Raw genomic sequence first — 113,425 nt, forward strand, 5'->3', positions numbered from 1 at the left:
CGACCTGCTCACCTGCTGGCTGCTCACCGGGGAGACCTCAGAAAGCACGCCCCTGCAGGCACACATCGGCATCCTGGTCCCCGAAGCCACCCTCACCGGCAAGGACAACCAGCCAGGCACCACCAGCGACGGCACCACCGCGATCCACGCGCCCCATATCCGGGCACTTATCAACAACGCCGCCCAAGACCCCGACAGCGACCTGCGCTGGTTCGACCTCACCACCGCAGACCCCGCCGAGACCGGCGGCTCTGCCGGCGAACCCGCACACGGACACAACATCCTGGCCATCACCTCACACGGACGGTTCCCACCACCCCGCCTCAGAGCCGCACTGCAGCTACGCGACGGCACCTGCCAAGCACCAGGATGCCTCGTACCAGCCGCGAACTGCGATATCGACCACATCACCCCCTGGCCGCAGGGAAAAACCCACGCAGACAACCTCCAAGCACTCTGCCGCAGACACCACCGCCTGAAAACCGCCGGGCACCCCATCCACCACAGCCGAACCGAACCCGACCCACCCGACTAACCCACACCCACACGTCTCTCCCCAAGTAATCTGTGACACAGACCCACCGGGCCAACACGGAGGTGCCCTCTGCCCGATTCGCATTGGGTCAGCCTGATTCTGGATAATGGCACGGTGCTGCCGAACCAAGCTGAGGGAAACGCGACCTTCCACCACCGCAATGCTGCGCTGCTCTCGGTGGCCGAGGTTGAAGCCCCAGAGGTGCTGACCTCCAAAGACCTTGACCGCCGGCTGGCCGACGCCCTCAAGCGCCTCAAGCTCCCCACAGGCCTGCTGCAGCGGGTGGCCGGGGTTAAGGCCCGCCGCAACTGGCGGGCCGACGGGGAGGTGCGCACCGCTACTGTGGAGGCCGGTCGCCGGGCCCTGCGCCAGGCCGGAGTGGACCCCTCAGAGGTCTCACTGATGATCAACACCTCGGTGACCCGCGAGCACCTTGAGCCCTCGGTCGCAGTGGGAGTCCACCACGAGCTCGGGCTGCCCAGCTCCGCGATGAACTTTGACATCACCAACGCGTGCCTGGGATTCGTCAACGCCATGACCCTGGCCAGTTCGCTGATCGACGCCGGCCAGGTGCGGTATGTGCTCATCGTCAACGGTGAGGATGCCCGCAAGGTGCAGGACGCCACAGTGGAACGGATCAACAGCCTCGACAATGAAGTCTCCCGCGATGACTTCATGAGCGAGTTCGCCTCCCTGACCCTGGGGTGCGGAGCGGCAGCCGCCGTCGTCGGCCCCGCCGATGCTCACCCCGAGGGACACCGAATCATCGGCGGAGTCACCCGTGCGGCCACCCAGCACCATCAGCTGTGCGTGGGCGATCACCGCGGCATGTTCACCGACGCCCGGGGACTGCTCGACGGCGGCCTGGAGCTGGTGATGAACGCCTGGGAGGACGCCAAGGCGCACTTCGACTGGCAGCAGATGGACTCCTATGTGACCCATCAGGTCTCCCAGCTGCACACCTCCTCCATCATCAAGGCGGCCAAACTGGACCGCAGGCGGGTTCCGGTCACCTACCCCGAGCTGGGCAATGTGGGGCCGGCCTCGCTGCCGATCACCCTTGCCCGGGAGGCGGAGAACCTGCACTCGGGAGCCCGGGTGCTGTGCATGGGCGTCGGCTCCGGGCTCAACACGGCCATGGTGGAGATCCAATGGTGATCTTCAGGCCCATCCCCGCCGCGGCAGCCCGCTCCCCCTTCGACGTCCTGGAGTCCACCCCGCTGCCGGGGCTGGATCCGCAGTGGTCCCGGGTGGTGACAGCGCGCACCGAGGACGGCGAACGCGGCTTCCATGTGCTGGACACCGCTGAGGCGCTGGCCCAGCGCGGCATCACCCCCACCGGAACCATCCTGGCTGTCCACGGCAACCCCACCTGGTCCTATCTGTGGCGCGGGGTGATCGCCGCCAGCCTGGAGCAGGCCCGCCCGGGCCATGCCTGGCGGGTGATCGCCCCCGACCAGCTGGACATGGGGTTTTCCGAGCGACTCGCCCACCCTGAGCCGCCCTCTGCCGGGGCGCCGAGCTACCGGCGCCTGGAGCAGCGGCTGGGCGATCTGGACGCCCTGATGGACGCCCTGGATGTGGATGCTGAGCTGCCGCTGGTCACTCTGGGCCACGACTGGGGCGGAATCATCTCGCTGGGCTGGGCGGTGCGCCACCAGCAGGCCGTCGACGCCGCGGTCTGCCTCAACACAGCAGTGGACCACCCCTCCGGCGAGCCGGTGCCCCCGGCGCTGCGCGCGGCCATGGCACCGGGCGTGCTGGCAGGCTCCACGGTAGTGACCGACGCGTTCCTGCGGGTGACGCTCGCACTGGCAGAAGGTGGACTCAGCGATGACGTGGCCGCCGCCTACCGCGCCCCGTACGTCTCGCACCTGGGCCGCGGCGGCATCGGCGGGTTCGTAGCAGATATTCCTGCGCTGGCCGCCCACCGCTCCCGGGGCGTGCTGGAGGAGATCTCCGCCGGTCTGAGCCGGTGGAGCAAGCCCGCGCTGCTGATCTGGGGGCCGAAGGACCCCGTCTTCCGCGACCGCTATCTGCAGGACCTCATGGAGCGGATTCCGCACGCGGATCTGCACCGATTCGAAGGCGCCGGGCACCTGGTCTCAGAGGACCGCGACGTGGCCGGGGTGCTCTTCGACTGGTTGGGCCAGCAGTTCGACGCCGCGGCGCAGCCGTCGGCCTCCCCCGCCCCGGCCGCCGAGGTGGCCGGACTGCACCAGCAGCTGGAGACTATGAGCCTGTCCTGGCGCCGGGACCGACCGGCGGCAGTGGATATGAGCTCCGACGGCGCACCGGCGGTGCTGACCTGGGCGCAGCTCAGCGAACAGGTCGAGGCCCTGGCCGCCGGCCTGCACAGCCTGGGCGTGCGCTCCGGCGACCGAGTCAGCCTGCTGGTGCCCCCGGGGAACTCGCTGACCGTGGTCCTCTACGCCTGCCTGCGCCTGGGCGCAGTGGCCGTGGTGGCCGACGCCGGACTGGGAGTGCGCGGGATGACCCGGGCCGTGCGCAGCGCCCGCCCGGACTGGATCATCGGCGCCCGCCCCGGTCTGACCCTGGCCCGGACCATGTCCTGGCCGGGACGCCGCATCAGCACAGAGCCGCTGCCGCCGCATCAGGCGCGGCTGCTGGGCACTGTCGCATCCGTGGAGCGGCTGCGGCGCGGAGCAGACCCGCGGGCCCTTCAGGAGCTGCCCCACCCGGAGCCGGAGCATCCGGCCGCAGTGCTGTTCACCTCCGGCTCCACCGGTCCGGCCAAGGGCGTGGTCTACACCCACCGGCGGCTCGGCGCCCTGGTCGCGCTGCTGCGGCACCAGTTCGCGGTCAAGCCCGGCGCCTCCCTGATCGCTGGATTCGCGCCATTCGCACTGCTGGGCCCGGCCATCGGCGCCACCTCGGTGACTCCGAGGATGTCGGTGACCAAACCGTCCACTCTGACCGCCGAGGCCGTAGCCGCAGCGGCCGCCGCCGGCGAGGCCACCATGTTCTTCGGCTCACCGGCGGCCCTGCGCAATGTGGTGGCGACCGCCGACCGGCTCAGCGTCGCCCAGCGGGAAGACCTGGGCCGCATCCGGCTGGTGCTCTCCGCCGGCGCTCCGGTGCATCCGAGGCTGCTGGACCAGGTGCAGGAGATCTTCCCGGCCGCGGAGATCCACACGCCCTACGGGATGACCGAGGGGCTGCTGCAGGCGGATATACGCCGTGAGCAGATCCATGAGGCGATGAAGACCTCGCAGCCCGGGGTGTGTGTGGGCCGACCCGTGGCGGGCGTGCGGTTCGCCCTGGCGCCGCTGCAGGCCGACGGCACCAGTGCAGCGGACCTGGTGGAGCCGGAGCAGGCCGGCGGCGCACTGAGCGAGATCGTAGTCTCCGCCGCGCACCTGAAGGCCGGGTACGACCGGCTGTGGCACACCGACTGGACCTCCCGGCGGGACACCAGGGACGGACTGCTGTGGCACCGCACCGGGGACGTGGGGCATATCGACGACGCCGGACGGCTCTGGATCCAGGGCCGGCTGCAGCATGTGATCACCACCGCTGCGGGCCCAGTCGGTCCCGGGGCGGTGGAGACCCCGGTGGATGAGCTGGACCAGGTGGCGCGCAGCGCCGCCGTGGGGGTCGGCCCGGTCGGGGCCCAAGCTGTAGTGGTGATACTGGAGCCGGCCGAAGGGCGCCGGCTGCGCGACGGCCGCTCACCGCTGGCCCGCCCGGAGGTCGCTCAAGCCGTGCGTGCCGCTGCCGGCGAGGTCAGCGTCTCAGCGGTGCTGGTGGTCGACTGGCTTCCCACCGATATCCGCCACAACTCTAAGATCGACCGCACCGCACTGGCCGCCTGGGCGGAGAAGGTGCTGGCCGGAGAGCGGGTGAGCGCCCCATGAGCTCACCAGTTCAGTCCCTGCCGAATTCGGAGCATCCCGGCGGGGAGATCCTGCCCCCGGCCCGGATCCTGATCACCGGTGCCTCCGGCCTGCTGGGCCGCAGCGTGGCAGCCCACTTGGCCGAGCTGGGCTACCAGGTCACCACCTTCCAGCGCAGTCCCTCGTCCCTGGAGACGGTGCGGGATATCCGCGGCTCGCTGACCGATCCCCAGGCCGTGCAGGCCGCCGTCGAAGGGCAGGACGCCATTATCCATATGGCGGCCAAAGTCTCGGTCAGCGGCCGGCGCGAAGAGTTCGAGCAGGTCAATATTCTGGGCACCGAGCGGATCTTCAACGCCGCATGGGCCGCCGGGGTGCAGCACGTGCTCTACGTCTCCTCGCCCTCGGTCGCCCACGGCGGGTCCTCCTTGGTCGGTGCCCCGGCGGCGGCCGCCGACCCGGAGAAGGCCCAGGGCCACTACGCGCAGACCAAGGCGGAGGCGGAGCTGATCGCCGAGGCCCGCGGCTCGGCGGGCACCTCGGTGCTGATCATGCGTCCGCACCTGGTGTGGGGCCCTGGCGACGGGCAGCTGACAGCCCGGATTGTGGACCGAGCGCGGTCAGGACGGCTGCCCGTTCTGGGCAGCGGGGCGCCCCTGGTGGACACTCTCTACATCCGCAATGCGGTGGAGGCCTTCGCGGCCGGACTGCGCAGACTCCCGCTCATCGCGGCCGAGCAGCCGGTGGCCGGACGGCGTCTGGTGGTCACCAACGGCGAACCGCGCCCCATCGGAGAGCTGCTGGCCGGCATCGCGGAGGCCGGCGGCGCACCCCGTCCGCGTTTCCGGGTCCCTGCTTCCTTGGCGGCAGCCGCCGGCTCGGTGATCGAGAAGCTCTGGGCGGTCACCGGCCCCCATGAGGACGAGCCGCCGATGACCAGATTCCTGGCTGAGCAGCTCTCCACTGCGCACTGGTTCGACCAGCGGCATACCCAGCAGGTGCTGCAGTGGAGGCCGCGGATCAGCATCGACCAGGGGCTGGCCGAACTGGCCGCCCACGTGCAGCGCACCGGCGGGGTGCTCTGAGGCGACGCGATCTCAGCCGGCGGCCGCCGTCGGCGCTGCCTGGGCCGACTCCGATTCGACCTCACCGTTGCGGAAGCGGAACTCCTGCAGGGTGGAGACCGTATCGGCCACCAGGTCCTCCACACCCGCGCGGCGTTCGACCTTCAGCAGCGTCTCAGCATCGGAATGGGTGGCCGGCCGCGGCGGAGCCAGCAGTGTGCAGCAGTCCTGATCGGGCAGCACGGAGATCTCCTCGGTGCCGATCCTGCGGGCCTCGGCGATGATCTCCTCCTTGTCCCAGCCCAGCAGGGGACGCAGCACCGGAAGGCGGGCGGCCTCGTCCACGGTGGCGATATTGCTCAGCGTCTGGCTGGCCACCTGGCCCAGACTGTCGCCGGTGACCAGCGCCTCAGCGCCGTGCCGGGCCGCCAACTCCTCGGCGATCCGCAGCATCAGCCGGCGCTGGGCCACAGTGCGCAGAGCCGGGTCCGAGGACGAAGCCAGAGTGCGCTGGGCAGTGCCCAGCTGCGCCACCCACAGCCGCGAGGCCGGCTGGAAGCGGCTGAGCTGCTTGACCAGCGCGTAGGCCTTGTAGGTGGAGGACGGATCGGTGTAGGGCGCGCCGGAGAAGTGCACAAAGTCGCAGCTGAGGCCCCGCTTCATCATCCGCAGGGCGGCCACCGGGGAGTCGTAGCCTCCGGAGAGCAGCACCATCGCCCGCCCGGAGGACCCCACCGGAAGGCCGCCCAGTCCGCGCCGCCGGTCCACGGAGACAAACGCTTCGCCGAAATTGATCTCCACCCGCACCGTGGCCTGCGGGTGGGACAGGTTCACCGGCCAGCCGGTCGCCTGTTGGATCTGGGCACCCAGCTTCCGGTTCAGCTGCTCTGAGGTGAGCCGGTACTGCTTATCGCGCCGCTGTGCGGCCACTGCAAAGGGCACCGTCCGGTCACCAAGGTCCTCGCCCCAGACGCGGCGAAGCTCAGCCAGGGCCGCTTCGGCCAGCGCCGCGGGCTCCTTGGGCACCGCCAGGGCGGAGTCGATCACGTTGATGCCGGGCACCTCCGCCATCCGCTTCGCGAGCAGCTCCGCTTCACGCTGAGGGTAGAGCACGATGACGCCCCCGCGGGGCTGGACTCGGATCCGACCGCACTCCGCCGGGAACGCCTGCTCCAGATTCTGCCGCAGCCTGCGCTGGAACGTAGGGCGGTTCTCACCCTTGAGGAAGATCTCCCCCTGCTTCAGAAGCAGGCACCGTGTGGGCTGCATGCACCGCCTCCTCTCCTGCTGAAGCGGCTGATGCCGCGTCGTCACTTCTTGAGCATCCATTCTCACCCGGCCGGGCAGCTGGACACCACTTCAGTAGCGCGAGATGGCCCGGCGGGCGGAGTCGGTGCGCTGCTCCGGGTTGGCGATGTCCGCACTGGCGTGCAGAATGCTGACTCCCGACGGTGAGGCCAGCAGCGGGGTCAGCTGCAGATTGGCCACCTGGGGGTGGTTGTCCTTCAGGATGGCCACCCGCTGCAGGGTCTCCTGAAGGGCTGCGACGTCCATCGGGGGCACCGCCTGGTAGCCGAAGAGCTTCTGCGAGGCCTTCGGGGTGCGCACCAGGCGTGCGACGTCCCGGTCGGTCAGCGGCGGTACGGCGTGCGCCCAGTCGTCGAGCAGATCGGTGGCGTCACCGGAGATGCCGAAGGACAGCACCGGACCCATCATCGGATCCTCGATCGCCCGCACAATGCATCCCTGACCGGTGGGGGCCATCGCCTGCAGCTCCAGTCCCGGGCTGCCGTATTTGGCCAGCTGACGGCGCATATCGGCCACGGTGCGGCGCAGCATCTCCTCCGAGTCGATGTTCAGCTGCACTCCCCCCAGGTCCAGCCGGTGGCGGAGATAGGCGTTGGTGGACTTCACCGCCACCGGGTAGCCCAGCTGCTCTGCTGCTGCGACGGCGTCCTCAGCAGAGTCGAATCTCACCGAAGGAAGCATGCTGAGCCCGTAGATCTGAAGCAGCTGGCTGGTCTGCTCGGCGCTGAGCCTGTGCAGTGCCGCGCCGTCGACCTCCTGCAGCCAGCTGTCCAGCAGCTCGTCTCCCCGGCGGGCGGCGGCACTTCCCTCCAGGCCCGCGGGCGTATAGGGATCCCCGATCCCTTCGGCGCGCCACTGCTGGTACCGAGTGACCTTCGCCAGCGCGGAGATCGACCGTGCCGGGGAGGAGAAGACCGGCACACCCCGCTGCCGTGCTGCCGCTTCGGTCACCGGCCCGGCGTGGCCGATGAAGTTCAGCGGCACCTGGGAGTCCAGTGTCCCGATCAGGGAGGCCACCACCGGCTTGGAGTGCTGCCGTGCGGTCTCGGCCACCGCTGGCCAGAAATCGGCCTGGTCTCCGGTGATGTTCGGCTGCAGGCACAGGGCAACGGCGTCGACGTCGTCATCGCTGAGCATCCGGCCCAGCGCCTCGGTGAGGCTGCGTTCCGCCGCGGCCCGGGTGCCCTCCAGATCCAGGTCCCCCACCACGGCGGCCGGCTGCAGCTGGTGAGACTCGGCAGCATCGGCCAGCAGCCGGCCCATGGAGGCGGAGTTGGCCAGGATTCCCAAGCGCGGGCCGGCCGGCAGCGGCTGGGTGGCCAGCACCTGCAGCACGTCCATCAGCGAATCATGGTTGCCGACCTTGATCACCCCGGAGTTGTCCAGCATGGCGTCCACCGCGCCGCGCGGCGCCCGGGAGGTGCGCACCTCGTGGCCGGGCGGCAGCCGGTGGCCGGTCAGCTCGCCGGTGGCCACCACCACCGGCTTGCTCAGTGAGAGCCGGCGGGCGATGCGGGAGAACTTGCGGGGGTTGCCGAAGGACTCCAGGTAGATCCCCACCGCACGGGTGGACTCATCATCTTCGAAGTACTGCATCGCATCGTTGCCGGAGAGATCAGCACGGTTGCCTGCCGAGATCACCGCGGACAGGCCCAGCTGGCGCCGGTGGGCCTGGGCGTAGAGGGAGATACCCATGGAGGCGGACTGGCTGAACAGCCCGATCCCGCCGGCCAGCGGCATCACCGGGGAGAGCGAGGCGTTGAGCGAGACGTCCGGATCGGTGTTGATCAGCCCCACCGAGGCTGGCCCGATGACCCGCATCCCCCACCGGCGCGCCATAGTGACCAGCTCCCGCTGGTCCAGCAGCCCCTCGGCTCGCCGGGAGGCCGGATCCTGCTCAGTGGGCACCCCGTCGGTGAGCACCAGGACTCCCTTGACTCCGCTGCGGCCGCAGTCGGCGATCACCTCGGCCAGATGCTCGGCCGGTACGCATACCACCGCCAGGTCCACGTCCTGCTTGATCTGCTGCACTGCGGAATAGGCCCGGGCTCCCCCGACTTCGAAGGCTTCGGGGTTCACCGAGTGCACTCCCCCGGTGAAGCGGCCCTCAATGATGTTGTGCAGCACGTGGTAGCCCACTGTGCCGTACTGGCGCGAGGCTCCCACCACCGCCACATGCTCCGGGGCCAGCAGCTCCCCGACGCTGCGGGCCTCGGCGCGATGCTCCCGGGCCTCCATCACCGCCCGGGACCGTTCAGTGGGGTCGATGGAGAACTGCAGCAGCACCACGCCGTCCTCGTATTTGCGCTGCACCTCGTATCCGGCCTCGGAGAACACGGTGAGCATCTTGCGGTTCTGCGGAAGCACTTCGGCGGAGAACCGTTCGATGCCGCGCTCCCGGCCGGCGGCGGCCAGGTGCTCCAGCAGAATGGAGCCCAGTCCCCTGCCCTGGTGGGCGTCGGCGATGTGGAAGGACACCTCCGCTTCAGCCGTACCCTCAATGCGGTCATAGCCGCCGACCCCGATGATCTCCTCCTCACCGCCGGTGCCGCCCAGAACCACCACCAGCGAGACCCGGTCCTGATGGTCCACCGTGGTGAAGCGCTTCAGCTCCTTGGCGCTGAGGGTGGACTTGTAGGTGAAGTAGCGCAGGTAGATCGAAGATTCCGACTGGGCCTCATGCATCCGGGCCAGCCGCTCGGCGTCCTCGGGTGAGACCGGCCGCAGATGGGCGGCTGCCCCGTCGCGGAGGACGACATCGGCCTCCCAGTGGGCCGGATATCCGCTGACATTGGCCTGCTCACCCATAGGATCAAGACTAACCAGTAATGTGACCGCATACGAGATAAGGACCACACCCCTCCGATATGGCCCGCCGCTCCGCCTCGCGCCACCGTGCCGACTCCCCTCCGGTGACCCCTGAGACCAATATTCTCGATATCGACGTCTCCTCTGAGATGGAGACCTCGTTCCTGGAGTACGCCTATTCGGTCATCTACTCCCGGGCCCTGCCCGATGCCCGCGACGGCCTGAAGCCGGTGCAGCGCCGGATCCTGTACATGATGTCCCAGATGGGGCTGCGCCCGGAGAAGGGCCATGTGAAGTCAGCCCGCGTAGTGGGCGAGGTGATGGGCAAGCTGCATCCGCACGGCGATGCCGCCATCTACGACGCGCTGGTGCGGATGGCCCAGTCCTGGGCGCTGCGGCTCCCCCTGGTGGACGGCCACGGCAACTTCGGCTCGCTGGACGACGGTCCGGCCGCCGCCCGCTACACCGAGGCGCGGATGGCCCCGGCGGCGCTGGCGATGACGGCGGACCTGGACGAGGACGTAGTCGACTTCGAGCCCAACTACGACAACCAGTTCACCCAGCCCTCGGTCCTCCCCTCCGCGTTCCCGAACCTGCTGGTCAACGGTGCCTCCGGCATCGCAGTGGGGATGGCCACCAATATGGCCCCGCATAATCTGCGGGAGGTGGTCGCCGGTGCCCAGCACCTCATCCTGAACCCCGACGCCACCCTGGAGGACCTCATGGTCCACATCCCAGGTCCGGATCTGCCCTCCGGTGGGCGGATTGTGGGCCTGGAGGGGGTCAAGGATGCCTACCGCACAGGCCGCGGCAGCTTCAAGACCCGCGCGAAAGTCAGTATCGAGCAGGTCTCGCCGCGCAAGACCGGCATTGTGGTCACTGAGCTGCCCTATATGGTCGGGCCGGAGGCGATCATTGAGAAGACCAAAGATGCGGTGCAGTCGAAGAAGGTCGCCGGGGTCTCCGATGTGCTGGACCTGACCGACCGTAAGCACGGCACCCGGATGATCATCGAGCTGAAGGCCGGGTTCAATCCGCAGGCGGTGCTCGCCCAGCTGTTCAAGCACACCCCCCTGGAGACCAGCTTCGGGATCAACAATGTGGCGCTGGTCGACGGCCAGCCCCGCACTATGGGCCTGCTGGAGCTGCTGCAGGTCTATGTGGACCATCGGATCGAGGTGGTGCGCCGGCGCACCGTCCACCGGCTGGGCCGGCGCCGGGACCGTCTCCACCTGGTGGAGGGCCTGCTGATCGCCATTGTGGACATCGACGAGGTCATCCAGATCATCCGGGCCGCCGATGACACGGCGACTGCGCGGCAGCGGCTGATGACCGTCTTTGACCTCTCCACCGCCCAGGCCGAACACATCCTGGAGCTGCGACTGCGTCAGCTGACCCGCTACTCCACCATCGAGCTGGAGCAGGAGAAGCAGCGGCTGGAGGATGAGATCCGAGAACTGACCGCCATCCTCGACTCGGAGCAGCTGCTGCGCCGCACCGTGGCCGATGAGCTCGGCGAGGTCGCCAACACCCACGGCGATGAACGCCGCACCGAACTGGCCGACGCGGAGCCCGAGCCCGCTCCCGCCCCGGCGGCAGCCGCCTCCGGCTCAGCCGCCGAGACCGCCTCCCTGGAGATTCCCGACTCCCCCTGCTGGGTGCTGCTGTCGACCTCCGGGATGCTGGCCCGCACCACCGACCGGTCCGCTCTGCTGCACCCCTCCCGGCGGCGCAAGCATGATGCCCCGCTCTCAGTGGTCGCCGCCACCGCCCGCGGCCAGGTCGGTGCGGTCACCTCTGCCGGGCGGATGATCCGGCTGCCGGTGGTGGATATGCCGGCCCTGGAGGTAGCCGGGGGCACGGTGAACATGAATCAGGCCGCCCGCGCCAAGGACTTCCTGAACCTGGGGAAGAAGGAGCGCCTGCTGGCCCTGGTGCCGCTGGACGCGGTGCTTGCACTGGGAACTGCCTCCGGCCGGGTCAAGCGGGTCAATCCGGACTATCCGCTGAACCGCGACGAGTGGGAGATCATCTCCCTGAAGGACCGTGACACAGTCGTCGGGGCCGGGGTCGCTCACCAGGATGAGGACCAGCTGGTGTTCATCTCCCGCGGCGCGCAGCTGCTGCGCTACGCCGCTGAGCTGGTCCGGCCTCAGGGACGCACCGGCTCCGGAGTGGCCGGTATGAAGCTGGCCGCCGATGACGAGGTCATCGGCTTCCACGTGGTCCCCGCCCCCGCGGCGAATCAGCAGGCGGCCGCCGTCGTGGTCACCTGCGCCGCCGGCTCCGAGACCCTGGACGGGCTGAGCTCCGAGTCGGTGAAGGTCACCGACTTCACCGAATTCCCCGCCAAGGGGCGCGCCACCGGCGGGGTGAGGGCCCACCGGTTCCTCCGCGGGGAGGACCATCTGACCCTGGGAGCGGCCGTGCTGGCCTCTCCCCTGGCGGCCGCATCCAGCGGAGCGGCCCGCACACTGCCGGTGGAGATGGCCCGCCGCGACGCCTCCGGCGTCCCCGCCGAGCAGCCGGTGCATGCGGTGGCCTCCAGTCCGGAGGCGCTGGCCGAACTCAGCCGGAGCGTGTGAGGCAGATCGCTGAGCCCAGCGCGAAACAGTTCTACATTGTGTAGAAACTTGTCCCCGGCCCGCGTATCGTAGAGATGCACCGGTGAAAGGAGCAGAATTATGGCCAGCCTCGGCGATCTCGAGCGATCTGTGATGTCGCTGCTGTGGGACTCAGGGCAGCGGCTCAGCGCCAATGAGGTCTGCGAGCAGCTCGATGAGGACCTGGCCGTCACCACCGTGCTCACCGTTCTCTCCCGGCTGGAGAAGAAGGGCCTGGTGCAGCGGGAGCGCACCACGCGCCCGCACCGCTACGCCGCCACCGCCTCCCGCGAAGAGCATACGGTCCAGATGCTCAATGAGGTCCTCGGCACCGTCCCGGACCGTGAAGCCGTGCTGGCACGCTTCATCGGTGGGGTCTCCGAATGCGAGGCCGCCGCACTGCGCAAGATCCTCTCCCCCTAGATCACTTCTGCCCGGCGGGCGCGGCGGGTGCGCATCGTAGACTGGTGCGCTGAGCTGTCCGCCCACCGGAGAAGAGCCTGACGAGGAGCGCGCTCGTGGAACCTATTGCGCTCGTGCTGGCCGTACTGGCCGCCGTGCTGGCGGTCCCCGTTCCGATCCTGCTGCATGAGGCCCGCTTCCGCCTCCGGTCTCCCTGGGCGGCGATGCTGCTGTGGCAGGCCATCGCCCTGGCAGGAGGGCTCTCGATCGTAGGCGCCCCGATCGTCTACGGACTCTCCCCCTTCGGCAGCTCGCTGCCGGAGGCGCTGCTCACCGCGGCACGGCTGACCCTGATGGAGGACTACGCCGCACTGGCTGAGCTTGAGGTGCATCCTTGGCACCTGTTCGCACTCTGCCTGGGAGTCCTGCTGGGCGGACATCTGCTGCTGACCTTGGCGCGGACCTATCTGCGCGTGCTCACCGCACGACGGCGGCACCGGCAGCTGGTGGAGCTGCTCTCCACTCCCCTGCAGGGCCGGCAGGCGGAGCAGGCCGCAGGGATCAGCGCGGCTCAGATCATTGAGCATGAAGCCCCGCTGGCCTACTGCCTGCCCGGACGCACCAGCGCACGCTCGGTCACAGTGCTGTCCCGGGGACTGCTGGAGCAGCTGGAGCCGGCGGAGCTGGCCGCCGTGGTCGCCCATGAGCGCACCCATCTGGTGCAGCGCCACCATCTGCTGACCATGGCGTTCGAGGCCTGGTACCGGGCGCTGCCCTGGTTGCCCACCACCCGCTACGGCCGGGAGGCGGTGCTGGAGCTGACCGAGATGCTGGCCGACGACGGCGCCCTGGCGCAGCATTCACGTGAGGACCTGCTGCGCTCCTTGGCCGTCAGCTCCGGCTCGGCAGAGCAGGAGTCGCCCCGGCCCGGATCCGATGCTGAGGGCAATTCGCTGATCACCGGGGCGCGGCTGCGCCGACTGCTGGTGCCGCCGGCCCCGCTGAGCCTGGCGGCCCGGGCAGCGGTGCTGCTGGTCAGCGCGGTCCTGCTGGGGGCCCCCACAGTTCTGCTGCTGACCAGCTGAGCCGTGTCAGGCTTGGTGGCTGCGCAGAAAGTCCTCGGCGCCGCCGACCAGCTCGGTGTGCTCCTGCTCCAGGCCCGGACGGTTGACCAGCGCGGAGATCTCCGCGGCGAACTCCTCCACGGAATAGAGCCGTCCTGCTGCCTGGCGGCGAGCCTCGATGGCGCCGGGCTCGGCACGGTCCAGCAGCGTGGCGGTGATAGTGCCTTCGATCATGTCGCCGGAGACCACTGTGAGCAGGATGTCCTTCTCATCGAGCACCGGCACCATCTCGCGCAGCGCGTCTTCACCGGCCCGCTTGGACCGGGCCACCGGCTCATAGGCGTCCATGGTGGCGGTCTGGTGGATGAAGTGCGCCTGATGGCTGGTGACGAACACGATCTGCGAACCCGGCGGCATCACCTCGATGGCAGTGGTGACCATGGTCACCTGGGCGTCGCGGTTGAGCTTGAGCGCGTAGTCCTCACCGCGGTCGGCCTCCATTCCGCCGGAGGCATTGAGGATCAGCAGATCCAGTGATCCGAAGTTCTCCACCGCGGCGTCCACCAGAGCCTGAGCGCCCTGCTGCTCGGTGAGATCGGCACCCACCGCCACCGCGCGGCCGCCGGCCTCTTCGATGCTCTTGACCACCTTCTTGGCCCGGGGGGCCTTCTGCCGGTAGTTGACGACGACGCCGGCGCCCCGGGCTGCGATCAGCTGCGCGGTGGCGGCACCGATGCCGCGTGAGGAGCCGGTGATTACTGCGCCCTTGCCGGCAAGATCCTGTTCAGTCATTGGTATCCTCTCTGTTCGCCTCAGTGGCCCATGCCCAGGCCGCCGTCGACTGGGATGACCGCACCGGAGATATAGGCGGCCTCCTCGCCGGCGATCCAGCGGACCACCTGGGCGACCTCCTCAGGCTCGGCGAAGCGGCCGGCGGGGATGGACTCCAGATAGCGCTGCTGGGTCTCCTCCTCCAGCTCGGCGGTCATATCGGAGCGGACGAACCCGGGGGCGACGACGTTGGCTGTGATGCCGCGTCCGCCCAGCTCCCGGGTCAGCGAGCGGGCCATACCCACCAGGGCCGCCTTGGAGGAGGCGTAGTTGACCTGGCCGGGAGAGCCGTAGAGACCCACCACTGAGCCGATGAGCACCACTCGTCCGCGGCGCAGCCGGAGCATGCCCTTCGACGCCCGCTTGATGACCCGGAAGGCACCGGTGAGGTTGGTTTCCACCACGTCAGAGAAGTCGTCCTCGCTCATCCGCAGCAGCAGGGTGTCCCGGGTGATTCCGGCATTGGCCACCAGCACCTCCACCGGACCGTGGGCCTTCTCCACCTCGGTGAAGGCCGCATCGATGCTGGCGCTGTCGGTCATATCTGCCGAGACTCCCAGCGCTCCCTGCGGCGCCTCGCCGCTGCGGGTGGTGACTGCCACCTTGTCTCCGGCGGCCAGGAAGGCCTCGGCGATCGCCCGGCCGATGCCCCTGTTCCCGCCGGTGATCAGCACCGAGCGCGGCGCCTGCGCCGGCTCGGCAGAGATGGACCCGGATTCGCTGCTCTGTGGGCTCATAGCACTCCTGTTCGGCATGGATGCGGCTTCCCGCCGCCGTCGTTCTCGTCCTCCACCCTACGTCAGCGCCGCCGGTGCTGACGCCTCACCCGCCGGCAGAGCGGCCTGTGCCCTGGGGCCGGCGCGGCGGTAGAATAATGAAGATGACTCAACCGGTCCACTCCATCACTGATGCTCCGCTGAAGCACAGTGTGGAGCAGCGCTCACGCATGGTGCGCTACACCGTGGCGATGTCCATCCGCATAGTGTGCTTCATGCTGGCCGCCGTCGTCGCTGTGGTGTGGGAGACCTGGTGGGCTATGGCCTTCGCGACTGCCGCGATTGTGCTGCCCTATATTGCCGTGGTGGACGCCAATGCATCCGGCCAGCGCTATGTGGATCAGCGGCAGGCTCCCGAGCCAGCGCAGCGCCAGGTCGCCTCCGGGCACCAGGAGCCGGAGGCGGAGCCGCGCCAGTGGTGGGAGTCCGAGGATCTCGAGACCGACCAGGAGCACTCCGCGTCCGGAAGTGTGATCGAAGGTGAAGTGGTCCGCGAGGCCGGACCGAAGGACACGGCTGAGGAGCAGCAGTCCTGATGGATCTGCTCGGCTCACTGGGCTCGTCATCCGGGCCCGATACTCCCGAATGCTCCCGGAAGGGCTGCCGGGCCGCAGCGCAGTGGCAGATCCTGTGGAACAACCCGAAGATCCACAATCCCGAGCGCCGCAAGGTCTGGTTGGCCTGCCAGGAGCACCGCGCATGGTTGGAGAACTTTCTGGCCCAGCGCATGTTCTGGCGCAGCACCGAGCCGATGCCGGGCACTGAGGATGAGGAGACTCCCCGGTGAGGCAGCGCTACGCTTTTCTGCTCAGCCCCACCTGGCTGGGGTGGCTGACGGTGTGTGTGATCTTTGCGGTGGCCTGCTTCTTCCTGGGCCAGTGGCAGCTGGACCGGCGCGAGGCTGCGCTGGAGGAGATCAACCGGGTGGTGCAGAACTACGACCAGGACCCGGCGCCCTACGCCCAGCTGCGTGAGGTATTCGCCGACCCCGCGGCCGAGGACGAGTGGACAGTGGTCAGCATGCGCGGCGAGTATCTGCCGGAGCATCAGCGGTTGGCGCGCAACCGCGGCCATGCCGGCCAGGTCGGCTACGAGCAGGTGGTTCCCTTCCGCGAGGAGTCCACAGGCGATGTGCTGGCGGTCTCCCGCGGTTGGCTGCCCACTGCCAGCGACGACGGCTCCCGGCCCGCTTTCGATCCCGCCCCGCCGGACGGGGCGGTGGAGGTGGTGGCCCGGCTGAAGCCGGCAGAGCCGCAGATTGACCGCGGTGCCCCAGAGGGACAGATCGCCTCGATCGATGTGGAGGCCCTCTCGGCTGAGCTGGAGCTCGACATGGTCGCCGGCTCCTACGCGCTGATGGCCGAGGAGTCCCCGCAGCCCGCGGAGGCTCCGTACCAGCTGGCGCGGCCCAGCCTGGATGAAGGACCCCATCTGAGCTACTCGCTGCAGTGGGTGGCCTTCGGTCTGCTGGGCTTTGTGGGCTGGGGATATGCCGCCCGGGTTCATGCGCGCACCCGCGACGTCGAGCAGCTCGACGCGCCCGCCGCCCACACGGAGGCGGCAGCCTCACGGCTGGCCCGTCAGGACCGTCTGCGGGCCGCGCAGCGCCTGCGCCGCCAGCAGGCCGGAAAGTATTCCGACGAGGATGCTGAGGACGCCTGGGTGGAGCAGAATCTGGGCCGGTGACCCTCAGGCCAGGGTGACCAGATCCTCGTACTCGGCGGTGTAGAGATCCTCCACGCCGTCGGGCAGCAGCACCACGCGCTCGGGGTTCAGCGCCTCCACAGCGCCGGGATCGTGGCTGACCAGCACCACTGCCCCTTCATAGCTGCGCAGAGCGGCCAGGATCTCCTCGCGGGAGGCCGGATCCAGGTTGTTGGTGGGCTCATCCAGCAGCAGCACATTCGCGCTGGAGGCCACCAGCGTCGCCAGGGCCAGCCGGGTCTTCTCCCCGCCGGAGAGCACTCCGGCAGGCTTGGCCGTATCGTCGCCGCTGAACAGGAAGGAGCCGAGGATCTTCCGCTGGTCAGTGTCATTGAGGAACGGTGCGGCCGACTTCATGTTCTCCAGCACGGAGCGGTCGGTGTCCAGAGTGTCGTGCTCCTGGGCGAAGTAGCCCAGCTTCAGTCCGTGGCCGGGCACCACCTCACCGGAGTCGGGCTGGGTCACTCCGGCCAGCAGGCGCAGCAGGGTCGTCTTGCCTGCGCCGTTGTATCCCAGGATCACCACCCGGGAACCGCGGTCGATGGCCAGATCCAGTCCGGTGAAGATCTCCAGGGAGCCGTAGGACTTGCTCAGGCCCTTCGCCATCAGAGGCGTCTTGCCGCAGGGGGCGGGTGCGGGGAACCGGATATTGGCCACCTTCTCGGCCTGCCGCTCCCCCTCGACGCCGGCCATCATCCGCTCGGCGCGCTTGAACATCGACTGGGCCGCCTGGGCTTTGGTGGCCTTGGCCCGCATCTTCTCCGCCTGGGCGCGCAGGGCGGAGGCCTTCTTCTCCGCATTGGCGAACTCCCGCTTGCGCCGGGCCTCGTCCTGCTCCCGCTGCGCTAAGTACTTCCGCCAGCCCATGCTGTAGACGTCGACGGTCATCCGCATCGCATCCAGGTAGAGCACCTTGTTGACCGTGGACTCAATGAGCTCCACATCGTGGGAGATGATCAGCACTCCGCCGGGGAACCGCTGCAGATAGTCACGCAGCCAGACGATCGAGTCGGCGTCGAGGTGGTTGGTGGGCTCGTCCAGCAGCAGGGTGTCCGCATCGCTGAACAGGATGCGGGCCAGCTCCACACGTCGGCGCTGACCGCCGGAGAGGGTGCGCAGCGGTTGGGTGAGGATGCGTTCGGGAAGATCCAGGTTGCCGCAGATCACCGCGGCCTGCGACTCGGCGGAATAGCCTCCGGCGGACTCGAAGCGGGCCTGCAGCCTGTCATAGGCGCGCATGGCCTTCTCCCGCGCGGCAGGGTCTTCCCCGGCCATATCCGCCTCGGCCCGGCGCAGCTTGGCAGAGACCACGTCCAGCTCCCTGGCGGAGAGGATGCGGTCCCGGGCCAGCTGGTCCATGTTCTCCACCCGGGGGTCCTGAGGCAGGTAACCGATGGTGCCGCGGCGCTCCACATGTCCGGCAGCCGGCTGGGCCTGACCGGCGAGCACCTTGGTCATCGTGGTCTTGCCGGCCCCGTTGCGCCCGACCAGGCCGACCTTGTCCCCGGCATCGATGCGGAAGGAGACCTCGTCCATCAGCAGGCGCGCTCCGGCGCGCAGCTCAAGGTTGGATACGCTGATCAACGGTGCAGTGTCCTCGCGGTTCAGATCGGAGTTGGTGGGTGGGCAGCCAGAACAGTCTAACGATCCGGCTGGAGAATCTATGCCTGGACGTGGACACCGCCTCCGGCGGGCGGCGGAGAATACTGCACCCGCTGACCTGCCGGATCACCGAGCGCACTGTCGCGGTGGTGGGCGCCAACGGCTCGGGCAAATCGACGCTGCTGCGTCTGCTGGCCGGTCTGGAGGTCCCCAGCGGTGGGGAGGTCCGGTTCGACCCGCCGCAGCCGCGGGTCGGTTTCATCTTCGCCAATCCGCAGGCGCAGATCGTGATGCCGGTGGTCCGTGAGGATGTGGAGTTCTCGCTGAAGCAGGCCGGGGTGCCCCGCGCCGAACGCAGCCCTCGGGCGCAGCAGGTGCTCCACGAGTTCGGGCTGGGAGACTTGGCCGAATCGAGTGTCTATGAGGTCTCCTCCGGGGAGCGGCAGAAGCTGGCCCTGGCCGGTGTGCTGGCTGCCCAGCCTCAGCTGGTGCTCGCCGATGAGCCCACCACTCTGCTGGATCTGCGCAGTGCCGCCGAGTTTCAGCGCCGGCTGCTCGCCCTGCCGGTGACGCTCATTGTGGCCACTCACGATCTCGACTTTGCTGCGCGCGCCGAACGCGTGATCGTCTTCGACGACGGAGCGCCAGTGTTCGACGGCGACGCAGCCGAAGGGATCGCCGCCTACCGCCGTCTGGCGCTGGGCTGAGCGGCGGCTCCAGCTGCTCAGTAGGCCGGCACCGGTGATCACCGCTCGCACAGTGCGCAGCACAATCCCGATGTCCTGGGTCAGCGACCAGTTCTCCACGTAGTAGAGGTCCAGGCGCACACTGTCCTCCCAGGAGAGGTCCGACCGTCCCTGGACCTGCCACAGACCGGTGATTCCGGGTTTGACCAGCAGCCGTCGGTGGGTGTCGTCGTCGTACTGCCTGACTTCTGAGGCCAGCGGCGGCCGCGGCCCCACCACGGACATCTCCCCGTGCAGCACATTGAGCAACTGGGGCAGCTCGTCCATGCTGCACCGGCGCAGCAGACGTCCTACGCGGGTGACCCGGGGGCCTGCTTCATCTTGAACAGCACCCCGTTTCCCTCCGACTGGGCCAGCAGGCGCTGGCGATGCCCTTCGGCGTCGGTGACCATGGAGCGGAACTTCAGCATCCCGAACCGGGTGTGCCGCAGTCCGATTCGTTCCTGCCGGAAGAAGGCGGGGCCGGGGCTGTCCCAGCGCACGGCCACGGCGACGGCGGCCAGCAGCGGCGCCAGCAGGGTCAGAACGGTGAGTGAGAAGGCGATGTCGAAGCAGCGCTTCACCAGTGCTGCCCGGCCAGACAGCCGGGGATAGTCCACGTGGATCAGCGGCAGCCCTGCCAGCGGGCGGGCGTGGATGCGCGGGCCCGCCACATCAGTCAGCGAGGGGACGACCACCACGTCCACGTCCAGGGTGGACAGCTGCCAGCCCAGTTCCCGCATGGACTTCGGCCCCAGGGCGTCGGCGCTGGTGAGGATGACCATATCTGCCGCAGCTGAGGTGACCGTGTCCACGATCCCGGCCACGGAGCAGTGCGTGATGGTCTCGGTGACCGTGATCCCGGTGGCCCCGCCGGCCCGCCTGATCTGGGCGGCGACGTGGGCAGCTTTGGAGGCTTCGCCCACCACCACTGATCGGTGTCTCCAGCGGCCCCGACGACGTCGGCTGTTGAGCTGGCGTCGCCACAGCCAGCGGGAGATCAGCAGCAGACCGAGCCCGAGCGGCAGCGCCATCAGCAGGTAGCCGCGGGAGATCTCCCAGCGCATGGCGAAGGCGAGGATTGCCAGCAGCCCGAAGAGCGTGAAGGTGGCGTGCACCACCCGCCGGTACTCCGGGAAGCCGCTGCCGAAGATCTTCCAGTCGCGGGAGCCGGCCAGGTGCAGGGCCGCCATCCAGCCGGTCAGCAGTGCGGCTGAAAGGAGCCAGTGGGAGCTCCACAGCTCCTCGGGGACGCGCAGCGTGTGGGAGACCGCCAGGGCCAGGGCGATGACCGCGGCGTCGGTGATCGTCAGCCGGCGTGCGTAGCCGTGCTGCCAGCGCCGCGCCTGCGCGGGACCCCAGAAGCCGGTCAGCTCTGCGGCGTCCGGTGGGGCCGGGGGGCTCGCCGTCATCCTCGTCGGCGCGGCGCGATCCATCAGCTGCCCGCTCATATCAGCTGCACCTGTTCCAGCGGAGTGCGGTTGAACGGGCGGCGGGACCACCAGGCGCCCATCATGTGGTCCACCCATTCCGGCTCGAAGGGGTCCATCCCGCCCGAGGGGTATGGGGTGAGCTCGCCGAACCATGGACGGCCGTCGACTTCGTAGAAATCCACCCTCATGAAGTCGAAGTCCGCGGCGATCACTGCGGCGGCGGCGACCATCGTCGCCAGCGATTCGGGGGCGTGCAGCGGCTGCTGCGGCGGCGGAGCGTTGTTGACAATGCCTACCGGGGTGAAGTCGGGAAGGCAGAACTGTTCGCCGAACGTCCCGGAGAACCGCCCAGTGTCCACGTGCAGCAGCTTCACCTCCCCGTGGAAGACGTACAGCTTGTAGTCGTTCAGCGGTACCCCGTCGCCGAGCCGGGGCTCGATCAGAAGTGTGCGTTCGGCCTGGGTGTAGGGCCACTCCCCCACTGCTGCCCGGTCGAACAGGCGCAGCCCCCCCGGCGGTCATCGCGCGCAGCTGCTCCAGAGTGGTCTGACAGTCCCCGAATGCCACCGCACCGGAGGCATGATTGGGTTTGATCACCCAGTGCTCAGGCAGTTCGCGAAGGTTCAGCCAGGACAGGTCTCGGCCCTCCCAGAGGGTCTCGGGAATGTGCACCTTCGTGGTCCGCGCGGCGGCGTAGGCCTTCATCCGCAGCTTGTCGCAGGTCAATGCCAGGTGGGGGCTGCGGTCGTGGAGCATCCGGTGGTTCAGGTGTTCGGTGAACCGCTCCGGCTGGGTGAACCGACCCCAGCGGCCGGATCGCCATCGGTACATCAGGTGGCGGAGCAGCGGATCCGGGACGGGGGTCAGCATACGGCGGGCGGCGGGGCTGAGCAGTGTACGGTTCATGAGGCGGTGCTCTCTTCCTTGACGGCGGGGACCCGGACGGCCGGGTCGGCTGAGTCGATCCTTCGGGCGGCCAGCACCATGCCGGGAACCACTTGGGCGGCCAGGACGGCGCAGAGCATCGCCACCGCGGGTGCGGCTGCCCCCAGCGAGCCGGTCATCACCAGGGTCAGCGGCACCACTGCGGCCAGCAGCGTCACCACCGGCCAGCCGAGTTCGATGGCGCCGCCGGAGATCAGCGATGCTGCGGGGCGGGCCAGCAGCAGATAGCCGGCGCCGGCGCCGGCGGCCAGTCCGATCAGCACCGTATTGCCCTGACGCCACAGGCCCCGGCCGGCTCCACGGGCGAATCGCGGCCACAGCACGGTGGCGGCCACCACCGGCAGCCCGCCCAGCAGAATGCTGCCCACCGGAACCTCCTGCGCGCCCGCGGCCTGCCGCAGCTGCCACACGGCGCACCAGCGGGTGCGGGAGCTGCCCAGGGCGAACCACAGGCAGGCGGCGAGGAACCCGAGGATGCCCAGCGGCAGTCCGAGCACCAGCCAGATGGGCGGGAGTCCCAGGGCACCGGCGGCGGCGATCCAGCAGAGGTTTCCCAGTGCGGGTATCACCCCCAGCACCACCAGGAGCGCGGCCCGGTCGGCGCCGAGCAGAATCCGTTCGGCGATTCCCAGCGGCAGGGAGAGCAGGAACACCGCCAGCACCACCGTGACGGCCGTGTCCAGCTGACTCTCCAGCCCGGCCGGGACATTGAGCAGCGCCGACCAGGTGCCCTGCATGCCCAGCATGATCACCACGGCCGCGCCGGCGCCGCCGATGGCGGCCAGCAGCGCGGCGGTGCGCAGGATCAGCGCCGCCGCGTATCGGCGGTCCGGCTGCGCGGCAGCCCGGGCCACGGCTGCACCGAGTCCCAGGTCAGCGAAGGGAAGCGCCAGCTGCAGCTGCGCGATCATCGAGACGATTCCGAAGGCTGAGGCTCCGGCGTAGTGGATGGTCATCGAGGCTGAGGCGAAGACGCAGACGGCGGTGACCGGCAGCGCGCACAGCCGCAGGGCAGCGGTGCGTGCCAGGACCGTCAGCCAGCTGGTCTCAGCCACGGCGGTACCGGCCGTACCTGACGAATCCGGTCAGTCCGACCACGGCGGCGGCCGGGTGGGCGCCGGCGGCCACACCGCGAAGGAGTTCCTGGGCGCCCCGGACCAGGGAGCCGGATTCGAAGGCGCCGCGGGCCACAATGGAGGTGATGAAGTCGCCCCGGGCCCGGGTGGTGACGGTGGGCGGCAGGGTCTGCAGCCAGGCGACCGATGCCTGCCAGTTCGGAGTGTTCGACACTGAGTCCGGGCTGTGTTGGAAGACCCTCACCAGCACGTCGAGAAGCTGTGCGATGTGGACACCGTGACGCTGCAGTGCGACGAGCCAGTCCCAGTCCTGGTGCCGGGCCAGCTTTTCGTTCCACGGCACCTGCAGCGCGGTGCGGCGGCGGCACAGCAGGGAGGAGGACTGCATGAAGCATCGCCGCAGGCGCAGCGTCGAGCGGTCCAGGACATAGCTGCTGATGTCGGTCCCGGGCCCGTAGAGACTTTCGGGGACCACCTTGCTGGTCTCACCGACCAGCAGGATGCGGGCCGAGACGATGCTGTCTCCGTGTGCGGCGAGGTTTTCGCGCAGCTGGGCCAGCCGGCGTTCGGTCTTCTGCGCCACCCACTGGTCGTCGTCGTCGAGGAAGGCCACGTACTCCGTGCCGGCCGCGGCTGCCCCGAGGTTTCGGGCCGCTGCGGCGCCGCATCCGCCGGGGATGCTGATCAGGTGGTACTTCAGCCCGCGGAGGGTGTGGCAGACCTGATTCTGGGCAGAGGGGTCATCGAGCACGACCAGTGGGATGACCTCCACGCTCTGACGCAGCACCGACTGCACGGCGGCTTTCAGGCTGACCCGCCCGGTGGTGGGGATCACCGCGGTGACCTCGGCAGAGTGGGGCGCACGGATCATGGTCTGGCCTTTCGGGCGACGAGGGTCTTCCGCAGCAGCACAGGCTCCACCAGGTAGCGGTGCGCCAGGCGGCGGGGGTCTGATAGGAGCCGGAAGAGCCATTCCAGGCCGAGCCGGCCCAGCCATCGCGGGGCCAGCGGCTGCGCCCCGGATATTTGGTCGATGGCCCCGCCCACTGCGGCGATCACCGGCACATCGGTCAGCTGTGCCAGCTGGGCTGCCACCCGTTCCTGCAGCGGCATTCCCATGCCGATGAGCAGCACATCGGGGGCGAAGGCGCTGATCTGTGCGGCGATCTCCGGAAGCCGTTCGGGCTGCCAGGGATCGGCGGGCAGGCTGAGGCAGTCGGGTGCGTGGACTGGGGTGCTCTCCAGGGCAGCGGCTGCTGCGGCATTGGCGTCGGCGGAGGCGCCCAGCAGGGCGATGCGCCGCACCGGTGCCAGGGCCGCGCAGTGGTCAATCCAGTCGGTGGAGCCCAGGCGGCGTTGGGGTCCGCTCAGTTATCTGCCGCGGGTGAGATCTCCCAGGCTCAGGGCAGCCAGGACCGGCATCCCGTCGACCAGCACAACGTCGCAGTCTTCGTAGAATTCGCGCAGCCACCGGTCCTGGTGACAGAGGTGGACTGAGTGCAGATTGTGCCCGGCCACCAGCAGCCGGCGGCGGGCAGTGACCGCCCGGCCGATGCGCAGCAGGAGTTCCTCGACCCGGTAGGGGGTGACCACCACGTCCAGCAGCGGGACGCGACGGCGAATGACCGGACCTTCGCCGGTGGCGATGTCTGCTGTGGCTGGGTGGCGCAGGATCACAGTGCTCGGGGCCCCTTCAGAAGATGTGTGGTGCTGACACATCTACTGTGGGGCCCCGAGGGCGGCTGTGCGACTGTTCTGGGGGGTGATCCGGATCTTCACCCCCGGGGTGATCCCCTGTGATCAGGGGGCTGGAGGGGTCAGATCAGATGTTGAAGCCGAGGGCGCGCATCTGCTCTTTGCCGTCCTCGGTGATCTTCTCCGGGCCCCACGGCGGCATCCAGACCCAGTTGAGCCGCCACTCGTCCACCATGGTGCCCACATGCTGGCCCACCTGGTCCTCCAGGACATCGGTCAGCGGGCAGGCTGCGGTGGTCAGGGTCATATCGATGATCAGTGCGCCGTCCTCGGCGTAGTGCAGACCATAGAGCAGGCCCAGGTCCACCACATTGATGCCCAGCTCAGGGTCGATGACCTCTTTGAGGGCCTCTTCGATATCCTCCAGCGGAGTCTGTGTCGCAGCGGTCTCGCTCATCGCCGCCTCCTCTCTTCGCGCGTATTCACCACGCGTAACGTCCTGACGTGTTCCACTATGCCCCAGCCGAGGCTCTGACACCACGGTTCACCCGTGCTGTGCCTGAATAATGGCGTCCCGCAGCGCCATCCATCCCAGCAGGGCGCATTTGATCCTGGCTGGATACTGCGCCACACCGGTGAAGGCGCTGAGGTCTTCGAGCTGCTCCTGCTTCTGGGGCTCCAGCTCCTTGCCGCGGGCGTGCATGAGCTCGCGGAACAGCTCCCCCAGTTCCTCGGCGTCGTCGATGCTTTCGCCTTCGAGCATCTCATGCATGATCGACAGTGAGGCCTGGGATATAGAGCAGCCCCTTCCGGTCCAGCCCAGCTGGCCCAGGCGCCTGCCGTCGAGCCGAACCTGCACCCGGCACTCGTCACCGCAGGTGGGGTTGACCTGAAAGGATTCGCCCTGGGGCTGGTCCAGCTCGCCGTATCCGGAGCGCTGCCGGGAGTGGTCCAAAATGACCTGCTGGTAGAGCTGCTGCATCGCTGAGGACATCTCAGCCTCCTCGGAAGAATTGAACGACCCGGCGCAGTCCGGCCAGGAACGCCTCCACATCAGCTTCTGTGGTGTAGATCCCGGCCGACGCCCTGGTGGAGGCGTGGACGCCGAAAGCCCGGTGCACCGGTTGGGCGCAGTGGTGGCCCACGCGCACGGCGATGCCGTCGTCGTCGAGCACTTGCCCCACATCGTGGGGGTGGACGCCCTCGACGTCGAACGCCGCCACGGCCAGCCGGTCCTCGGCAGAGGCCGGCCCGAGGACCCGCACCTCCGGGATCTCGGCGAGCCCTTCGAGCATCAGCTGGGTCAGCCGGTGCTCATGGGCGGCCATACGGTCCATGCCCAGCTCGGAGAGATAGTCCACGGCTGCGTGCATACCCACTGTTTGGGCGACCATCTGGGTGCCCGCCTCGAACCGCTGCGGCGGAGGCATGAACGTGGTCTCCTCCATGGTCACGATCTCCACCATGGATCCGCCGGTCAGCACCGGCGGCATCGCGTCGAGAAGCTCGGCACGTCCGTAGAGGGCTCCCACTCCGGTGGGAGCGAGCATCTTGTGCCCGGAGAACGCGGCAAAGTCCACACCCAGGCAGTGGAGGTCGATCGGCAGATGCGCCGCGGACTGGCAGGCATCGAGGACGGTGTAGGCGCCGACGCTGCGGGCCCGCTGCACCAGGGGTGCGACGTCGGTGACCGCACCGGTGACATTGGAGGCGTGGGTGAAGGCCACGATCCGGGTGCGCTCCCCGATCACCTCGAAGCCGGCGGGATCCAGCCGACCCTCGTCGGTGACCGGTATCCACCGCAGCACCGCACCGGTCTTGGCCGCCAGCTCCTGCCAGGGCACCAGGTTGGCGTGGTGCTCCAGCTCGGTGACCACGATCTCGTCGCCCGGTGCCAGGCGGAACTGCTCGGCCTCGGCTCCTCCGCGCCCAAGTGTGGCGTTGAGGAAGCCGTAGGCCACCAGGTTCAGCGCCTCAGTGGCGTTCTTGGTCCAGACGATCTCCGCGAAGTCTGCGCCGACGAACTGGGCCACTGCCGCCCGGGCCGCCTCATAGGCTTCGGTGGCCTCCTCGGCGATCTGATGGGCTCCGCGGTGCACCGCAGCGTTGGACTCGGTGTTGAAGCGCCTCTCGGCCTCCAGCACGGCGGCCGGCTTCTGGGCGGTGGCACCGGTATCCAGGTAGACCAGCCGCTTCCCGCCGCGGACCGTACGGCCCAGCAGCGGAAAATCGGCGGCGACGTCACGCACTGAGGTCACGTACCTGCCTCTCCGTCTCGGTGGCTCAGGCTGCAGCTGCGAGGAAGCGGTCGTACCCGTTGGCCTCCAGCTCGTCAGCCAGCTCCGGACCGCCCTGCTCAGCGACCTTGCCGTCGACGAAGACGTGGACGTAGTCCGGCTTGATGTAGTTGAGGATGCGCGTGTAGTGGGTGATCAGCAGGGTTCCCATGTTGTTCTCCGCGTGGGCGCGGTTCACGCCTTCGGAGACCACGCGCAGCGCATCGATGTCCAGGCCGGAGTCGGTCTCATCCAGCACAGCGATCTTCGGCTTGAACAGCTCCAGCTGCAGGATCTCGACCCGCTTCTTCTCACCGCCGGAGAATCCCTCATTGACGTTGCGGTTGGCAAAGTCAGCGTCGATCTTCAGCTTGGCCATCGCCTCCTTGACGTCCTTGGTCCAGGTGCGGATCTTCGGAGCCTCGCCGTCGATAGCGGTCTTGGCAGTGCGCAGGAAGTTGGTCATGGTCACACCCGGAACCTCCACCGGGTACTGCATGGCCAGGAACAGGCCGGCGCGGGCCCGCTCGTCGACCTCCATCTCCAGCACGTCCTCGCCGTCGAGGGTGATCGAGCCGGAGGTGACCTCGTAGCGGGGGTGCCCGGCGATGGTGGCGGCCAGGGTGGACTTGCCCGAGCCGTTGGGGCCCATGATGGCGTGCTTCTCGCCGGAGCTGATGGTCAGCGAGACGCCTTTGAGGATCTCCTTGGTGCCCTGCTCGGTCTCGATGGAGACGTGCAGGTCCTTGATCTCGAGAGTTGACATTATGCGCTGTGTCCTTTTCCTAAAAGTTCAGTGTGAAGGGTCGACGTCGGGCGGCGGGTCCGGTGCGGCTCAGTTGCCGTGGATCTCCAGCTCGTTCTCCAGGTCCTCGGCCAGGGACTCCTCGATGGAGGCCACCCCGATCTTCTGGATGATCTCGTGGAGGAAGCCGCGGACCACCAGCTGGCGGGCCTGCTTCTCCGGAATGCCGCGGGCCATGAGGTAGAAGAGGTGGTTCTCGTCGAACCGCCCGGTGGAGGAGGCGTGGCCGGCACCTTCGATGACGCCGGTCTCGATCTCCAGGTTCGGCACAGAGTCGGCCCGCGCCCCGTCGGTGAGAATCAGGTTCTGGTTCTTCTCATAGGAGTCGGTGCCTTCGGCGGCCTTGCGGATGAGCACATCGCCGACCCACACGGTCCGGGCGGTCTGACCCTGCAGAGCGCCCTTGTAGAGCACATTGGAGCTGTTCCGGGGGGTGTTGTGGTCCACGAAGGTGCGGTGCTCGATGTGCTGGCCGGCATCGGCGAAGTACAGTCCGTACATCTCCGCCTCGGCGCCCTCTCCGGCGTAGCGGAAGTTGGCGTTGAGCCGGACCACGCTGCCGCCCAGGGACACGGCCACATGCTTGTAGCGCGCATCGGAGCCGACTTCGGCGTCGTGCTGACCGACGTGCACGGCATCGTCGGCCCAGCGCTGCAGAGAGATGACACTGACATCGGCACCCTCGGCCACCTTGACCTCGACGTTGCCGTTGAAGTCGGCGCTGCCGCGGTGCTCCAGGACGAAGACGGCGCGGGCGTGCCGGCCGGCCTCGAGCACGATGTGGCTGTTCGCCCGGGCCCCGGCCTGCGTTCCGGTGACGGTGATCCGGATGGGCTCGGTGACCTCAGCGTCCTCGTCCACCCGAACGTGCAGAGCCTGATCGGTGTGCCGGTAGGCGAGCACGGCGGCGCGGTCGGCCGGCTGCAGCACGGTGCCGCGGGGTGCTTCGCCGTCGCGCAGCGTCCCTACGGTCACGCCCTGAAGTCCCTCTGTGACCTGGTAGTCCACGGGCTCCTGGTCGGTGCCGGCCTCGGCGGTGGGGGTGTCCGACAGCACCCCGGCGAGCTTCTTCACCGGGGTGAATCGCCACTCCTCCTCGCGCCCGGTGGGCTGAGGGAACTCGGCCAGGTCGAAGCCGGTGTGCCGGTTGGCCCGTGACCCCGCCCCGGAGGTGATCTCCTTGGACTCCCCCAGTCCGCCGTGGCTGTGCTCGGCGGCGGCGTTGGTCGAGGCAGCGAGGTTCTCGCCCTCCTCGGTCATGCCGGGGATCGAGATTCGGCTGTCCCCGACCTCGACTCCGGCGACCTTCTCATCAGTTGTCGTCATCTGGTGTCTGATCCCTTATCTGTCAGTGCTGGTTCCGCGGCCGCGCACAGGTGGCGCGCGGCAGGCAGGCCGCGAAGCCGCGGCCATCACGTCTGCTGTGGACGGGGGTCGGCCTCAGCCGACGGACCCCTCCATCTGCAGCTCGATCAGTCGGTTGAGCTCCAGGGCGTACTCCATGGGCAGCTCCCGGGCGATCGGCTCGATGAAGCCGCGCACAATCATGGCCATGGCCTCATCCTCGGCCAGGCCGCGGCTCATCAGGTAGAACAGCTGATCCTCGGACACCTTGGAGACGGTGGCCTCATGCCCCAGGGTGACATCGTCCTCACGGATATCGATGTAAGGGTAGGTGTCGGTCTTGGAGATGGTGTCCACCAGCAGTGCGTCGCAGACCACCGAGTTCGCCGAACTCTTCGCCTCCGGGTTGACCTGCACCAGCCCGCGGTAGGAGGCGCGGCCGCCGGAGCGCGCCACCGACTTCGAGACGATGGAGGACGAGGTGTTCGGGGCCATATGCACCATCTTCGAGCCGGTGTCCTGGTGCTGGCCCTCTCCGGCGAAAGCCACCGAGAGGGTCTCGCCCTTGGCGTGCTCGCCGGTGAGGTAGACCGCCGGGTACTTCATGGTCACCTTGGAGCCGATGTTGCCGTCGATCCACTCCATGGTGCCGCCGGCGTCGACCACGGCGCGCTTGGTCACCAGGTTGTACACATTGGTGGACCAGTTCTGGATGGTGGTGTAGCGCACGCGGGCGTTCTTCTTCACCACGATCTCCACCACAGCCGAGTGCAGGGAATCGGTGTTGTAGATCGGCGCGGTGCAGCCTTCGATGTAGTGGACGTAGGAGTCCTCGTCGGCGATGATCAGGGTCCGCTCGAACTGGCCCATGTTCTCGGTGTTGATGCGGAAGTAGGCCTGCAGCGGAATCTCCACGTGGACGCCCTTGGGCACGTAGACGAAGGAGCCGCCGGACCAGACTGCGGTGTTCAGGGCAGCGAACTTGTTGTCGCCGACCGGAATCACCGATCCGAAGTACTCCTCGAAGAACTCGGGGTGCTCCTTCAGGGCGGTGTCGGTGTCCATGAAGATCACGCCCTGGGCCTCCAGGTCCTCGCGGATCTGGTGGTAGACCACCTCCGACTCGTACTGGGCAGCCACACCGGCCACCAGACGCTCACGCTCGGCCTCCGGGATGCCGAGCTTCTCGTAGGTGTTGCGGATGTCCTCGGGCAGGTCCTCCCAGGTCTGAGCCTGCTTCTCGGTGGAGCGCACGAAGTACTTGATCTGGTCGAAGTCGATCTCCGAGAGGTCGGCTCCCCAGGTGGGCAGCGGCTTGCGCTCGAAGTACTTCAGGCCCTTCTTGCGCAGCTTGAGCATCCACTCAGGCTCGCCCTTCTTCGCGGAGATGTCCTCCACCACAGAGGCGTCCAGGCCGCGCTTGGCGCTGGCGCCGGCCACATCCGGGTCGGACCAGCCGTACTCATAGTTGCCCAGCCCCTTCAGCTCCGGGTTGTTGTCCAGGATCTCCTGGATGACACCCGGGTCGTCGGTGCTGCGGAGGGCCTCTTCGGCCTTCTGTATCTGCTCGGTCATGACAACCTCTCTTGTTGACGCGGTGAGATGACGATGCGCTTGCGGCCGCCGCGCGGTGCGGCCGAGCTGGATCTGCTGCCCGCAGTGGTGCGGGAGGCCCGCTCGGCAGCGAGCTTCTCTCGACCGACGGGTACGTGGGTGGTGCAGACATGTGCGCCTGCTGCCTGGGTGGAGAGCCGCCGGACATCGACGTTGAGGAGCCGCGCGATCATCGCTGTCTCCTCTTCACAGAACACCGGGTGGGCTGCTGCTATTTCCTGGATCGGACAGTGGCCCTGGCACAGTTGGGTGGACTGCATGGCCAGCACCGGGCTGTCCCGGCCCACCAGGCGGGTGAATCCGGCGAAGCCTTCCGCATTGAAGGCCGCCGCGAGCTTCTCAGTCCGCTCATCCAAGTCTTCGACGCCCTGCAAGTGAGCTGCGTGCTTCTCCTCGAACCGCGCAAAATATGCCCGGGCCAGGGTGCGGGCCGCTTCGGTGTCCACGGCCTGCTGGTCCCCGGCGCCCACGCCGCCTTCGGAGAGCTCGGTGGCTGCTGAGCTGTGCTCCTGCAGTACGCTCAGAGCGGTGCGGACAAGGTTGAGGTAGTCGTCCCCGAGCACCTGCTGGCCGCGGGAGGAGATCACATAGCGGCGCGAGGGCCGGCCGGCTCCCCGGCGCCGTCCGGCGACGTTCTTGATCTCCACGATGCCCTGCTCGGTCATCGCGTCCAGGTGCCGGCGCACCGCCGCGGCGGTCAGGTTCAGCTTCCGCCCCAGCTGAGCCGCGCTGATCGGTCCCTCTTCGACCACCAGCTGCAGCACGCGTTCGCGGGTGGAGCCGTCGGACTCGCGTGCGCCGAGCTCCTCGGCTGCCGCATCCGTCTCGACGTTGAATTTCATGAGTCTATTATGACCTATTCAAAACTGCGGATCCAGCAAGGTCGGCCTAAGTAGGACTCGCAATGTTCTACAAGCCGTAGAAAACGCTAGACTGGTGCGGTGCCGTCCTCCACCCCCTGCCTGACCCTGACCCAGGTGCGCTATGCCGTGGGATCTGCCCGCAGCGCCGCAGGAGTCACTGAGATCCTCGCCGGGGTGGACCTGACGGCCCGGCGCGGTGAAGTCACCGCCGTCATCGGTCCCAACGGAGCGGGAAAGACCACCACGCTGGGCTGTGCCCAGGGCCTGCTGCGGCCCTCGGCGGGAACGGTGCGGCTGCTGGGGGCTGATCCTTACCGGGCCGATGCGCGGCTGCGCGCCCGGGTCGGGGTGATGCTGCAGGACGGTGGCCTGCCGCAGGCGGTGACCCCGGCCGTCCTGCTTGGCCATGTGGCGCGGCTGCACGCCGATCCATGGCCGCTGCCGGATCTGGTGGAGCGGCTGGATATGTCCCGGTTCCTCACCACCGGGATTCGCCGGCTCTCCGGGGGTCAGCGGCAGCGCGTGGCCCTGGCGGCGGCTCTGATCGGCCGGCCAGAGGTGGTCTTCCTCGACGAGCCCTCAGCAGGTCTGGATCCTGAGTCGCGGCAGATGGTCTTCGAACTCATCGAGCACCTGCGCTCCGCGGGCATCGGCATTGTGCTCACCACCCATCTGCTGCAGGAGGCTCAGCAGCTGGCCGACTCTGTGTTCATCCTCAAGGACGGCACGGTGGTGCGCCACGGCACCATCAGCGAACTGACCGCCGAATCGCAGACCCGCCCGGCGCGGCTGGTCTTCGCCGCCTCGCGCAGACTCTCCGAGGCGGAGCTGGCCGCCGCGCCGCTGGCCGTGGAGCTCGACGGCGAGCTCAACCGTCCCGGCGCCCGCTGGGCGGTGACGGGGCTGACATCTCCGCAGGATCTGGGACGGCTGGCCGCGTGGTGGGAGCAGATAGGAATGATGCCGGCCGAGATGACCTTCGAATCCCGCACATTGGAGGACGTCTTTTGGGAGGTGTCCGCCCGGTGAGCCGTGCTGCAGACCTCAGCCCTCAGCCCTCGGCTCCGGCGCCGGCGCTGCGCCGGGTCCTGGCTCACGGGCGGTACGAGACCCGCAATACTCTGCGCAATGGGGAGCAGCTGCTGGTCTCGATCGTGCTGCCGCTGCTGGTGCTCATCGGGATCCACCGGCTGGGCCTGCTGGCCGGCAGCGGCGGCATCGACGCCGTCGCGCCGGGAGTGCTGGCGCTGGCGGTGATGGCCTCGGCCTTCACCGGACAGGGGATCGCCACCGGATTTGAGCGCCAGTACGGAGTGCTGGCCTATCTGGCCACCACTCCCCTGGGCCCGACCGGCCTGATCCTGGGCAAAGCCGTCGCGGTGCTCAGCGTCATCGTGGTGCAGGTGCTGGTGCTGGGCTCCACCGCCTGGGCGCTGGGCTGGTCACCTTCGCCGGCGGGCCTGCTGTGGCTGGGGATCGGCCTGGTGACCGGCGCCTGCGCCTTCACCGCGCTGGGGCTGCTGCTGGCCGGCACTGTGCGTGCAGAAGCCACCCTGGCCATCACCAACCTGGCCTGGGTGCTCATGGGCGCCGCCGGCGGGGCAGTCTTCCCGCTGCATCACGAGGGTCCCGCCGGAGTGCTGCTTCTGCTGCCGTCTGCCGCCCTGGGTGAGGCGGCGCGCACCGCCTCCGCTGAGGGCTCTGCACCCCTGGTGGAGATTCTTATTCTTGCGGGGTGGGCCGTGGCGGCCGTCCTCGCCGCACGTCGCTGGTTCCGCTGGAGATAGGTGAACACAATGCTGTCCAGACTCCCTACCCGCATCACGCGAACAACCCTCGCGCTGGCCTGGGCCACCCTGCTGAGCAATATCGCGATCATCCTCACCGGCGGAGCGGTGAGGCTGACCGATTCCGGCCTCGGCTGCCCTGAGTGGCCGCGCTGCACGGCCGAGTCGTGGGTGTCGACTCCGGAGATGGGCATCCACGGAGCCATCGAATTCGGCAACCGGCTGCTGACCTACGTGCTGATCGCCATCAGTGTGGCGATGTTCCTGGCCGTGGTGAGGCTGTGGGAGACCCATCGCGCCTTGGTGGTGCGCACCCTGATCATCGGTTTCGGCATCCCGATGCAGGGAGTCATCGGTGGCTTCACCGTCTGGACGGACCTGAACCCCTGGGTGGTGGCGCTGCACTTCATCGTCTCGTCGGGTCTGGTGATGGTCGCCACCCAGCTGCTGGGCCGGATTCGGCTGGAGCTGCACCACCAGGGCCGGGTCGGCCAGCCTCTGGTGGACGGCCAGCGGGACGGCCTGACCGCCGGTCTCGCAGCAATTCAGCTGGCGGCCGCCTGGGCTGCGGTGGTAATTGGGACCAAGGTCACCGGCACCGGTCCGCATGCTGGGGATCCCGGTGCTCCGCGGCACGCCTTCGACCCGGAGCTGGTCACCCGGCTGCATGTGGTGCCGGTCTACATCCTCTGCGCCGCCGCCGTGGTGATCCTGCTGCGTCAGCGCCGACTGTCCGCTTCACCGGGCCAGCGCCGGGCAGCATGGTTTCTGCTGGGGGTGATCCTCTTCCAGGGGCTGATCGGCTACTGGCAGCACCTCACGGGGCTGCCGATTGCCCTGGTCTGGCTGCATATGCTCGGCTCGGCCGCCGTCATCGCAGCGGCCACAGCAGTGTTCGACCGGTACCGGGCCGCCTACCGCACCCGCGGAACAGATGCGCAGGCGGTGCCCGCTCAGCGTTCCACTGTGTCGTCGTAGACGCTGATCGTGCCGGAGTAGTTGGACACCCAGACCGTGCCGGTGTGCACGTCGTAGGTCACGCCGATCGGAAGGCTTCCGGTGCTCAGCCGGTCGATCTCCTCCAGCGTCTCGGCGTCGAACTTGGAGACCGTGGCCTCGTCGTAGTTCACCACGTACAGCGCCGTGCCGTCTGCCGAGATGGCCATGCTGCGCGGTTCGGCGCCGGTGGCCGTACTGTCTGTGATCTCCCCGGTCTCCGGGTTCATGCGCAGCAGCTGGTTCGCGCCGGCCACCGTGATGTAGATGTTCTCACCCGCAGCATCGCGCACCAGGTGCCGCGGCCGCTGCCCGGTCTGGGCGATGACCTCTGAATCGCCGGTCTCCAGGTCCACTCGGTAGATCTCGTGGGCGAACATCGCGGTGACGAACGCGGTCCGGTTGTCGTCCATGACCACGATTCCCCGCGGCTGCGAGTTCAGCGGGATCCGCATCGTCTCCTCTGCGGCGTCGACGTCGACCACTGAGAGGTCATGATCGCACCAGTTGGAGACCAGCAGCGTCTCGCCGTCGGGGGTCATCTCCACATACTTCGGCACCCGGCCCACTTCGATGAACTGGTCCCAGTCCTGGGCCTCGACGCTGTAGCGGTAGACCGCGCTGGGGGCGATCGCATCTCCTGCCTGGCAGAGGTCTTCGGCATCGGCGCCGAGTCCGGCGAGCCGGTACTGGGAGACGTAGGCGTGCTGCCCGTCCGGGGTCCACACCGCCTCCACCGGTGCGCCCTCCACAGTGTCGGGATACCCCTCAACGCCGAACTCCGCCGGGCTGATGGAGTCCGAAAGCTCCTGAACGAGCTCGCGCGAGGTCGTGTCGTAGACGGTGATCGTGTTCTGGTACATCATGTTGCTGGCGATCGCCAGGCCGTGACCATTGGCCACGACGGACTTCGGTGAGATGACCGGTTCACTGATGGTGTCCACCAGTTCCATTGTGGTGGTGTTGGCCGCCGGCCATTCGGGCGTCTGCTGCTGCGCCTCGGTCTGGTCGTCTGCCGAGGCGTCATCGCCGTCGTCGGTGTCCCCGGTGTCCTCGGCAGCGTCGTCCCCTTCGCCGGTGCCGCCGTCGTCGCTTTCCTCGCCGGTGTCCTCCAGCTGGGGGGCGGGGATAGTCCCGTCCTCGACGTCGTGGGAGTCATCGCCGCCGGCGCAGCCGCTCAGTGCCAGCAGACTGACCATTCCCAGCGCGATGCCGCGGCAGACTGCGGCAGAGTGCTCAACCATAGTGGTGATCCCCCGGATGCTCAGGCGGTGGCTGCGCCTCACATGCGCAGCTGAACTGTCCCTGCGATTCTGTCATGGGCACCGCGTCCATCGGCGGAGATCACCAGCACCGGCACCACCAGAAGCATTAGAGCTGTGCGAAGCAGCGCCCGGTGCGGGCCCGGAGCCGAGTGGCCGCGGACCACCTGGATCCGCACCAGCCGCTTGCCGATGGTCACCCCCAGCAGGCCGGTCAGAGCCACGTGGAGCAGCACGAAGATGCCCAAGGTGGCCCAGACGTCATAGGCGAACCACGTCACAGAGATCAGCGAGGCGATCCCCCAGTCGATGAAGACCGCCAGGACGCGTCGTCCCCAGGGCGCCAGTGAGCCGGGTCCGGAGGCGGGAAGACCCAGTTCATCGCCGGGCCAGCGGTGGGAGTCGTCATCTGCGGAAGCCACCGTGACAGTCTAGTCCGCACGCCGCCCCGGCACGGCCGGGCAGATTCTGTAACATGCCCGAAACAATTGCGTGACCGCGGGGAAACCAGGACCTCGCTAGGCTGAGAGGCACACTCCCCACAGCAGACACCGACCAAGGAGCACCAGACGCATGTTTTCCAGTCCTGAGGAAGTCCTGACGTTCATCAAGGAAGAGGGAGTGAAGTTCGTCGACGTGCGCTTCACCGATCTTCCTGGGAGCCAGCACCATTTCAACGTTCCCGCTCACACGGTGGACCTCGACTTCTTTGAGGAGGGCCAGCTCTTCGACGGCTCCTCCATCCGCGGCTTCCAGGGCATCCAGGAATCGGACATGCAGCTGATCCCCGATGTCGCCACCGCCTTTGTGGACGAGTACCGGGTGGAGAAGACCCTGGCGATGACCTTCTCCATCGTCAACCCGCGCACCGGCGAGCCCTACGGCCGCGACCCCCGCGGTGTGGCGCAGAAGGCCGAGGACTACCTGGCCTCATCCGGCATCGCCGACACCGCCTTCTTCGCCGCAGAGGCCGAGTTCTTCCTGTTCGACGACGTCAAGTACCAGTCCTCTCCCGAGGCGTCCTTCTACGCGCTGGGTGCAGAGGAGGCATCCTGGACCTCCGGCGATGAGATTCCCGGCGGGAATCTGGGCCACAAACTGCCCACTAAGGGCGGCTATTTCCCGGTGACTCCCCAGGACAAGACCGCCGATGTGCGTGACGCGATCGTGCTGGCCCTGGAGGCCGCCGGGCTGTCAGTGGAGCGCTCCCACCATGAGGTGGGCAGCCCCGGCCAGCAGGAGATCAACTACAAGTTCAATACCCTGACCCACTCTGCCGACGACCTGCAGAAGTTCAAGTACGTGGTGAAGAACACCGCCGATCAGTTCGGCAAGGCCGCCACGTTCATGCCTAAGCCTGTCTTCGGGGAGAATGGCTCCGGTATGCACTGCCACCAGTCGCTGTGGAACGGCGGGGAGCCGCTGTTCTTCGACGAGAAGGGTTACGGCAACCTCTCCGACACCGCGCGCTGGTACATCGGCGGTCTGCTCAAGCACGCCCACGCGGTGCTGGCGTTCACCAACCCGACGGTGAACTCCTATAAGCGCCTGGTCAAGGGCTACGAGGCCCCGGTCTCGCTGGTCTACTCCCAGGGCAACCGGTCTGCTGCCATTCGGATTCCGATCACCGGCTCCAACCCGAAGGCCAAGCGCCTGGAGTTCCGCGCTCCGGACGCCTCGGGCAACCCCTACCTGACCTTCGCCGCGCAGCTGATGGCTGGACTCGACGGGATCCGCAACCGGATTGAGCCGCATGAGCCGGTGGACAAGGACCTCTATGAGCTGCCTCCCGAGGAGCTGAAGGATATCCCGCAGGCGCCCGGCTCGCTGGATGAGGCGCTGAACGCCCTGGAGGCCGACCACGAGTTCCTGCTGGAGGGCGGTGTGTTCACCGAGGATCTGATCCAGGCGTGGCTGGACTATAAGCGTGAAGAGGAGATCGAGCCGCTGAATCTGCGGCCGAACCCCTACGAGTTCGAGCTGTACTTCAGCGTCTGATCGGACTGGCCCGTGTGCGGCCCCGCGCCTGTGCGGTGCGGGGCCGTTCGCGTATCCGGGGTCCTGTGGAACGCGGGCTCACACCAGCAGATGCACGGCGCCTACGGCGGTGAGGACCAGCACCAGCCGGTCGAAGAGCCGCTGGGATATCCGCGGTGCCAGCCAGCGGCCGAAGAAGGCGGTGCCGGCCACCAGCGGGACCAGAACAGCCGAGAGAGCCAGGATTTCCCAGGTGAGCAGCCCGATACTGATGTGAAAGGGCAGCTTGGACAGATTCACCGCGAAGAAGAAGTAGGCGGCGGTGCCCAGGAATGTGGTCACCGGCATCCGCATCGCCAACAGGTACATGCTCATCACCGGTCCGGCAGCATTGGCGACCATAGTGGTGAATCCGCCCATCCATCCGTAACCCATACCGGCCAGCCGCCCTGGCCCCGGACGGTCCTTGCGGCGGCGCCACAGCGTGAGCGCCAGCATGCCCAGCAGAATCACGCCGATCACCCGGCGCACCACAGCATCGGAGGACACTGCCAGGAACCCGGCTCCCACCATCAGTCCGAGAAGTACCGGAAGCACGAGCCGGCGCAGCGCAGCCCAGTCGACGTCGCGCCGGTACATCCAGACCGCGAAGAGGTCACCCACCAGCAGCAGCACCAGCAGCGCGGCAGTGGACTGGCGAGCATCCAGTGCCGCGGCGAAGGCCGCCACCGCCAAGGTGCCGGCCCCAGGCACTGCGGTTTTGGACAGGCCCACGATCAGCGCGCCGGCGCACACCAGTGCCCAGCTGAGGGCCGTGAGCTCAGGCAGCGTCACAGCTGCGTCGGGCGGATCATCGTCACACCCGCCTGGGCGTCTGCGGGCTGGTCCATGCGCGGCAGCAGCCTCGCGGCCTCCGCCAGGCCCACCGTCCGGCCCACCAGCTGCTGGGGGTCCAGCCGTCCCTGCGCGATCAGCTTGAGCATCTCCGGGTACTCGCCGGCGGCCATTCCGTGGCTGCCGAAGAGATCCAGCTCCCAGGCGATCACCCGGTCCATCGGGACCCGTGGGTGGCCCTCCACCGGCGGCAGCAGGCCGATCTGCACATGCCGACCTCTGCGGCGCAGGCTCATCATCGCATCCGTGCAGGTCTGCTCACTGCCGACAGCATCCACCGCCACATCGGCTCCGCCTCCGGTCAGCTCAGCGATTGCGCCGGCGGCCGGTTCCTCAGTGACCAGCACCGTCTCCTCAGCCCCGAGCCTGGCCGCCAGCCGCAGTGCGGCCGGGTTCCGGTCTGCTGCGATCACCCGCGCGCCCAGGGCATGGCCGATCATCACCGCGCTCAGACCCACCCCTCCAGCACCTATGACGGCGAGCGTCTCCCCGGCAGACAGCCGGGCCCGGCTGGTCAGACCGCGGTAGGCGGTGGCGAAGCGGCAGCCCAGGCTGGCAGCCGCGATATCGCTGACGTCATCAGGCACGGCCACCAGATTCGCCTCAGCAGCGTGCAGCGCCACCTGCTCAGCGAAGGAGCCGAAGTGGGTGAACCCGGGCTGCTGCTGGTGCGGACACACCTGCGGATCGCCCCGGCTGCACCAGGTGCAGGCGCCGCAGCCGCAGACGAAGGGCACGGTGACCCGCTGCCCCACGCGCCAGCTGCGCACGCCCTCCCCCACGGCTGAGATGGTTCCGGCCAGCTCGTGGCCCGGTATATGGGGCAGCTGGATCTGGTCGTGGCCGGCCCAGGCATGCCAGTCGCTGCGGCACAGTCCGGTGGCGGACACATCGACCACCACTCCGCCCGCAGGCGGCTGGGGAGCCGGCACCTCACGGACCTGAGGTTCGACGCCGATCGCGTCGATGACGACTGCCCGCATCTCAGGCCAACGGGCCCAGCAGGTGATTGGCCAGGGTGCGGTGGGCGGATTCGTCGTCGCTGGGGTGGTGGATTCCAGCCAGCGCATCCCGGTAGAGCCTGCTCAGCTCGGTGGTCCGGTGGTACTGAGCGCCGCCGCTGACCCCCAGCGCAGCGTCCAGCACCGCCCTGGCAGTGCGGGTGGCGCAGGTGCGCAGAGTCACCAGGCGGGGGAACCACGCGGCACCGTGTTCCACCCCGGATTCGACTTCGGCGGCGACACACCGCAGCTGGGCGTCCAGTGCCAGCTGCTGCAGCTGGGCCTCGGCCAGCTTGTAGCGGATATCGGGGTCCTGATCCAGCGAGGCTCCGGTGTTCAGCGAGCGTCGGGAGGCTGCGTGCTCGGCTCCCAGGGCCAGCGCGCGGTCGCCGAGTCCGGTGTAGACCGCCGCCAGCAGCGTGAGGAAGGAGGCGAAGATGGCGAAGACCAGCGGGTCAGGGTTCGGCCCCACCGGCAGCCGCCTCACAATGCGCTGCGCAGGCACGCGCGCACCCTCCAACGCGGTGGCGTGGGACTGGGTGGCCCGCATGCCGAGCATGTCCCAGTTCTCGATGGTGCTCCAACCTGGGGCTTCCCGCTCCAGGAAGCCGAAGATCAGCGGCTTCTCCCCCTCTGCACCGGTGGCGGCGGTGTCCTTGCCGAACAGCCCCAGACGGGTCCAGACCGGCGCCAGGGTGGTGAACACCTTGGTGCCGGTGAAGCTGACCGACCCGTCTGGGTGCACCTCGGCGTCGGTGGTGGAGTCGAACAGCACCGCATCATTGCCCGCCTCCGAGATGCCGAAGGCGAAGATGTGACCCTCCGCGGTCTCGGTGATGACCTGCTGGAACTCGTCATGGCCGCTGCGGACCATCAGTCGGGCCGCTGTCACCCAGACGTGGTGCATATTCACCGCCAGCGCGGTGGCCGACGCATAGGAGGCCAGCAGCCGCTGCGCCTCCACCACCTGGTCGAAGCTCCATCCCAGTCCGCCCTGCTCGGCGGGCACCAGTGCGGCCAGGTACCCGGCGGTCTTCAGGTCCTCCAGGTCCTGGTAGCAGAACTCATTGCGCTCGTCGTACCCGTCGGCACGCTGCCGGATCGTCTCCAGCAGCTCGCTGCTCAGCACTGCCTGCACACTCACTGTCTGGCTCCTTCCCAGTCCGCCGCGCCGTCACGGGACGCGTGCGGTCCACTCCTGTGTTCCGAACTTCTGCTCCACGAGTTCCTGAGCCCGTGCCAGCTCGTGGGGCCGCACCTGGGCCTCTGCGGCTCCGGTGCGCTCTGCGAACGTTTCGGCGAAGACCCGCATGATCTCCTCGCGGGGCATGCCGGTCTGGCTGCGCAGCGGGTCCACCCGCTTCATCGCTGAGGCGATGCCTTTGTCGGAGATCTTCTCCCGGCCGATGCGCAGGACCTGCATCATGCGTTCGGCGTTGATGTCATAGCTCATGGTCACGTGGTGCAGCATGCCGCCGTTGGCCAGTCTCTTCTGCGCCGCTCCCCCGATCTTGCGGCCCCCTCCGGTGGAGGCTGCCGCGGAGACGATGTCGTTCAGCGGCTTATAGGCCGCCCGCACTCCGATGCTCTCCAGGGCCTCCATCACCCACGAGTCCAGGAACGGGTAGGAGTCGGCGAAGCTGAGGCCGTCCACCAGCGACTGCGGGAAGCACAGCGAATAGGTGATGCAGTTGCCCGCCTCCATGAACATCGCTCCCCCGCCGGAGATGCGCCGGACGACCACAGTGTCCAGATCGGCGGCGGCCTGGGCGTCGACCTCATTGGCCAGGGACTGGAAGGAACCGATGACCACGGCGCGCTCGGTCCAGTCCCACAGCCGCAGCAGCGGGGGCCTGCGCCCGGCCCCGACCTCCTCAGTAAGCACCTGGTCCAAGGCGGCGTTGAGGGCTATGGGCCGCTTCACAGCCGGCAGCACCTCCCACTGGTGGTCCGCCCAGGTGGTGGCGTTTCCCAGTGCTCGGCGCACAGCGGTGGCCACAGCCTGTTCGTCGAAGCCGATCATCTGCGCACCGTCTGGCAGCGCTGAGCGCACTGCGGCTGCGATCTCCTGGCGGGTCGACGACGTCGGCAGACCGGTCAGCGCCTGGTTGATGCTGAACAGGGCGTCATCGGGTTCGAGGAAGAAATCACCGTTGACTGAGGCGGCTGCGATCTTGCTGTCCTGCTGCGAGGCTTCAGCGGTGAGTTCGAGGTCGACGACGACGAGTTTGCCGGCCGGCACCTTGTACTCTCCGTGGGCAGTGTGCCCGCCGGCTCCGGTGATCGTGTCCATACCGCCATCCTAGTTCTCTGCAGATGGCTCGGTCGGAATGAGCCGGTGGTCCCCGGCAGTTGGTAGAGATATGACTTCCTCTGTCTCACAACCGCTTTCCTGGCTGGATCTGGCCCGGGTCCGCTCCGGCGAGACCATCGGCGAGGGCATCGCCCGCTCGCTGCGTCTGGCGCAGCGGGCCGACCAGCTGGGCTATGCGCGCATCTGGTTCGCCGAGCACCACAACATGCCGCACGTCGCCTCTTCGGCGACCTCCCTGCTGATCCAGCACATCGCCTCCCATACAGAGCGGATCCGGGTGGGCGCAGGCGGGATCATGCTGCCCAATCATGCGCCGCTGGTGATCGCCGAACAGTTCGGGACTCTGGAGACCCTGTATCCCGGCCGGATCGATCTGGGCCTGGGGCGGGCACCGGGCACCGATGGGCAGACCCTGCGTGCCCTGCGCCGCGACGGCACCGAGGCGGACCGGTTCCAGGCCGATGTGATGGAGCTCTCCGGCTACCTCACCGGCCGTTCGAGGACTCCCGGGGTCCACGCCTACCCCGGACACGGCACCGATGTGCCGCTCTACATCCTGGGCTCCTCGCTCTTCGGCGCGCAGCTGGCCGCGAGGCTAGGCCTGCCCTACGCCTTCGCCTCCCATTTCGCCCCCCAGATGCTGGAGCACGCCGCCTCCACCTACCGGGAGAACTTCAGCGCCTCCGGCTCGCTGCTGGGACCCGAGGCGAAGCCGCACTTCATTGCCGCCGCCAATGTGATTGTCCACGACGACGCCGAGACCGCCCGCGCTCAGCGCCGCGCTGCTGAGGACGGCTGGATCCGCACCATGCTGGGCCGCGGCCGCGATCTCAGCGAAGCCGATGTGGACATGCTGCGGGACCATCCTGCCGGCCAGCAGGTGCTGGGGATGCTCAGCCGAACGGCCGCGGGCAGCCGGGAAGAGGTCATCGCCTGGCTGCAGCGCTTCGCCGATGACGTGCAGGCCGATGAGCTGATGCTGGTGAACCTGGCCCCCGACGAGGAGGTCCAGCACCGGACATTGGATCTGCTGGCCGCCGACGGCTCCGCCGGCTGAGCAACTCAGGCGTCGAAGAACAGGCGCTCGAACACCTGACGGGCCCGCCGGGTGGTGCGCAGGTAGTGCTCCTCGAATGTGGATGCGCTGCCGGCTTCGAACCCGCACCACCGGGACACGGCCTCCAGGTCCCGCCGGGAGGAGGGCAGCACATCGGAGCTGCGCCTGTTCCAGATCATGATCCCGCTGCGCACCCTGGTGCACAGCTGCCAGGCCTGCGCCAGTACGTAGGCATCCTCCGGTCCCATCAGCTGCTGGTCCACCAGGGCGTTGAGCACCTGCAGCGTGCCGGTGCCGCGCAGCACCGGCAGGTGGTGAGCGTGCTGCAGCTGGTAGAGCTGGACCAGCCACTCGACGTCGGCCAGTCCCCCTCGGCCCAGTTTGACGTGCCGGGCCGGATCCGCCCCGCGCGGCAGCCGCTCGGACTCCACACGGGCTTTGATCCTGCGGATCTCACGGATCTGAGCCGGCTCCGGGGGCTGACCGTAGCGGACAGAGTCGATGAGTTCGGTGAAGTCCTGCGCCAGGTCGGCTGAGCCGGCGATCGGTCGCGCGCGCAGCAGTGCCTGCCGCTCCCAGACCGCCATCCACCGCTGGTAGTACTCGGCGAAGGAGTCCAGAGACCGCGACAGCGGCCCCTGCGTGCCCTCGGGGCGCAGGTCGGCGTCCAGCTGCAGCGGCAGCTCCCCGCGGACCGGCGGCTTGGTCGGCTTGGACAGCAGCTGGGTCAGCCGCAGCGCCACCTTCTGGGCCTGCGCATCGGCAGCGGCCTTATCCGTTCCGGGCAGCGGACGGTGGACGAACATGGCATCCATATCGGAGCCGTAGCTGATCTCCCGGCCGCCCTGGCGCCCCATAGCCACCACCAGGAACTCCACCAGCAGCTCGCCGTCGTCGCGGATCTCATTCTCCGCCACCCGCAGCGCGCCCAAGGTGGCGACCCGGTCCACCTCGGCCAGCGCGGCACCAGCCTGCTCGACGTCGATGAGCTGGCAGGCTTCGGCCACAGCGATCCGCAGCAGCTCCCGCTGCCGGATCAGCCGCGCCAGCCGCACTGCGGAGCCGGTCTCCCCCTCATGGCGGGCGATGGCGTTCTGCACTTCGGTCCACTGGGCCTCGAAGCTGCGCGGAGCCAGCTGTGCGTCGTCGCCGAGCCACTGGGTGGACTCCGGCATATGCTCGAGCATCTCGGAGATCAGCCGGGAGCTGGTCAGCATCTGGCAGAGTCGCTCGGCAGCCATGGAGGAGTCCCGCAGCATCGTCAGATACCAGGGGCTGGTGCCCAGGGACTCGCTGATCCGCCGGAACGCCAGCAGTCCGTGGTCAGGGTCCACCCCGTCGGCCAGCCAGCCGAGCATGGCCGGCAGGATGCGCCGCTGCAGTGTCGCCTTGCGGGTGACCCCGGAGGTCAGCGCCTCGATATGGCGCAGCGCCCCGGAGGTGTCCCGGTAGCCCAGGGCGCCCAGGCGGGCCTGCACCGCGTCGGCGGAGAGCCGCACATCGTCGTCGCCGAGCACCGCTGTGGTGGACAGCAGGGGCCGGTAGAAGATCGTCTGGTGGAAGGTGGAGACCTCCCGGACTGTCTGGCGCCACACCTCGAGGACGTCGTCGGGGCTGTGCCGCTTGGTCTCCCCCGGGGGGCGCACCGCCTGGGCCAGGGCGCGCAGGTGCTCCTCCTTCTGCGGCATCAGGTGGGTCCGGCGCATCTGGCGCATCTGGATGCGGTGCTCCAGCAGCCGCAGCTGCCGGTAGCACCGCGACATCGCCTCCTGGTCACGGCTGGAGACGTACTCGCCGACCCCGAGCGCGGCGATCGCCGAGAGGGTGTCCCGGACGTGGAGGTCCTCATCCACCCGGCCGTGGACCAGCTGCAGCAGCTGGACGGTGAATTCGATATCGCGCAGGCCGCCGCGGCCCAGCTTCAGCTCCCGCTCCGCCTCCCGGGGCGGAATGTTCTGGTAGACCCGGCGCCGCATGGCCTGGACGTCCTCCACAAACCCCTCGCCGGAGGATGACTGCCACACCAGCGGCCAGATAGCCTCCATATAGGCCTGGCCCAGGCCGCGGCTTCCGGCGATGGGCCGGGCCTTCAGCAGAGCCTGGAACTCCCAGCCGCTGGCCCACCGGCGGTAGTACTCCTGGTGGGACTCCAGAGTGCGCGAGAGCGGACCGTCGCGTCCCTCCGGACGCAGATTCGCGTCGATCTCCCACAGGGCGGGCTCCCCGTCGGAGGCGCCGAGGACTCTGCTGATCCCGCTCGCCAGCGTCTCGGCGGCAGTGCGCGCCTCAGCCTCCCCCAGCTCATCCGGGGCCCGGTGGACGAAGAGGACATCGACGTCGGAGATGTAGTTCAGCTCCCGGGCACCGGTCTTGCCCATCCCGATCACCGTCAGCTCCACCTGCTCGGTCTGCGGGGCGCGGGCTGCCGCCTCAGCTCGGGTCACCGCCAGGGCCGCATCGATCGCTGCGGAGGCGGCGTCGGCCAGCTGGCGCGCAGCCGCGGGGACATAGTCGGCCGGGTCGGCGGCGCACAGGTCCCGCAGCGCCAGCCGGGTGACTTCGCGCCGGTAGGCGATGCGCAGGTTCCGGCCCGCGGCCCGCGCAGAGAGCTCCTCGTCCAAGGCGGCGACCGGCTGCTCAGCCTGGGGATCGGCCCGGACGGCTTCCATCAACCTGGTGCGCAGCTCCTCGGCCGAGGACTCCTCAGGATCCGGGGGGTAGGCGTGGCTGAGCAGGTCTGTCTGCTCGGGATGCCGGATGAGGAACTCGCCCAACGCTTGGGAGGCGCCCAGCAGGCGCACGGCCGGCACCGCCTCGGTGTAGATCCCGTCGCTGACGGAACTGAACAGATCAAAGACCGAAGGGGCCCGCTCGGTCAGCCGGATCAGCAGCAGCAGCGCCTCATCCGGATTCGGCGCCTCGCGCAGCGTGCGCACCAGGGCCGCCGGATCCAGGTCGGCCAGCTGGTGGTCGGCCAGGAAGCTCTCGGCACGTTCGAGCTGCTGAAATCCTGCGGAGATCAGGTCACGGGAGGTGATCGTGGTCATCTGACTGCTGCGCCTCGGCCACCGGGGGCGGCTCACACCATTCCGAGGTACTTATTGACCTCATAGGGTGAGACATGCACGCGGTATTCGTCCCACTCCTGCTGCTTATTGCGCAGGAAGTTGTCGAAGACCTGCTCCCCCAGGATGCCGGCCACCAGCTCAGACTCCTCCATCTGGCGGATGGCATCATGCAGCGTTCCGGGCAGCGGCCGCAGCCCCAGGGCCTTGCGCTCTCCGGTGCTCAGCGACCAGACGTCTTCGGTGACATGCTCCTGCAGCTCGTAGCCCTCCTCGATGCCCTTCAGCCCGGCACCGATCACCACCGCATAGGCCAGGTACGGGTTGGCTGCAGAGTCGATGCCGCGGAACTCGATCCGGGCCGAACCGCCCTTGGTGGGCTTATACAGCGGCACACGCACCAGGGCGGAGCGGTTGTTGTGGCCCCAGGAGATATGGCTGGGCGCTTCCCCTCCGCCCCAGAGCCGCTTATAGGAGTTCACGAACTGGTTGGTGACCGCGGTGAACTCCGGGGCGTGGGTGAGCACCCCGGCGATGAACTGCCGGGCGATGGTGGACAGGTTGAACTCGGCATTGGGCGCGAAGAACGCGTTGGTGTCGCCTTCGAAGATGCTGAAGTGGGTGTGCATGCCCGAACCGGGGTGTTCGCTGTAGGGCTTGGGCATGAAGGTCGCGTACTTCCCGTGCGCCTGGGCGACCTCTTTGACGATGGTGCGGAACGTCATGATGTTGTCCGCAGTGGTCAGCGCATCGGCATAGCGCAGATCGATCTCATTCTGCCCTGGGCCGACCTCATTGTGGCTGAACTCCACAGAGATGCCGACCGCCTCCAGCGTGTTCACCGTATGCCGGCGCAGGTCCTGGGCCACCGAACCGGTGCTGTGGTCGAAGTAACCCGACCGGTCGGCAGGACGCGGGACGCCGTCGTCGTCGAGCTCCTCAGACTCCAGCAGATAGAACTCGATCTCCGGATGGGTGTAGCAGGTGAAGCCCATCTCTGCGGCGGCATCCAGCTGCCGGCGCAGCACATAGCGGGGATCCCCTGCGGCCGGCTCCTGGTCCGGAGTGAGGATATCGCAGAACATGCGGGAGGTGGGCTCGTCCTCCCCGCGCCAGGGAAGGATCTGGAAGCTGGAGGGGTCCGGCTTGAGCAGCATGTCCGATTCGAACACCCGGGAGAGCCCCTCGATGGAGGAGCCGTCGAAGCCCAAGCCCTCGGAGAAGGCACCCTCCACCTCGGCCGGCGCCAGGGCCACCGATTTCAGGGTGCCGACCACATCGGAGAACCACAGGCGAACGAAGCGGACATCGCGCTCCTCGATGGTGCGCAGTACGAATTCCTGCTGTCGGTCCATAGTGCCTGCGGCCTCCTGGGATAGGGGGTGGTCCAGCCGTGACCACTCTACCCAAGTCAGACCCGGCGCCCCGGGTGGGAGTACCCTGGGGGTATGTCTCCGGCTGAATCTTCCACCCCCGAGCAGAGCGCCCCCTACAGCGGTCCCTCCGCAGGTGAGACCGGGCCGGCGGGGCTGAATCCCAAGCGTGTGCGCACCGTTCACCTGCAGCGGTTCAAGGATGAGGGCCGCCGGTTCTCCATGCTGACCGCCTATGACGCGATGATGGCCGAGGTGCTCGACGACGCCGGCGTGGAGGTGCTGCTGATCGGCGACTCGGCGGCCAACGTGATGCAGGGCCGCGCCTCCACGCTGAGCATCACGGTGGAGGAGATGATCATCTACGCCAGCTCCGTGGTCAATGGTGCTCGCCGCGCCCTGGTGGTGGCCGACCTCCCCTTCGGCAGCTATGAGGCCTCACCGGAGCAGGCCGTGGCCTCCGGGGTCCGGCTGATGAAGGAGGCCGGCGTGCACGCGGTGAAGGTGGAGGCCGATGCCACGCTGGTCCCCCACGTGAGGGCCATGGTCTCTGCGGGAATCCCAGTGATGGCGCATATCGGTTTCACCCCGCAGTCCGAGCACGCCCTGGGGGGCTACCGGGTGCAGGGCCGCGGAGAGGCCAAGCAGCGGCTGATGGAGACCGCTGAGGCTCTGGTGGAGGCCGGCGCATTCAGTCTGCTGGTGGAGATGGTGCCCGCCGAGGTCATGGCCGAGCTGGACGCCGCGGTGCCGGTCCCCACCGTGGGCATCGGCGCCGGTGCGTCCGCCACCGGGCAGGTGCTGGTCTGGCAGGACATGCTGGGCCTCAACGGGGGGCGGCTGCCGCGCTTTGTGAAGCAGTACGCAGATCTGCGCGGGATCATCACCGAGGCGGTGGGGCGCTTCCGCGACGACGTCGCCTCCGGGGCGTTCCCGGCCGAGGAGCATACGTTCTGAGTCAGTTCCGTCGGCGGGCGGAGCCCGCGCGACTCTCGGCCGGCAAAGCCTTGCCGGCCATCACACCTAAAGACGCTGGTTCCGCGGCCGGGCGCAGGTTCCGTCGGCGGGCCCCTCAGCTTCGGCTGTCGGAGTCGGGGGCGTCGTCGTCGGCCTCCCAGGCCTCATTGTTCTCCTGCACCCGCTCCATGGCACGGGCAGCCTCGGCGTAGCTCGAGTAGGGGCCCAGCAGATGCTTCCAGCTGGACTGGGCGCCCTGCTCCACTTCTCCGGTGCGCACATTGAACCAGTACTCGCTCATGCCCCCACCCTACGCCCGATAGGATGGCGGCCATGGCTTCTGCGACATCCACCGCACCAGTGGGCACCCTGACCCCGGGCACCCTCTCCCCCGAACGGCCTGTGCCGTCCCATATCCCCACCCCGGACTATGTGGGACGCGACGAGCCGGAGAAGTACACCGGTCCCGATGCCTTCGATGCAGAGATGATCGAGCGGATCCGGCGGGCCGGACGCCTGGCCGCCGACTGTATGGTCGCCACCGGCAAGCGCATCGCCCCCGGAGTGACCACGGACGAGCTGGACGCCTTCGCCCACCAGTACCTCATCGACCGCGGCGCGTATCCGAGCTGCCTGAACTACAAGGGCTTCCCCAAGTCCATCTGCACCTCAATCAATGAGGTGGTCTGCCACGGCATCCCCGACTCCACGGTCCTGCAGGACGGCGACATTGTGAATCTGGACATCACCGCCTATCTGGACGGCGCCCACGGGGACCACAATGTGACCTTCCTGGTCGGCGAGGTGGATGAAGAGTCCCGGCTGCTGGTGGAGCGCACCCGGGAGGCCATGATGCGCGGCATCCGCGCGGTCAAGCCGGGCCGGCCCATCAATGTGATCGGACGAGCGATCGAGTCCTACGCCAAGCGCTTCGGCTACGGTGTGGCGCGCGAATTCATCGGCCACGGCGTAGGTCCGGCCTTCCACACCGGGCTGGTGATCCCCCACTATGACGCCGCCCCGGAGTACTCCCGCCCTATGGAACCAGGCATGGTCTTCACCATTGAGCCCATGCTCACCCTGGGAACCCGCCACTGGCAGCTCTGGGAGGACGGCTGGACGGCGGTGACCGCCGACCGCAGGCGCACCGCGCAGTTCGAGCACACGCTGGTGGTCACCGACGACGGCGCCGAGATCCTCACCCTGCCCACCGAGGAATGAGCACGCGCTATTCTGGTGACCGGTCTCTCCGGCGCAGCGTCGCGTCGTCGCACCTGCGGCCCTCTGCCGAGCCGCTCCCCACCTCACCAACTGTGGAGAACTATGCCTGAATCAGATAACCGAGCCCCTGCCGCCGAAGCACTCGGCCCCCGCAGCAGGATTCTGGACAACCTGCCCAAGCGCGCCATCGGCATCGACGTGGGCGGCACCGGCATCAAAGGCGGCATCGTCAACCTCCGCAAAGGCAAACTGGTCGGTGACAGGTTCCGCGTCCCCACCCCGAAGCCGGCCACCCCTGAAGCGGTGGCCGGGGTGATCGGCACCATCCTGGAGGAGCTGCTCTCCCGCGCCAAGGCCCCGGCTGAGGATCAGCTGGCCGTCGGGGTCACCTTCCCCGCCATCGTGATCGACAATGTGGTGCTCTCAGCGGCGAATATCGACGATTCGTGGATCGAGTGCGACACCTCTGAGCTGCTGGCGGATCTGCCCGGCCGGATCTCTACGCTCAACGACGCCGATGCCGCCGGTCTGGCCGAAGTCCGCTACGGCGCTGGTGCCGGCCGAACGGACACCGTGATGACAGTGACTCTGGGCACCGGAGTGGGCACCGCGCTGGTGCACGACGGCGTCCTGGTGCCCAATTCAGAGCTGGGGCATCTGGAATTCGAGGGCGTGGTCGCTGAGACCAAAGTCTCAGCGGCTGCTCGGGAGCGGGCCGATCAGCCCTGGCCGGAGTACGGCGACGTGCTGCGCCGCTATCTGAGCCATGTGGAGCGCATCCAGCCGGTGGGCCAGTTCATCATCGGCGGCGGGGTGTCCAAGCGCAGCGACGACTTCCTGCCCTATGTCACCGGTCTGCGTGCCGAGGTGGTCCCGGCCACCCTGGTGAACAATGCGGGAATTGTGGGAGCTGCGCTCTATGCCGCTGAGCAGGCCGCCGCTGCTGAGGCGAACAGCTGACTGAAGCGCGCAGCAGCCGCCGCGTCTGAGGCGAGTGGCCGGCAGCGAGGCGCCGCGGCCCCCACCTTGCTATAGTGTCTCTCTGGTGCCGCGGCCGCCTGGCTGGTGCGGCACACCTTTCGCGCCGATAGCTCAGTTGGTCAGAGCACTGCGTTTACACCGCAGGTGTCGGGAGTTCGAGTCTCTCTCGGCGCACCGAATACACAGACGACTCAGACCGTCTGCCTCCGGATACGCCGATTCAGCCTGGAAGATTACTATTTGGGCTTCCGTATTGGCGGTCGACCATTGGACACCTCCAGGCGGTCCGCTATGCTTCAGGCATGCGTGCAGTGGAAACATTGGTGATATGTCTGGGCGTCGCCGCTGCGTTGTTCGGCGTCGTCATGTTCACCATCAGTCAGGTCAGTGAGAGCGGAATGGCTATGCCGGTCAGTGGTCTGCTGACCTATCTTGTAGCCGGACTGCTGCTCGCCCTGGTGGGCTGGATCATCCAGGTTCTGACCGATGTGCAGCGGAAAGCTCGCCAGTCCTGACGAGCTGCAGGCCCCCGGCACGTTGTGAACTTTCTGCAATGTGAGCGGAGACCGCCGATATCGATATGAGGTGCGCGTCGCTCAACCACGCACCTGTATCCACCCCCCGGCGCATGACAGCTGCTGGATCAGCAGCAGCGCGTAGGCTGATGAGTAGTCGCACACATGACATGGAGGGGGCCATGACCACGCATCGATTGGACTCACCGCTGGGCAGCGAAACTGCCATCGCCGGGATCGAGTACCAGATCAGAAACTCCCGCTCGGCGTTCCGTGCGCTGAAGCCGGAGGGTTTTGGAGAGGCAGAGACATGGGGTGTTCTGCAGCCCGAGCCCATCAACGCTCACGATCAGCACGCCATCTGCGTCATGGTCATGGGGCGGAAGATCGGCTATGTGCCCGCGGCTGAGGCGCCGCACTTCAGCCCGGCGCTGCAGCGTCTCCAGCAGACCGGCCAGTACGTGGAAGTTCCGGTGCGGCTGCGTGGCCGGGACCGTGGGGATGAGGGACTGCATGTCACCGGCACCGTCTACCTCCCGGATCCCCACGAGCTTCAGGAGCTCCTCGGCCCTGCCCACCTGAGCCAGCAGGCGCCGGCACACTACCGGCCGCCTGCGCCATACCCGGCTGACTGGAGGCCTCCGAAATCGCATGCGGCGGCGATCCTGCTCTCGCTGTTCCTGGGGACCTTAGGCATTGACCGCTTCTACCTCGGCCATGCGGGAGTGGGCATCGCCAAACTGCTCTTCTCCTGGATGACATTCGGCGTCTGGCAGCTGATCGATTGCGTGCTGATCATCGCCAAAGGCACTGAGGGCCTGAAGCGCATCAATTGGCACTAGGTCCTCCGGCGGCGGAGTGCGCACCGGCCGCCCACTCCGAAGCCGGCATCGGGTAAGTTCGACCTGGATAGAAACAGACAATCTGAAAGGGAGGGCACCCGTGGAGACCTCAGTACTGGGACGCACCGGACGGCAGGTGACCCGCATCGGACTGGGAACCTGGCAGCTGGGCGGAGATTGGGGAAGCGTCACTGAAGCCGAGGCTCTCGAAGTGCTCGACGCCGCCGCCGAGGCCGGCGTCACCTTCTTCGACACAGCCGACGTCTACGGAGACGGCCGCAGCGAGAAGATCATCGGACAGTGGCTGGCCAGCAATCCAGGATGGAACGGCACCGTGGCCACCAAGATGATCCGACGGGCCCCGGAGCCTTCGCTGGCCCACGCCACCGCCGAGAACTTCCGCGCATGGACCCAGCGGTCTCGCGAAAACCTTGGGGTCGAGACTCTCGATCTGGTGCAGCTGCACTGCCCCACCGATGACGTCTACGACGACGACGCCGTCTTCGATGCACTGGATGAACTGCTGGCCGAGGGAGCGATCGCCTCCTACGGCGTCAGTGTGGAGACCTGTGACCAGGCCCTGCGCGCGATCGCCCGGCCCGGCACAGCCACTGTGCAGATCATCCTCAACGCGTTCCGGCAGAAGCCGCTGGAGCAGGTGCTCCCTGCCGCCCAGCAGGCCGGTGTGGGGATCATCGCCCGGGTCCCGCTGGCCAGCGGCCTCCTCTCGGGACGCTACGGAGCCGATACCGAGTTCCCCGCCGATGACCACCGGAACTTCAATCGCCGCGGAGAGGCCTTCGACGTCGGCGAGACCTTCTCCGGCGTCGACTACGCCACCGGCGTGCAGGCTGCCGCCAAGTTCTCCCGCCTAGCGGCCCAGGCTGGTGTGGAGCCCGCCCAGGCGGCGCTGGCCTGGGTGCTGCAGCAGCCCGGAGTCTCCACCGTGATCCCTGGGGCCCGGAACCCGCAGCAGGCGCGCAGCAACGCCGCCGCAGCCGAGGTGGAGCTCCCCGAGCAGTTCATCTCCGCGGTCAGAGAGCTCTACGATGCCTCCATCCGCCCCGAGGTGCACCACCGCTGGTGACCACCTGCTGCTCGGGGCCGCGTCCAGCCCCGAGCAGCGGCTGCCTCAGGGCAGGGTCAGTGTGCCGGTGAAGTGCCGGCGGTTCTTCCGCGGGTTCCATCCGGTGAAGCGCCAGGCGGAGTCGTCCTGCCGCTCGGCCGCGAAAGCGACTGACGCCGGCAGCGTGATCGGAGCTTCGAACTCGATGCTCCAGCGGTGACCAGCCTGCTCCGGCTCGCGGCCCTCCAGCATTCGGGCAGCCGAGTACATTCCGTGCACAATCGTGGTGCGCTGTCCCAGCGCCTTGGCGGTCAGCGATGAGAGATGGATCGGGTTGAAGTCTCCGGAGACCGCCGCGTACTCCCGGCCTGCATCGGCGCCCAATGTCCACCGGCCTGTCGGCCGCGGCGGGGTGAATTCTCCGCGGCCGGTGCGGGAGCCGGCCTCCTTCGGTGATCCAGCGATATAGGAACCCCGACCCAGGTAGGTGGAGACTCCCCGCCAGAGTGGGGCGGCATCGGGGCTCTGCGGATCCTCATCCGCCGCATAGACCTCTACGGTGATGTCCACCTGGGTGCCACGCCTGTGGGGCCGGAAGTTCTCCGCCCCGACGAGGATCTGCAGCGGCTGACCGGCGGTGATCGGCCGGCGGTGCTCCACCGTATTGGACAGGTGGACCATGCCCAGCAGCGGCAGGGGGAACTCCTCCGCGCTCATCAGCGCCATCTGGACGGGAAAACCCGCGATATGCACCAGGACTGAGGGCAGTGAGGTGCGGTGCACGCCGTCGAAGGGTTCTCCGTTGAAGAGGCGGCGGTACTTCTCTGCCTGGGCTTCGGTGATGCCCGGGTGCTGGGCCAGCACAGGCTCGACCTCCAGGGTCCTCAGCGAACCGGTGGAGCTCAGCCGGGAGGTCACCGCATCCACAGCAGCGCGCCGGTAGATGCTGGACAGGGCGGGCAGCTCGATCTTCCGCGCCATGCTCAGGCTCCAATCAGGTTCTGGCCGCAGACCCGCAGAGTCAGCCCCGAGGTTCCGGCCGCCGCCGGCGAGGTCAGGTAGGCCACGGTCTCTGCCACGTCCTCCGGACGGCCGCCCTGGTTCAGTGAGTTCAGGCGGCGAGCCACCTCCCGGGTGGCCATCGGCATTTTGGCGGTCATCTCCGTCTCGATGAAGCCGGGGGCCACCGCGTTGATGGTCCCGTGCCGGGCCTCCAGCTGGGCAGAGGCCGCCGAGACCATCCCGATCACCCCGGCCTTGGAGGCCGCGTAGTTGGTTTGACCCCGGTTGCCGGCGATTCCGGAGGTCGACGCCAGGGAGACGATCCGCGGTCCGACGCTGTCCTCGGTGCGGTTGAACAGCTCCGAGGACAGGAAGGCCCGGTTCATGCGCAGCTGGGACTCAATATTGACCGCGATGACCGAGTCCCAGCGGGAGGCGTCCATATTGGCCAGCAGCTTATCCCGGGTGATGCCGGCATTGTGCACCACAATGTCCAGCCGACCGTAGTGCTGCTGGGCATGCTCAAGGATCCGCTCCCCGGCATCCTCAGCGGTGATGTCCAGCTGCAGGGCGGTGCCGCCGACCTGGTTGGCCACTGCCGCCAGCTGCTCTCCGGCGGCGGGCACGTCCACCAGGATCACGCGGGCGCCGTCGCGGTGGAGCACCTTGGCGATCGCGGCTCCGATTCCGCGGGCGGCGCCGGTGACCACAGCCACCTGATTCTGCAGCGGAGCGCTCCAGTCCTCGGGCAGCGCGCCGTTGACGCTGCTGACGGTGAGGAACTGCCCGGAGACGAACGCCGAGCGGCCCGAGAGCAGGAAGCGCAGTCCGCCGGCGACCGAGGGGGCTGCCACATCCAGGTCCTCGCTGAGGACAAGGCCGTTGGCGGTGCCGCCGGCGCGCATCTCATGGGCGGTGGACCGGGTCAGTCCCTCCACGCCCTTGCGGGCGGCACGAATCGCCGGGTCCTCGGTGCCGGTCGGGTCGCGGAAGACAGTGATCACCCGGGCCGAGGGCAGCAGCTGTTTCAGCAGTCCCCCCAGGGCCAGGACGGTGTCGCTGAGATCAGCCGGGGTGCTGATGGTGTCGAAGACTGCCACCACGGCGGCCAGCTTCTCCTTCGGGCCCACATGGCGTCGCACGTCCAACCCCCAGCTGACCAGCTGGGCGGCCAGGGTGTCAGAGGCCTCGCCGTCTCCGACCACAACCACCGGGCCCTCCACCAGAGGCGCGTTCGGTCGGTAGCGGCGCAGCTTGGCAGGCTGCGGCAGTCCCAGCGCCTTGGTCACGCGCCGGCCCAGGCCGGTGTTGGCGAATTCGGTGTAGGTGTCCTGCGCCATAGAGTCTGGTCTCACCGTCCTTCGATGATTGCTGTGATGCCCTGCCCTCCGGCCGCGCACACGGAGATGAAGCCCAGCTTGCCGGGCTTGCCGTGCAGCAGCTTGGCCAGGGTGCCCACAATGCGCCCGCCGGTGGCGGCGAAGGGGTGGCCGGCGGCCAGCGAGGATCCGGTCACGTTCAGCCGGGAGCGGTCGATGCTGCCCAGGGGCTGGTCCAGGCCCAGCTTCTCGCGGCAGAACTCCTCGGACTCCCATGCACGCATCTGGGCGAGCACAGTGGAGGCGAAGGCCTCGTGGATCTCGAAGTACTCGAAGTCCTCAAAGCGCAGGTTGTTGCGCTTGAGCATCCGAGCCGCGGCATAGGCCGGAGCCATTAGCAGCCCCTCGGCGCCGTCGACGAAGTCCACTGCGGCCTCTTCGTAGTCGACGAAGTTCGCCAGCTTGGGCAGGTCCTGCGCATCGGCCCACTCCTCGGAACCCAGCAGCACCGTGGCAGCGCCGTCAGTCAGGGCGGTGGAGTTCGCCGCCGTCATCGTCGCCTCATCCCCCAGGTTCCGGCCGAAGACCGGTGAGAGCTTGGCCAGCTTCTCCACCGTGGAGTCCGCACGCATGTTGTTGTCCCGGTTCACTCCCTTGAACGGGGTCACCAGATCGTCGAAGAAGCCGTCGTCGTAGGCCTTGGCCAGGTTCTGGTGAGAGGCAGCGGCCAGCTCGTCCTGCTCCTGGCGGGTGATGCCCCACTGGTGCGCGGTCACGGCCATATGCTCGCCCATGGACAGTCCGGTCCGCGGCTCATTGGTGCCCGGGGCCTGCGGCGCCAGATGTCCGGGCCGGATCTTGGCCAAGGCCTTCATCCGCTGGCCCAGGGTCTTGGCCCGGTTGGCCTCCATGAGGACCCCGCGCAGCTCATCGGTGACCACAATCGGTGCGTCGGAGATGGAGTCCACGCCTCCGCCGATCGCCGAGTCGATCTGGCCGAGCTTGATCTTGTTGGCCAGCGAGCCGATGGCCTCCATGCCGGTGGCGCAGGCCATCTGCACATCGTAGGCCGGCGTCTTGGGGTCCAGCGGAGTGCCCAGCAGGGACTCGCGGACCAGGTTGAAGTTCTTGGAGTGCTTCAGCACCGCGCCGCCGGCGACTGCGCCGAGCTGCTGTCCCTGCAGCCCGAAGCGAGCCACCAGCCCATTGAGCGCAGAGGTCAGCATGTCCTGGTTGGACGCCTCGGCGTAGGCGCCGTGCGCGCGGGCAAAGGGAATACGGTTAGCGCCGATGATGACGGCGTCGCGAATGTCGACCATGGTGTGAACCTCCGATGTGGCTTTATTACTCACCAGTATCTTAGACTACTTGTGTCGGGTATCACGAACCCTGCTTCTTCTCTCTTCTTCGTTCAGGAGGTCCCGCATGACCACACCCCGCACCGACACCGGGGAGATTCCCGTCAGCGCCGTCAGTCCCCAGGAGGTGGAACGTCTGCTGCTGGGCGCCTGGGCGGAGACCCGGCGCACCGCCCGCGGCGTGCTGAAGGACCCGCAGTTCCACAAAGTGGAGGGCATGAGCACTGCCGATCACCGGGAGCGGACGCTCAAGCAGCTCCACGCGCTGGTGGAGCAGGGCGCCGTGCACCGGGCCTTCCCCAAGGAGTTCGGCGGCCAGGACGCCCACGGGGCCAATATCGCCGCATTCGAAGAGCTGGTCACCGCGGACCCGTCTCTGCAGATCAAGGCGGGCGTCCAGTGGGGCCTGTTCGGCGCTGCGGTGATGCATCTGGGCTCCCGCGAGCATCAGGCGCGGTGGCTGCCCGGGATCATGTCCCTGGAGGTGCCCGGCGCCTACGCGATGACCGAGATCGGCCACGGCTCCGATGTGGCCTCCATCGGCACCACGGCCATCTACGACCCGGAGACCGAAGAGTTCGTGCTGCACACTCCCTTCGAGGCGGCCACCAAGCGCTTCCTGGGCAATGCGGCCCTGCACGCCAAGGCGGCGGTGGTCTTCGCGCAGCTGATCACCCGGGGGGTCAACCACGGGGTGCACTGCTTCTACGTGGATGTCCGCGACGACGAGGGCCGGGCTCTGCCGGGCATCACCATTGAGGACGACGGGCACAAGGGCGGCCTCAACGGAGTGGACAACGGGCGCTTCCGGTTCAACCAGGTGCGGGTGCCGCGGACTCACCTGCTCAACCGCTACGGCGACGTCGCCGCCGACGGCACCTACACATCCTCCATCGAATCTCCGGGCCGCCGGTTCTTCACCATGCTGGGAACCCTCGTCCAGGGGCGAGTCTCACTGACCGGTTCGGCCGTGGCCGCCTCCAAGCTGGCCCTGATCGGAGCGATCACCTACGGCAACCAGCGCCGCCAGTTCCACACCGCCTCCCCCACCGAGGAGCAGGTGCTGATGGACTATCAGGTGCACCAGCGCCGGCTGATCCCCCGGCTAGCCAAGACCTTCGCCGCCGCCTTCGCCCACGAAAAGCTGCTGGCCAAGCTCGACGACGTCTTCTCCGGCCGGGACGACTCCGATGAGAACCGTCAGGAGCTGGAGACCCTGGCAGCCGCGATCAAGCCGGTGGCCACCTGGCACGCATTGGACACCCTGCAGGAGGCGCGCGAGGCATGCGGCGGGGCCGGCTTCATCGCCGAGAACCGGTTCACCTCGCTGCGGGCGGACCTGGATGTCTACGTCACCTTCGAGGGCGACAACAATGTGCTGCTGCAGCTGGTGGCCAAGCGGCTGCTGGCCGACTACGCCGCGGAGTTCAAGAATGCCGACGTCGGGGCTCTGGCCAGCTATGTGGCCAATCAGGCGTCGGATCGGGTGATGCACCGGTTCGGACTGCGGCGGGCGCTGCAGGAGTTCCGGGACACCGGCGACGAGCGGCGCAGCGCCAACTGGTTCAAGCAGCCGGAGGTCCAGCGCCAGCTGCTGGCCGGCCGGGTCCGGCAGATGGTGGTCGACGTCGCCTCCGAGCTGCGCAGCACGGCGAAGCTGCCGATGCAGAAGCAGGCTGAGGTCTTCAACGAGCACCAGTACGAGATCGTCAATGCAGCCAAGGCCCACGCTGATCTGCTGATGTGGGAATCCTTCACCGATGCGCTGGAGAGGGTGGAGCATGAGCCCACCAAGCAGGTGCTCACCTGGCTGCGCGATATCTACGCGCTGACCACGATTGAGGAGACCCTGGACTGGTATCTCGGCAACGGTCGGATCTCCTCGCAGCGAGCCCGGACCCTCTCCCCCTACATCAACCGGCTTCTGGCCCGGGTGCGTCCCCACGCCCAGGACTTGGTCGACGGCTTCGGCTATGAGCCCGATCATGTCCGGATGGAGGTGGCCTCCGGGGCCGAGCAGGCCCGGCAGGAGGAAGCCCTGGAGTACTACCGCACACTGCGGGCCTCCTCAGAGGCGCCGGTGGATGAGAAGACGCTGCTGGACAAGAAGCGGGCTGCCGAGCGCGCCGCTCGGGCCCGCTGAGCACAGGCGTCCACACGTCCCCACCTCTAAAGCGTGTGCAATGGGCCCAAACTCAGGCCGGAATCACCTGAGTTTGGGCCCATATGACACGTAACGCGGAGGTCGAGCGGGGGCTCAGCTGCTGGCGCGCTGCTGGGCGTGCAGCGACCGCAGCAGGTGATCCTGCTCCTCCAGCAGAATCCGCCGCAGCGCAGCCGGGGCCTGCTGATGCCCCTGCAGCCACTGGGCGGCCGCCCGGGCCGCCGTGTGGTCCTCCGGGCTCTGACCGCTCCCCAGCTGCTGCGCGCCGGGGAAGAGACCACGCACCACCCGTGTCGCCTGGCCCTGTGTCATCTGCTCCCAGACTCCGGTCAGGGCCGCGAAGTAGTCCTCCAGGTATCCGGAGGTCAGACCCTGCGGGTCGGCGTTGAAGCCGTCCACCGTCGCGGTGAGGTGGTCATTTGAGAGCTCCTCGCCGGCCTCATCGCGTCCGGTGAGCGCCTGTTCGAATGCCCGGCGCTTCACCTCCGGGTCAGGGCGCGCCGCGGCGGCCAGCCGGTGTGCGATCTTGCCGCGGGCAGTGGTGCGGGAGGCCAGTTCTGCATCCAGCTGGTCCATCTCCACCCTGCCGTGGGCCGCCAGCGCCTGCATGAATGCCCAGCGAAGTTCCTCATCGACGTCCAGTCCCTCGATACCGTACTCCTCGGCACGGCCGTCCAGCAGCCCGGCGAGCAGGTCCAGCTGGTCCGGGCACCTGCGCGAGAGTGCTGCCAGCGTGCGGGCGGCGGCCCGCTGAATATCGGTCAGCGCCTCTGCGGTGAATCCCGTCTGCGCCGACCGCTCCGGCCCGGTTCCGAGGAATTCTGCCAGCCGGGCGGCCAGCCGCGCGGTGAGAGCATCCTGCTCCTCGGCGGGGCAGAACCTTTCGGCCGCGGCGTCGGCCTGGCGCAGCAGTGTGGAGGCCACCGAGACTTCCGGGATCTGCAGGCCCAGGTGCATCACGGCCTCCACGAAGCGGGCTGCGGGCAGCTCAGCGTCCCGGACCATGGACCACAGGGCAGCCCACACCGTGGCGCGTGCCAGGGGGTCCCCCACCGGGTGGGTCAGGGCTGCGGCCACTGATTCGGGATCCAGGCTGAGCTTGGCGTAGGTGAGGTCGTCGTCGTTGGGCAGGATCAGCCGGGGCACATCATCCTGCGGCAGCTGCAGTCCCGGCACTTCGGTCAGTCCATCCGGCGCCTGCGGGTCCAGCTCCACATCCGCACTCTGGGCGCGGGTGAGCACCCCGGTCCCGTCGGCGGTGTAGAGCCCCACACGGATCACATGCGGGCGGGCCACCTCGGCGCCGGTGGCCGGGTCGGTGCCGCTCTGGCGGATGCTCACCACTCCGGTGGGGCTGATCTCAGCGGCCAGCACCGGGATCCCGGAGGTCTGCAGCCAGGCTTCGGCCCAGGCGTGCATATCTTTGCCGGTGACCTCCTGCAGCACGGTGAGGAAGTCCTCCAGGCTCGCGTTGCCGAAGGCGTGGCGGGCGAAGTAGCGCTGGGCGGCAGTGCGGAAGGCGTCTTGGCCCGCATAGGCTGCCAGCTGCTTCAGCACGCTGGCCCCCTTGGCGTATGTGATGCCGTCGAAGTTCTGGTCGGCGGCCTCCAGGTCGGTGATATCGGCGACGATCGGATGGGTGGTGGGCAGCTGGTCCTGCACGTATGCCCAGCCCTTGCGCGAATTGGCAAAGGAGATCCAGCCGGTGGTGAATTCGGTGGCCGCATCCACTGCGTAGGCGCCCATATAGTCGGCGAAGGACTCCTTCAGCCACAGATCGTCCCACCAGCCCATGGTGACCAGGTCCCCGAACCACATATGGGCCATCTCATGCAGGATGGTGTTCGCGCGGGTCTCGTGCTGGGCCTCGGTGGCGGCGGTGTCGAACACGTACTTCTCGGTGAAGGTGACCAGGCCCGGGTTCTCCATGGCGCCGAGGTTGTACTCGGGGACGAAGACCTGGTCGTACTTCCCAGGTGCGGCGGCCTCCGGTCCGCGCCCCCAAGGGTAGGGGTAGGCGAATTCCCGGTGGAAGAAGTCCAGTCCCTGGCGGGTGATGGTCAGAATCTCCCCTGCATCCAGGTGTTCGGCCAATGAGGCGCGGCACAGCACCGCCAGCTCGATCTCGAAGCTCTCCCCGCCCGGGGCTGAGCCGCTCCAGGTGTCCTCCACCACCGTGTAGGGTCCGGCCAGCAGCGCGGTGATGTAGGAGCTCATCAGCTCGGTCTCTGCGAAGGTGACCCTCACCAGTCCGACGCCGTCGAGCCCGGCGGCCTCACCCGGGACGTCCTCCCGGGCGGTCTCCCGGCCGTTGGAGCGCAGCTGCCAGGACTCCGGTCCGGTGAGGCTGAAGCGGAAGCGGGCCTTCATATCCGGCTGGTCGAACACCGGGAAGACCCTGCGGCAGTCGGCCGGCTCGTACTGGGTGTAGAGGTAGACCTGGCCGTCGCTGGGGTCCACAAACCGGTGGAGCCCCTCTCCGGAGCGGCTGAACCGGGAGGTGGATCGGACGTGCACCACATTGGATCCCGGCGTGAGTCCGGTGAGCCGGATCCGCGCGTCTCCGGCGTGCTCCTCGACGCTGCGGGCCTGGCCATTGATGCTCAGCTCCTCCACAGAGGCTCCCAGGTAGTCCAGGAAGGCGACCTCGTCGGCCCGCCCGGCGTCGTCCTCGTTGAGGGTCAGCTCCACCTGCGTGCTCACCGGGTAGGTCTCAGCCCCCTGGGCCGCTGCCCCGGAGAGGTCGACGTGCACCTGATAGGAGGTCACGGAGATGGCCGAGGACCGCGCTGCGGCTTCCTCGCGGGTCAGATTGGTCTCATGGGCACGGGGAAACGGGGCATGATCAGCAGTGTGTTCGGCAGTGTCAGGCATGGTGCTATTCAAGCAGATGGAATACTGAGGTCATGGCAGACCTGTTCGCCGGGTATCCGCAGGCTATGCAGCACTCGTCGGCATATGACGAGATGTTCACCCCTGACGGCGCCTTGAGGGCCGACTACGCCCAGGTCGATCAGGTTCTGCAGTCTCTGTCGCTGACTGATGTGCAGGCCCGGGCTGAGACGATGGCCCGCACCTTCTTGGACCGCGGGGTGACCTTCGACTTCGCCGGTGATGAGCGGGCCTGGCCGCTGGATATTGTGCCCCGCATCCTGGCCGGGGCACAGTGGGATCACATCTCGGCCGGCGTCGCGCAGCGGGTCGCCGCCCTGGAGGCTTTCCTCCACGACGTCTACGGCCGGATGGAGATTGTGCGCGACGGGGTGCTGCCGCGGTCGCTGATCACCTCCAGTGCGCATTTCCACCGTCAGGTTCACGGCTTCGAGGCGCCCCGCGGGGTGCGGATCCACGTCTCCGGAATCGATCTGGTCCGCGACGACGCCGGCACATTCCGGGTGCTGGAGGACAATGTGCGGGTGCCCTCTGGGGTGTCCTATGTGCTGGAGAATCGGCGGGCGATCGCCAAGGGTCTGCCTGAGGCGTTCACCGGCTCGCAGATCCGCTCGGTGGAGGAGTATCCGCGCAGGCTGCTCTCTGCGCTGCGGCGCACTGCGCCCGAGGGCGTCGATGACCCGACCGTGGTGGTGCTCACCCCGGGGGTCTACAACTCGGCGTATTTCGAGCACACGCTGCTGGCGGGGATGATGGGCGTGGAGCTGGTGGAGGGCCGTGACCTGATCTGCCGCGGCGACCGGGTCTATATGCGCACCACCGAGGGTGAGCAGCGGGTGGATGTGATCTATAAGCGGCTCGACGACGAGTTCCTGGACCCCCTGCAGTTCCGGGCCGACTCCATGCTGGGTGTGCCCGGGGTGGTCAATGCCGCCAGGGCCGGACAGGTGACCATCGCCAATGCCGTGGGCAACGGGGTCGCCGATGACAAGCTGATCTACACCTACGTGCCGGAGATCATCCGCTACTACTTGGGTGAGGATCCCATCATCCCCAATGTGGACACCTACCGCCTCCAAGAGCCTGAGGCCCGCGAAGAGGTGATGGACAGGCTGGATGAGCTGGTGCTCAAACCGGTTGACGGCTCCGGAGGCAAGGGCTTGGTGATCGGGCCGGCCGCCACCGGGGAGGAGCTGCGTGCACTGCGGAAGAAGGTGCTGGCAGACCCTCGGGGCTGGATCGCCCAGCCGGTGCTGCAGCTGTCCACTGTGCCAACTCTGGCCGAGTCCTCCTTCGCTCCCCGGCACGTGGACCTGCGGCCGTTCGCCATCAACGACGGCGAGCAGGTCTGGGTGCTGCCGGGCGGGCTGACCCGCGTGGCGCTGCAGGAAGGTTCCTTGGTGGTCAACTCCTCCCAGGGCGGCGGCTCCAAGGACACTTGGGTTGTGGACCAGCCGGGCGGGTCCGATCGGCAGGCCTCGGCCGCGGTGCCCTGGAGCACCCGACGGCGTCGGCGTGCACAGCGGGTCTGGCCCAGCGCGGTGCATGCGGCGCCCCCGGCTGCCGCCGCTCATGACGAGCAGCAGCAGCAGGCCGCACCGGTCCAGCGCTCCCGCCCCGGACTGGAGGAGAGAGAAGGTGAGCGCCGGTGCTGAGTCGGATTGCGGAATCGCTGTTCTGGATAGGCCGGTACGTAGAGCGCGCCGATGGGACGGCACGGATTCTGGACGTGCATCTGGAGCGGCTGAACCAGCTGCCGTCTGAGGAGCAGCGCACCGTCTCGGCCAACCTGCTGGCGGTGATGGGTGCGGCGGAGGAATCCGACGATGCAGCTGGCCCGGGGCTGCCTCAGCTGCTGAGCCGGTTGGCCTTCGATCCTGCCCGGCCCAATTCGATCTGTGGGTCTCTGGCAGCGGCTCGGGAGAACGCCCGCCGCGCCCGGGAGACCGTCCCGGCCCCGGTGTGGGAGTCGCTGAACACCACGTGGAACTCGGTGACGACCCACCGTCAGGATGTGGTGGGCACCTACCGGTTCTGCACCTGGGTGATGGAGCGCACCGCAACGGTGCAGGGCTTGGCCGACTCCACGATGAGCCGTGACGACTCGTGGCAGTTCCTCACCCTGGGGCGGCACCTGGAACAGGCGGATATGACCGCCCGGATGCTGGCCACCAGCGATGAGGAGGCGTTCCGACTCTCCTGGGCGAATCTGCTGCGCTGCGCCGGCGCCTACGAGTCCTTTCTGCGCAGCCGGCGCGCGGCCTTCGGGGACCACTATGCGATGGAGTTCCTGCTGCTTGACCGGCTCTTCCCGCGCTCGGTGGTCTCCGCGCTGCGCCAGGTCGAGGCCGCTCTGGTGGCCTTGGACCCCGAGTACACCCGCAGCGGGACGATGGACCAGTCCCGGCGGATCATCGGTCAGGCCCGCACCTTCTTGGAGTTTCACCACACAGATGACCTGGTCGGTGAGCTGGAGGAGCATCTGGAGCGGGTCCAGGCCGCCTGCGCCGCCGCATCCGATGCCATCACGGCCAAGTACTTCTCGCATGCGGCCGGTCAGGCATGGATCGGAGAGCAGGTATGACCCGACTGGCCGTGGATCACATCACTCGCTACCGCTACAGCAGCCCGGTGGCTGTCTCCTACAACGAGGCGCGCATGACCCCGCAGACCGATGCCCAGCAGGTGGTGCTGGAGACGGAGTTGGACATCTCGCCGGCCCCGGCCACGCTGAGCACCTACCGGGACTACTGGGGCACGAAGGTGCAGACCTTCGACCTGCACACCAGCCATGACCAGCTGACGGTCCGCGCCTCAGCTCTGGTGGAGGTTCACCGCAGCGAGAAGCAGCATCCGCCTGAGGAGCTGCTGGACTGGGAGGAGCTGAGCTCGGCCGAGCTCTTCGAGGAGTTCAGCGACTATCTCCCCCAGTCCGGTCTCACTGAGCCTGGCGAGGAGCTGCGGGACGCCGCGCAGCGGCTTGCATCCGGCCGGCGGCCCCATGAGGCGGCTGGAGAGCTTTTCGCCTGGCTTCGCGGGCAGATGGAGTACCAGCCGGGGACTACGGGGGTGCACTCCAGCGCGGAGGCGTCCTTCGCTGCGCGCAAGGGGGTGTGCCAGGACCTCTCGCATGTGGCCATCGGGGCGCTGCGCAGCCTGGGTGTGCCGGCCAGGTATGTGTCCGGCTATATCCATCCCGATCCGGAGGCGCCGGTGGGCCAGCCGGTGGCCGGCCAGTCCCACGCCTGGCTGGAGTGGTGGGACGGACGCTGGCACAGCTGGGATCCGACCAATCACACACCGGCGGGTGATCACCACATTCTCATCGGTCGCGGCCGGGACTATGCGGATGTGACTCCGTTCAAGGGCATTCTCTCCGGCGGCGGTGCTGACTCCGCGCTGGAGGTTGAGGTCTCCATCACTCGCCACGGGTGAGCTGGGCCTGGGCCGTGCCCCGGCGGTGAGTCTGCTCAGGCGCCTGCGGAGAGGTCTTCTGCCAGTCGCCTCTCCCGGCGCTTGTCGTTGAGCAGGCACAGGCCCACTGCCAGGGCGAACAGCAGCGTCAGAGGGGCCATGATGAAGAACATAGTGATCGCTTCACCGCCGGGGGCAGCCATGGCGGAGATGATGGCGATGACCAGCACCACCACCCTCCACGCGGAGAGGATGTCTCGCCCGGAGACCAGTCCGAGCATATTGATCCCGACCAGTACCACCGGCAGGATCATCGCGATCCCGCAGGCCAGGAAGAGGTGGAGCACGAAGGTGAAGTAGATGTCTGGGGCGATGATGTTGGAGGTGCCCTCCGGGTTCAGGCCGAAGAAGAACTGGATGGCTTGCGGCAGAATCCAGTAGGCCAGCAGAATTCCAGCGACGAACAGCGGCACTGAGGCAGCGATGAACGCCGCTGCATAGCGCTTCTCCGTCTTCTTCAGCCCCGGCATGATGAACGCCCACAGCTGGTAGAGCCACACCGGTGAGGAGATGACCAGTCCCGCGAACAGGGAGATGCGGATCAGCAGGTCCAGCGGCTGGCCGACGGCGTTGAACGCGATCTGAGTCAGCCGTGCGTCCTCACCCTCCCCGTAGGCGTGGACCGGGTCCGCCAGCAGGGCGAACATCCAGTCGTAGAGGAAGAAGCCGGCTACCGCTCCGGCGGCCACGCCCAGGGCTGCGATGATCAGCCGGCGGCGCAGTTCGCGCAGGTGCTCCCGCAGGCTCATGCGTCCCTCGGGATCGCGGTGTCGCCGGCGGCGCTTCTTCCTGCCGCTGTGGGATGCGGGCTGGTCGCGTTCGGCCAGGGTCATCGGGCCTAGAAGCGGTCTTTGTGCTCGCGCGCCTTATCGGTCTCGGCGGCGGGGTCCACGACCCGGCCCTCTACGGCCCGGCGCTGCGTGGCCTCGCCGTCCTCAGGCTCGTCCTCGCGCATCGTCTTCACCTCAGACTTAAAGATGCGCATGGACTCGCCCATGGATTTGGCGAGCTTGGGCAGCTTCGGCGCACCGAAGAGCAGCAGAATGATGGCCAGGATGATCAGCCACTGCCAACCTTGAAGTCCCATACCGGTTGTCCTTTCCTCTCCGGGTCAGTCTAGTGGACGAGCCTGGACGCTCCGCGTCTGGAGCGTGTTCGTCCGTGCACGGCGGCCGGCTCAGTCGCCGGACAGCTCCTGCTCGGCCCGGCGCCGGACCTTCTGCCGCAGCTCCTCGGGCCGGATCAGTTCGATATCTCCGCCTGTCTCCAGGCAGGTGCGCACTGCTGCCTCTGCCGAGCGGAAGTGGGTGCGGATGAACACCGATCCGTCGGCCTTCTCACGGCGCTGCGCCTCGGGCGCGTAGCGTTCGGCCTCGGCGGCGGCGAAGGGCGCGAAGCGCAGCACCACCCCGGAGAGCGAGTCCGGGGAGCGGTCCACCTGCGGCAGGGCGGGCTGCTGGTCCAGCAGCGCCCGCGCCTCATCGCTTCGCGGGTCCTCGGGCTGCGGGTGCAGTGAGCTGATCCGGTCCATCCGGAAGAGCCGTTCGCCGGCGGCCTTGCGGCACCAGGCGCGCAGGTAGGTGTAGGGGCCGTCGTAGAGCAGCTGCACCGGCTCTACGGTGCGCCGGCTGGAGGTGCCGTCGGCGTCGGTGTAGTCCAGCTGCACCGCGCAGCCGTCTTTGACGGCTCGCCGCGCCTGTGCCGCGTGGTCAGGGCCGGCAGGCGGCTGCAGGCTCAGCGATTCCGCGGCTGAGGCGATGGATTCGGGCACAATACTGAGCACTTTGGCCTTCAGGCTGCGGGCCGCCTGGGCCAGGGGATCCTGCTGGTCCGCCTCTGCGATCATCAGGCTCAGGGCGATCAGCAGGCTCAGCGCCCCGGGCTTGGTCAGCGAGACTGGTCGGTGCAGCGCCTCGGCCGAGGCGCCTCCGGGGATGCTGAGCGTGACTGGGTCATCGGCCCCCAGGTACTCCTCGACGAAGCTCTTCCGGTCCAGGGGAACCTCAGGGTCCACTGTGACGTAGCGGCTCATCCCCACATTGGGGCCGGACTGCTCGAGGCTGAGCAGGTCACGTTGGAGCTGCTCAGCGGTGATCCCGTACCGGTTCAGCAGCTCGCTGGGCCTCGCGCCGCCGGTGGCCAGCAGGTAGGCGGCCATATTGATCACCCGGTCGGTCTTCAGCGCGATGGTGTCCCGCCGGGTCTCGGCTGTCACCGGCCTCAGCCGGCCAGGATCCGGCGCCGGGCGGCTGTGGACCTCCACCACTGAGGCCAGCGCGTCCCGCCGCTGCTGGCCGGGAGTGAGGCCGTTGAGAATCGTCTCCGCGTCCACCTGGTCCGGCTGGCAGGCCGCTGCGCGCCGGGCCTCCTCGGCACTCAGCGCGGACCGGCCCAGCGGTTGGATGGGACCGTGCATGCGGTCGAGCCGGAAGATCCGCTGCGCCTTGCGGTCCAGGTCTTCGGCGATCAGGTACCAGTGGCCGCGGGCGCCGAGGGCCAGCGGCACCACACGACGCTTCTCCGGCTGGAACCGGCCGCGGGCGGTGTAGCTGAAAGACACCGGCGCGCCCATTCCCAGCATGCCGATCTCCAGCAGGTGGTCCAGTTCGGCCTCGGTTCCCAGCGAGGCGTGGGCGGTGCTGCGGGCCGGTCCCTCGCCAGGCTCGGCTCCCTGCGGGGCCAGCGCCCACAGGGCATGCTGCAGGCCTCGGATGCTGTCGGATGCGAACTGCAGCTGTGCCGCGTCCAGGGCCAGCCGCTCCTGGTCGGTGAGCTGCAGATCCGGCAGCCCGTACTCATCGGCCGGGATCCGGTAGCGGTGCTCGCCGGTGACGTCCTCCGACTCCAGCAGCGGGATTCCGGCTGCGCGCAGGTACTGCTTGTCATCGCTGAAGCGCCGTTCGAGGGCGGCCAGCTCACGCTCGCGCTGCTCCTCGTCGAGGAACTGCGCTTCGCGGAACCGCCCGGCGTAGCCGTCCACCCGCGTGTAGATCTCTTCTTTGGTCAAGCCGGCGGGGCTGTGGTCCAGCACAGTCTGGTGCAGAGTCAGGCACCTGACCAGCATGGGATCGGCCTGGACACTGGCCTGCGCGCTGCCGGCCATTCAGCCCACCTTCTGCACCTTCATCAGGTCCACCACGAAGATCAGCGTCTCGTTCGGGCCGATGGCGCCGCCAGCCCCGGATTCGCCGTAGGCGAGGTGGGGCGGGATCTCCAGACGGCGGCGGGCGCCCTCCTTCATGCCGATCAGCCCCTGGTCCCAGCCTTGGATGACCTGTCCGATGCCGGCGGTGAACTCCAGCGGCTTGCCGCGGCTCCAGGAGGCGTCGAACTCCTCTCCGGTGGACCATGAGACGCCCACGTAGTGGCAGGCGATCTGGTCACCGGGGGCCACCTCCGGGCCCGATCCTGGGATCAGCTCCTCGATCACCAGCTCCTCCGGCGGGGTCTCCCCGGGGAAGTCGACCTCTGGGCGGGTGCGGTCATAGCTGCGCTGTCCGAAGCTCACTGGTCAGTCTCCTCGGCCTCCTCGGCCTCGTCGGCCGGCGACTCGTCCTCGGTCTCGCCGCTGTCTGCGCCCTGGTTCTCGCCGCCCTGCTGCTCCATCTGCTCCATGAGCTCTTCGAGCTCCTCTTCGGAGATGTCCTCGGGCATCGGCTGCTGGGCAGGCTCGGGTTCGGGCAGGTCCTCGGCGCTGATGGCCTTGACAATGTCGACCACGAAGATCAGCGCACCGCCGGGGCGGCCCTCGGCGGTCATACCGTCCTCCTCAGCCGGACCGTAGGCGGAGTCCTCGGGAAGCACCAGCAGCAGACGGTCGCCCACGTGATGGCCTGCGATCCCTTCGGTCCAGCCCTCGATCACGCCGCCGTCCAGGGAAAAGCTCAGCGGCTCACCGGGCTCACCCTCTTCGTCCCAGGAGCTGTCGAACTCCTCACCGTCTTCCCAGCGCCAGCCGCTGTACTGAACAAAGAGGTAATCGTCATCGGCGATCTCCTCGCCCGATCCCTCTACGAGCACCTCGGTGCTGACCTCGCTGGGGGGCTCGGCCTCGCCGTCGTGGTCCACCAGCTGCGGCTCCTGGCCGACCTCATTCTCCACCTGGGGCAGCTCACCGGACTGCTCCTGGGTCTCCCCATCGGCGTATGCCGGATACTGGTCGGTCAGCTCCATCACAGTCAGCTGCGCCTCGTGGGTGCCGTCCTCGGCAGCTGGGTAGTAGACCGCCAGCTCGGATCCGATGGTGACTCCCTCTGCGGTGAGCACCTCATAGTAGAACTCGTCGAGCGGCTGGCCGGTCTGTTGGAACGTGGGCATCCACACCATGGCGGGCAGCGTTTCGGTGAAGTTCTGCTGCAGCACGGTGCCGTCCTCAGGGTCGGCCATGGCCATGCGGAACTCCAGGATGCTGTCCTGGCTGATCTCCTCGCCGTCGCCGCCGCTCAGCAGGCGGGAGGATCCCTCCTGAGCATCCACCGGAGAGTGCAGGATCACCTCCGGTTCGCCGTCGTCGCGGATATGCAGCTCGACGTCGTCGAGGGCTTCGGAGTCTCCGAGGTTTCCTTCATCAGTGCCGCCGCAGGCGGTGAGCAGCAGCAGGGCGGCGGCGGGGGCGGCGAGTCTTGTAGTGCGCATCAGGTGAACTGTACTAGGTTGCGGACAGATTTTCAGATCAGCGGAGGTTCCGGAGGCTGTGCCGGGCCGGTGAGCCGGTACCGGTCTGTCAGCGCCAGGGAGACGGCCCGGCCGCAGCGTTCGGCCCGGCTGCGTTCCTGCAGCTGGGTGCCCGGCTGGGCGAGTTTGGCCAGCAGATCATCGACCCGCTGGTCGGCGGCGGCGAAGGGGTCCTTGACCATGACAGCTTCCAGGGGACGGTCGGTGAGCTTGTGGTGGACCCAGTCCACGGTCACCTCAGCACCGTAGGCCCGCGCGGTGGAGAGGAACTTTCCGCGCACTGCAGCACGGGTCGGCGGCGGGGTGACCATGGCCTGCTGGATCTGCTCCTCGCTGATCAGCTCGCTGGCCATTCCCCGCCGGACCAGCAGGTGGAAGAGTCCGCGCTGGGGGTGGACGTCGTGGTAGGCGTAGTCGATCTGCTCCAGGCGGGGGTGGTCCCAGTCCAGGCCGCGGGAGGCGGCGACGTCGTCGAGCAGCTTCTTCTTGATCGCCCAGTCGATGTCCTTCTCAATCAGGTGGTGCTCGCCGGTGGCCACCGCTTCCACCGCGCGTTCCCAGAGCTCCAGGATGGCTGGGACCTGCTCGTGATGAGACCCGTGCTCGCCGACGAACCGCTGCGCCCGGCGCAGCAGGCCGCGCTGGATCTCCACTGCTGTGGTCTCCTCCCCGCTGCGCAGCCGAAGCGGCGCAGCACCGGTGAGGTCGTGACTGACCGCGCGGATGGCGGCGATGGGATTGGCCAGCTCATAGTCGCCGATCGGAACGCCGGCCTCGATCATGCGCAGCACCAGATCAGTGGCCCCGTATCGCAGCAGCGAGGTGGTGGTGGACATATTGGAGTCCCCCACGATCACGTGCAGTCTGCGGTGCGCGGCCGCGTCGGCGTGCGGCTCGTCGCGGGTATTGATGATCGGCCGGGACCGGGTGGTGGCGCTGGAGATCCCTTCCCACATGTGGTCGGCCCGCTGGGAGAAGGCGAAGTGGGCCGGTCGCTGCTCATCGGCGGACACCACCCGGCCGGCCCCGGCGATGATCTGGCGGGTCACCAGGAAGGGCAGCAGAATCCCGGAGAGTCTGCGGAAATGGGTGGTGCGCGGGATCAGGTAGTTCTCGTGGCTGCCGTAGGAGTTGCCGGCGGAGTCCACGTTGTTCTTCAGCACATAGACCTGGCCGGTGAATCCGTCCTCATGCAGACGCTGCTCGGTCCAGACCGCCAGGTCGTGCATGATGCGTTCTCCGGCACGGTCGCTGGCGATCAGGTCGGTCAGCTGGTCGCATTCGGCCGTGGCGTATTCCGGGTGGGAGCCGACGTCCAGGTAGAGCCGGGACCCGTTGGGGATGAAGATATTGGAGCTTCGGCCGAACTCCACCACCGGGCGGAACAGGTAGCGGGCCAGTTCGTCCGGCGGAAGCCCGCGCCCCGAGGTGGGCCGGTGAGTGATGCCGAACTCCGTCTCAACACCGTAGACGCGACGGTCCACGCCTTACTGGCCGCCCTTCTGGACGAAGCCCTTGACGAATTCCTCCGCATTGGCCTCCAGCACGGTGTCGATCTCACCCAGCAGGCTGTCCAGCTCCTCTGCGCGCTGCTGGGACTGCGGGTTCGCCTGCGTCTGGCCGGCCTCGGCGGCGGCGTCCTGCTCCTCCCCGCCGGGACGGTGCGGCTGCTTCTGCGGCTGCGCTGCCATGGTCCTCTCCTCACCGGTTGGATCTAGTCATAGTAGGGCATTGCTCTGCCGGGTTATTCCCGGTCTCCGAGCAGCTGGCGCAGCTGCTGGATCAGGGCGGCAGCGTCGGGAGCGGAGGTCAGGATGTGCTCGACCTCCACCCGGGTGCCGGCCTGGGGATCGGGCAGCTGCAGCCGCACCGGCGGGGAGGCCTCACAGGGGCGCAGCAGAATCTGGTCCCAGGAGGCGCCGGCGACGGCGTCGCTGTGCTCGGTGACCAGGCGGCCGCGCAGCCAGGCGCGGGTCTCCTCCGGCGGGTGGGAGGCCGCCCAGGTGATCTGCTCGTCGGTGAAGAGCCGGCGCATCCGTCCGGCCCGGGCCAGCCGGTAGTAGAGTCCCTTCTCCTCGCGCAGGTCGTGGTACTGCAGGTCGAGCAGTCCCAGGCGCGGTGAGTCCCAGTCCAGCCCGTCGCGGCGCCGGTAGGACTCGATCAGCTGAAGCTTGGCCACCCAGTCCACCCGGTCGGCAGCCCGGGCGGGGTCCTCGGTCAGATCGGACAGCACCTCTTCCCAGGCCTCCAGCACTTCGGCGGTCTCAGTGTCCGGCACGGCGTGCGGGAGCCCGGGGGTGGAGACCTCTGCGGCGTGGGAGACTGCGGCCCGCAGGTAGAGGCGCTGGATCTCCAGGGCGGTCATCGGGCCGCGGTCGGTTCCCACTGTGGTGGTCAGTGTCGGGTCGTGGGAGATGTCCTTCAACGCCTGCACCGGGTCGGTCAGCCGCAGCTGCGGGACCCGCCCGGCTTCGATGAGGTCCAGCACCAGGGCGGTGGTGCCCACCCGCAGCCAGGCGGAGTATTCGCTCATATTGGCGTCGCCTATGATCACGTGCAGCCGCCGCCAGGTGTCGTAGTGGGCGTGGGGCTCGTCGCGGGTGTTGATGATGGGCCGGCGCACCGTTGTCTCCAAGCCGACCTCCTCTTCGAAGAAGTCGGCGCGCTGGGAGATCTGGTACCCGGGGGTCTGGGCGCGCTGGCCGATGCCCAGCCGGCCGGCGCCGCAGATGATCTGCCGGGTGGTGAAGAACGGCAGCAGTCCGGCCACCAGGTCGTCGAAGCTCACGCTGCGCGGAACCAGGTAGTTCTCATGCGCGCCGTAGGAGACCGACTTGTTGTCGGTGTTGTTCTTGTACAGCAGCACCTCGGGGGATCCGGGTTCGCTGGCCAGCCGGCGGGCCGCGGCACGGGCGACGACGTCGCCGGCGACGTCGTAGAGCACCGCTCTTTTGGCTCCGACGGTCTCCGGGGCGGAGTACTCAGGGTGGGCGTGGTCCACGTAGAAGCGTGCCCCGTTGCCCAGCACCAGGTTCATCAGCAGCTGCGGCTGGTCCTGCTGGAGTTGGAAGAAGTCGCCGCGCCAGTGTGCTGAACCGGGCGCGTGGAACTCTGCACGCTCGGCGGTGTCGGCAGGACTGGGGTCCCCGCCGGAGATATTGCCCAGGGCGTCGCGCACCGCCCCGGAGCCGCCTTCCTGCTCGGCGGCGTAGCTGAGCGCTTCGGCGGAGTCGGTGAGCTGACTGGGGTGGGCGGCCGAGCGGGGCAGCACCCAGCCGCGGGCGTCCACCAGCGGGGATTCGGACTGGTAGTCCCATTCGGTGCCGGCCACCGCTCCCCCGTTCTCCGTGACGTGGGCCGCGTAGGCGTTGACCAGCTCGATGGACAGCGCCACGTGGCTGGCGCGCGGGTTGGCGGGGGCGTGGATCCCGTATTCGGTCTCCATGCCGATGATCCGACGCACGCTCATTGCAGCCCGAGTCCTGCCGCCATTGCCCGCTGCTCAGCCATCTCTGCGACGACCGCCTCCTCCAGATGACCGGTGGTCAGGCCCTTGGCGCTGGGGTCCTCTCCGCTGGCCAGGAACTCCTTGATGGCTGCCTTCTTGGCACGGTCCACAATATTGCTCAGCACCGCTCCGGACATGAAGCCGGCCTGGTCCGGGTAGAGCTGGGCGACCACGGTGTCGATCAGCGCATCGCGGGCCGCATCGTATCCGCCGTGGTCCTCCACCAGGCTGCTGCGCAGCGGCAGTCTGCCGCCCAGGTGGATGCGCAGGATCTCCCGGGCGCCCTGGGCCGAAGGCCGCTGCACCCGGATCTTCACGTCCAGCCGGCCCGGGCGCAGAATGGCCGGGTCGATCATATCCTCACGGTTGGAGGCTCCGATGACGATCACGTTGTCCAGTGATTCCACCCCGTCGATCTCGGCCAGCAGCTGCGGGACGATGGTGGTCTCCACATCGGAGGACACACCGGTGCCGCGGGTGCGGAACAGGGCCTCCATCTCGTCGAAGAACACCACCACGGGCCGGCCTTCCGAGGCGCGTTCGCGGGCGCGGGAGAAGATCACCCGGATATGCCGCTCCGTCTCCCCGACGTATTTGTTCAGCAGCTCCGGGCCTTTGATGTTCAGGAAGCTGGCCCGGCGCATGCTTTCCAGCGAGGAGCCGCCGTCGCGGGCCAGCACTTGACCGGCCAGCGAGTTGGCCACTGCTTTGGCGATCATTGTCTTGCCGCATCCGGGGGGGCCGTAGAGCAGGATGCCCTTGGGCGCCTGAAGACCGTGCTCCCGGTAGAGTCCCGCGTGCAGGAAGGGCAGTTCGACGGCGTCGCGGATCTGTTCGATCTGCTCAGCCAGCCCGCCGATGTCGCTGTAGGTGACATCCGGGGTCTCTTCCAGCACCACGTCCTCGACCTCGGACAGCGGCACCACTTCGGTCGCGGTTCCGGTGCGCAGGTCCACCACCACGGCATCGCCGATGCGCACTCCCGGCTGCTTGTCCTGGCCGTCCAGGGGGGCTAGCGCTGACGGTGCCAGGCGCACCACGCGCTCCTCCTCGCCGCGGGCGATGATCACCAGCCGCTGGTCGTCCAGGATCTCCTTGACCCGCGCGATCTCCCCGGTGCCCTCCGGCGCGGCCACGGCGACGATGGTGTAGTTCTCATTGAGCAGCACTTCGCTTCCGGCGGTGAGCTCCTCGGGCTTGAGCAGCGGGGAGACGGCGACCCGCATTTTGCGGCCGGAGTGCAGCACATCGCATCCGGGCTGGGTGGCGGCCTCGATCTCCCTGCCTTCGGTGCGGGGCCTCCCGGGCCGGTAGGCCAGCACGGTCGCGTAGGTGAACGGCGGCTGTCCGTCGGCCTCCAGGGCCTCCTTCAGCTGCTCGATCTGCCCGCGGGTGGCCTTCAGCAGACCCTGCATCCGCTCATTATTGCGTCCGGCGGTCTGCAGCTGGGTCTCTAAGTCGCGGGCTCGCTGGCGCAGGTTGTCGATCTGCCGGTGTGCCCGCTCCAGTTTGGTCTCCAGCTGGTCGGTGAGCTGGTCTGTCTGCTCACTCATTCTGGCACCTCCTTGGCCGCCTCGGCGATCTTCTCCGCATGGCCCGCGGCTTTGCGGGCCTTCTTCTTCGATACCACCCGAGCCTTGAGGCTTGCTTCATCCCATGGGGGATCCTCGGCCTCACCCTGCCATGCGGTGCCGGACCAGGCGGCAGTGTCCTCTGCAGAGGGTTCGGAGACCTTCTCGCGCTTCTTCAGCTGCAGGGGCCGCTGGTCGCCGGCCAAGCGCCGGGCGGAGAGCAGGAATCCGGTGTGGGCCACCATCCGGTGATCGGGCCGCACCGCCAAGCCGTCCAGATGCCAGGTGCGCAGCATGGTCTCGTGGGCCTCCGGCTCGGTGAAGCCCCCGCTGGCGCGCAGTGCCTCCGCCAGGCGGGACAGCTGGGTGACGGTGGCCACGTAGCTGACCCACACTCCCCCGGGCGCCAGGATGGTGCGCACCATCTCCAGGCAGTCCCAGGGGGCCAGCATGTCCAGCACCACTCGGTCCACGCTGCCCGGAGCCTCCACTTCCAGGGGCTTCTGGGCGGCGTCTCCGAGGTGGATCTCCCAGCCCGGATGGGGCTCGCCGAAGAATCCCTCCACATTTCCGCGGGCGATGCGGGCGAACTCCTCACGCAGCTCGTAGGAGTGCAGGGTTCCAGCATCGCCTACGGCGCGCAGCAGGGAGATGGACAGGGCCCCGGATCCGACCCCAGCCTCCACCACGTGGGCGCCGGGAAAGACGTCGGCCACCTGCACAATCTGGGCCGAGTCCTTCGGGTAGACCACAGTGGCCCCGCGCGGCATGGAGAGCACATAGTCGTTCAGCAGCGGCCGCAGCACCTGGTACTCGTAGCCGGCGTCGTTGGCCACCACGATCCCTTCGGTGCGTCCGATGATGGAGTCGTGGCGCAGCACCCCTTGGTGGGTGTGCCATTCCCCGCCGGCGGCCAGGGTGATGGTGGACTTCCGGCCCTTGTAGTCGGTCAGCTGCACACGCTGTCCAGGCTGCAGCGGACCGGTGCGCATATGTGCGCCCACGGGGCGCCCCGGGCTGCCGGTCATGCGCCGACCGCTGCAGTGTCGGCGGCAGGAACAGGCCGGTGCAGCAGTTCGGCGAGGTCCTCGGAGGTGACGCCCTCCAGCGTCTCCAGCAGGTGCCATTTCCCGGTCTCAGGCAGCTGGGAGTAGTGCGGCACGGCAAGGGTGACCATCCCGGAGGCGGCTGCCGCGGCGGTGCCGGGGACCGAGTCCTCGATGGCGATGCACTGAGCGCGGCGCAGCGGCTCTCCTGTGCGCTGCTGGTGGTCGGAGGCCATCGTGTCGAATGCCAGGTGGTAGGCCTCAGGGTCGGGCTTGCCGGCGGTGACCATGTCTCCGGAGACGATGAATTCGAGGCGGCCCTCCGGCAGGGCTGCGACGATCGCCTCGGCCAGCGGCTTGTAACTCATGGTCACCAGGGCGCAACGCACATCGGCCTGGTGAAGGTCCTCCAGCAGCTGCCGGGCGCCGGGCCGCCATGGGATCTGCTCGGCGCATCTGGCAGCAACGTCGGCGGTGAGGTGATCGATGATCTCTGTGGTGCCCATGGTGACCCCGGCCCGCTGCAGCACCGCCGCGGAGTACTCCAGAGCCTGGCCGACCAGCAGGTGGGCCTGCTCGTCGCTCCATGTGCCGCCGTGGGCGGCGACAAGATCGTGCTCGGAGGCGATCCAGTAGGGCTCGGTGTCCACCAGGGTGCCGTCCATATCCCAGAAGACGGCCTGCAAATCTGACATGCCCACCATCGTACGCTTCCGATGCATCGGCTCTGGGGCTAGTGTGAGAAACGTGACCGACCCGAATCAGCAGCCCGCATCTGAGGATCCGGACGCCCCCGCGGAGAGCATCGACAGGGCGGATCTGCTGGCCGCTCACCTGCAGCGGCTGGCGTCCGAGGCGGGAGCCGGCAGCGATCGGCCCACTGTCATGGTGCTGGCCTTTGAGGGCTGGAACGACGCCGGCGGCGCCGCCTCAGCCGCAGTGCGCAGTGTGGCGCAGGCGCTGGATGCCGAGCTGGTGGAGAAGCTGACCGATGAGGAGTACTACGACTTCCAGTTCTCCCGTCCCAAGGTGGTCCGAACCGCCGGGCACCGGGAGATCATCTGGCCCTCCACCACGATCCTGCGCGCCAGCCCCGCCTCCGGGGCCTTCGACGTGCTGTTCGTCCACGGCGTCGAGCCCAGCTTCCGGTGGCAGGCCTACACCGCTGATCTGCTGACAAAGGCGGCGGAGTATGCGGTGGACGCGGTAGTCCTGCTGGGGGCGCTGCTGGCTGATGTGCCGCATACCCGGCCGATTCCTGCCTCCTACTCCAGTGAGGACGAGCAGCTGCGTGAGCTGCTGGATATTGACGAGCCCACCTACGAGGGTCCGGTGGGGATTGTGGGGGTGATGGCCCATACCGCGCATCAGGCCGGCATTCCTGCAATTTCCCTGTGGGCTGCGGTGCCGCACTATGTGGGGCAGGCGCCCTCGCCGAAGGCGCAGCTGGCGCTGATGCGCAAGCTGGAGGAGCTGCTGGGCCTTACCCTGGAGGCCCAGCAGACCGAGGAGATCGCGGAGGATGCCGCGGCCTGGGAACGCGGCGTCGATGAGCTCGCCGAAGAGGACTCGGAGATCGGCGAGTACGTCAAGCGTCTGGAGGAGGCCACGGACACCACGAACCTGCCCGAGGCTTCCGGCGAGGCGATCGCCGAGGAGTTCGAACGCTACCTGCGGCGGCGCAAACCCCCGGAGAGCTGATCGGCATGAATCCGTCGCTCACGGTCCCCGATCCGCGTCAGGAGGCCCGGGCGCTGCTGGAGCAGATGCCTTGCCCTGTGTATTGGCTCGAGGACCTCCCGGGGTGGCATTTGAGCAGCTACTTCGAGGTCAGCTCCAGTGTCCGGTCGGACAGTGTTATGGGAATGACTGTGAAGCTCTTCTGCACCGAGGTCGAGGTGGCCTCCGAGCCTCATGAACCGGCGGGTAAGACCGGGTGGCTGCATGAGTGGCTGCGCCTCAACGAGTCGCCTCTGCTGTGGAGCGCTGTGCACACCCACTGGCTCGAATCGACATCAGATGGCAGCGGCGCGGCAGCGATGCTGGGGGACCACGTCAGGAATGTCGCGCGTAATTCGAGGCGTCCTGCGGCTGAACCACGCGCTGCCACGGATATCTTGACCCCCGGCGCCATCGAGATCGACTCGCGCCCCCGCCCCTGCTGGTGGCTGGACGAGAACTCACCGTTCGCAGGCTGCATCTCCCAGCTCGACGACTCCGTCTATGTGTCAGCGGTCGTGCGCCGGGAGCTCCTGCCTCCGGAGTACTCACTGGCTCTGGGCACGGTTGATTCGTCGAAGTTGCTCCAGAGCTAGCAGACTCCTCCTAGTCAGTGCTGGAAGGACTCCCGTCGGCCAGGTCGATGCCCAGCAGCGCCAGAACCACGTCGCGCACCCGCGCCCGGCTGGTCTGAGCTGCCAGATGACCTTCGGCCCACATGTCCAGCTGGTCCAGGGCCGCCGGAGCGTTGAGGTCCAGAGCCAGAATCGACATCAGTGCGTACTGCAGCTCGTCAGGCTCCTCGGCAGATTCGCCCGGGTTCTGCTCCGGGGCACGCTGCAGGGCCTGCTTCCAGCGCTGGAGGCGCCCTGAGGCCAGAGCCAGATCGGCGTCGGTGTAGCTCCAGTCGGTGCGCCAGTGGTGGCTCAGCAGCAGGGTGCGCACAGCCTGCGGGTCCTCGCCGCGAGCCCGAAGCTGGGAGACCAGCACCAGGTTGCCTTTGGACTTGGACATCTTCTCGCCGTCGAGCCCCACCATGCCGGTGTGCATATAGCGCTCAGCCAGCGCGACGCCGTCAGCGGCTGTGGCGTGGGCTGCCGAGAACTCATGGTGCGGGAAGCGCAGATCGCTGCCGCCACCCTGCACGGTGAAGGGTGCCGGCAGATGTCGGCGCGCGATCACCGAGCATTCAATGTGCCAGCCGGGCCGGCCGCGGCCCAGGGCGCCTCCGTCCCATTCGGGCTCACCCTCCCGCCGCGCTCGCCACAGCAGCGGATCCAGACGGTCGCGCTTGCCGGGCCGCTGCGGGTCTCCCCCGCGCTCGCCGAAGAGCGAATCCATGGTGGGACGGTCATAGCCGCCCACGCTGCCGAGCCTCCAGTCAGTGCGGCTCTCCGCTTCTGCGATGTCGAAGTAGTAGTCATCGCCGTCGGCGTCCTCGGCCGGGACCCGGTAGGCGATCCCGAGCTCGGCCAGGCGCTCCACGTCCTCAACGATCGCCGGAATCATCTCCACGGCCCCCAGGTAGGAGTTCGGCGGGATCACCGAGAGCGCAGCCATATCCTGACGGAACAGTTCGGTCTGCTCCTCGGCCAGTTCACGCCAGTCTGCGCCGGTGGCCTCGGCACGCTCCAACAGCGGGTCGTCGATATCGGTGACGTTCTGCACATAGTTGACCTGCACTCCGCAGGCCAGCCAGTAGCGCACCAGCAGATCGAACTGCACATAGGTGTTGGCATGCCCCAGGTGGGTGGCGTCATAGGGAGTGATCCCGCAGACATAGAGGGAGGCTGCCCCCTGGCGGGAGTGGGTCGGCAGCGTGGTGGAGTGCGGAGTGTCGAAAAGCTCGAGGCTTTCGGCGAGCCGGGGCAGGCTGGGCACTTGGGGGGCGCTCCACGATTTCACACAGTTGATCCTCTCACAGGGGGCGAGTCCGCCGGGGAGACAACTCGCCTCAGGCGTTGATAATTCCGAAGCCCAGGCAGATGTAGACGAACAGTCCCAGGATGATCCGGTAGTTCACGAACAGTGTGTAGGAGTGGGTGGAGACGTATTTGAGGAACCAGCCGATGATCACGTAGGCCACCACGAAGCCTACGCCGGTGGCCAGCATGGTCTGGGCGAAGGTGTAGGGTCCCTGCGGCTCGTCGAAGGAGCCGATGAGTTTGTAGAACCCGGAGCCGAAGACCGCAGGAATCGCCAGCAGGAAGGAGTAGCGGGCCGCGGCTTCGCGGGTGTAACCCATCAGCAGACCGGCAGTGATGGTGCCGCCGGAGCGCGAGACGCCGGGGATCAGGGCCAGCGACTGGGCGAGACCGAAGAGGATGCCGTCGCGCACGCTGAGCTCCTCCAGGGGTTTGCGCTGCTTGCCGTAGTGGTCGGCCACTGCCAGCAGGAACCCGAAGACCACCAGCATGGTGGCAGTCAGCCAGAGTGTGCGGAAGACAGTGTCGATGTAGTCCTCCAGCAGCAGGCCCAGCACCACGATCGGGATTGTGCCCACGATGATCATCCAGCCCATCCGGGCATCGGGATCGCTGTGCGGAAGACGTCCGGCCACGGCGGCGAACCAGGCCCGCAGGATCCGCAGGATGTCCCTCCAGAAGTAGACCACCACGGCAGCTTCGGTCCCCAATTGGCTGATCGCGGTGAACGCCGATCCGGGATCTGCAGCTCCGGGGAGGAACTCTCCGACGATGCGCAGGTGCGCTGAGCTGGAGATGGGGAGGAACTCGGTCAGACCCTGGACCAGACCAAGGATGATGGCTTCTATCCACTGCACGGGTGAAGCCTAATGCACCTGCGCGGACCTCATCCGGCGGGCGCGCGGGGTCTGCCGCGGCTCAGTCGTCTTCGAGCTCGTCGTCGAGGTCCTCGTCGTCGTCGAGCACATCGTCGACGTCGTCGGCCTCCTCATCATAGAGATCCAGCGGCGTGACCTCGCCGGTGGCTGCGAACAGCGCGTCCTCGTAGGCTTCAAAGGCATCAGCCACACCGTAGAAGGCGGTCTCCACCGCGGGATCGTTCTCGCCGCGGCGGTTCACAGCGGCGGAGAGGTGCTCCTCCAGAGCGTTGGTGAGTGCGCTCAGGGCGATGCGAGGATCGATGTTCATAGCCTCACAGTATCAATGCTTGATCGGCGAGGTAAGACCCAATTCCGCGTCGCGTCCCTGCGCGGTTGACCGATGTCCTACAGTGGTCTCCATGTTGGCCACTGACCGCTATGTCACCGAGACCGACGACGGCCGCGGCTGGGAGTATATGGTGCTGACGTGCCAGCCCCGTGAGTCGCTGGCGGAGGTGCGACGCCGGGTGATAGACCACGCTGAGTACGGCCGCTGGGAGCTGCGCCGCTCCGCGCTCTACACCGGAGGAGTGCGCAAGTATTGGCTGCGGCGGCGAATTATGCGGGTAGTCCGCACCGCATAGCCCACAGTGACCTGGCCGGCAGGGCGTTGCCCGGTGTCCTGCCCGGCGGCGCTGTTCTGACCGGTGTCCTACTGGGCGGTGAGGAACCGGTGCAGCACCCGCACACCGAACTGCAGCGCGTCCACCGGTACTCGTTCATCGACTCCGTGGAACATGCCGGTGAAGTCCAAGTCTGCCGGCAGTCTCAGCGGCGCGAATCCGTAGCCGGTGACCCCCAGCTTGGCCAGGTGCTTATTGTCGGTGCCGCCGCCGAGCATATAGGGCAGCACTGTGGCCTCGGGATCCTCAGCGCGCAGGGAGTCGATCATCTGCTCCACCAGGGTGCCGGAGAAGGGGACCTCCAGGGCGATGCCCTCATTGAGCAGCTCGAAGCGGACCTTCTCCCCGGCCAGCTCCATCAGAGTCGCCGCCACCTTGGCGTCCTGCTCCGGCAGGGTGCGGGCGTCGACGAGCGCCTCTGCCTGGCCGGGGACCACATTGTGCTTGTACCCGGCGGTCAGCAGCGTGGGGTTGGAGGTGTTGCGCAGGGTCGCGGCGATGAACCGGGCGGTGGGTCCGGTGGCCTCCAGCAGCTCGCTGGGGTCCTCCGGGTCGAAGGGAATGCCGGTGAGCTCGGAGAGCTGCTCGAACAGCGCCCGGGTGGTCTTGGTGTACTCGATGGGCCATTCGTGGCTGCCGATGGCGGCGACGGCTTCGGCCAGGTGGACCACGGGGTTGTCATCGTGGACAGCCGAGCCGTGTCCGGCGGTGCCCTCGGCAATCATCTTGGTCCAGTGGATGCCCTTCTCTCCGGTCTGGATGAGATAGGCGCGGTGGCCGGCGATATCGGCGGAGAACCCGCCGACCTCGCTGATGGCTTCAGTGGCGCCGTCGAAGACCTCAGGGTGGGTATCTGTGAGCCAGCGTGCCCCGTAGGCGCCGTTGTCCTCCTCATCGGCGAAGAAGGCGAAGATGATGTCCCGCTGCGGCTGATGGCCCTCTCGCGACATCTGCAGCAGGCTGGCCAGGATCATGGCGTCCATGTCCTTCATGTCCACTGCGCCGCGGCCCCAGATCAGGCCGTCGATCAGTTCCGCGCCGAACGGGTCCACCTGCCAGTCCTCCGCCTGGGCGGGCACCACATCCAGGTGACCGTGGACCACCAGGGCTCCGGCCTCCGGATCGGTGCCGCGCATTCGTGCGACCACATTGGTCCGCCCGGCCTCACGCTCGAAGAACTGCGGCTCCAGGCCGGCCTGGCGCATGATCTCTGCGCAGTACTCGGCCGCTTCGCGCTCTCCCTTGGACTTCCCCTCACCCCAGTTGGTGGTGTCAATGCGGATGAGGTCGCGGCAGAAGTCCACCACGTCCTGTTCGGCCTGTGCTGAAGGATTGGTTGCTGCCATGGATTCCACATTACCTGCGCACTCGCCGCAGGCCCGGCAGCGTTGCCCTCGTGAGCCGCACTCCGCCCAGCGCCGGCCCCCGGGCGCCCACATCGCGCGCCCATCCTCTGGCGTTACGTGCTGGAAAGTGCTGAACTCGGCTCTTCAGGACCGGGGTTTGGGCCCATCCGGCACGTAACGTACGCTGAGCAGCCCGGGAGCCCTGGTCGCCGGTGACGAGAGGCCGTCCGCTCAGCCTTCCCGGCCCCGGACGGCATCTGTATTGTGGCTGTATGCGTGAGCCAGGTCGCCAAGGATCGGAAGCGCCCATCACATGGAGCGGGCTCACGGGTTGAGCGGTTATGGTCAGTGCATGATTATCAGGACGATCTTGCTGCGGGTGGGCCGGGCGCTGTTCCGGCGGTGGTGTCGAGGCGGCAGGGGGCGTCAGCAGGCTCCACCGAGGTGACCCCTGCTCCCCCGGGCGCGCTGACGCCACATCAGATTCAGAGTCGCAGCGGCGCGAGCGAGCCGACACGCACCTGGGAACGACAAAACCCGGCCTGAGTCAGGATTGCTCCTGATCAGACCGGGTTCCGATACTGTGCGCGGAGCGGGACTTGAACCCGCACCCTCATTAATAGAGGACTAGCACCTCAAGCTAGCGCGTCTACCTATTCCGCCACCCGCGCAGGGGGTCTGCTGCCACGCTGAGAGCCTCATTGTGGAGCCAAGAGAGCTTAGCACGACAGCAGCCGGGCGGCCCAAATGCAGGCCGCTGAGGGAGTCTTACTTCTTGCCGCCGAAGCCCTTGAAGCGCTGGTTGAAGCGCTCCACACGGCCGGCGGAGTCCATGATCCGCTGCTTGCCGGTGTAGAAGGGGTGCGAAGCGGCGGAGATCTCGACGTCGATCACCGGGTAGGTGTTGCCGTCCTCCCACTCCATGGTCTTCTCCGAAGTGACGGTGGAGCGGGTGAGAACCTTCTCGCCGGAGGAGAGGTCGTTGAAGATCACCGGCTGGTAGGTCGGGTGAATATCTGACTTCATAGGTGTGGTGTCCTTTTCGTGCGCCGCTGGATTTTGCCAGAAGCTGGGGTTTCTCAGACAGAGCACATCACGGCAAATGCCTGATGGCCAACACTCCATGCTACCGCACCCGCCCGAATCCCCCCAATTCGCCCGGCGCAGAGGGGCGCCCCCTACAATTGGGCGCGCGCCAAACGGCTCATCCGACCATTCAACTGGCTGAAAGTGCATACAGAACTATGAGTACTCCCCCGAACGATCCGGACTCCCCGGACCAGACTGAGGACGCCTCAGGAGCAGCGGTGACTGCCAAGAGCAAACCGCACGGCCCCTTCCAACGGTTCCTCGACGTCATCGAGTTCGCCGGAAACAAGCTCCCCCATCCGGCCACGCTTTTCGCGCTGCTGGCGCTGCTGGTGGTCGTGCTCTCCTGGATCTTCTCTCAGCTGGGCCTCAGCGTGGAGGACCCCCTGGAGGGCGAGCAGGTGGAGGTCTTCAACCTGCTCTCTGCTGAGGGTGTGGAGTGGATGTTCACCTCCATGGTGGACAACTTCATCGGCTTCGCTCCGCTGGGCGTGGTGCTGGCCACCATGATCGGCATCGGTATGGCCGAGCAGTCCGGGCTGATCGGCACTGCGCTGCGCAGCTTCATCCTCGCCATCCCCCGGACCCTGGTCACCTTCGCCATCGTGTTCGCCGGCATCATGTCTTCGGTGGCCTCCGACGCCGGCTACGTGGTGCTGCCACCGCTGGCAGCGATCCTGTTCGTCTCCTTGGGCCGGCACCCCTTGGCCGGCATCGCAGCGGCCTTCGCCGGTGTCTCGGCAGGGTTCAGCGCGAACCTGCTGCTCTCGGGCACCGATGTGCTGCTGGGTGAGCTGACCATCGAGGCGGCCGCCACAGTGGACCCGGGATACGCCGACCAGATGAACCTGGCCATGAACTACTGGTTCATCATCGTCTCCACCTTCGTGCTGGCTATCGTCGGCACCCTGGTCAGCCAGTTCCTCGTCGAGCCCCGCCTGGGCGAGTGGAAGGGTGAGGGTGTGCTCAAGGGCGAAGACCGCGACTCCCTGAAGATCACCTCGCTGGAGAAGAAGGGCCTGATCGCCGCAGGCATCTCGCTGGTGGTCACCGTGGGTCTGCTTCTGCTGCTGATCGTTCCGGAGAATGCCGTGCTGCGCGGCGAGGACGGGGCGATCGTTCAGTCACCGTTTATGAGCTCGCTGGTGGTGGTCATCATCATCGCCTTCTTCATCCCCGGCCTGGTGTACGGGATCGTCACCAAGGTGGTCCGTAATGACACCGATGTGGTCAACCAGCTCTCCCAGACTCTGGCCGGTATGGCGATGTTCCTGGTGCTGGCTTTCACCGCCGGGCAGTTCATCGCCTACTTCAACCAGTCCAATCTGGGCCTGATCGTTTCGGTGATCGGAGCGGAGGCGCTGGACTCCATCAACCTCACCGGCCTTCCGCTGGTTCTGGTGTTCATGGCGTTCGTCGCGATTGTGAACCTCTTTGTCGGATCGGCCTCGGCCAAGTGGGCGATGCTGGCTCCGGTAATGGTCCCGATCATGATGCATCTGGGCATCTCTCCGGAGTTCACCCAGGCCGCGTACCGCGTCTCCGACTCGGCCACCAATATCCTCAGCCCGCTGATGACCTACTTTGCGCTGATCATCGCGGTGGCCCAGCGCTACGACAAGCGACTGGGCATCGGCTCGCTGGTCTCAGTCATGCTGCCCTACTCGCTGGCGTTCATGGGCGTGTGGACGCTGATGACACTTGGGTGGATGTGGCTGGATGTGCCGCTGGGACCGAACGCGCCGATCTACTACGAGGCGCCCTAGCAGAATCAGCCGTCCGGCTCAGCCCACCACGAGGTTGCGCAGCACCACCACCAAGGCCACCAGGCCCAGCAGGATGATGATGCTGCGCAGCACCACCGGGCTGAGCCGGCGGCCGACCCAGGCTCCGATCAGGCCCCCGGCGGTGGAGCCGACGGCGATCAGGGCCACCACGCCCCAGAGAATGACCCGCTCGTCCGGGTCGCGCATGAGGTAGTCGACCAGCACGTAGCTGATCGCCGCGGTGAGGTTCACAAACGCCACCAGCAGGTTCTTCACACCATTGGCCTGCTGGATGGTGGCCGCCAGCAGCACCCCCAGGACGCCCATCAGTAGAATTCCCTGGGCGGCCACGAAGTAGCCGCCGTAGATTCCCGCCAGGAACACCAGAAGAATCAGCGGCCAGCCCACCGAGTCAGCCGCCTTGCGCGCAACACTCTCCGGATCCTCCCCCGGCTGGGGCGTCTCCGGATCAGGATCTGCAGTGCGCTCGGCGGCACGGCGCCGCACCCAGCGAGCCAAGCGGGGTTGGGCGATGACCATGCCTAGGGAGATCAGGATCAGCACCGGGGCAACCCGCGCAAAGACTTCCTCAGGCAGGGTGATCAGCAGCGTCGCACCGATGACCCCACCGGCGAAGGAGGCCGGCACCAGCTTGGCCAGCACCGGTCTGACCTGCGCGATCTCCCGACGGTAGCCCCAGGCGCCGGTGAAGTTGCCGGCAATCAGCCCCATCGCATTGGACACTGTTGCCGACACCGGGGGCACTCCCATGGCCACCAGCACGGGGAAGGTCACCAGGGTTCCCGAGCCCACCACCGTGTTGATGGCTCCGGCCCATACCGCCGCCAGCAGAATCAGCGCCAGTCCACCGAGGCCCAGCCCGTGCAGCTCAACGCCGAGCAGCGCCTCCATCAGCGCTTCATAAAGGCCGAGTAGCGGCCGTCACGCTCCACCAGCTGAAGCGGCATGTCAAAGGTGGCGCTGAGGCTCTCCGAGGTCAGGGTCTGACCGATCGGCCCTGCCGCCACTGCTTCCCCGTCGCGCATCAGCAGCACATGGGTGAAGCCCGGGGGAATCTCCTCCAGGTGGTGCGTCACCAGAATCGTGGCCGGGGCCTCCGCGCTGCCGATCAGCTCAGAGGTGCGCTCCACCAGGGACTCCCGGCCGGCCAGATCCAGTCCGGCGCCCGGCTCGTCCAGCAGCAGCAGCTCCGGGTCAGTCATCAGGGCCCGGGCGATCTGCACCCGCTTGCGCTCCCCTTCGCTGAGCGAGGCGAAGGGACGGTCGAAGACGGTACCGACCCCCCAGTCGTTGAGCAGCTGGAAGGCCCGCCGCTCATCCAGACGCTCATACTCCTCCCGCCAGCGGCCGGTCACTCCGTAGGCGGCGGTGACCACCACGTTCAGCGCGGTCTCATGGCCCGGCAGCGAGTTCGCCACAGCATTGGAGCACAGGCCTACCCGCGGCCGCAGCTCAAAGACGTCCACCTGCCCGAGGGTCTCCTCCAGCACCTGGGCCTTTCCCGTGGTGGGGAACAGCCGGCCGGCGGCGATCTGCAGCAGTGTGGTCTTCCCCGCCCCGTTGGGCCCCAGAATCACCCAGCGCTGGTCTTCGAACACTTCGAAGCTGATGTTGTTGAGAAGGTGCTTGCGGCCCCGGCGGACCGTCACGCCGTCGAGGTTCAGGACTGGACTCATGGTCAACACACTATCTAACGAGCCGCGGCCGCAGGCCACGCGGCACAGCCTCATCGCGATAGTGTGGACAGGCTATGACTCATCCTCTCCCGGGCACCATCGCCATGCTCTGCGCCGATCACTTGGACGCTGCTCTGATCCGTTCCCTGACGGCGGAGTTCTCCCGGCGCGGCACGGTGCATCATGCGGAGGCGGCCGGGTTCACTACCTACGCCGGGGAGGTCCGCGCAGTGCGCTGGGCGCTGCAGATGGCGGATTCCGACGACGACTACGGCACCCAGCTGATCGACTCGCTGCTGGAGGACGCCGCGGATCGACTGGACAGCTCACCAGTGACCTCCACGGTTCTGCCGGCCCAGCTGCGGCCGCGCAGCACTTCCGAGCCGATGATGCTGGTGATGGACGTGGACTCCACCCTGATCGACCAGGAGGTCATCGACCTGCTGGCCGCCCGCGCGGGCCGCGGCACTGAGGTCGCCGAGATCACCGAGCGCGCCATGGCGGGCGAGCTCGACTTCACCGCCTCCCTGCACGCCCGGGTCCGTGCGCTGTCCGGGCTCCGCGAGCAGGTGCTCGAAGACACCCGCCGAGACCTCTCCCCCACCGCCGGAGCGGCGCAGCTCATCGCTGCCTTCCGCTCGGCCGGACACCCGGTGTGCGCCGTCTCCGGCGGGTTCATCCAGATCCTGCAGCCCCTGGCCGAGCAGCTGGGCCTGACCGCTGCCGCAGCCAATGAGCTGGAGCTAGCCGGCGGGAAGCTGACCGGCCAGGTCACCGGAGAGGTGGTGGACCGGTCCCGCAAGCGGCGGCTGATGCTCCAGTGGGCCGAAGAGTTCGGCGTGGATGCTCACAATGTGGTCGCAGTGGGCGATGGCGCCAATGATCTGGATATGGTGACATCAGCAGGTGTGGGCGCCGCGTTCTGCGCGAAGCCGGCACTGGCAGAGCAGGCCGACCTGGTCATCAGGCACCGGAACCTGGCGCTGATCGCCTTCGCCCTGGGGCTGCCGCAGGCCAGCAACGCCCCACAGGCTCCTGCAGCGATCCGGTGACCCAAGACGTGCGTCCGCTCCGCCGGTAGGCTGGAGTGAGATGCGGCACAAGGGCGTGCCTCCACCAACCCCGTAGGACCGATCAACTGCTTGGAGGACACTGACAGTGACCGAGACCGCCCGCAACGACTCCGCCGTCTTCACAGACTTGGACCGCCGCGCCGTCGACACCCTGCGGGTGCTCGCCGCAGATGCGGTGGAGAAGGTCGGATCCGGCCATCCCGGCACCGCCATGTCCCTGGCGCCTGCTGCCTACCTGCTGTTCCAGAAGGTGATGCGCCACGATCCGTCCGATCCGCGCTGGATCGGGCGGGACCGCTTCATCCTCTCCCCCGGCCACACCAGTCTCACCCTCTACCTGCAGCTGTTCTTCTCCGGCTACGGCCTGGAGCTGGAGGATATCCAGGCGCTGCGCACCTGGGACTCGAAGACCCCCGGTCACCCGGAGTACGGCCACACCGACGGCGTGGAGATCACCACCGGGCCGCTGGGCCAGGGCCTGGCCTCGGCTGTGGGCTTCGCCTACGGTCAGCGCCGGCTGCGCGGAATGCTGGATCCGGAGGCCGCCCCCGGCGAGTCCCCCTTCGACCACACTGTGTGGGTCATCGCCTCCGACGGCGACCTGCAGGAGGGCGTCACCTCCGAAGCCTCCTCGCTGGCCGGCCACCAGGAGCTGGGCAACCTCAACGTGATCTGGGACGACAATAAGATCTCCATTGAGGACGACACAGACATCGCCTTCACCGAGGACGTGCTCGCCCGGTATCAGGCCTACGGCTGGCATGTGCAGCGCGTGGACTGGCTGAAGACCGGCGACTACGTCGAGGACGTCGAGGAGCTGCAGCGGGCACTGGCCGAAGCCAAGACGGAGACTTCCAAACCGTCTCTGATCGCGCTGCGCACCATCATCGGGTGGCCGGCCCCGAAGAAGCAGAACACCGGCGGGATCCACGGCTCCAAACTCGGCGAGGAGGAGCTGGCCGCGGTCAAAGAGGCCCTGGGGTTCGATCCGGAGCGGCACTTCCACCTCGACCAGGAGGTGCTTGCCCATGCCCGCCAGGTGGCCGACCGGGGAGCCGAGGCCCGCGCAGAGTGGGAGAAGTCCTATCAGGCCTGGCGGTCCAGCAACGACGACGCCGCCGCGCTGTTCGACCGGCTGCAGGCCGGCGAGCTGCCCGCTGACTGGGAGCAGGCGCTGCCGGAGTTCCCTGCCGGGGAGGCCGTGGCCACACGCGCAGCCTCGGGGAAGGTGCTCAACGCCATCGCCCCGGTGCTGCCGGAGCTGTGGGGCGGTTCGGCAGACCTTGCCGGCTCCAACAACACGCTCATCTCGTCGGAACCCAGCTTTGTGCCGGAGGACCGCTCCACCGGCAAGTTCACCGGCAACCCCTATGGGCGGAACCTGCACTTCGGCGTGCGTGAGCACGCTGCGGCCGCCATCACCAACGGTGTGCAGCTCTCCGTTCCGCTGCGGACCTACAGCGGCACGTTCCTGATCTTCTCCGACTACCAGCGTCCGGCCGTGCGGCTGGCCGCCCTGATGGGCATCGGATCGATCTTCGTATGGACCCACGACTCCATCGGCCTCGGCGAGGACGGGCCCACCCACCAGCCGGTGGAGCAGCTGGCCAGCCTCCGCGCCATCCCTGGGCTGGACGTGGTGCGCCCTGCCGACGCCAATGAGGTCGCCGTTGCCTGGCGCGAGGTGCTGAAGAACCGCAGCCGTCCTGCCGGCATCGCGCTGACCCGTCAGGGTGTGCCGACCTTCGCCCGCGGCGCAGGTGAGGCCACCGCCGCGGAGTTCGCCTCGGTGGAGGGAGTGTCCCGCGGGGCTTATGTGCTCGCCGAAGCCGTCCGTGACGGCGAGGTGGTCACCCCGGACGTGATTCTCATCGGCACCGGTTCGGAGGTCTCCCTGGCTGTGGAGGCCCGCGAGTCCCTGGCCGCCAAGGGCATCGCGGCGCGCGTGGTCTCCGCGCCGTGCCTGGAGTGGTTCGAGCAGCAGGACCAGTCCTACCGCGAGTCCGTGCTTCCCCCGGCCGTTCGGGCGCGGGTGGCCGTGGAGGCGGCGCATCCGATGACCTGGTACCGCTATGTGGGTGATGCCGGGCGAATCGTCGGCCTGGACCACTTCGGGGCCTCCGCCGACTACAAGACCCTCTACGAACAGTTCGGCCTGACCGCCGAAGCCGTAGCCCAGGCCGCCGAGGAGTCCCTCGGCGCAGCCGGCTGAGACGATCCCAAGGAGCATCATGACTGCTGAGCGCACTGCAACCACCGGAAACCCCAACACCAAGGCCCTCTCAGACGTCGGTGTGTCCATCTGGCTGGACGATCTCTCCCGCGAACGGCTGAACTCCGGCAGCCTGGCCTCGCTGATCGAAACCCACCACGTAGTGGGTGTCACCACCAATCCCACGATCTTCGAGTCGGCGGTGGGCTCCGGGGACGCCTATGAGCAGCAGCTGGCTGAGCTGGCCTCCCGCGGGGCCGACGCCGAGCAGGCCGTCTTCGAGATCACCACTTCCGATGTGCGGGAGGCCTGCGACGTCTTCGCCGGGGTCTACGCCGCCACCGACGGAGTGGACGGCCGAGTCTCGATCGAGGTGGACCCCCGCCTGGCCCGGGACGCCGATGCCACCATCGCCGAGGCCAAGCGGCTCCACGAGGCGGTGGACCGTGAGAATGTGATGATCAAGATCCCTGCCACGGTGGAGGGAATCGAGGCCATTGCCGCCGTGCTGGCTGAGGGCATCAGCGTCAACGTGACCCTGGTGTTCTCCTTGGAGCGCTACCGCGCGGTGATCAACGCGTTCATGCTCGGGCTGGAGAAGGCCCACTCCAACGGTCGGGACATCTCCAAGATCCACTCGGTGGCCAGCTTCTTCGTCTCCCGGGTGGACACCGAGGTGGACAAGCGCCTGGAGCTGGCCGCCGAAGAGGGCAAGCCCGGCACCGAGAAGCTGAAGTCCAAGGCGGCGATCGCCAATGCCCGGCTGGCCCACCAGATCGCCTCGGAGTCCTTCAGCTCCGAGCGCTGGCTGCTGCTGGCTGAGCGCGGCGGCCACCCCCAGCGGCTGCTGCTGGCCTCCACCGGCACCAAGGATCCCAGCCTCTCCGACACGCTCTACGTCACCGAGCTGGCCGCCCCCGGGGTGGTCAACACTATGCCGGAGAAGACGCTGAATGCCTTGGCCGACCACGGCGAGATCGACGGCGACACCATGACTGACACCTACGTGGAGTCCAACCGGGTGCTCGACGGCATCTCGGCAGCCGGAATCAGCTACCGCGACGTGGTCGACACCCTGGAGCGCGAAGGCCTTCAGAAGTTCGAGACCTCCTGGGAGGGGCTGCTGAGCACCGTTGATGAGGGTCTGAAGCGCAACAGCTGAATACTGCCGGCAGAAACTGCTGACCACTGAAGGGAATCCACCCATGAGCTCGCTGTCACTGTCACTGCTGGGCGCGGCCCGCGAAGCTGCCGACACCCATGTGCCCGGTCTGCTGGACCATGAGTTCGCCTCGCGGCTGGCCTCCAAGGACCGGACCCTCTGGGGCGCCGCGGCAGAGGATGAGGCCTCCAAGCGGCTGGGCTGGGTCTCACCGTTCGCCGCATCCCGGGAGCTCGTCCCCCGGATCACCGCCCTGCGCCAGGAGCTGGCATCAGAGGGTGTGGACCGGGTGGTGCTCGCCGGGATGGGCGGGTCCTCCCTGGCGCCTGAGGTCATCTGCGCCACCGCGGGTGTAGACCTGGTGGTGCTGGACTCCACTGACCCGCACCAGGTCCGGTCCGCGCTGGCAGAGCTGGAGCGCACAGTGCTGGTGGTCGCCTCCAAGTCCGGCTCCACAGTGGAGACCGATTCCCAGCGCCGGATTGTGCAGCAGGCCTTCGCCGCCGCCGGCATCGACGCGGCCGCCCGCACTGTGGTGGTCACCGATCCCGGCTCCCCCCTGGCCGAGCAGTCCCAGCAGGACGGGGTGCGGGCCCTGTTCGAGGCCGACCCCTCGGTCGGCGGGCGCTACTCGGCACTGACCGCCTTCGGACTGGTGCCCTCGGGCCTGGCCGGAGCCGATATTGAGGCTCTGCTGGATGAGGCCGAGGATGCCGCAGAGATCCTCTTCACCGACGACGCCGCCAATCCCGGGCTGCAGCTGGGCTCCGCCGTGGGAGGCACCTCGCCGCTGCGGGACAAGCTGGTGATCGTCGACGCCGGCTCACCACTGGTGGGCCTGGGCGCCTGGATCGAGCAGCTCATCGCTGAATCCACCGGCAAAGCGGGAACCGGAGTGCTGCCGGTCATTGTGGCCGACGGCGAGCCGGAGCTGACCTGGGACGCCGACGACCTCCTGGTGGTGGAGATCATCGATGCTGAGGCCGAGGACGGCTCCTCAGTGGACGACGACCCGGAGGAGACCGTGGTCAGCCCGCATGTGGTGCGCACCGGCGGGAGCCTGGGCGCACAGTTCATGCTCTGGGAGACCGCCACCGCCGTGGCAGGCTCCCTGCTGGGCATCAATCCCTTCGATCAGCCCGATGTGGAGTCCGCCAAGGCCGCTGCCCGCAGCCTGCTGGACTCCCCTGCCCCGGAGTCCGCGGAGCCGGTGACCGACGCAGCCGTGGAGATCCGCACCTGGGGCGATGCCTCCCTACAGGGGGAAGCCGATGTGCCCGCCGTCCTTCGGGCGCTGCTTCAGCGGCTGCCGGAGACCGGCTATCTGGCAGTGATGGCGTATCTGGACCGGCTGGGCGAGTCGCAGCTGGAGGAGATCCGCCCGCAGCTGGCGGCCGCGGCGAACCGCCCGGTCACCTTCGGATGGGGGCCGCGCTTCCTGCACTCCACCGGGCAGTTCCACAAGGGCGGGCCCGCCGTCGGAGTCTTCCTGCAGATCACTGCCGAGACCGACGAGGACCTTGAGGTGCCCGAGCGGCCCTTCACACTCGGCCGGCTGATCTCCGCCCAGGCCGCCGGAGACGCCCAGGTGCTGGCCGAGCACGGCCGTCCTGTGGTGCAGCTGCATCTGCGTGACCGGCGCGCCGGTCTGCAGCAGGTGCTCGACGCGGTGGGGCAGCTGAGCGCATGAGTTCTGCAGCGCATCACGGAGATCCGCTGGCCTCCGCCCTGCGCGGGGTGCCGAAGGAGACCGGCAATGGAGCGAACCGTCCTGCCGGTCCCTGCGCCATGGTGATGTTCGGAGTCACCGGCGATTTGGCGAGAAAGAAGCTGCTGCCGGCGCTCTACGATTTGGCGAACCGCCAGCTTCTGCCGGAGGGCTTCTCCCTGGTGGGCTTCGGGCGCCGTCCCTGGAGCCATGAGGACTTCGCCGATGAGGTGCGCGACCATATCCAGGCCGGTGCGCGCACCGAATTCGACGAGAACACCTGGCAGCAGCTGGCCTCCGGGCTGCGCTTCGTCTCAGCGCAGGGGTTCGAGGACGATGCCGCCTACCGGCAGCTCGGGGAGATCCTCACCGAGCTGCGCACCCAGCGCGGCACCGGGGGCAACCACGCCTTCTACCTCTCAATTCCGCCCAACTCTTTCGAGATCGTCTGCCAGAAGCTCTCCGCCCATGGTCTGGCCCGCCGCTCAGAGTCTGCCCATGATTCCTGGTCCCGGGTGATCATTGAGAAGCCCTTCGGCCACGATGAGGCCAGCGCGCACGAGCTCAATCAGGTGGTGGAGTCGGTCTTCGCCTCCCACGAGGTGTTCCGGATCGATCATTATCTGGGCAAGGAGACGGTGCAGAACCTGCTGGCGCTGCGGTTCGCCAACCGGCTGTTCGAGCCGCTGTGGAATAACCAGCACGTCGACCATGTCCAGATCACCATGGCCGAGGACATCGGCATCGGTGGGCGGGCCAGCTACTACGACGGCGTCGGAGCGGCCCGGGACGTGATCCAGAACCACCTGCTCCAGCTGCTGGCGCTGACTGCTATGGAGGAGCCGATCAACTTCGACGCCGATCATCTGCGGCGGGAGAAGGAGAAGGTTCTCGAAGCCGTGCTGGTTCCCGAGGACATCACCGCCGCCAGCGCACGCGGCCAGTACACCTCCGGGACCCAGAACGGCGAGAAGGTGGTTGGCTTCCTGGAGGAGGAGGGATTCGACCCGCACTCCACCACGGAGACATTCGCGGCCCTGAAGCTGGGGATCCACACTCGCCGCTGGGCGGGTGTGCCGTTCTACCTGCGCAGCGGCAAACGGCTGGGCAAGCGGGTGACTGAGATCGCCGTGATGTTCACCCGAGCCCCCAATCTGCTGTTCACTGAGGCCGATGAGGCTCAGTTCGGCCAGAATGCGCTGATCATCCGCATTCAGCCCAATGAGGGAGCTACACTGCGGTTGGCCTCCAAGGTTCCGGGCACCCAGATGGACATCCGCGATGTCGACATGGACTTCAGCTACGGCCGCTCCTTCGCAGAGGAGTCTCCGGAGGCCTATGAGCGGCTGATCCTCGATGTGCTTCTCGGCGAGCCGCCGCTGTTCCCGCGGCACCGCGAGGTGGAGCTCTCCTGGCAAATCCTGGATCCCTTCGTCAAGCACTGGGAGGCCCTGGGGACCCAGCCGGACCCGTATGCGCCCGGTTCGTGGGGGCCGGAGGCTGCCCACGAGCTGCTGGAGCGGGACGGACGCAGCTGGCGGGTCCCCTAACCCGGCGCCCGCGCCGGAGACGGCGGGCACCCAGGAGGTGTCCATGGGGTATGGAGCAGGCCGGGCTAGCGTGTGCCGGGCAGTCTGCGGATAAGACGTCGACGAAAGGTGGGGCTATGACGGGCCTTCAGATCAACTCTGCGGCAGCCCAGCCGCAGATCGAGGTGTTTGACAACGCCGATGCCGTGGCCGAAGGGATTGCGGTCAAGCTGCTGGGTGTCCTCCAGGAGACCGTGCGCGAAGAGGGCCTGGCCCATGTGTCGCTGACCGGCGGGGGTGCCGGGATCCGCACGCTGAAGGCGGCTGCGGCTCTGGTGGCCGCCGACGGCGTTCCCACGCCCGACTGGACGCGGGTGCACTTCTGGTGGGGCGATGAGCGCCTGCTGCCCGAGGACGACCCCGAGCGCAATGAGACCCAGGCCCGCCAAGCGCTGCTGGACCTGCTGGTGGCCGAGCACGGCCTCCCGGAGGACAATATTCATCCGATGCCCTGCTCGGAGGAGGCCGCCCATCCGGAGGCTGGGGCCCAGATGTACGCCCAGCAGCTGGAGGCTCATTCGCCCGCCGGGGGCGTCGACGGACTGGCGATGCCACGCTTCGCTGTGATGCTGCTGGGCGTAGGACCCGACGGCCATATCAACAGTCTGTTCCCGGGCAAGAAGTCTCTGCGCGTGACCGGACAGGCCACCACCGGTGAGTCTGATGCCCCGCCGCAGCTGGGCCCGCCGCTGCGGGTGACGCTGACTTTCAGCGCGGTGCACACCGCGCGGCGCGTGTGGACCGGGGTGACCGGGGCTGATAAGGCCCAGGCGGCCGCGGAGGCGCTCTCAGCGGACCCGGATGTGGATCGCGTGCCGGCCGCCAATGCCCGCGGTGCCCAGGAGACCATCTGGCACCTGGACAGGGACGCCGCAGCGGCTCTGTGAGCGGCAGCGCCTCTGTGAGCGCCTAGGGGTTTACCAGCCGGCGTTGACCTGAACCAGCAGCGCCAGGCCCACGATGATCAGGCCCCAGAGGATCCCCAGGGTGATGGTCAGCCGGGTCAGGTTCCGCTCGGCCACGCCGGAGGAGCCCAGGGAGCTGGTCACACCGCCGCCGAACATGTCTGACATGCCGCCGCCGCGGCCCTTGTGCAGCAGGATGAGCATGATCAGCAGCAGGCTGATCACCAGCAGCAGGACCTGGAGTCCGATAGTCAGGGCAGTCACTGCGACCTTTCTGTCTTCAGGAGCACGGAACGAAGCGGCTTACAGGATACAGGCTCCCCGCCGTGCGGGGCATTTCCCGTCTGCGGGTCCCAAGCCTCAGGCGGTGATGTGCTTCTCGAACTGGGCGATCTTGGCGAACTCTTCGGCATCCAGTGAGGCTCCACCCACCAGGGCGCCGTCGACGTCGGCTCCCTGCAGGATCTGGGCGACATTGCCGGACTTCACCGAGCCGCCGTAGAGGATGCGCACCGAATCGGCGAAGTCCTGGCCGTGCAGCTCGGCGAGTTTGGCGCGGATGGCCGCACTCATCTCCTGGGCGTCCTCGGCACCGGCGACCTTCCCGGTCCCGATCGCCCAGACCGGTTCATAGGCGATGACCAGTTCCGCCAGCTGCTCGGCGGTGAATCCCTCGACGGCGGCCTGCACCTGCGCCAGGGTGTGGCTGATGTGATCGCCCGCCTCGCGGACCTCCAGCCCCTCCCCCACGCAGAGCACCGGGGCCAGACCATGGCGCAGCGCAGCCTCCAGCTTGGAGCGCACCATCGCGTCGTCCTCGCGGTGGATCTCGCGGCGCTCCGAGTGGCCCACCAGTACCTGGGTGCAGCCGAGTTTGGCGAGGAAGGCGCCGGAGATATCACCGGTGTAGGCGCCGGAGTCCTGCGGCGAGAGGTCCTGGGCGCCGTAGTCGAGTGAGAGCTTGTCCCCGGCCACCAGAGTCTGGACCCCCCGCAGGTCGGTGAACGGCGGGAAGACGGAGACCTGTACGCGCTGGTAGTCGTGGCCGGCGTCGTCCAGGGTCCAGGCGAGTTTCTGGACCAGGGCGATGGCCTGCATATGGTCCATGTTCATCTTCCAGTTCCCGGCGATCAGGGGCCGGCGCACGAACTGTCCGTCCTTCTGTGCAGTCATCGCGTCCTTACTCTCGGTAGTGGCAGGTGGTGGGCTCAGGCGTTGAGCGCTTCCAGGCCGGGGAGGCTCTTGCCCTCCAGGTACTCCAGGCTCGCGCCTCCTCCGGTGGAGATGTGGCCGAAGGCTCTTTCGTCGAAGCCCAGGGTTCGCACTGCGGCCGCGGAGTCGCCTCCGCCGACCACGGTGAAGCCCGGGGAGTCCGCCAATGCTTGGGCCACCGACGCGGTGCCGGAGGCGAAGGCTTCCATCTCGAAGACTCCCATGGGGCCGTTCCAGAACACGGTGTTGGAGCCGCTGATCTCCGCGGCGAAGGCCTCTCCGGTCTGCGGGCCGATGTCCAGGCCCAGCGCCTGGTCCCCGTACGCGCCGGATTCCAGCTGATCGATGCCCAGCACCTCATACTCGGCATCGGCGGCGAAGTGGGAGGCCATGACGATATCGGTGGGCAGCACCAGCCGGCAGCCCTGCTGCTCTGCGGTGCGGATGAACCCGGTCACGGTCTCCAGCTTGTCCTCTTCCACCAGCGACTTCCCGATCCCGTATCCCATCGCCTTGGCGAAGGTGAAGACCATGCCGCCGCCGATCAGCAGGGCATCAGCCTTGGGGATCAGGTTCTCGATCACTGCGAGCTTGTCGGAGACCTTGGAGCCTCCCAGCACCACGGTGTAGGGCCGCTGCGGGGATTCGGTGAGCCGCTTGAGCACCTGCAGCTCGTCGGCCACCAGGTCCCCCTGGTAGGCCGGAAGCCGCGAGGCGATGTCATAGACCGAGGCGTGCCGGCGGTGGACCGCACCGAAGGCGTCATTGACGTAGGCGCCCTTCGGGCCGACCAGCTCAGCAAGCTCCGCGGCCAGCTGACTACGCTCGGCCTCATCCTTGGAAGTCTCGCGGGGGTCGAAGCGGACGTTCTCCAGCAGCAGGATCTCCCCGTCTGAGAGCTCAGAAGCTGCTGTGCGGGCGCTGGGCCCCACCAGGTCCTCGGCGCGCCGGATGGTCACCTGGGTCAGCTCAGCCATCCGGGCGGCCACCGGTGCTAGGGAGTACTGCGGATCCGGGGTGCCCTTCGGGCGGCCCAGATGCGCGGTGACCACCACCCGCGCGCCGGCGGCGGCGAGCTTCTCCAGCACCGGCAGGGATGCTCGGATGCGTCCGTCATCGGTGACCGACCGGCCTGAGGCGCCCTCGGAGAGGGGGACGTTGAGGTCGGAGCGGACCAGTACGGTCCGGCCGGAGACGCCGTCGGAGAGCAGGGTGTTGAGCGTAGCTGCGGTCATGGTGCCAGGTTATCAATCGGCGGCCGGCGGCGCCGGCGGAGACTCCGGCTCCGGGGGCCTCAGCGGGGCGGCGCTCACAGGGTGCGGCCGATGTAGTCGACCATCTCCACCAGACGCGAGGAGTAGCCGTACTCATTGTCATACCAGGCGAAGACCTTCACCGTATTGCCGATCACCTTGGTCAGCGGTGCGTCGAAGATGGAGGCGTGCTTGTCCCCGGCGATGTCGCTGGAGACGATAGGGTCCTCGTTGTAGGAGAGCACTCCGGCCAGGCTGCCCTCGGACGCGCGCCGGAATGCGGCGTTGACGTCTTCGACGGTGACGCCTTCGGCGGCGACTGTGACGGTCAGGTCCGTTCCGGAACCGGTGATGGTGGGCACCCGGACTGCGAAGCCGTCCAGCCGGCCGTCGACCTCGGGGATCACGGCACCGATGGCGGCCGCGGCGCCGGTGGAGGTGGGCACCATATTCACCCCTGCAGCACGGGCGCGGCGGGCGTCCTTGTGCGGGGCGTCGTGCAGCCGCTGGTCTCCGGTGTAGGCGTGGATGGTGGTCATCAGGCCTTCGACGATCCCGAACTCCTCGTGCAGCACCTTCACCAGCGGCGCCAGGCAGTTGGTGGTGCAGGAGGCGTTGGAGATCACGGTGTGCTTCTCGGCGTCGTAGGTCTCCTCATTGATGCCCAGCACAAAGGTGGCGTCGGCGCCCTTGGCCGGGGCGGAGACCACCACCTTCTTCGCGCCGGCGGACAGGTGCTTGCCGGCGGAGGCCTTATCGGTGAAGAACCCGGTGGCCTCAATGACGATGTCGACTCCGAGCTCGCCCCACGGCAGCTTCTCCGGGTCCTTCTCAGACAGCAGCCGGATCCGCCGGTCGCCGGCGATCAGGTGATCCCCCTCGAGGCGCACCTCGGCAGGGTAGCGTCCCATGACGGAGTCGTATTTGGTCAGATTCACCAGGGCGGACGGATCGGTCAGGTCATTGATCGCCACCAGTTCCAAGTCCTGGCCCTGGTCTTCGAGCACGCGCAGGACGTTGCGTCCGATTCGTCCGAATCCGTTGATTGCGATCTTGGTCGCCATGTTGTGGGGTCTTCCTTCCGTGTCCGGTGGGGCTGAATGTGCCCAGAATGCGAGTTGGGGACCGGCAGGCTGAAGATGCTTCAGCGCCGCCGACCCCCAACAACGTCGTTGTTCTCAGGTTGATCTGCAGAACGTGTTCAGTTTTCGTAAGCTATTCTCTCACAGCTGTCCCGCTCGGTGTGACGCGGGACATCCTCCGCACCGCGGTGCGCGTCAGCGGCAGCTCACGGAGTGATCAGCGCCTTGGCGCCGCTGCGGGCGGCGGCGAAGCGGGCTGCGACGTCCTCCCAGTTGACGATGTTCCAGAAGGCCTTCACGTAGTCGGGCTTGACGTTCTGGTAGTCCAGGTAGAAGGCGTGCTCCCACATGTCCAGCATCAGCAGCGGCGTGGTGGCCACCGGAATGCCGTTCTGCTGGTCGTAGAACTGCTCGATCACCAGGTTTCCGCCGATGGGCTCGTAGGCTAGGATGGCCCAGCCGGAGCCCTGGATGGTCAGGGCGGCCTGGGTGAACTGCTCCTGGAACTTCTCGAAGGAGCCGAAGTACTCGTCGATGGCGGCTGCCAGCTCGCCCTCGGGGCGCTCCTGGCCGTTGGGGGTCAGGTTCTTCCAGAAGATGGAGTGGTTGGTGTGTCCGCCCAGGTTGAACTGCAGGTCCTTGAGCAGCTTCGGGGTCGTGGCGTAGTCGCCCTTCTCCCTGGCCTCGGCCAGCTTCTCCAGAGCAGTGTTGGCGCCGCCCACATAGGTGTTGTGGTGCTTGGAGTGGTGCAGCTCCATGATGCGGCCGGAGATGTGCGGCTCCAGGGCGCCATAGTCGTAGTCAAGCTCAGGAAGGGTGTACTCAGCCATGCGTTCCTCCTTATGACGGTTGGTCGAGGTCACAGCCTCGCTGGTCACAATCCTATGCACCGCCGCCGCTCCTCTGTAAGGGGGTTGAGCAGTGTGACGCGGCGATTTCACCCAGGGATGAAGACCAGGCGTCAGTCTCCCAGCATGTCGTCGGTGACATTGGCTTCAGTGCCGCGGATGCCCTGCTCCTCCGCCCGTTTGTCCGCCATCGCCAGCAGGCGGCGGATCCGCCCGGCGATGGCGTCCTTGGTCATCGGCGGTTCGGCCAGCCGGCCCAGCTCGTCCAGCGAGGCCTGCTTATGCTGCAGCCGCAGCCGACCGGCGTATTCGAGGTGTTCGGGCACATCGGAGCCGAGGATCTGCAGGGCTCGTTCCACGCGGGCGCCGGCGGCCACGGCGGCCTGGGCGGAGCGGCGAAGATTGGCGTCGTCGAAATTGGCCAGCCGGTTGGCCGATGCTCGGTGCTCCCTGCGCTGGCGCCGCTCCTCCCAGACTTTGAGGGTCTGGTGGGCGCCCATCCGGGTGAGCAGCTGGGCGATGGAATCGGCATCGCGGATCACCACCCGGTCAGCGTTGCGCACCTCGCGAGCCTTGGCGACCAGGCCGAGGCGCCGGGCGGATCCCACCAGGGCGAGGGCGGCCTCCGGGCCGGGGCAGGTCACCTCCAGGGAGCAGGAGCGGCCGGGCTCGGTGAGCGAGCCGTGCGCCAGGAACGCGCCCCGCCAGGCGGCGACCGCGTCGTCGATGGAACCGTTGACGATGACGGCGGGAAGTCCCCGCACCGGGCGGCCGCGCGCATCAAGCAGTCCGGTCTGCCGAGCCAGGGCGTCTCCCTCGCGCACTACACGCACCACATAGCGGGAGCCGCGCTTGAGCCCGTTGCCGGAGACCACGATGACCTCGCACTGGTGGCCGTAGATCTCCCCCAGGGCGGCACGCAGCCGTCGCGCTGTGGCCGCGTGGTCCAGCTCGGCCTCGATCACGATGCGCCGGGAGATGACGTGCAGTCCGCCGGCGAAGCGCAGCATGGCGGAGACTTCTGCCTTCCGCTCCGAGGTCGTGGTGACCTCCACGGTGGAGAGTTCGTCCTTGACCGATTCGGTCAGCGCCATAGGTATCGAGTCCTCGCAAGTGTTTCGTCATCGTCGGGGCCGGTTGAGCGACGGCCATAGTACTGGAGTTTCTTGGACGTCAGGGAAAGCCCCCGTCCGCAGCGCCGACGGGCGCCCGCTCAGCCATGGAAGACCTCGTTGAATGCGATGGCCAGCCGCAGCGGATCATGCACTGCGGGAGTGTCCTGCCGCCGCACCCGGGCATAGGTGATCTCTGCCCCCAGCCGCTGGGCGGCATCGGCGAATGCGCTGCGGTCCTCGTCCCGGACGCTGCCCGGGTCGGCGATCACGGCGTCGATGTGCATTTTCGGCGCGTAGTGTGCGATGACGTTCAGGTGGTCGGCCGGGCTCATGCCGCGGGTCTCGGCGAGATCCGAGGTGAGGTTCATCACCACGCAGCGTTTGGCCTCGGTCTCATAGAGGGCGGTGCGCATGTCATCCAGCAGCAGGTGGGGCAGCACGGAGGTGTACCAGGAGCCGGGTCCGAAGACGATCCAGTCGGAGAGCTCAATGGCGGTGACCGCCTCCTGGCACGCCTCGGCGTCGGCGGGATGGATCTGGACATCGGTCAGGCGCCCCAGCGTGCCGGCACGGGCGAGCTCCGCCTGGGATGAGATGCGCACCGGCTGCTCGCCGGGGTCATCAGGCTGAACCAGGCCGGACATGGTCAGCGGGGTTCGCGACATCGGCAGCACCTGGCCCCGGGCTCCCAGCAGCGCACCGGCCCAGCGCAGGCCGTCCACCGGGTCGCCGAGCAGCTCCCAGAGCGCCACGATCAGCAGGTTTCCCATGGCGTGGTTGTCCAGGCTGCCGCAGACCCCCTCCTTGGAGCTGAACCGGTGCTGCATCACATCGGCCCAGGTTCTGCCCCAGTCGGTGTCATCGCACAGGGCTGTCAGCGCCATGCGCAGATCCCCGGGAGGCAGCACGTCCATGTCGCGGCGCAGCCGTCCGGAGGAGCCGCCGTCGTCGGCGACCGTGCAGATGGCGGTGAGGTGTTCGGCGGCGATGACGCGCAGCGCCGAGAGCGTGGCCTTCAGCCCGTGGCCGCCGCCGAGGGCGGAGACCCGGAACGAGGATCCGGAGTGCGGGACCCGCAGGTTCTGGGCGGTGGTGGTGACCATGGGAATCGGTCCGGTGGGCCGCTGCGCTGGGACAGAGGGAGACATGACGGCGGTCCTGTCGGCTATTCGCGTCCGAGGTCGCGGTGGACGACGTTGACGGTGACATTGGGCAGCTGGTCCAGCCGGCGGGCCAGCTCCTCGCTGATGGCCACCGATCGGTGCTTGCCGCCGGTGCATCCGACCGCCAGGGTCGCATAGTGCTTGTTCTCCCGGCGGTAGCCTTCCAGCACCGGCATCAGCGCCTCCACGTACCGGTCCACGAAGTCCTCGGCCCCCTTGTTCACCAGCACATACTCGCTGACCTTCTCGTCCAGGCCGGTCAGCGGGCGCAGCTCGGGCACCCAGTGGGGGTTGGGGATGAAGCGCACGTCGGCCAGAAAGTTGGCGTCGGCGGGCACCCCGTATTTGAAGCCGAAGCTCATCACGTTCAGCCGCAGCGTGATGGGGCCGTCGTCGTTGAAGAGCTCGTTGATGGAGTTGGCCAGCCCGTGGACGTTCAGGTCCGTGGTGTCCAGGACGATATCGGCCTCATCCTTCACCGGGGCCAGCAGCTCCCGCTCGGCCTGAATGCCGTCGAGGATTCGGCCTGAGCCCTGCAGCGGGTGCGGGCGGCGGCCCTGTTCGAAGCGCCGCACCAGCAGCTCATCGGAGGCCTCCAGGAAGAGCACCCGGTAGGTGATGTCGGCGGCACGGATCTGGGCGAGCCCCTCCTGCATGGAGGAGTAGAGCCCCCGGCTGCGCGCGTCCAGCACCACGGCGAGCCTCTCCACCGATCCCGGATGGCGGGCGACCAGGTCCATCATGGTGGAGATGAGCTCGGGGGGAAGGCCCTCCACCACGTACCAGCCCATGTCCTCCAGGGCGTGGGAGGCGGTGGTGCGCCCCGCCCCGGACATGCCGGTGATGATCAGCAGCTCGTTCTCGGGCGGCTTGACCGGTGTCAGTTCCGTGCTCATAGTTGAAGACTCTACCCGGTGGGATCTGCGCCGTCAGCCGCCTGCTCGGGCGGCTGGGAGTCGCTGTTCGCGGCTTCGCCGTGCAGATGGTCCAGGATGCGCTGGGCAGTCTGAAGTCCGATGCCGGGCACCTCCGCGACCTGCTCGGCGGTGGCTCTCTTCAGCTGCGCCACTGAGCCGAAATGGGCGACGACGGAGGCCCGCCGCTGCGGTCCCAGGCCGGGCACCTCGTCCAGTGCGGAGGCTGTCATCCGCTTCGACCGAGCGGAGCGGTGGTACTGGATGGCGAAGCGGTGCGCCTCATCGCGGATGCGCTGGAGCATATAGAGCGCCTCCGAGCTGCGCGGCAGCACCAGCGGGAAGGGGTCCTCAGGCAGCCACACCTCCTCCAGCCGTTTGGCCAGGCCCACCACGGGCATGTCCTGAAGTCCCAGCTCGTCGAGTGCCTCTCGGGCGGCGTTGACCTGCGGCTGGCCGCCGTCGACCACCACCAGGCTGGGCGGGTAGGCGAAGCGTGGAGAGTCGCGGTCGGTGAGCGTGGACTCGCGGACCTGGCTGTCGGTTTCGGCGGTGGCGGGCTGGGCAGCCGGCTCCTGCCGCGCGAGCTCCTCCTGCTCCTGGCGCTGCTGCTCCAGGTAGCGGGCGAAGCGGCGGCTGATGACGTCCCGCATGGCGGCGGTGTCATCCCGGGCCGCCTCGCCGCGCACGGAGAACCGCCGGTAGTCCTTCTTCTTGGGCAGCCCGTCCTCCATGACCACCATGGATCCGACCACGCTGGTTCCGGAGGTGTGGGAGATGTCGAAGCATTCGATGCGCATCAGCGGCTCGCTGAGGCCCAGGGCCTCCTGCAGTTCGCGCAGCGCCGCCGATCGGGTGGTGATATCGCTGGAGCGGCGCGCTTTGTGCAGCGACAGCGCCTGCTCGGCGTTCTCCCGCACGGTGCCCAGCAGGGCAGCTTTGTCTCCGCGCTGCGGCACCCGCAGGCTCACTTTGGCTCCGCGGCGTCCGCTCAGCCAGGCGGTGAGCTCCTCGTGGTTCTCCGGCAGGGCCGGCACCAGGACCTCCCGGGGGATGCGCTCGGTGTCCGGCATCGCCCCGTAGATCTGCAGCAGAAGCTGCTCGACCATGCCGGCGTCGTCGATCTCCTCCACCTTCTCCGAGATCCAGCCGCGCTGACCGCGGATGCGTCCCTGGCGCACGTGAAAGACCTGGGCGCTGGCCTCCAGCTCATCGGAGGCGAAGGCGAAGATATCGGCTTCGGTGTCCTCGGCGAGGACGACGGCGTTGCGCTCGAACACCCGGCGCAGGGCCTCCAGGTCGTCGCGGTGGCGCGCGGCGTCCTCGAACCGCAGCTCGTCCACCGCCTGCTTCATCTGCTCCTCGATGCGCCGCATATGAGGCCCGTGCCGGCCGGCCATGACCTCGACGAACTCTTCGGCCAGGCGCCGGTGGTCCTCCACCGAGATATTGCCCACGCAGGGGGCAGAGCATTTGTCGATATAGCCGAGCAGGCAGGGCCTGCCGGAGGCGGCCGCCCGCTTATAGACTCCCGCCGAGCATGACCGCACCGGGAAGACGCGCAGCATAGTGTCCACGGTCTCGCGGATCGCTTTGGCGGGATGGAAGGGGCCGAAGTACTTCACCCCGGGCTTCTTGTCCCCGCGCATGACCTGCACCCGCGGCACCTTCTCGTTCATGGTGACTGCAAGGTAGGGGTAGGACTTGTCGTCCCGGTACATGATGTTGAACCGGGGCGTGTGCTGCTTGATCCAGGTGTACTCCAGCTGGATGGCTTCCAGCTCGGAGCCCACAACGGTCCACTCGACGTCGGCGGCTGCGTGCACCATGGCGTAGGTCTTGGGGTGCAGCTGGTGGACGGAGGTGAAGTAGGAGTTCAGCCGGGATCGCAGGTTCTTCGCCTTGCCGACGTAGATCACCCGGCCGTGCGGGTCGATGAACCGGTAGACCCCGGGCCGGGTCGGGATCTCCCCGGGGGCCGGGCGGTAGGAGGCTGGATCAGCCATCGGCTCCCTCAGTCAGGCTGGGGTCGGTGGGCCGGGAGTTGTAGGTCTCCACCCGCTCCTGCCCGGAGAGCCCTGCGATGGCGTCCATGATCTGGGCGGTGGCGTCGCGGCGCACCGGAAGGGGGTGCCGCTCCCCCAGGTGTTCGAACTGCAGCGGGGCCCCGACGTGCATCTCAAAGCTGGCCGGCCGGATCGTGTTCTTGTCCGGCGGCTGCAGCCGCTGGGTGCCGCGCAGCCCGACGGGGATCACCGGCGCCCCGGTGGCCAGGGCCAGCCAGCCGACGCCGTTCTTCCCCCGGTACAGCCGGCCGTCCCGGCTGCGGGTGCCCTCCGGGTAGATGCCCACGCCGTGGCCGGCGCGGATGATGCTGGTCAGCCCGAACAGCGCCTCGACGGCGCCGGACTGCTTGTCCCGGTCCACCGGCACCGAGCCGAAGGATTCGAAGAAGAAGCGCATGCCGCGTCCGCGGACTCCGGGCTGGGTGAAGTACTCGGCTTTGGCGAAGAAGCTCACCGGCCGCGGGAAGATCCCCTGGATGAGCACGGAGTCCAGAAAGCTGAGGTGGTTGCTGGCCACAATGAACCCGCCGCTGGTCGGGACATTCTCGAGCCCGGTGATGGTGGGGCGGCAGAGCATGCGCACCAGCCGCCCGCCGGCGATCCGGACGCACTCCTGGCCCCGGGTGCGGCCTTCGACCGCGGCGGTGGAGTCGGGGGTTCCGGATGCGCTGGTCACGTGGGGGAGTTTAGCAACGCGTGAAGGAACCGGCCGGTGTGGGATCCGCTCTCCCGATGCTCTGCGGCGACCTGCTCGGGGGTTCCCTCGGCGATGATGCGCCCGCCTCCGGAGCCGCCCTCCGGGCCGAGGTCCAGGATCCAGTCGGCGGACTTGATGACATCGAGGTTGTGCTCAATGGTCACCACCGTGTTGCCCTTGTCCACCAAGCCCTGCAGCACGCCCAGCAGCTTGCGGATATCCTCAAAGTGCAGGCCGGTGGTCGGCTCGTCCAGCACATAGATGGACCGTCCGTTGGAGCGCTTCTGCAGCTCGGAGGCCAGCTTCACCCGCTGCGCCTCTCCCCCGGAGAGCGTGGTCGCTGACTGACCCAGCCGCACATAGCCCAGCCCGACGTCGACCAGGGTGTTCAGGTGCCGGGCGATGGGGGCGAATGCGGCGAAGAACTCCGCGGCCTCCTCGATCGGCATGTCCAGGACTTCAGCGATGTTCTTGCCCTTGTAGAGGATCTCCAGGGTCTCGCGGTTGTAGCGGGCTCCCTGGCACACCTCGCAGGGGACGTAGACATCGGGCAGGAAGTTCATCTCGATCTTCAGCGTGCCGTCGCCGGTGCAGGCTTCGCAGCGTCCGCCTTTGATGTTGAAGCTGAACCGGCCGGGCTGGTAGCCGCGGGCCTTGGCCTCATTGGTGGAGGCGAAGAGCTTGCGGATGTGGTCGAAGACCCCGGTATAGGTGGCCGGGTTCGAGCGCGGAGTGCGCCCGATGGGGCTCTGGTCCACCTGGATGATCTTGTCCAGGTGCTCCTCCACCCCGTCGATGCGGCGGTGGCGCCCCGGCACCTGACGCGCATTGTTCAGCCGGTTGGCCAGGGCCTTGGAGAGGATCTCATTGATCAGGGTGGACTTCCCGGAACCGGAGACTCCGGTCACCGCCAGGAATACGCCCAGCGGGATGTCCACGCTGACGTTGTCCAGGTTGTTCTCCTGGGCTTCGACGACCCGCAGGCAGCGCTGCGGGTCCACAGGGCGGCGCTGCGCGGGCACGGCGATGCTCCGCCGGCCGGCCAGATAGTCACCGGTGATGGAGGATTCGTTGGCGCGCAGGCCCTCCACCGAGCCGGAATGCACGATCGAGCCTCCGCGCTCCCCTGCCCCGGGACCGATGTCCACGACCCAGTCGGCCTCGGCGATGGTGTCCTCATCGTGTTCGACCACGATGAGCGTATTCCCCAGATCCCGCAGGCGGGTCAGGGTCTGGATCAGCCGTGTGTTGTCCCGCTGGTGCAGCCCGATGCTGGGCTCATCGAGCACGTAGAGGACTCCGACCAGCCCAGAGCCGATCTGGGTGGCCAGGCGGATGCGCTGGGCCTCCCCGCCGGAGAGGGTGCCGGCGGCGCGCTCCAGCGTGAGGTAGTTCAGCCCGACGTCGAGCAGGAACTGCAGGCGGGCGTGGATCTCTTTGAGCACCTGGTCGGCGATCTTCGCATCGCGGGCTGACAGCTGCAGGGAGTGGAAGAACTCCGCGCAGTCCTCCAGGGAGAGCCGCGCGACCTCGGCGATCGACTTTCCGTTGACCAGCACGGAGAGCACGGCGGGGTTCAGCCGCTGCCCGTCGCAGGCCGGGCAGGGGATCTGCCGCATGTACTGCTCGTAGCGGTCCCGGGCGTTGTCCGACTCCACCTCTGCGTGCTTGCGCTCAATATAGGACAGCACACCCTCGAAACCGCTGGTGTAGCGCCGTTCGCGGCCCCAGCGGTTGCGGTAGGAGACCTTGACCTTGAAGTTGCGTCCGTGCAGCAGCGCCTTGCGCACCTTGGCCGGAAGCTTCTGCCAGGGGGTGTCCAGATCGAAGTCCAGCTCGTCGCCCAGCCCTGCCATCAGGCGCAGCCAGTACTTCTTCGTCTCGGTGCCGGCAGACCAGGGCGCGATCGCGCCCTGGTTCAGGGTCAGCGTGTCGTCGGGGACCACCAGCTCGGGGTCCACCTCCAGCCGGGACCCGATGCCGGAGCACACGTCGCAGGCGCCGAAGGGAGAGTTGAAGCTGAAGGTGCGCGGCTCGATCTCATCGATCGGCAGCGGATGCTCGTTCGGGCAGGCCAGGTTCTCCGAGAAGGTGCGGTGCTTCGGTCCGGTGAGCCCCTCGGGCACGCGGCTGGGATCGGCGGGCCGGCCGTCCTCGTCCAGGTCCACCAGGTCGATCACCACGCGCCCGTCGGCCTGCTTCAGCGCGGTCTCGATGGAGTCGGTGAGCCGTTGGCGCATACCCTCACGGATGACCAGCCGGTCGATGACCACGTCGATGGTGTGCTTGTACTGCTTCTCCAGTGCGGGCGGATCATTGAGCTGGATGAGCTCGCCGTCCACCAGCGCGCGGGAGAACCCGGCGCCGGCCAGCTCCCGGAAGAGGTCCTTGAACTCGCCTTTGCGTTCGCGCACCACCGGCGCCAGCACCTGGAACCGAGTCTTCTCCGGGAAGGACATCACTTGGTCCACGATCTGCTGCGGAGTCTGCCGGTCGATCTTCTCCCCGCACTCCGGGCAGTGCGGCACCCCGATGCGCGCCCAGAGCAGACGCAGATAGTCGTGGATCTCGGTGACGGTGCCGACGGTGGACCGCGGATTGCGGGAGGTGGACTTCTGGTCGATGGAGACTGCCGGGGAGAGTCCCTCGATGAAGTCGATGTCCGGCTTGTCCACCCGCCCCAGGAACTGCCGGGCGTATGCGGACAGCGACTCCACATAGCGGCGCTGACCTTCGGCGAAGATAGTGTCGAAGGCCAGCGAGGACTTCCCTGACCCGGAGAGGCCGGTGAAGACGATGAACGCGCTGCGTGGAAGCTCCACGGCTACGTTCTTCAGATTGTGCTCGCGGGCCCCCTGCACCACGATCCGGTCCGCCTCGGCGCGCACACCGGAGGGAGCTCCGTTGCTCGAGGGGCTCCCGGCAGTCCCGGCACGGTAATAGTCGTCCACGGACTCGATCACAGGGGCAGTCGGCTCAGGCACGCGCACAAGTCTAAGGCCCACAGTGGGATCGAACAAGTGTTCGATTTCACACTGCAGGTCCGCGTCCGCCCGCGCCTGTACGGAGGAGGGGTGAGGCGGCCGGTGGCCGTCGCCCTGCACAGCAGCGGGTCCTCACGCATACACTGGAGCGCATGGCCCCGGAAAGCTCCTTGATCTACGACCTGCCCGCTGTGACCGTTCGGCGCATCTCCGTCAGTGAGATGAGCAACAACGTCTACCTGCTCACCGCCAAGAAGTCGGGGGTCCAGGTGCTCATCGACGCCGCCGACGAACCGGAGTCCATCACGGCGATGATCGACGTAGCCAGCGGTGACACTCCGTGCTCCCCCGGCCTGCGGGCTGTGCTGACCACTCATCAGCACTGGGATCATATTCGGGCGCTTCCGCAGCTGGCGGAGACCCCCGGAGTGGAGCTGGCCGCCGGCGAGTTCGACGCCGAGGCCATCGAGAAGGACAAGGGCGTGCGGATCACGCGGCGGCTGCAGCACGGTGAGACGGTGCAGTACGACGGGATCGCGCTGGATGTGATCCACCTGCGCGGCCACACCCCCGGCTCGGTGGCCTTCGTCTACCCGGTGGAGGACGGACCCACGCATATCTTCACCGGGGACTCCCTGTTTCCCGGCGGCGTGGGGAAGACCTGGAGCGCGGAGGACTTCACGCAGCTGATCGACGACGTCTCCTCCCGCATCTTCGATGCGTACGACGACGACACGATCATTCACCCCGGCCACGGAGCACCCACCACTCTCGGCGAAGAGCGCAGCAAGCTTCCCGAGTGGCGCGAGCGCGGCTGGTGAGCCCGGAGGCGATGACCACCGTTGCCCCGCGTCTGGAGGTCCCCGGATCCTGGGCCGCGTCCGCGCCGGAGGACCTGATAGAGGTCTTCACCGAGTGGACGGCCGCCCGCGGCATCCAGCTCTATCCCGCCCAGCAGGACGCGGTGATGGAGCTGGCCGCCGGCAATCACGTGATTATGGCTACCCCCACAGGGTCCGGGAAGTCCCTGGTGGCACTGGCTGCTCATTTCTTCGCCCTGGCCCGTGGTGAGCGCAGCGTCTACACCGCACCGATCAAGGCCCTGGTCAGCGAAAAGTTCTTCTCCCTGGTGGAGGTCTTCGGGCCCGAGAAGGTCGGGATGGTCACCGGCGACTCGGCGGTCAACGCCTCGGCCCCCATCATCTGCTGCACCGCAGAGATCCTGGCCAATGAGGCGCTGCGCGAAGGTCCGGAGGCCGACGTCGGGCCGGTGGTGATGGACGAGTTTCACTTCTACGCCGAACCGGAGCGCGGCTGGGCCTGGCAGGTGCCGCTGATTGAGCTGGCCCCCACCGGGGGCGGTGTCAGCTCGGCGCAGTTCCTGCTGATGTCGGCCACTCTGGGCGATACCAGCCGGTTCGAGAAGCGCCTGGCCGAGCGCACCGGCCGCGACGTCGTCGTCGTCTCCTCCGCCCAGCGGCCCGTGCCGCTGAGCTACGAGTACTCCACCGTCCCGCTGGTGGAGAAGCTGGAGCAGCTGGCCGCCTCCGGTCTGGCGCCGGTGTATGTGGTGCACTTCTCCCAGCGGGAGGCTGCCGAGCGGGCCGCAGGGCTGATGAGTCTGAACCTGCTGTCCAAGGCCGAGCGTGAGCAGCTGGCCCAGCGTCTGAAGACCTTCCGGTTCGCCAAGGGCTACGGTCAGACGCTGAAGCGGCTGCTGGCCTCCGGCGTCGGGGTCCATCACGCCGGAATGCTGCCGAAGTACCGCAGGCTGGTGGAGCAGCTGGCCCAGGACGGGCTGCTGAAGGTGGTCTCCGGCACTGACACTCTGGGGGTGGGCATCAATGTGCCCATCCGCACCGTCCTGCTGACCGGACTGTCCAAATATGACGGCACCCGGGTGCGTCAGCTCAACGCACGGGAGTTCCATCAGATTGCCGGACGGGCCGGGCGCGCCGGGTTCGACACTGAGGGCGCAGTGGTGGTGCAGGCCCCTGAGCACGTCATTGAGAATGAGGCGGCCGCGCGGAAACTGGCTGCCAAGCATGCCGGCGATGAGGCGAAGCTGGCGCAGGCGATGAAGTCTTCGCCGAAGAAGAAGCCCCCGGAGGGATTCGTCTCCTGGAGCGAGAAGACCTACCAGCGTCTGGTGGAGGCCTCCCCGGAGCCGATGCTCTCCCGGATGCGCGTCACCTACGCCATGGTGCTGCAGCTGCTGCACCGGCCGGAGGACCCGATTCTGGCGATGCGGCGGCTGATCACCTCCTCGGACGAGTCGCCGACGCGGCAGGCTCAGCTGCAGCGCCGGGCCCTGGAGATCCTGCGGGAGCTGCTGGCCGCCGGAGTGCTGGAGCGACTCGAGGAGCCGGATGAAGACGGCCGGAGCGTGGATCTGACCCTGGACCTGCAGGACGACTTCGCCCTGAACCAGCCCCTGGCGCCCTTCGCGGTGGCCGCTCTGGAACTTCTGGACCCCGACTCGGAGACCTACGCGCTGGATGTGCTCAGCGTGGTGGAGGCCATCCTGGAGACCCCGTATCAGGTCACCGGCGCGCAGGTGAAGAAGCTGAAGTCGGAGCGGCTGGCCGAGCTGAAGGCCGAGGGCGTGGACTACACCGAGCGGATGCGGATTCTGGACGAGCTCACCCATCCTCAGCCGCTGGGTGAGCTGCTCGAGCAGCAGTTCGAGGTCTACCGGTCCTCCGCACCGTGGGTGGGCGACTTCGAGCTGCAGCCCAAATCGGTGGTGCGGGACATGGTGGAGCGGGCCTTCACGTTCGTGGACGCAGTGAACTTCTACGGCCTGGCGCGCAGCGAGGGCGTGCTGCTGCGCTACCTCACCGACGCCTACCGGACCCTGCGCCAGACGGTGCCGCACAGCCGGCGGAATGAGGAGCTGGAGGACCTCATCGAGTGGCTGGGTGAGGTGATCCGCCAGACTGACTCTTCCCTGCTGGAGGAGTGGGAGCGGCTGGCCGCGGCCGAGGATCCGCAGAAGCTGGCGGAGCTGGAGGCCCGCAGCGATCCGGCAGGCTCGGCCCCGCCGGCGGGGTTCACCTCCAATGAGCGGGCCTTCACCGTGGTGGTGCGCAATGCGATGTTCCGCCGGGCCGAACTGTTCGCCCAGGAGAAGGAGGAGCAGCTGGCCGCACTGGAGACCGCCCACTCCCCCAGCTCGGAATGGGCTGAGCCTGAGCGCTGGGGCGAGGCGATGGATGAGTTCTTCGACGAGTACGACGACGCCTACACAGACGCGAAGGCCCGCAGCGCGCAGCTGTTCCGGCTGGACCGCTCGCCGGCGGGACGGGACGGGTTCTGGCACGCGGTGCAGGTGCTCGACGACGACCAGGGCAACCACGACGTCGGCATCCACGCCTGGGTGGACCTTGCCGCCTCGGATGAAGCCGAGGCGGCGGTGCTGACCGTCTACCACGTAGGAGAGCTGAAGCTGTAGGTCCCCGGCCGACCGGACGGGGGCGGCCGGGCTGCGCTCAGCTGCGCACCAGTTCCAGCGCACGCTGAGCCACATCAGCCTCCCGTTCGCTCAGCGTCTGAACCAGCCGGTCCACATGGGCGACCCGCGCAGCCCATTCGGGGCCGCGCTGCTGCCTGCGCGGCAGCGACTCCAGCAGCTGCGCCTCGCGCCACGCGGTGACCAGCGCGGCCTCATAGAGCCGCTGGTCCGCTTCCGCGGCGTCGCCGAGGCTGCCGCGTTCGCCGCCGAGCACTGCCACCATGTCAATCCGGGAAAGATCCAGCCCCATCGCCAATCCGTTGAGCCGGTCCCGCACAGCAGCCAGCTGGCGCCGGGCAGACCGCGCACCGGTCCACTGCCCGATGGCCTGCACGGCGGCCACCAGGACCAGCAGCACCGTCTGGGAGCCGGTCCATCCTGCTACGGCAACCGCCCAGAACAGCGCTTCGGGGCTCACAGCCGCCGCCTCCTGGTGGTTGTACTCCATGGTCCGGCCCAACTCGGTGAGGTCGTAGGCAAGCAGGCTGCCCAGCGGTATGCTCGGACTCTCATCGTCCACATTGCGCACCACCGGCTCAGTGGCGAGGAAGTAGTATTCGCCCAGTCGGCTGTCCAGACCGGCACTGATCTCTCCGGTCAGCGGCAGTCCGACTGCATAGCCGCCGTCGTCGAGAAGCCACACCGGCAGAATGGCCTGGCCCAGCTGAATCTCGCCGGTGACGGAGTTGATGACCTCCGGGTACTCCGCAGCGACCTCCTGCCGAATCTGCTGATAGGCGTCCAGCAGATCCCAGTAGTCGATCATGATGCCGTTCTCACGCTCGAGGTCCTGCCGGTAGTCGATGTAGTCCTCGATGGGCAGCAGCACCACCGTCAGTTCCAGACGGTCGGGCAGCAGCGCGACGTCGTCCCGCTCGGCGGCCCGCTCCATGCGCTCCCGCACATAGTCCAGGGTGACGGTCTCCTGATTGCTGGGGTGATCCTCCAAGGTGGGCGGGAAGGCGTAGTCCGGGATCTGCCCAGGATCCCCGAAGACCCTCAGCTCGGCCAGCGGCTGGTCACCGGTGAGGGTCCGTCCGAAGACTGTGGTGTGCTGGCCCTGCGCCGAGGCTGCCCAGCCGGCGATCAGTCCCACCAGGATGGGGAGAAGGATGATCCCGGCACCGACTGCCCCGGCGTGCCGGAGGGTGAACCAGCGGTTCCAGACTTTGCTGAGGCTGCGGCGGTTGCTGGGGT

Annotated in this window: 99 protein-coding genes, 2 tRNA genes and 2 pseudogenes (1 of these 103 cut by a window edge); 39 read left to right on the forward strand and 64 right to left on the reverse strand. The window is 67.9% G+C overall.

Annotated elements, in window-relative coordinates:
• From Q1K09_RS03115 to Q1K09_RS03130, 4 genes are all read left to right on the forward strand, one after another.
• Window positions 1-535 (forward strand): HNH endonuclease signature motif containing protein (locus tag Q1K09_RS03115; protein WP_300343145.1); only part of this gene is annotated, 535 nt, incomplete at its 5' end.
• A gap of 114 nt (window positions 536-649) precedes the next feature.
• Complete coding sequence (locus Q1K09_RS03120) at window positions 650-1,693, forward strand: 3-oxoacyl-ACP synthase III (protein ID WP_366908916.1); 1,044 nt, start codon at window positions 650-652, stop codon at window positions 1,691-1,693.
• Window positions 1,687-4,413, forward strand: coding sequence for an alpha/beta fold hydrolase (locus tag Q1K09_RS03125; protein ID WP_300343147.1), 2,727 nt, complete (start codon window positions 1,687-1,689; stop codon window positions 4,411-4,413). Before Q1K09_RS03120 ends, Q1K09_RS03125 begins: the two co-directional genes overlap by 7 nt.
• A complete protein-coding gene (locus tag Q1K09_RS03130) occupies window positions 4,410-5,477 on the forward strand; it encodes an NAD(P)-dependent oxidoreductase (protein WP_300343149.1) in 1,068 nt (355 codons plus the stop codon). The genes Q1K09_RS03125 and Q1K09_RS03130 overlap by 4 nt, the downstream gene beginning before the upstream one ends.
• Before the next feature lie 12 nt (window positions 5,478-5,489).
• On the opposite strand, the gene thiI is transcribed toward Q1K09_RS03130, so the two are convergent.
• Together thiI and Q1K09_RS03140 are read right to left on the reverse strand one after the other, a co-directional pair.
• Entirely contained in the window at window positions 5,490-6,725 is a 1,236-nt protein-coding gene (gene thiI / locus Q1K09_RS03135; RefSeq protein ID WP_300343151.1) for a tRNA uracil 4-sulfurtransferase ThiI, read from the reverse strand.
• A gap of 90 nt (window positions 6,726-6,815) precedes the next feature.
• Window positions 6,816-9,572 (reverse strand): GNAT family N-acetyltransferase, encoded by a 2,757-nt coding sequence (locus tag Q1K09_RS03140; RefSeq protein WP_300343153.1) that lies wholly within the window; start codon window positions 9,570-9,572, stop codon window positions 6,816-6,818.
• Window positions 9,573-9,631: 59 nt separating this feature from the next.
• Between Q1K09_RS03140 and Q1K09_RS03145 the strand changes: the two genes are divergently transcribed.
• The 3 genes from Q1K09_RS03145 (at window position 9,632) to Q1K09_RS03155 (ending at window position 13,662) form a co-directional block, all read left to right on the forward strand.
• Window positions 9,632-12,157 (forward strand): DNA topoisomerase IV subunit A, encoded by a 2,526-nt coding sequence (locus tag Q1K09_RS03145; RefSeq protein ID WP_300343155.1) that lies wholly within the window; start codon window positions 9,632-9,634, stop codon window positions 12,155-12,157.
• A gap of 99 nt (window positions 12,158-12,256) precedes the next feature.
• A complete protein-coding gene (locus Q1K09_RS03150; protein ID WP_300343157.1) occupies window positions 12,257-12,598 on the forward strand; it encodes a BlaI/MecI/CopY family transcriptional regulator in 342 nt (113 codons plus the stop codon).
• Window positions 12,599-12,693: 95 nt separating this feature from the next.
• Entirely contained in the window at window positions 12,694-13,662 is a 969-nt protein-coding gene (locus Q1K09_RS03155) for a M56 family metallopeptidase (protein WP_300343159.1), read from the forward strand.
• Between the two features lie 6 nt (window positions 13,663-13,668).
• Here the strand turns inward: Q1K09_RS03155 and Q1K09_RS03160 are convergent, their stop codons facing one another.
• Both Q1K09_RS03160 and fabG read right to left on the reverse strand, forming a co-directional pair.
• Window positions 13,669-14,433: an SDR family oxidoreductase gene (locus tag Q1K09_RS03160; protein ID WP_300343161.1), complete on the reverse strand. Its 765-nt coding sequence runs from the start codon at window positions 14,431-14,433 to the stop codon at window positions 13,669-13,671.
• A gap of 20 nt (window positions 14,434-14,453) precedes the next feature.
• Window positions 14,454-15,209, reverse strand: coding sequence for a 3-oxoacyl-ACP reductase FabG (fabG, locus tag Q1K09_RS03165; protein ID WP_300343163.1), 756 nt, complete (start codon window positions 15,207-15,209; stop codon window positions 14,454-14,456).
• Window positions 15,210-15,352: 143 nt separating this feature from the next.
• Here fabG and Q1K09_RS03170 point away from each other — a divergent pair, with 143 nt between their 5' ends.
• The 3 genes from Q1K09_RS03170 to Q1K09_RS03180 are packed head-to-tail and all read left to right on the forward strand — an operon-like array spanning window position 15,353 to window position 16,934.
• The gene (locus Q1K09_RS03170; RefSeq protein ID WP_300343165.1) at window positions 15,353-15,784 is read left to right on the forward strand and encodes a DUF3099 domain-containing protein; all 432 of its coding nucleotides are present in this window, start codon (window positions 15,353-15,355) and stop codon (window positions 15,782-15,784) included.
• Entirely contained in the window at window positions 15,784-16,035 is a 252-nt protein-coding gene (locus Q1K09_RS03175; protein ID WP_300343166.1) for an acetone carboxylase, read from the forward strand. Before Q1K09_RS03170 ends, Q1K09_RS03175 begins: the two co-directional genes overlap by 1 nt.
• Window positions 16,032-16,934, forward strand: a complete 903-nt coding sequence (locus Q1K09_RS03180; RefSeq protein ID WP_300343168.1) for an SURF1 family protein — start codon at window positions 16,032-16,034, stop codon at window positions 16,932-16,934. The genes Q1K09_RS03175 and Q1K09_RS03180 overlap by 4 nt, the downstream gene beginning before the upstream one ends.
• A 3-nt stretch (window positions 16,935-16,937) precedes the next feature.
• Here the strand turns inward: Q1K09_RS03180 and Q1K09_RS03185 are convergent, their stop codons facing one another.
• A complete protein-coding gene (locus Q1K09_RS03185; protein WP_300343169.1) occupies window positions 16,938-18,536 on the reverse strand; it encodes an ABC-F family ATP-binding cassette domain-containing protein in 1,599 nt (532 codons plus the stop codon).
• Window positions 18,537-18,574: 38 nt separating this feature from the next.
• On the opposite strand from Q1K09_RS03185, the gene Q1K09_RS03190 reads away from it, so the two are divergent.
• On the forward strand, window positions 18,575-19,261 hold the full coding sequence (locus Q1K09_RS03190; protein ID WP_300343171.1) for an ABC transporter ATP-binding protein: 687 nt from the start codon (window positions 18,575-18,577) through the stop codon (window positions 19,259-19,261).
• Between the two features lie 96 nt (window positions 19,262-19,357).
• On the opposite strand, the pseudogene Q1K09_RS03195 reads toward Q1K09_RS03190, so the two are convergent.
• From Q1K09_RS03195 to Q1K09_RS03260, 15 genes and pseudogenes are all read right to left on the reverse strand, one after another.
• Window positions 19,358-19,567, reverse strand: a pseudogene (locus Q1K09_RS03195) (sugar transferase); the annotation flags it as partial.
• 23 nt (window positions 19,568-19,590) lie between these two features.
• Window positions 19,591-20,730: a sugar transferase gene (locus Q1K09_RS03200; protein WP_300343173.1), complete on the reverse strand. Its 1,140-nt coding sequence runs from the start codon at window positions 20,728-20,730 to the stop codon at window positions 19,591-19,593.
• The gene (locus Q1K09_RS03205) at window positions 20,727-21,194 is read right to left on the reverse strand and encodes an ATP-grasp fold amidoligase family protein (protein ID WP_300343175.1); all 468 of its coding nucleotides are present in this window, start codon (window positions 21,192-21,194) and stop codon (window positions 20,727-20,729) included. The genes Q1K09_RS03200 and Q1K09_RS03205 overlap by 4 nt, the downstream gene beginning before the upstream one ends.
• A gap of 55 nt (window positions 21,195-21,249) precedes the next feature.
• Window positions 21,250-21,618 (reverse strand): annotated as a pseudogene (locus Q1K09_RS13060) (ATP-grasp fold amidoligase family protein); the annotation flags it as partial.
• Window positions 21,615-22,712, reverse strand: coding sequence for a hypothetical protein (locus tag Q1K09_RS03210; protein WP_300343176.1), 1,098 nt, complete (start codon window positions 22,710-22,712; stop codon window positions 21,615-21,617). The gene Q1K09_RS03210 and the pseudogene Q1K09_RS13060, both read right to left, overlap by 4 nt.
• A complete protein-coding gene (locus tag Q1K09_RS03215) occupies window positions 22,705-23,604 on the reverse strand; it encodes a glycosyltransferase family A protein (protein ID WP_300343178.1) in 900 nt (299 codons plus the stop codon). The genes Q1K09_RS03210 and Q1K09_RS03215 overlap by 8 nt, the downstream gene beginning before the upstream one ends.
• Window positions 23,601-24,104 (reverse strand): WecB/TagA/CpsF family glycosyltransferase, encoded by a 504-nt coding sequence (locus Q1K09_RS03220; RefSeq protein ID WP_366908942.1) that lies wholly within the window; start codon window positions 24,102-24,104, stop codon window positions 23,601-23,603. Before Q1K09_RS03220 ends, Q1K09_RS03215 begins: the two co-directional genes overlap by 4 nt.
• A complete protein-coding gene (locus Q1K09_RS03225; protein ID WP_300343180.1) occupies window positions 24,105-24,410 on the reverse strand; it encodes a hypothetical protein in 306 nt (101 codons plus the stop codon). It lies immediately after the preceding gene.
• A gap of 145 nt (window positions 24,411-24,555) precedes the next feature.
• The gene (locus Q1K09_RS03230) at window positions 24,556-24,885 is read right to left on the reverse strand and encodes a metal-sulfur cluster assembly factor (protein ID WP_300343182.1); all 330 of its coding nucleotides are present in this window, start codon (window positions 24,883-24,885) and stop codon (window positions 24,556-24,558) included.
• Between the two features lie 87 nt (window positions 24,886-24,972).
• Entirely contained in the window at window positions 24,973-25,422 is a 450-nt protein-coding gene (gene sufU / locus Q1K09_RS03235) for a Fe-S cluster assembly sulfur transfer protein SufU (protein WP_300343183.1), read from the reverse strand.
• A 1-nt stretch (window position 25,423) separates the two neighbouring features.
• A complete protein-coding gene (locus Q1K09_RS03240; RefSeq protein ID WP_300343184.1) occupies window positions 25,424-26,686 on the reverse strand; it encodes a SufS family cysteine desulfurase in 1,263 nt (420 codons plus the stop codon).
• 25 nt (window positions 26,687-26,711) lie between these two features.
• On the reverse strand, window positions 26,712-27,470 hold the full coding sequence (gene sufC, locus Q1K09_RS03245) for a Fe-S cluster assembly ATPase SufC (RefSeq protein WP_300343186.1): 759 nt from the start codon (window positions 27,468-27,470) through the stop codon (window positions 26,712-26,714).
• A 69-nt stretch (window positions 27,471-27,539) separates the two neighbouring features.
• Complete coding sequence (gene sufD, locus Q1K09_RS03250; RefSeq protein ID WP_300343188.1) at window positions 27,540-28,835, reverse strand: Fe-S cluster assembly protein SufD; 1,296 nt, start codon at window positions 28,833-28,835, stop codon at window positions 27,540-27,542.
• Between the two features lie 114 nt (window positions 28,836-28,949).
• Window positions 28,950-30,428 (reverse strand): Fe-S cluster assembly protein SufB, encoded by a 1,479-nt coding sequence (gene sufB, locus Q1K09_RS03255; protein ID WP_300343190.1) that lies wholly within the window; start codon window positions 30,426-30,428, stop codon window positions 28,950-28,952.
• Window positions 30,425-31,309, reverse strand: a complete 885-nt coding sequence (locus Q1K09_RS03260; RefSeq protein ID WP_300343192.1) for a winged helix-turn-helix transcriptional regulator — start codon at window positions 31,307-31,309, stop codon at window positions 30,425-30,427. Before Q1K09_RS03260 ends, sufB begins: the two co-directional genes overlap by 4 nt.
• Window positions 31,310-31,408: 99 nt before the next feature.
• Between Q1K09_RS03260 and Q1K09_RS03265 the strand changes: the two genes are divergently transcribed.
• From Q1K09_RS03265 to Q1K09_RS03275, 3 genes are read left to right on the forward strand one after another with little or no spacing between them, the layout of a single operon-like run.
• Window positions 31,409-32,359, forward strand: a complete 951-nt coding sequence (locus tag Q1K09_RS03265; RefSeq protein WP_300343194.1) for an ABC transporter ATP-binding protein — start codon at window positions 31,409-31,411, stop codon at window positions 32,357-32,359.
• Window positions 32,356-33,117, forward strand: coding sequence for an ABC transporter permease (locus Q1K09_RS03270; protein WP_300343195.1), 762 nt, complete (start codon window positions 32,356-32,358; stop codon window positions 33,115-33,117). Before Q1K09_RS03265 ends, Q1K09_RS03270 begins: the two co-directional genes overlap by 4 nt.
• 9 nt (window positions 33,118-33,126) lie before the next feature.
• On the forward strand, window positions 33,127-34,095 hold the full coding sequence (locus Q1K09_RS03275; protein WP_300343197.1) for a COX15/CtaA family protein: 969 nt from the start codon (window positions 33,127-33,129) through the stop codon (window positions 34,093-34,095).
• Here Q1K09_RS03275 and Q1K09_RS03280 read toward each other — a convergent pair.
• Together Q1K09_RS03280 and Q1K09_RS03285 are read right to left on the reverse strand one after the other, a co-directional pair.
• Window positions 34,071-35,357, reverse strand: a complete 1,287-nt coding sequence (locus tag Q1K09_RS03280; protein WP_300343199.1) for a beta-propeller fold lactonase family protein — start codon at window positions 35,355-35,357, stop codon at window positions 34,071-34,073. The two genes, Q1K09_RS03275 and Q1K09_RS03280, sit on opposite strands and share 25 nt — an antisense overlap.
• Window positions 35,358-35,395: 38 nt before the next feature.
• Window positions 35,396-35,797 carry an RDD family protein gene (locus tag Q1K09_RS03285; RefSeq protein ID WP_300343201.1) on the reverse strand — a complete coding sequence of 134 codons (402 nt, stop codon included), beginning with the start codon at window positions 35,795-35,797 and terminating at the stop codon, window positions 35,396-35,398.
• 151 nt (window positions 35,798-35,948) lie between these two features.
• On the opposite strand from Q1K09_RS03285, the gene glnA (Q1K09_RS03290) reads away from it, so the two are divergent.
• A complete protein-coding gene (glnA, locus tag Q1K09_RS03290) occupies window positions 35,949-37,373 on the forward strand; it encodes a type I glutamate--ammonia ligase (RefSeq protein WP_300343203.1) in 1,425 nt (474 codons plus the stop codon).
• A gap of 78 nt (window positions 37,374-37,451) precedes the next feature.
• Here the strand turns inward: glnA (Q1K09_RS03290) and Q1K09_RS03295 are convergent, their stop codons facing one another.
• From Q1K09_RS03295 to Q1K09_RS03310, 4 genes are read right to left on the reverse strand one after another with little or no spacing between them, the layout of a single operon-like run.
• Window positions 37,452-38,180: a sulfite exporter TauE/SafE family protein gene (locus tag Q1K09_RS03295; protein ID WP_300343318.1), complete on the reverse strand. Its 729-nt coding sequence runs from the start codon at window positions 38,178-38,180 to the stop codon at window positions 37,452-37,454.
• A 2-nt stretch (window positions 38,181-38,182) separates the two neighbouring features.
• Window positions 38,183-39,229 carry a zinc-dependent alcohol dehydrogenase family protein gene (locus Q1K09_RS03300; protein WP_300343204.1) on the reverse strand — a complete coding sequence of 349 codons (1,047 nt, stop codon included), beginning with the start codon at window positions 39,227-39,229 and terminating at the stop codon, window positions 38,183-38,185.
• A 1-nt stretch (window position 39,230) separates the two neighbouring features.
• Window positions 39,231-40,391, reverse strand: a complete 1,161-nt coding sequence (locus Q1K09_RS03305; RefSeq protein WP_300343205.1) for an acyl-CoA dehydrogenase family protein — start codon at window positions 40,389-40,391, stop codon at window positions 39,231-39,233.
• Between the two features lie 30 nt (window positions 40,392-40,421).
• Complete coding sequence (locus tag Q1K09_RS03310) at window positions 40,422-41,540, reverse strand: biotin/lipoate A/B protein ligase family protein (RefSeq protein ID WP_300343207.1); 1,119 nt, start codon at window positions 41,538-41,540, stop codon at window positions 40,422-40,424.
• Between the two features lie 70 nt (window positions 41,541-41,610).
• On the opposite strand from Q1K09_RS03310, the gene Q1K09_RS03315 reads away from it, so the two are divergent.
• The gene (locus tag Q1K09_RS03315; RefSeq protein ID WP_300343209.1) at window positions 41,611-42,618 is read left to right on the forward strand and encodes an LLM class flavin-dependent oxidoreductase; all 1,008 of its coding nucleotides are present in this window, start codon (window positions 41,611-41,613) and stop codon (window positions 42,616-42,618) included.
• A 5-nt stretch (window positions 42,619-42,623) separates the two neighbouring features.
• Here Q1K09_RS03315 and Q1K09_RS03320 read toward each other — a convergent pair whose 3' ends face one another.
• Together Q1K09_RS03320 and glnA (Q1K09_RS03325) are read right to left on the reverse strand one after the other, a co-directional pair.
• Window positions 42,624-45,665, reverse strand: a complete 3,042-nt coding sequence (locus Q1K09_RS03320; RefSeq protein ID WP_300343211.1) for a bifunctional [glutamine synthetase] adenylyltransferase/[glutamine synthetase]-adenylyl-L-tyrosine phosphorylase — start codon at window positions 45,663-45,665, stop codon at window positions 42,624-42,626.
• 32 nt (window positions 45,666-45,697) lie between these two features.
• Window positions 45,698-47,038, reverse strand: coding sequence for a type I glutamate--ammonia ligase (glnA, locus tag Q1K09_RS03325; protein WP_300343212.1), 1,341 nt, complete (start codon window positions 47,036-47,038; stop codon window positions 45,698-45,700).
• A 93-nt stretch (window positions 47,039-47,131) separates the two neighbouring features.
• Between glnA (Q1K09_RS03325) and panB the strand changes: the two genes are divergently transcribed.
• Complete coding sequence (gene panB / locus Q1K09_RS03330) at window positions 47,132-48,013, forward strand: 3-methyl-2-oxobutanoate hydroxymethyltransferase (protein ID WP_300343214.1); 882 nt, start codon at window positions 47,132-47,134, stop codon at window positions 48,011-48,013.
• 115 nt (window positions 48,014-48,128) lie between these two features.
• On the opposite strand, the gene Q1K09_RS03335 is transcribed toward panB, so the two are convergent.
• Window positions 48,129-48,314: an SPOR domain-containing protein gene (locus tag Q1K09_RS03335; RefSeq protein ID WP_300343215.1), complete on the reverse strand. Its 186-nt coding sequence runs from the start codon at window positions 48,312-48,314 to the stop codon at window positions 48,129-48,131.
• A 32-nt stretch (window positions 48,315-48,346) separates the two neighbouring features.
• Here Q1K09_RS03335 and map point away from each other — a divergent pair, with 32 nt between their 5' ends.
• The 6 genes from map (at window position 48,347) to Q1K09_RS03365 (ending at window position 52,659) form a co-directional block, all read left to right on the forward strand.
• Entirely contained in the window at window positions 48,347-49,234 is an 888-nt protein-coding gene (map, locus tag Q1K09_RS03340; protein ID WP_300343216.1) for a type I methionyl aminopeptidase, read from the forward strand.
• A gap of 102 nt (window positions 49,235-49,336) precedes the next feature.
• The gene (gene ppgK / locus Q1K09_RS03345; protein WP_300343218.1) at window positions 49,337-50,194 is read left to right on the forward strand and encodes a polyphosphate--glucose phosphotransferase; all 858 of its coding nucleotides are present in this window, start codon (window positions 49,337-49,339) and stop codon (window positions 50,192-50,194) included.
• Between the two features lie 121 nt (window positions 50,195-50,315).
• Window positions 50,316-50,389, forward strand: a tRNA-Val gene (locus Q1K09_RS03350).
• Window positions 50,390-50,517: 128 nt separating this feature from the next.
• Entirely contained in the window at window positions 50,518-50,730 is a 213-nt protein-coding gene (locus Q1K09_RS03355) for a hypothetical protein (protein ID WP_300343220.1), read from the forward strand.
• Window positions 50,731-50,912: 182 nt separating this feature from the next.
• Entirely contained in the window at window positions 50,913-51,572 is a 660-nt protein-coding gene (locus tag Q1K09_RS03360) for an NINE protein (RefSeq protein ID WP_300343221.1), read from the forward strand.
• A 100-nt stretch (window positions 51,573-51,672) separates the two neighbouring features.
• Complete coding sequence (locus tag Q1K09_RS03365) at window positions 51,673-52,659, forward strand: aldo/keto reductase (protein WP_300343222.1); 987 nt, start codon at window positions 51,673-51,675, stop codon at window positions 52,657-52,659.
• 45 nt (window positions 52,660-52,704) lie between these two features.
• Here Q1K09_RS03365 and Q1K09_RS03370 read toward each other — a convergent pair whose 3' ends face one another.
• The 3 genes from Q1K09_RS03370 to Q1K09_RS03380 are packed head-to-tail and all read right to left on the reverse strand — an operon-like array spanning window position 52,705 to window position 56,278.
• Window positions 52,705-53,619, reverse strand: a complete 915-nt coding sequence (locus tag Q1K09_RS03370; RefSeq protein ID WP_300343224.1) for a MaoC/PaaZ C-terminal domain-containing protein — start codon at window positions 53,617-53,619, stop codon at window positions 52,705-52,707.
• Between the two features lie 2 nt (window positions 53,620-53,621).
• Entirely contained in the window at window positions 53,622-54,980 is a 1,359-nt protein-coding gene (locus tag Q1K09_RS03375) for a 3-oxoacyl-ACP reductase (RefSeq protein WP_300343226.1), read from the reverse strand.
• A gap of 11 nt (window positions 54,981-54,991) precedes the next feature.
• Window positions 54,992-56,278: an acetyl-CoA C-acetyltransferase gene (locus Q1K09_RS03380; protein ID WP_300343319.1), complete on the reverse strand. Its 1,287-nt coding sequence runs from the start codon at window positions 56,276-56,278 to the stop codon at window positions 54,992-54,994.
• A gap of 106 nt (window positions 56,279-56,384) precedes the next feature.
• Here Q1K09_RS03380 and Q1K09_RS03385 point away from each other — a divergent pair, with 106 nt between their 5' ends.
• Window positions 56,385-58,460: an acyl-CoA dehydrogenase gene (locus Q1K09_RS03385; protein ID WP_300343228.1), complete on the forward strand. Its 2,076-nt coding sequence runs from the start codon at window positions 56,385-56,387 to the stop codon at window positions 58,458-58,460.
• 114 nt (window positions 58,461-58,574) lie between these two features.
• Here Q1K09_RS03385 and pepN read toward each other — a convergent pair whose 3' ends face one another.
• Window positions 58,575-61,355 (reverse strand): aminopeptidase N, encoded by a 2,781-nt coding sequence (gene pepN / locus Q1K09_RS03390; RefSeq protein WP_300343229.1) that lies wholly within the window; start codon window positions 61,353-61,355, stop codon window positions 58,575-58,577.
• A gap of 32 nt (window positions 61,356-61,387) precedes the next feature.
• On the opposite strand from pepN, the gene Q1K09_RS03395 reads away from it, so the two are divergent.
• From Q1K09_RS03395 to Q1K09_RS03405, 3 genes are read left to right on the forward strand one after another with little or no spacing between them, the layout of a single operon-like run.
• The gene (locus tag Q1K09_RS03395) at window positions 61,388-63,028 is read left to right on the forward strand and encodes a circularly permuted type 2 ATP-grasp protein (protein ID WP_300343231.1); all 1,641 of its coding nucleotides are present in this window, start codon (window positions 61,388-61,390) and stop codon (window positions 63,026-63,028) included.
• Window positions 63,022-63,957 (forward strand): alpha-E domain-containing protein, encoded by a 936-nt coding sequence (locus Q1K09_RS03400; RefSeq protein WP_300343233.1) that lies wholly within the window; start codon window positions 63,022-63,024, stop codon window positions 63,955-63,957. The genes Q1K09_RS03395 and Q1K09_RS03400 overlap by 7 nt, the downstream gene beginning before the upstream one ends.
• Window positions 63,954-64,808, forward strand: a complete 855-nt coding sequence (locus Q1K09_RS03405; protein ID WP_300343234.1) for a transglutaminase family protein — start codon at window positions 63,954-63,956, stop codon at window positions 64,806-64,808. Before Q1K09_RS03400 ends, Q1K09_RS03405 begins: the two co-directional genes overlap by 4 nt.
• Before the next feature lie 35 nt (window positions 64,809-64,843).
• Here Q1K09_RS03405 and tatC read toward each other — a convergent pair whose 3' ends face one another.
• The 11 genes from tatC to Q1K09_RS03460 all read right to left on the reverse strand — a co-directional run bounded on the left by tatC (window position 64,844) and on the right by Q1K09_RS03460 (window position 76,341).
• On the reverse strand, window positions 64,844-65,680 hold the full coding sequence (gene tatC / locus Q1K09_RS03410; RefSeq protein WP_300343236.1) for a twin-arginine translocase subunit TatC: 837 nt from the start codon (window positions 65,678-65,680) through the stop codon (window positions 64,844-64,846).
• 5 nt (window positions 65,681-65,685) lie between these two features.
• A complete protein-coding gene (gene tatA, locus Q1K09_RS03415; protein ID WP_300343238.1) occupies window positions 65,686-65,934 on the reverse strand; it encodes a Sec-independent protein translocase subunit TatA in 249 nt (82 codons plus the stop codon).
• A gap of 90 nt (window positions 65,935-66,024) precedes the next feature.
• The gene (locus Q1K09_RS03420; protein ID WP_300343240.1) at window positions 66,025-67,950 is read right to left on the reverse strand and encodes a YafY family protein; all 1,926 of its coding nucleotides are present in this window, start codon (window positions 67,948-67,950) and stop codon (window positions 66,025-66,027) included.
• The gene (locus tag Q1K09_RS03425; RefSeq protein ID WP_300343242.1) at window positions 67,951-68,355 is read right to left on the reverse strand and encodes an FKBP-type peptidyl-prolyl cis-trans isomerase; all 405 of its coding nucleotides are present in this window, start codon (window positions 68,353-68,355) and stop codon (window positions 67,951-67,953) included.
• On the reverse strand, window positions 68,352-69,482 hold the full coding sequence (locus Q1K09_RS03430; protein ID WP_300343244.1) for an FKBP-type peptidyl-prolyl cis-trans isomerase: 1,131 nt from the start codon (window positions 69,480-69,482) through the stop codon (window positions 68,352-68,354). Before Q1K09_RS03430 ends, Q1K09_RS03425 begins: the two co-directional genes overlap by 4 nt.
• 32 nt (window positions 69,483-69,514) lie before the next feature.
• Window positions 69,515-71,005: a Pup--protein ligase gene (gene pafA / locus Q1K09_RS03435; protein ID WP_300343246.1), complete on the reverse strand. Its 1,491-nt coding sequence runs from the start codon at window positions 71,003-71,005 to the stop codon at window positions 69,515-69,517.
• Between the two features lie 3 nt (window positions 71,006-71,008).
• Window positions 71,009-71,212: a ubiquitin-like protein Pup gene (locus Q1K09_RS03440; RefSeq protein WP_300343248.1), complete on the reverse strand. Its 204-nt coding sequence runs from the start codon at window positions 71,210-71,212 to the stop codon at window positions 71,009-71,011.
• Window positions 71,213-71,265: 53 nt separating this feature from the next.
• Window positions 71,266-72,990 carry a depupylase/deamidase Dop gene (gene dop, locus Q1K09_RS03445; RefSeq protein WP_300343250.1) on the reverse strand — a complete coding sequence of 575 codons (1,725 nt, stop codon included), beginning with the start codon at window positions 72,988-72,990 and terminating at the stop codon, window positions 71,266-71,268.
• The gene (arc, locus tag Q1K09_RS03450; protein WP_300343252.1) at window positions 72,987-74,582 is read right to left on the reverse strand and encodes a proteasome ATPase; all 1,596 of its coding nucleotides are present in this window, start codon (window positions 74,580-74,582) and stop codon (window positions 72,987-72,989) included. Before arc ends, dop begins: the two co-directional genes overlap by 4 nt.
• Window positions 74,579-75,628 (reverse strand): tRNA (adenine-N1)-methyltransferase, encoded by a 1,050-nt coding sequence (locus Q1K09_RS03455; RefSeq protein WP_300343254.1) that lies wholly within the window; start codon window positions 75,626-75,628, stop codon window positions 74,579-74,581. Before Q1K09_RS03455 ends, arc begins: the two co-directional genes overlap by 4 nt.
• Window positions 75,625-76,341 (reverse strand): HAD family phosphatase, encoded by a 717-nt coding sequence (locus Q1K09_RS03460; protein WP_300343256.1) that lies wholly within the window; start codon window positions 76,339-76,341, stop codon window positions 75,625-75,627. The genes Q1K09_RS03455 and Q1K09_RS03460 overlap by 4 nt, the downstream gene beginning before the upstream one ends.
• Before the next feature lie 124 nt (window positions 76,342-76,465).
• Here Q1K09_RS03460 and Q1K09_RS03465 point away from each other — a divergent pair, with 124 nt between their 5' ends.
• Both Q1K09_RS03465 and Q1K09_RS03470 read left to right on the forward strand, forming a co-directional pair.
• Window positions 76,466-77,347, forward strand: a complete 882-nt coding sequence (locus Q1K09_RS03465) for a PAC2 family protein (protein WP_300343321.1) — start codon at window positions 76,466-76,468, stop codon at window positions 77,345-77,347.
• Window positions 77,348-77,511: 164 nt separating this feature from the next.
• Window positions 77,512-77,961: a hypothetical protein gene (locus Q1K09_RS03470; RefSeq protein WP_300343258.1), complete on the forward strand. Its 450-nt coding sequence runs from the start codon at window positions 77,512-77,514 to the stop codon at window positions 77,959-77,961.
• Between the two features lie 10 nt (window positions 77,962-77,971).
• Here the strand turns inward: Q1K09_RS03470 and mshC are convergent, their stop codons facing one another.
• The 3 genes from mshC to Q1K09_RS03485 form a co-directional block, all read right to left on the reverse strand.
• Window positions 77,972-79,270, reverse strand: coding sequence for a cysteine--1-D-myo-inosityl 2-amino-2-deoxy-alpha-D-glucopyranoside ligase (mshC, locus tag Q1K09_RS03475; protein WP_300343260.1), 1,299 nt, complete (start codon window positions 79,268-79,270; stop codon window positions 77,972-77,974).
• A 49-nt stretch (window positions 79,271-79,319) separates the two neighbouring features.
• Window positions 79,320-80,147: an undecaprenyl-diphosphate phosphatase gene (locus tag Q1K09_RS03480; protein ID WP_300343262.1), complete on the reverse strand. Its 828-nt coding sequence runs from the start codon at window positions 80,145-80,147 to the stop codon at window positions 79,320-79,322.
• A 61-nt stretch (window positions 80,148-80,208) separates the two neighbouring features.
• Window positions 80,209-80,478: a hypothetical protein gene (locus Q1K09_RS03485; protein WP_300343264.1), complete on the reverse strand. Its 270-nt coding sequence runs from the start codon at window positions 80,476-80,478 to the stop codon at window positions 80,209-80,211.
• A gap of 91 nt (window positions 80,479-80,569) precedes the next feature.
• Between Q1K09_RS03485 and Q1K09_RS03490 the strand changes: the two genes are divergently transcribed.
• A complete protein-coding gene (locus Q1K09_RS03490; RefSeq protein WP_300343266.1) occupies window positions 80,570-80,794 on the forward strand; it encodes a DUF5703 family protein in 225 nt (74 codons plus the stop codon).
• 68 nt (window positions 80,795-80,862) lie between these two features.
• Here Q1K09_RS03490 and Q1K09_RS03495 read toward each other — a convergent pair whose 3' ends face one another.
• The 3 genes from Q1K09_RS03495 to Q1K09_RS03505 all read right to left on the reverse strand — a co-directional run bounded on the left by Q1K09_RS03495 (window position 80,863) and on the right by Q1K09_RS03505 (window position 83,205).
• Window positions 80,863-82,179, reverse strand: a complete 1,317-nt coding sequence (locus tag Q1K09_RS03495) for a M20/M25/M40 family metallo-hydrolase (protein ID WP_300343268.1) — start codon at window positions 82,177-82,179, stop codon at window positions 80,863-80,865.
• A 584-nt stretch (window positions 82,180-82,763) separates the two neighbouring features.
• A tRNA-Leu gene (locus tag Q1K09_RS03500) sits at window positions 82,764-82,850 on the reverse strand.
• 97 nt (window positions 82,851-82,947) lie between these two features.
• The gene (locus Q1K09_RS03505; RefSeq protein ID WP_300343270.1) at window positions 82,948-83,205 is read right to left on the reverse strand and encodes a type B 50S ribosomal protein L31; all 258 of its coding nucleotides are present in this window, start codon (window positions 83,203-83,205) and stop codon (window positions 82,948-82,950) included.
• A gap of 218 nt (window positions 83,206-83,423) precedes the next feature.
• Here Q1K09_RS03505 and Q1K09_RS03510 point away from each other — a divergent pair, with 218 nt between their 5' ends.
• Window positions 83,424-85,034 carry an AbgT family transporter gene (locus Q1K09_RS03510; RefSeq protein WP_300343271.1) on the forward strand — a complete coding sequence of 537 codons (1,611 nt, stop codon included), beginning with the start codon at window positions 83,424-83,426 and terminating at the stop codon, window positions 85,032-85,034.
• A gap of 18 nt (window positions 85,035-85,052) precedes the next feature.
• On the opposite strand, the gene Q1K09_RS03515 is transcribed toward Q1K09_RS03510, so the two are convergent.
• Window positions 85,053-85,946, reverse strand: a complete 894-nt coding sequence (locus Q1K09_RS03515; RefSeq protein ID WP_300343273.1) for a sulfite exporter TauE/SafE family protein — start codon at window positions 85,944-85,946, stop codon at window positions 85,053-85,055.
• Window positions 85,946-86,731 (reverse strand): ABC transporter ATP-binding protein, encoded by a 786-nt coding sequence (locus tag Q1K09_RS03520; protein ID WP_300343275.1) that lies wholly within the window; start codon window positions 86,729-86,731, stop codon window positions 85,946-85,948. Before Q1K09_RS03520 ends, Q1K09_RS03515 begins: the two co-directional genes overlap by 1 nt.
• Window positions 86,732-86,805: 74 nt before the next feature.
• Between Q1K09_RS03520 and serB the strand changes: the two genes are divergently transcribed.
• The 6 genes from serB (at window position 86,806) to pgl (ending at window position 95,362) form a co-directional block, all read left to right on the forward strand.
• Window positions 86,806-87,783 (forward strand): phosphoserine phosphatase SerB, encoded by a 978-nt coding sequence (gene serB / locus Q1K09_RS03525; protein ID WP_300343277.1) that lies wholly within the window; start codon window positions 86,806-86,808, stop codon window positions 87,781-87,783.
• A 106-nt stretch (window positions 87,784-87,889) separates the two neighbouring features.
• Entirely contained in the window at window positions 87,890-90,016 is a 2,127-nt protein-coding gene (gene tkt / locus Q1K09_RS03530) for a transketolase (RefSeq protein ID WP_300343279.1), read from the forward strand.
• 19 nt (window positions 90,017-90,035) lie between these two features.
• Entirely contained in the window at window positions 90,036-91,178 is a 1,143-nt protein-coding gene (gene tal / locus Q1K09_RS03535; protein WP_300343281.1) for a transaldolase, read from the forward strand.
• Window positions 91,179-91,221: 43 nt separating this feature from the next.
• Window positions 91,222-92,868 (forward strand): glucose-6-phosphate isomerase, encoded by a 1,647-nt coding sequence (locus tag Q1K09_RS03540; RefSeq protein WP_300343283.1) that lies wholly within the window; start codon window positions 91,222-91,224, stop codon window positions 92,866-92,868.
• Window positions 92,869-92,966: 98 nt separating this feature from the next.
• On the forward strand, window positions 92,967-94,436 hold the full coding sequence (gene zwf, locus Q1K09_RS03545) for a glucose-6-phosphate dehydrogenase (protein WP_300343323.1): 1,470 nt from the start codon (window positions 92,967-92,969) through the stop codon (window positions 94,434-94,436).
• A gap of 116 nt (window positions 94,437-94,552) precedes the next feature.
• Window positions 94,553-95,362 carry a 6-phosphogluconolactonase gene (pgl, locus tag Q1K09_RS03550; protein WP_300343285.1) on the forward strand — a complete coding sequence of 270 codons (810 nt, stop codon included), beginning with the start codon at window positions 94,553-94,555 and terminating at the stop codon, window positions 95,360-95,362.
• Between the two features lie 30 nt (window positions 95,363-95,392).
• Here the strand turns inward: pgl and secG are convergent, their stop codons facing one another.
• The 11 genes from secG to uvrA all read right to left on the reverse strand — a co-directional run bounded on the left by secG (window position 95,393) and on the right by uvrA (window position 108,618).
• Window positions 95,393-95,644 carry a preprotein translocase subunit SecG gene (gene secG / locus Q1K09_RS03555; RefSeq protein WP_300343287.1) on the reverse strand — a complete coding sequence of 84 codons (252 nt, stop codon included), beginning with the start codon at window positions 95,642-95,644 and terminating at the stop codon, window positions 95,393-95,395.
• Between the two features lie 96 nt (window positions 95,645-95,740).
• On the reverse strand, window positions 95,741-96,553 hold the full coding sequence (gene tpiA / locus Q1K09_RS03560) for a triose-phosphate isomerase (RefSeq protein WP_300343289.1): 813 nt from the start codon (window positions 96,551-96,553) through the stop codon (window positions 95,741-95,743).
• Between the two features lie 35 nt (window positions 96,554-96,588).
• The gene (locus tag Q1K09_RS03565) at window positions 96,589-97,827 is read right to left on the reverse strand and encodes a phosphoglycerate kinase (protein WP_300343291.1); all 1,239 of its coding nucleotides are present in this window, start codon (window positions 97,825-97,827) and stop codon (window positions 96,589-96,591) included.
• Window positions 97,828-97,901: 74 nt separating this feature from the next.
• The gene (gene gap / locus Q1K09_RS03570; RefSeq protein WP_300343293.1) at window positions 97,902-98,909 is read right to left on the reverse strand and encodes a type I glyceraldehyde-3-phosphate dehydrogenase; all 1,008 of its coding nucleotides are present in this window, start codon (window positions 98,907-98,909) and stop codon (window positions 97,902-97,904) included.
• A gap of 224 nt (window positions 98,910-99,133) precedes the next feature.
• Window positions 99,134-99,757: a superoxide dismutase gene (locus Q1K09_RS03575; protein ID WP_300343295.1), complete on the reverse strand. Its 624-nt coding sequence runs from the start codon at window positions 99,755-99,757 to the stop codon at window positions 99,134-99,136.
• 131 nt (window positions 99,758-99,888) lie between these two features.
• Window positions 99,889-100,869, reverse strand: coding sequence for a DNA-binding protein WhiA (whiA, locus tag Q1K09_RS03580; protein ID WP_300343297.1), 981 nt, complete (start codon window positions 100,867-100,869; stop codon window positions 99,889-99,891).
• A gap of 119 nt (window positions 100,870-100,988) precedes the next feature.
• Window positions 100,989-101,993, reverse strand: coding sequence for a uridine diphosphate-N-acetylglucosamine-binding protein YvcK (gene yvcK, locus Q1K09_RS03585; protein WP_300343325.1), 1,005 nt, complete (start codon window positions 101,991-101,993; stop codon window positions 100,989-100,991).
• Between the two features lie 62 nt (window positions 101,994-102,055).
• The gene (rapZ, locus tag Q1K09_RS03590; RefSeq protein ID WP_300343299.1) at window positions 102,056-102,949 is read right to left on the reverse strand and encodes an RNase adapter RapZ; all 894 of its coding nucleotides are present in this window, start codon (window positions 102,947-102,949) and stop codon (window positions 102,056-102,058) included.
• 11 nt (window positions 102,950-102,960) lie between these two features.
• Entirely contained in the window at window positions 102,961-104,973 is a 2,013-nt protein-coding gene (gene uvrC / locus Q1K09_RS03595; RefSeq protein ID WP_300343301.1) for an excinuclease ABC subunit UvrC, read from the reverse strand.
• Window positions 104,966-105,610, reverse strand: coding sequence for a lysophospholipid acyltransferase family protein (locus Q1K09_RS03600; RefSeq protein ID WP_300343326.1), 645 nt, complete (start codon window positions 105,608-105,610; stop codon window positions 104,966-104,968). Before Q1K09_RS03600 ends, uvrC begins: the two co-directional genes overlap by 8 nt.
• A gap of 95 nt (window positions 105,611-105,705) precedes the next feature.
• Window positions 105,706-108,618: an excinuclease ABC subunit UvrA gene (gene uvrA / locus Q1K09_RS03605; protein WP_300343328.1), complete on the reverse strand. Its 2,913-nt coding sequence runs from the start codon at window positions 108,616-108,618 to the stop codon at window positions 105,706-105,708.
• A 248-nt stretch (window positions 108,619-108,866) separates the two neighbouring features.
• Here uvrA and Q1K09_RS03610 point away from each other — a divergent pair, with 248 nt between their 5' ends.
• Both Q1K09_RS03610 and Q1K09_RS03615 read left to right on the forward strand, forming a co-directional pair.
• Window positions 108,867-109,535: an MBL fold metallo-hydrolase gene (locus tag Q1K09_RS03610; protein WP_300343303.1), complete on the forward strand. Its 669-nt coding sequence runs from the start codon at window positions 108,867-108,869 to the stop codon at window positions 109,533-109,535.
• Between the two features lie 11 nt (window positions 109,536-109,546).
• Entirely contained in the window at window positions 109,547-112,168 is a 2,622-nt protein-coding gene (locus Q1K09_RS03615; RefSeq protein ID WP_300343304.1) for an RNA helicase, read from the forward strand.
• A gap of 37 nt (window positions 112,169-112,205) precedes the next feature.
• Here the strand turns inward: Q1K09_RS03615 and Q1K09_RS03620 are convergent, their stop codons facing one another.
• Window positions 112,206-113,425: the end of a hypothetical protein gene (locus tag Q1K09_RS03620; RefSeq protein ID WP_300343306.1), read on the reverse strand. 1,501 nt of this gene lie beyond the right edge of the window; 1,220 of the gene's 2,721 nt are visible here — the last part of the coding sequence; its start codon lies beyond the right edge, outside the window; it ends in the stop codon at window positions 112,206-112,208.

Origin of the sequence: Nesterenkonia sp., from assembly GCF_029265375.1 — a bacterium.
Taxonomy (GTDB): domain Bacteria; phylum Actinomycetota; class Actinomycetes; order Actinomycetales; family Micrococcaceae; genus Nesterenkonia.

Excerpts from the sequence above, each read along its gene's own strand:
- Q1K09_RS03125 (WP_300343147.1), top strand. The coding sequence starts at position 1,687 with ATGGTGATCTTCAGGCCCATCCCCGCCGCGGCAGCCCGCTCCCCCTTC.
- Q1K09_RS03130 (WP_300343149.1), top strand. The coding sequence starts at position 4,410 with ATGAGCTCACCAGTTCAGTCCCTGCCGAATTCGGAGCATCCCGGCGGG.
- thiI (WP_300343151.1), bottom strand. The coding sequence starts at position 6,725 with ATGCAGCCCACACGGTGCCTGCTTCTGAAGCAGGGGGAGATCTTCCTC.
- Q1K09_RS03140 (WP_300343153.1), bottom strand. The coding sequence starts at position 9,572 with ATGGGTGAGCAGGCCAATGTCAGCGGATATCCGGCCCACTGGGAGGCC.
- Q1K09_RS03145 (WP_300343155.1), top strand. The coding sequence starts at position 9,632 with ATGGCCCGCCGCTCCGCCTCGCGCCACCGTGCCGACTCCCCTCCGGTG.
- Q1K09_RS03150 (WP_300343157.1), top strand. The coding sequence starts at position 12,257 with ATGGCCAGCCTCGGCGATCTCGAGCGATCTGTGATGTCGCTGCTGTGG.
- Q1K09_RS03160 (WP_300343161.1), bottom strand. The coding sequence starts at position 14,433 with ATGACTGAACAGGATCTTGCCGGCAAGGGCGCAGTAATCACCGGCTCC.
- fabG (WP_300343163.1), bottom strand. The coding sequence starts at position 15,209 with ATGAGCCCACAGAGCAGCGAATCCGGGTCCATCTCTGCCGAGCCGGCG.
- Q1K09_RS03170 (WP_300343165.1), top strand. The coding sequence starts at position 15,353 with ATGACTCAACCGGTCCACTCCATCACTGATGCTCCGCTGAAGCACAGT.
- Q1K09_RS03175 (WP_300343166.1), top strand. The coding sequence starts at position 15,784 with ATGGATCTGCTCGGCTCACTGGGCTCGTCATCCGGGCCCGATACTCCC.
- Q1K09_RS03200 (WP_300343173.1), bottom strand. The coding sequence starts at position 20,730 with ATGAGCGGGCAGCTGATGGATCGCGCCGCGCCGACGAGGATGACGGCG.
- Q1K09_RS03215 (WP_300343178.1), bottom strand. The coding sequence starts at position 23,604 with ATGATCCGTGCGCCCCACTCTGCCGAGGTCACCGCGGTGATCCCCACC.
- Q1K09_RS03230 (WP_300343182.1), bottom strand. The coding sequence starts at position 24,885 with ATGAGCGAGACCGCTGCGACACAGACTCCGCTGGAGGATATCGAAGAG.
- sufU (WP_300343183.1), bottom strand. The coding sequence starts at position 25,422 with ATGTCCTCAGCGATGCAGCAGCTCTACCAGCAGGTCATTTTGGACCAC.
- sufC (WP_300343186.1), bottom strand. The coding sequence starts at position 27,470 with ATGTCAACTCTCGAGATCAAGGACCTGCACGTCTCCATCGAGACCGAG.
- sufD (WP_300343188.1), bottom strand. The coding sequence starts at position 28,835 with ATGACGACAACTGATGAGAAGGTCGCCGGAGTCGAGGTCGGGGACAGC.
- sufB (WP_300343190.1), bottom strand. The coding sequence starts at position 30,428 with ATGACCGAGCAGATACAGAAGGCCGAAGAGGCCCTCCGCAGCACCGAC.
- Q1K09_RS03260 (WP_300343192.1), bottom strand. The coding sequence starts at position 31,309 with ATGAAATTCAACGTCGAGACGGATGCGGCAGCCGAGGAGCTCGGCGCA.
- Q1K09_RS03275 (WP_300343197.1), top strand. The coding sequence starts at position 33,127 with ATGCTGTCCAGACTCCCTACCCGCATCACGCGAACAACCCTCGCGCTG.
- Q1K09_RS03280 (WP_300343199.1), bottom strand. The coding sequence starts at position 35,357 with ATGGTTGAGCACTCTGCCGCAGTCTGCCGCGGCATCGCGCTGGGAATG.
- glnA (WP_300343203.1), top strand. The coding sequence starts at position 35,949 with ATGTTTTCCAGTCCTGAGGAAGTCCTGACGTTCATCAAGGAAGAGGGA.
- Q1K09_RS03300 (WP_300343204.1), bottom strand. The coding sequence starts at position 39,229 with ATGCGGGCAGTCGTCATCGACGCGATCGGCGTCGAACCTCAGGTCCGT.
- Q1K09_RS03310 (WP_300343207.1), bottom strand. The coding sequence starts at position 41,540 with ATGGACACGATCACCGGAGCCGGCGGGCACACTGCCCACGGAGAGTAC.
- Q1K09_RS03315 (WP_300343209.1), top strand. The coding sequence starts at position 41,611 with ATGACTTCCTCTGTCTCACAACCGCTTTCCTGGCTGGATCTGGCCCGG.
- Q1K09_RS03320 (WP_300343211.1), bottom strand. The coding sequence starts at position 45,665 with ATGACCACGATCACCTCCCGTGACCTGATCTCCGCAGGATTTCAGCAG.
- glnA (WP_300343212.1), bottom strand. The coding sequence starts at position 47,038 with ATGGACCGACAGCAGGAATTCGTACTGCGCACCATCGAGGAGCGCGAT.
- panB (WP_300343214.1), top strand. The coding sequence starts at position 47,132 with ATGTCTCCGGCTGAATCTTCCACCCCCGAGCAGAGCGCCCCCTACAGC.
- Q1K09_RS03335 (WP_300343215.1), bottom strand. The coding sequence starts at position 48,314 with ATGAGCGAGTACTGGTTCAATGTGCGCACCGGAGAAGTGGAGCAGGGC.
- map (WP_300343216.1), top strand. The coding sequence starts at position 48,347 with ATGGCTTCTGCGACATCCACCGCACCAGTGGGCACCCTGACCCCGGGC.
- ppgK (WP_300343218.1), top strand. The coding sequence starts at position 49,337 with ATGCCTGAATCAGATAACCGAGCCCCTGCCGCCGAAGCACTCGGCCCC.
- Q1K09_RS03355 (WP_300343220.1), top strand. The coding sequence starts at position 50,518 with ATGCGTGCAGTGGAAACATTGGTGATATGTCTGGGCGTCGCCGCTGCG.
- Q1K09_RS03360 (WP_300343221.1), top strand. The coding sequence starts at position 50,913 with ATGACCACGCATCGATTGGACTCACCGCTGGGCAGCGAAACTGCCATC.
- Q1K09_RS03370 (WP_300343224.1), bottom strand. The coding sequence starts at position 53,619 with ATGGCGCGGAAGATCGAGCTGCCCGCCCTGTCCAGCATCTACCGGCGC.
- Q1K09_RS03375 (WP_300343226.1), bottom strand. The coding sequence starts at position 54,980 with ATGGCGCAGGACACCTACACCGAATTCGCCAACACCGGCCTGGGCCGG.
- Q1K09_RS03380 (WP_300343319.1), bottom strand. The coding sequence starts at position 56,278 with ATGGTCGACATTCGCGACGCCGTCATCATCGGCGCTAACCGTATTCCC.
- Q1K09_RS03385 (WP_300343228.1), top strand. The coding sequence starts at position 56,385 with ATGACCACACCCCGCACCGACACCGGGGAGATTCCCGTCAGCGCCGTC.
- pepN (WP_300343229.1), bottom strand. The coding sequence starts at position 61,355 with ATGCCTGACACTGCCGAACACACTGCTGATCATGCCCCGTTTCCCCGT.
- Q1K09_RS03395 (WP_300343231.1), top strand. The coding sequence starts at position 61,388 with ATGGCAGACCTGTTCGCCGGGTATCCGCAGGCTATGCAGCACTCGTCG.
- Q1K09_RS03405 (WP_300343234.1), top strand. The coding sequence starts at position 63,954 with ATGACCCGACTGGCCGTGGATCACATCACTCGCTACCGCTACAGCAGC.
- tatC (WP_300343236.1), bottom strand. The coding sequence starts at position 65,680 with ATGACCCTGGCCGAACGCGACCAGCCCGCATCCCACAGCGGCAGGAAG.
- tatA (WP_300343238.1), bottom strand. The coding sequence starts at position 65,934 with ATGGGACTTCAAGGTTGGCAGTGGCTGATCATCCTGGCCATCATTCTG.
- Q1K09_RS03420 (WP_300343240.1), bottom strand. The coding sequence starts at position 67,950 with ATGGCCGGCAGCGCGCAGGCCAGTGTCCAGGCCGATCCCATGCTGGTC.
- Q1K09_RS03430 (WP_300343244.1), bottom strand. The coding sequence starts at position 69,482 with ATGCGCACTACAAGACTCGCCGCCCCCGCCGCCGCCCTGCTGCTGCTC.
- Q1K09_RS03440 (WP_300343248.1), bottom strand. The coding sequence starts at position 71,212 with ATGGCAGCGCAGCCGCAGAAGCAGCCGCACCGTCCCGGCGGGGAGGAG.
- dop (WP_300343250.1), bottom strand. The coding sequence starts at position 72,990 with ATGAGCGTGCGTCGGATCATCGGCATGGAGACCGAATACGGGATCCAC.
- arc (WP_300343252.1), bottom strand. The coding sequence starts at position 74,582 with ATGAGTGAGCAGACAGACCAGCTCACCGACCAGCTGGAGACCAAACTG.
- Q1K09_RS03455 (WP_300343254.1), bottom strand. The coding sequence starts at position 75,628 with ATGACCGGCAGCCCGGGGCGCCCCGTGGGCGCACATATGCGCACCGGT.
- Q1K09_RS03460 (WP_300343256.1), bottom strand. The coding sequence starts at position 76,341 with ATGTCAGATTTGCAGGCCGTCTTCTGGGATATGGACGGCACCCTGGTG.
- Q1K09_RS03470 (WP_300343258.1), top strand. The coding sequence starts at position 77,512 with ATGACTGTGAAGCTCTTCTGCACCGAGGTCGAGGTGGCCTCCGAGCCT.
- Q1K09_RS03485 (WP_300343264.1), bottom strand. The coding sequence starts at position 80,478 with ATGAACATCGATCCTCGCATCGCCCTGAGCGCACTCACCAACGCTCTG.
- Q1K09_RS03490 (WP_300343266.1), top strand. The coding sequence starts at position 80,570 with ATGTTGGCCACTGACCGCTATGTCACCGAGACCGACGACGGCCGCGGC.
- Q1K09_RS03495 (WP_300343268.1), bottom strand. The coding sequence starts at position 82,179 with ATGGCAGCAACCAATCCTTCAGCACAGGCCGAACAGGACGTGGTGGAC.
- Q1K09_RS03505 (WP_300343270.1), bottom strand. The coding sequence starts at position 83,205 with ATGAAGTCAGATATTCACCCGACCTACCAGCCGGTGATCTTCAACGAC.
- Q1K09_RS03510 (WP_300343271.1), top strand. The coding sequence starts at position 83,424 with ATGAGTACTCCCCCGAACGATCCGGACTCCCCGGACCAGACTGAGGAC.
- Q1K09_RS03515 (WP_300343273.1), bottom strand. The coding sequence starts at position 85,946 with ATGGAGGCGCTGCTCGGCGTTGAGCTGCACGGGCTGGGCCTCGGTGGA.
- Q1K09_RS03520 (WP_300343275.1), bottom strand. The coding sequence starts at position 86,731 with ATGAGTCCAGTCCTGAACCTCGACGGCGTGACGGTCCGCCGGGGCCGC.
- serB (WP_300343277.1), top strand. The coding sequence starts at position 86,806 with ATGACTCATCCTCTCCCGGGCACCATCGCCATGCTCTGCGCCGATCAC.
- tal (WP_300343281.1), top strand. The coding sequence starts at position 90,036 with ATGACTGCTGAGCGCACTGCAACCACCGGAAACCCCAACACCAAGGCC.
- Q1K09_RS03540 (WP_300343283.1), top strand. The coding sequence starts at position 91,222 with ATGAGCTCGCTGTCACTGTCACTGCTGGGCGCGGCCCGCGAAGCTGCC.
- zwf (WP_300343323.1), top strand. The coding sequence starts at position 92,967 with ATGGTGATGTTCGGAGTCACCGGCGATTTGGCGAGAAAGAAGCTGCTG.
- pgl (WP_300343285.1), top strand. The coding sequence starts at position 94,553 with ATGACGGGCCTTCAGATCAACTCTGCGGCAGCCCAGCCGCAGATCGAG.
- tpiA (WP_300343289.1), bottom strand. The coding sequence starts at position 96,553 with ATGACTGCACAGAAGGACGGACAGTTCGTGCGCCGGCCCCTGATCGCC.
- Q1K09_RS03565 (WP_300343291.1), bottom strand. The coding sequence starts at position 97,827 with ATGACCGCAGCTACGCTCAACACCCTGCTCTCCGACGGCGTCTCCGGC.
- gap (WP_300343293.1), bottom strand. The coding sequence starts at position 98,909 with ATGGCGACCAAGATCGCAATCAACGGATTCGGACGAATCGGACGCAAC.
- Q1K09_RS03575 (WP_300343295.1), bottom strand. The coding sequence starts at position 99,757 with ATGGCTGAGTACACCCTTCCTGAGCTTGACTACGACTATGGCGCCCTG.
- whiA (WP_300343297.1), bottom strand. The coding sequence starts at position 100,869 with ATGGCGCTGACCGAATCGGTCAAGGACGAACTCTCCACCGTGGAGGTC.
- yvcK (WP_300343325.1), bottom strand. The coding sequence starts at position 101,993 with ATGGTCACCACCACCGCCCAGAACCTGCGGGTCCCGCACTCCGGATCC.
- rapZ (WP_300343299.1), bottom strand. The coding sequence starts at position 102,949 with ATGAGCACGGAACTGACACCGGTCAAGCCGCCCGAGAACGAGCTGCTG.
- uvrC (WP_300343301.1), bottom strand. The coding sequence starts at position 104,973 with ATGGCTGATCCAGCCTCCTACCGCCCGGCCCCCGGGGAGATCCCGACC.
- Q1K09_RS03600 (WP_300343326.1), bottom strand. The coding sequence starts at position 105,610 with ATGCTCTGCCGCCCCACCATCACCGGGCTCGAGAATGTCCCGACCAGC.
- Q1K09_RS03610 (WP_300343303.1), top strand. The coding sequence starts at position 108,867 with ATGGCCCCGGAAAGCTCCTTGATCTACGACCTGCCCGCTGTGACCGTT.
- Q1K09_RS03615 (WP_300343304.1), top strand. The coding sequence starts at position 109,547 with ATGACCACCGTTGCCCCGCGTCTGGAGGTCCCCGGATCCTGGGCCGCG.